112 protein-coding genes, 1 pseudogene and 1 riboswitch (2 of these 114 cut by a window edge) are annotated in these 113,820 nt (G+C 67.3%); of the genes and pseudogenes, 59 read left to right on the top strand and 54 right to left on the bottom strand.

Annotated elements, in window-relative coordinates; all coding sequences use genetic code 11:
- Positions 1-132: the start of a PH domain-containing protein gene (locus tag RMCB_RS09345; protein WP_062828540.1), read on the bottom strand. 363 nt of this gene lie to the left of the window's left edge; 132 of the gene's 495 nt are visible here — the first part of the coding sequence; it begins with the start codon at positions 130-132; its stop codon lies off the left edge, out of view.
- A 36-nt stretch (positions 133-168) separates the two neighbouring features.
- Between RMCB_RS09345 and RMCB_RS09340 the strand changes: the two genes are divergently transcribed.
- From RMCB_RS09340 to RMCB_RS09315, 6 genes are all read left to right on the top strand, one after another.
- Complete coding sequence (locus tag RMCB_RS09340) at positions 169-1,092, top strand: SDR family NAD(P)-dependent oxidoreductase (RefSeq protein ID WP_062828539.1); 924 nt, start codon at positions 169-171, stop codon at positions 1,090-1,092.
- Positions 1,093-1,172: 80 nt separating this feature from the next.
- Positions 1,173-2,597, top strand: coding sequence for a threonine/serine exporter family protein (locus RMCB_RS09335; protein WP_234792055.1), 1,425 nt, complete (start codon positions 1,173-1,175; stop codon positions 2,595-2,597).
- Positions 2,598-2,625: 28 nt separating this feature from the next.
- On the top strand, positions 2,626-3,813 hold the full coding sequence (gene moeA, locus RMCB_RS09330) for a molybdopterin molybdotransferase MoeA (protein ID WP_062828538.1): 1,188 nt from the start codon (positions 2,626-2,628) through the stop codon (positions 3,811-3,813).
- Positions 3,814-3,837: 24 nt separating this feature from the next.
- Positions 3,838-4,536, top strand: a complete 699-nt coding sequence (locus tag RMCB_RS09325; RefSeq protein WP_062828537.1) for a phosphatidylserine decarboxylase — start codon at positions 3,838-3,840, stop codon at positions 4,534-4,536.
- Between the two features lie 13 nt (positions 4,537-4,549).
- Complete coding sequence (gene pssA, locus RMCB_RS09320) at positions 4,550-5,413, top strand: CDP-diacylglycerol--serine O-phosphatidyltransferase (RefSeq protein ID WP_062828536.1); 864 nt, start codon at positions 4,550-4,552, stop codon at positions 5,411-5,413.
- Positions 5,410-7,635, top strand: a complete 2,226-nt coding sequence (locus tag RMCB_RS09315; RefSeq protein WP_062828535.1) for an AAA family ATPase — start codon at positions 5,410-5,412, stop codon at positions 7,633-7,635. Before pssA ends, RMCB_RS09315 begins: the two co-directional genes overlap by 4 nt.
- Here RMCB_RS09315 and RMCB_RS09310 read toward each other — a convergent pair.
- Positions 7,632-8,081 (bottom strand): SRPBCC family protein, encoded by a 450-nt coding sequence (locus RMCB_RS09310; protein ID WP_109784213.1) that lies wholly within the window; start codon positions 8,079-8,081, stop codon positions 7,632-7,634. The genes RMCB_RS09315 and RMCB_RS09310 overlap by 4 nt on opposite strands.
- Before the next feature lie 18 nt (positions 8,082-8,099).
- Complete coding sequence (locus tag RMCB_RS09305; protein ID WP_062828534.1) at positions 8,100-9,062, bottom strand: cation diffusion facilitator family transporter; 963 nt, start codon at positions 9,060-9,062, stop codon at positions 8,100-8,102.
- 102 nt (positions 9,063-9,164) lie between these two features.
- On the opposite strand from RMCB_RS09305, the gene RMCB_RS09300 reads away from it, so the two are divergent.
- Both RMCB_RS09300 and uraD read left to right on the top strand, forming a co-directional pair.
- Complete coding sequence (locus RMCB_RS09300; protein WP_062828533.1) at positions 9,165-11,069, top strand: PbuX/PucJ/PucK family nucleobase permease; 1,905 nt, start codon at positions 9,165-9,167, stop codon at positions 11,067-11,069.
- Complete coding sequence (gene uraD / locus RMCB_RS09295) at positions 11,066-11,566, top strand: 2-oxo-4-hydroxy-4-carboxy-5-ureidoimidazoline decarboxylase (protein ID WP_072278437.1); 501 nt, start codon at positions 11,066-11,068, stop codon at positions 11,564-11,566. The genes RMCB_RS09300 and uraD overlap by 4 nt, the downstream gene beginning before the upstream one ends.
- On the opposite strand, the gene RMCB_RS09290 is transcribed toward uraD, so the two are convergent.
- The gene (locus tag RMCB_RS09290) at positions 11,559-12,902 is read right to left on the bottom strand and encodes a guanine deaminase (protein WP_062828532.1); all 1,344 of its coding nucleotides are present in this window, start codon (positions 12,900-12,902) and stop codon (positions 11,559-11,561) included. The genes uraD and RMCB_RS09290 overlap by 8 nt on opposite strands.
- A gap of 84 nt (positions 12,903-12,986) precedes the next feature.
- Here RMCB_RS09290 and RMCB_RS09285 point away from each other — a divergent pair, with 84 nt between their 5' ends.
- Complete coding sequence (locus tag RMCB_RS09285; RefSeq protein WP_062828531.1) at positions 12,987-13,793, top strand: FAD binding domain-containing protein; 807 nt, start codon at positions 12,987-12,989, stop codon at positions 13,791-13,793.
- Entirely contained in the window at positions 13,790-16,492 is a 2,703-nt protein-coding gene (locus RMCB_RS09280) for a molybdopterin-dependent oxidoreductase (protein ID WP_062828530.1), read from the top strand. The genes RMCB_RS09285 and RMCB_RS09280 overlap by 4 nt, the downstream gene beginning before the upstream one ends.
- Here the strand turns inward: RMCB_RS09280 and RMCB_RS09275 are convergent.
- Positions 16,461-17,993, bottom strand: coding sequence for a WS/DGAT/MGAT family O-acyltransferase (locus RMCB_RS09275; protein ID WP_062828529.1), 1,533 nt, complete (start codon positions 17,991-17,993; stop codon positions 16,461-16,463). The two genes, RMCB_RS09280 and RMCB_RS09275, sit on opposite strands and share 32 nt — an antisense overlap.
- A 37-nt stretch (positions 17,994-18,030) precedes the next feature.
- The gene (locus tag RMCB_RS09270) at positions 18,031-18,813 is read right to left on the bottom strand and encodes an SDR family NAD(P)-dependent oxidoreductase (RefSeq protein WP_234792054.1); all 783 of its coding nucleotides are present in this window, start codon (positions 18,811-18,813) and stop codon (positions 18,031-18,033) included.
- 89 nt (positions 18,814-18,902) lie between these two features.
- On the opposite strand from RMCB_RS09270, the gene RMCB_RS09265 reads away from it, so the two are divergent.
- Positions 18,903-19,514, top strand: coding sequence for a QsdR family transcriptional regulator (locus RMCB_RS09265; RefSeq protein ID WP_234792053.1), 612 nt, complete (start codon positions 18,903-18,905; stop codon positions 19,512-19,514).
- Between the two features lie 3 nt (positions 19,515-19,517).
- On the opposite strand, the gene RMCB_RS09260 is transcribed toward RMCB_RS09265, so the two are convergent.
- From RMCB_RS09260 to RMCB_RS09225, 8 genes are all read right to left on the bottom strand, one after another.
- On the bottom strand, positions 19,518-20,276 hold the full coding sequence (locus RMCB_RS09260) for a superoxide dismutase family protein (RefSeq protein WP_407662115.1): 759 nt from the start codon (positions 20,274-20,276) through the stop codon (positions 19,518-19,520).
- Between the two features lie 56 nt (positions 20,277-20,332).
- Complete coding sequence (gene fadA6 / locus RMCB_RS09255) at positions 20,333-21,481, bottom strand: steroid 3-ketoacyl-CoA thiolase FadA6 (protein ID WP_029369461.1); 1,149 nt, start codon at positions 21,479-21,481, stop codon at positions 20,333-20,335.
- The gene (gene kstR2 / locus RMCB_RS09250; protein ID WP_062828527.1) at positions 21,481-22,104 is read right to left on the bottom strand and encodes a TetR family transcriptional regulator KstR2; all 624 of its coding nucleotides are present in this window, start codon (positions 22,102-22,104) and stop codon (positions 21,481-21,483) included. Before kstR2 ends, fadA6 begins: the two co-directional genes overlap by 1 nt.
- A gap of 150 nt (positions 22,105-22,254) precedes the next feature.
- A complete protein-coding gene (locus RMCB_RS09245) occupies positions 22,255-22,926 on the bottom strand; it encodes an AmiS/UreI family transporter (RefSeq protein WP_062828565.1) in 672 nt (223 codons plus the stop codon).
- Positions 22,926-23,684: a cysteine hydrolase family protein gene (locus RMCB_RS09240; protein WP_062828526.1), complete on the bottom strand. Its 759-nt coding sequence runs from the start codon at positions 23,682-23,684 to the stop codon at positions 22,926-22,928. The genes RMCB_RS09245 and RMCB_RS09240 overlap by 1 nt, the downstream gene beginning before the upstream one ends.
- A gap of 66 nt (positions 23,685-23,750) precedes the next feature.
- Positions 23,751-25,280, bottom strand: a complete 1,530-nt coding sequence (locus RMCB_RS09235) for a DUF4153 domain-containing protein (protein ID WP_062828525.1) — start codon at positions 25,278-25,280, stop codon at positions 23,751-23,753.
- Positions 25,277-26,290: a HAMP domain-containing sensor histidine kinase gene (locus RMCB_RS09230; protein ID WP_062828524.1), complete on the bottom strand. Its 1,014-nt coding sequence runs from the start codon at positions 26,288-26,290 to the stop codon at positions 25,277-25,279. Before RMCB_RS09230 ends, RMCB_RS09235 begins: the two co-directional genes overlap by 4 nt.
- A gap of 23 nt (positions 26,291-26,313) precedes the next feature.
- Positions 26,314-26,979, bottom strand: a complete 666-nt coding sequence (locus tag RMCB_RS09225; protein WP_062828523.1) for a response regulator transcription factor — start codon at positions 26,977-26,979, stop codon at positions 26,314-26,316.
- Positions 26,980-27,101: 122 nt separating this feature from the next.
- Here RMCB_RS09225 and RMCB_RS09220 point away from each other — a divergent pair, with 122 nt between their 5' ends.
- The 5 genes from RMCB_RS09220 to RMCB_RS09200 are packed head-to-tail and all read left to right on the top strand — an operon-like array spanning position 27,102 to position 34,281.
- Complete coding sequence (locus RMCB_RS09220) at positions 27,102-28,400, top strand: SWIM zinc finger family protein (RefSeq protein ID WP_165606268.1); 1,299 nt, start codon at positions 27,102-27,104, stop codon at positions 28,398-28,400.
- Complete coding sequence (locus RMCB_RS09215) at positions 28,397-29,845, top strand: DUF5691 domain-containing protein (protein WP_062828521.1); 1,449 nt, start codon at positions 28,397-28,399, stop codon at positions 29,843-29,845. The genes RMCB_RS09220 and RMCB_RS09215 overlap by 4 nt, the downstream gene beginning before the upstream one ends.
- On the top strand, positions 29,842-30,930 hold the full coding sequence (locus RMCB_RS09210; protein WP_062828520.1) for an ATP-binding protein: 1,089 nt from the start codon (positions 29,842-29,844) through the stop codon (positions 30,928-30,930). Before RMCB_RS09215 ends, RMCB_RS09210 begins: the two co-directional genes overlap by 4 nt.
- Complete coding sequence (locus tag RMCB_RS09205) at positions 30,927-33,134, top strand: DUF5682 family protein (protein ID WP_234792052.1); 2,208 nt, start codon at positions 30,927-30,929, stop codon at positions 33,132-33,134. The genes RMCB_RS09210 and RMCB_RS09205 overlap by 4 nt, the downstream gene beginning before the upstream one ends.
- Positions 33,127-34,281 (top strand): VWA domain-containing protein, encoded by a 1,155-nt coding sequence (locus RMCB_RS09200; protein ID WP_062828518.1) that lies wholly within the window; start codon positions 33,127-33,129, stop codon positions 34,279-34,281. Before RMCB_RS09205 ends, RMCB_RS09200 begins: the two co-directional genes overlap by 8 nt.
- A gap of 33 nt (positions 34,282-34,314) precedes the next feature.
- Here the strand turns inward: RMCB_RS09200 and ipdF are convergent, their stop codons facing one another.
- Together ipdF and ipdE1 are read right to left on the bottom strand one after the other, a co-directional pair.
- The gene (ipdF, locus tag RMCB_RS09195) at positions 34,315-35,106 is read right to left on the bottom strand and encodes a (5R,7aS)-5-hydroxy-7a-methyl-1-oxo-2,3,5,6,7,7a-hexahydro-1H-indene-carboxyl-CoA reductase (RefSeq protein WP_062828517.1); all 792 of its coding nucleotides are present in this window, start codon (positions 35,104-35,106) and stop codon (positions 34,315-34,317) included.
- Between the two features lie 30 nt (positions 35,107-35,136).
- Positions 35,137-36,285, bottom strand: coding sequence for an acyl-CoA dehydrogenase IpdE1 (ipdE1, locus tag RMCB_RS09190; protein ID WP_062828516.1), 1,149 nt, complete (start codon positions 36,283-36,285; stop codon positions 35,137-35,139).
- A gap of 47 nt (positions 36,286-36,332) precedes the next feature.
- Between ipdE1 and fadD3 the strand changes: the two genes are divergently transcribed.
- Genes fadD3 through ipdE2 form a run of 4 tightly spaced genes read left to right on the top strand, consistent with a single transcriptional unit; the run spans position 36,333 to position 40,883 of the window.
- The gene (fadD3, locus tag RMCB_RS09185; protein ID WP_062828515.1) at positions 36,333-37,880 is read left to right on the top strand and encodes a 3-((3aS,4S,7aS)-7a-methyl-1,5-dioxo-octahydro-1H-inden-4-yl)propanoate--CoA ligase FadD3; all 1,548 of its coding nucleotides are present in this window, start codon (positions 36,333-36,335) and stop codon (positions 37,878-37,880) included.
- On the top strand, positions 37,871-39,001 hold the full coding sequence (locus RMCB_RS09180; RefSeq protein WP_029369444.1) for an acyl-CoA dehydrogenase family protein: 1,131 nt from the start codon (positions 37,871-37,873) through the stop codon (positions 38,999-39,001). Before fadD3 ends, RMCB_RS09180 begins: the two co-directional genes overlap by 10 nt.
- Entirely contained in the window at positions 38,998-39,951 is a 954-nt protein-coding gene (locus tag RMCB_RS09175; protein WP_062828514.1) for an acyl-CoA dehydrogenase family protein, read from the top strand. The genes RMCB_RS09180 and RMCB_RS09175 overlap by 4 nt, the downstream gene beginning before the upstream one ends.
- Complete coding sequence (gene ipdE2 / locus RMCB_RS09170; protein ID WP_062828513.1) at positions 39,948-40,883, top strand: acyl-CoA dehydrogenase IpdE2; 936 nt, start codon at positions 39,948-39,950, stop codon at positions 40,881-40,883. Before RMCB_RS09175 ends, ipdE2 begins: the two co-directional genes overlap by 4 nt.
- A gap of 46 nt (positions 40,884-40,929) precedes the next feature.
- Here ipdE2 and RMCB_RS09165 read toward each other — a convergent pair whose 3' ends face one another.
- The 5 genes from RMCB_RS09165 to RMCB_RS09145 are packed head-to-tail and all read right to left on the bottom strand — an operon-like array spanning position 40,930 to position 44,989.
- Complete coding sequence (locus RMCB_RS09165) at positions 40,930-41,853, bottom strand: ABC transporter substrate-binding protein (protein WP_062828512.1); 924 nt, start codon at positions 41,851-41,853, stop codon at positions 40,930-40,932.
- Between the two features lies 1 nt (position 41,854).
- Positions 41,855-42,598 carry an ABC transporter permease gene (locus RMCB_RS09160; protein ID WP_109784212.1) on the bottom strand — a complete coding sequence of 248 codons (744 nt, stop codon included), beginning with the start codon at positions 42,596-42,598 and terminating at the stop codon, positions 41,855-41,857.
- On the bottom strand, positions 42,571-43,215 hold the full coding sequence (locus RMCB_RS09155; RefSeq protein WP_029369439.1) for an ABC transporter permease: 645 nt from the start codon (positions 43,213-43,215) through the stop codon (positions 42,571-42,573). The genes RMCB_RS09160 and RMCB_RS09155 overlap by 28 nt, the downstream gene beginning before the upstream one ends.
- Positions 43,212-44,312, bottom strand: coding sequence for an ATP-binding cassette domain-containing protein (locus RMCB_RS09150; protein ID WP_029369438.1), 1,101 nt, complete (start codon positions 44,310-44,312; stop codon positions 43,212-43,214). The genes RMCB_RS09155 and RMCB_RS09150 overlap by 4 nt, the downstream gene beginning before the upstream one ends.
- Positions 44,309-44,989 (bottom strand): IclR family transcriptional regulator, encoded by a 681-nt coding sequence (locus RMCB_RS09145; protein ID WP_029369437.1) that lies wholly within the window; start codon positions 44,987-44,989, stop codon positions 44,309-44,311. Before RMCB_RS09145 ends, RMCB_RS09150 begins: the two co-directional genes overlap by 4 nt.
- A 126-nt stretch (positions 44,990-45,115) precedes the next feature.
- Here RMCB_RS09145 and RMCB_RS09140 point away from each other — a divergent pair, with 126 nt between their 5' ends.
- Positions 45,116-46,567: an aromatic amino acid lyase gene (locus RMCB_RS09140; protein ID WP_062828511.1), complete on the top strand. Its 1,452-nt coding sequence runs from the start codon at positions 45,116-45,118 to the stop codon at positions 46,565-46,567.
- Here RMCB_RS09140 and RMCB_RS09135 read toward each other — a convergent pair.
- Positions 46,564-47,217: a TetR/AcrR family transcriptional regulator C-terminal domain-containing protein gene (locus RMCB_RS09135; protein WP_062828510.1), complete on the bottom strand. Its 654-nt coding sequence runs from the start codon at positions 47,215-47,217 to the stop codon at positions 46,564-46,566. The two genes, RMCB_RS09140 and RMCB_RS09135, sit on opposite strands and share 4 nt — an antisense overlap.
- Before the next feature lie 130 nt (positions 47,218-47,347).
- On the opposite strand from RMCB_RS09135, the gene RMCB_RS09130 reads away from it, so the two are divergent.
- The 8 genes from RMCB_RS09130 to RMCB_RS09095 are packed head-to-tail and all read left to right on the top strand — an operon-like array spanning position 47,348 to position 56,696.
- On the top strand, positions 47,348-48,976 hold the full coding sequence (locus RMCB_RS09130) for an ABC transporter substrate-binding protein (protein ID WP_062828509.1): 1,629 nt from the start codon (positions 47,348-47,350) through the stop codon (positions 48,974-48,976).
- 5 nt (positions 48,977-48,981) lie between these two features.
- Positions 48,982-49,935 carry an ABC transporter permease gene (locus RMCB_RS09125; RefSeq protein WP_029369433.1) on the top strand — a complete coding sequence of 318 codons (954 nt, stop codon included), beginning with the start codon at positions 48,982-48,984 and terminating at the stop codon, positions 49,933-49,935.
- On the top strand, positions 49,932-50,786 hold the full coding sequence (locus RMCB_RS09120; protein ID WP_084388406.1) for an ABC transporter permease: 855 nt from the start codon (positions 49,932-49,934) through the stop codon (positions 50,784-50,786). The genes RMCB_RS09125 and RMCB_RS09120 overlap by 4 nt, the downstream gene beginning before the upstream one ends.
- Positions 50,779-51,771 carry an ABC transporter ATP-binding protein gene (locus RMCB_RS09115; protein WP_062828507.1) on the top strand — a complete coding sequence of 331 codons (993 nt, stop codon included), beginning with the start codon at positions 50,779-50,781 and terminating at the stop codon, positions 51,769-51,771. The genes RMCB_RS09120 and RMCB_RS09115 overlap by 8 nt, the downstream gene beginning before the upstream one ends.
- Entirely contained in the window at positions 51,761-52,570 is an 810-nt protein-coding gene (locus RMCB_RS09110) for an ABC transporter ATP-binding protein (protein ID WP_062828506.1), read from the top strand. Before RMCB_RS09115 ends, RMCB_RS09110 begins: the two co-directional genes overlap by 11 nt.
- Positions 52,567-53,913, top strand: coding sequence for a serine hydrolase domain-containing protein (locus tag RMCB_RS09105; protein WP_062828505.1), 1,347 nt, complete (start codon positions 52,567-52,569; stop codon positions 53,911-53,913). The genes RMCB_RS09110 and RMCB_RS09105 overlap by 4 nt, the downstream gene beginning before the upstream one ends.
- A 6-nt stretch (positions 53,914-53,919) precedes the next feature.
- On the top strand, positions 53,920-55,527 hold the full coding sequence (locus tag RMCB_RS09100) for an amidohydrolase (protein ID WP_062828504.1): 1,608 nt from the start codon (positions 53,920-53,922) through the stop codon (positions 55,525-55,527).
- Positions 55,528-55,541: 14 nt separating this feature from the next.
- Positions 55,542-56,696, top strand: coding sequence for a pyridoxal phosphate-dependent aminotransferase (locus tag RMCB_RS09095; RefSeq protein ID WP_062828503.1), 1,155 nt, complete (start codon positions 55,542-55,544; stop codon positions 56,694-56,696).
- A gap of 71 nt (positions 56,697-56,767) precedes the next feature.
- Here the strand turns inward: RMCB_RS09095 and RMCB_RS09090 are convergent, their stop codons facing one another.
- From RMCB_RS09090 to RMCB_RS09080, 3 genes are read right to left on the bottom strand one after another with little or no spacing between them, the layout of a single operon-like run.
- Positions 56,768-58,699 carry an acetoacetate--CoA ligase gene (locus tag RMCB_RS09090; protein ID WP_062828562.1) on the bottom strand — a complete coding sequence of 644 codons (1,932 nt, stop codon included), beginning with the start codon at positions 58,697-58,699 and terminating at the stop codon, positions 56,768-56,770.
- Positions 58,700-58,725: 26 nt separating this feature from the next.
- Positions 58,726-59,472 (bottom strand): 3-hydroxybutyrate dehydrogenase, encoded by a 747-nt coding sequence (locus RMCB_RS09085; RefSeq protein ID WP_062828502.1) that lies wholly within the window; start codon positions 59,470-59,472, stop codon positions 58,726-58,728.
- The gene (locus tag RMCB_RS09080; protein ID WP_062828501.1) at positions 59,469-60,797 is read right to left on the bottom strand and encodes an MFS transporter; all 1,329 of its coding nucleotides are present in this window, start codon (positions 60,795-60,797) and stop codon (positions 59,469-59,471) included. Before RMCB_RS09080 ends, RMCB_RS09085 begins: the two co-directional genes overlap by 4 nt.
- A gap of 93 nt (positions 60,798-60,890) precedes the next feature.
- Between RMCB_RS09080 and RMCB_RS09075 the strand changes: the two genes are divergently transcribed.
- Complete coding sequence (locus RMCB_RS09075; protein ID WP_234792051.1) at positions 60,891-61,850, top strand: LysR family transcriptional regulator; 960 nt, start codon at positions 60,891-60,893, stop codon at positions 61,848-61,850.
- A 45-nt stretch (positions 61,851-61,895) separates the two neighbouring features.
- Entirely contained in the window at positions 61,896-62,660 is a 765-nt protein-coding gene (locus tag RMCB_RS09070; protein WP_062828561.1) for an alpha/beta fold hydrolase, read from the top strand.
- On the opposite strand, the gene RMCB_RS09065 is transcribed toward RMCB_RS09070, so the two are convergent.
- The gene (locus RMCB_RS09065; protein ID WP_062828560.1) at positions 62,641-63,213 is read right to left on the bottom strand and encodes a TetR/AcrR family transcriptional regulator; all 573 of its coding nucleotides are present in this window, start codon (positions 63,211-63,213) and stop codon (positions 62,641-62,643) included. The two genes, RMCB_RS09070 and RMCB_RS09065, sit on opposite strands and share 20 nt — an antisense overlap.
- Positions 63,214-63,295: 82 nt before the next feature.
- Between RMCB_RS09065 and RMCB_RS09060 the strand changes: the two genes are divergently transcribed.
- The 9 genes from RMCB_RS09060 to RMCB_RS09020 all read left to right on the top strand — a co-directional run bounded on the left by RMCB_RS09060 (position 63,296) and on the right by RMCB_RS09020 (position 73,591).
- Positions 63,296-64,126, top strand: coding sequence for a mycofactocin-coupled SDR family oxidoreductase (locus tag RMCB_RS09060; protein WP_062828499.1), 831 nt, complete (start codon positions 63,296-63,298; stop codon positions 64,124-64,126).
- Positions 64,123-64,926, top strand: coding sequence for a mycofactocin-coupled SDR family oxidoreductase (locus RMCB_RS09055; RefSeq protein WP_062828498.1), 804 nt, complete (start codon positions 64,123-64,125; stop codon positions 64,924-64,926). Before RMCB_RS09060 ends, RMCB_RS09055 begins: the two co-directional genes overlap by 4 nt.
- The gene (locus tag RMCB_RS09050) at positions 64,923-65,708 is read left to right on the top strand and encodes a carboxymuconolactone decarboxylase family protein (RefSeq protein ID WP_062828497.1); all 786 of its coding nucleotides are present in this window, start codon (positions 64,923-64,925) and stop codon (positions 65,706-65,708) included. Before RMCB_RS09055 ends, RMCB_RS09050 begins: the two co-directional genes overlap by 4 nt.
- A complete protein-coding gene (locus tag RMCB_RS09045; protein WP_062828496.1) occupies positions 65,705-67,120 on the top strand; it encodes an aldehyde dehydrogenase family protein in 1,416 nt (471 codons plus the stop codon). Before RMCB_RS09050 ends, RMCB_RS09045 begins: the two co-directional genes overlap by 4 nt.
- A gap of 85 nt (positions 67,121-67,205) precedes the next feature.
- The gene (locus tag RMCB_RS09040) at positions 67,206-67,982 is read left to right on the top strand and encodes a DeoR/GlpR family DNA-binding transcription regulator (protein ID WP_029369420.1); all 777 of its coding nucleotides are present in this window, start codon (positions 67,206-67,208) and stop codon (positions 67,980-67,982) included.
- Positions 67,983-68,065: 83 nt separating this feature from the next.
- Positions 68,066-69,553 carry an amino acid permease gene (locus RMCB_RS09035; RefSeq protein ID WP_062828495.1) on the top strand — a complete coding sequence of 496 codons (1,488 nt, stop codon included), beginning with the start codon at positions 68,066-68,068 and terminating at the stop codon, positions 69,551-69,553.
- The gene (locus tag RMCB_RS09030) at positions 69,553-70,977 is read left to right on the top strand and encodes an FGGY family carbohydrate kinase (RefSeq protein WP_062828494.1); all 1,425 of its coding nucleotides are present in this window, start codon (positions 69,553-69,555) and stop codon (positions 70,975-70,977) included. The genes RMCB_RS09035 and RMCB_RS09030 overlap by 1 nt, the downstream gene beginning before the upstream one ends.
- Positions 70,974-72,359 carry an NAD(P)/FAD-dependent oxidoreductase gene (locus tag RMCB_RS09025; protein WP_062828493.1) on the top strand — a complete coding sequence of 462 codons (1,386 nt, stop codon included), beginning with the start codon at positions 70,974-70,976 and terminating at the stop codon, positions 72,357-72,359. Before RMCB_RS09030 ends, RMCB_RS09025 begins: the two co-directional genes overlap by 4 nt.
- The gene (locus RMCB_RS09020; protein ID WP_062828492.1) at positions 72,356-73,591 is read left to right on the top strand and encodes an NAD(P)/FAD-dependent oxidoreductase; all 1,236 of its coding nucleotides are present in this window, start codon (positions 72,356-72,358) and stop codon (positions 73,589-73,591) included. The genes RMCB_RS09025 and RMCB_RS09020 overlap by 4 nt, the downstream gene beginning before the upstream one ends.
- On the opposite strand, the gene RMCB_RS09015 is transcribed toward RMCB_RS09020, so the two are convergent.
- A complete protein-coding gene (locus RMCB_RS09015) occupies positions 73,575-74,855 on the bottom strand; it encodes a cytochrome P450 (protein WP_062828491.1) in 1,281 nt (426 codons plus the stop codon). The two genes, RMCB_RS09020 and RMCB_RS09015, sit on opposite strands and share 17 nt — an antisense overlap.
- 76 nt (positions 74,856-74,931) lie before the next feature.
- Here RMCB_RS09015 and RMCB_RS09010 point away from each other — a divergent pair, with 76 nt between their 5' ends.
- Complete coding sequence (locus tag RMCB_RS09010; RefSeq protein ID WP_062828490.1) at positions 74,932-75,516, top strand: TetR/AcrR family transcriptional regulator; 585 nt, start codon at positions 74,932-74,934, stop codon at positions 75,514-75,516.
- On the opposite strand, the gene RMCB_RS09005 is transcribed toward RMCB_RS09010, so the two are convergent.
- From RMCB_RS09005 to hsaA, 5 genes are all read right to left on the bottom strand, one after another.
- Positions 75,509-76,348: a mycofactocin-coupled SDR family oxidoreductase gene (locus tag RMCB_RS09005; RefSeq protein ID WP_062828489.1), complete on the bottom strand. Its 840-nt coding sequence runs from the start codon at positions 76,346-76,348 to the stop codon at positions 75,509-75,511. The genes RMCB_RS09010 and RMCB_RS09005 overlap by 8 nt on opposite strands.
- A gap of 178 nt (positions 76,349-76,526) precedes the next feature.
- Positions 76,527-77,093 carry a 3-hydroxy-9,10-secoandrosta-1,3,5(10)-triene-9,17-dione monooxygenase reductase subunit gene (hsaB, locus tag RMCB_RS09000; RefSeq protein ID WP_062828488.1) on the bottom strand — a complete coding sequence of 189 codons (567 nt, stop codon included), beginning with the start codon at positions 77,091-77,093 and terminating at the stop codon, positions 76,527-76,529.
- Between the two features lie 2 nt (positions 77,094-77,095).
- On the bottom strand, positions 77,096-77,995 hold the full coding sequence (gene hsaC / locus RMCB_RS08995) for an iron-dependent extradiol dioxygenase HsaC (protein ID WP_029369414.1): 900 nt from the start codon (positions 77,993-77,995) through the stop codon (positions 77,096-77,098).
- 3 nt (positions 77,996-77,998) lie between these two features.
- Complete coding sequence (gene hsaD, locus RMCB_RS08990) at positions 77,999-78,874, bottom strand: 4,5:9,10-diseco-3-hydroxy-5,9,17-trioxoandrosta-1(10),2-diene-4-oate hydrolase (RefSeq protein WP_062828487.1); 876 nt, start codon at positions 78,872-78,874, stop codon at positions 77,999-78,001.
- A gap of 1 nt (position 78,875) precedes the next feature.
- Positions 78,876-80,066 carry a 3-hydroxy-9,10-secoandrosta-1,3,5(10)-triene-9,17-dione monooxygenase oxygenase subunit gene (hsaA, locus tag RMCB_RS08985; protein WP_062828559.1) on the bottom strand — a complete coding sequence of 397 codons (1,191 nt, stop codon included), beginning with the start codon at positions 80,064-80,066 and terminating at the stop codon, positions 78,876-78,878.
- A 150-nt stretch (positions 80,067-80,216) separates the two neighbouring features.
- Here hsaA and RMCB_RS08980 point away from each other — a divergent pair, with 150 nt between their 5' ends.
- Positions 80,217-81,275: a ferredoxin--NADP reductase gene (locus RMCB_RS08980; RefSeq protein WP_062828486.1), complete on the top strand. Its 1,059-nt coding sequence runs from the start codon at positions 80,217-80,219 to the stop codon at positions 81,273-81,275.
- A gap of 22 nt (positions 81,276-81,297) precedes the next feature.
- The gene (locus RMCB_RS08975; protein ID WP_029369410.1) at positions 81,298-81,873 is read left to right on the top strand and encodes a hypothetical protein; all 576 of its coding nucleotides are present in this window, start codon (positions 81,298-81,300) and stop codon (positions 81,871-81,873) included.
- Positions 81,874-81,952: 79 nt separating this feature from the next.
- On the opposite strand, the gene RMCB_RS08970 is transcribed toward RMCB_RS08975, so the two are convergent.
- Positions 81,953-84,070 carry an acyl-CoA dehydrogenase family protein gene (locus tag RMCB_RS08970; RefSeq protein ID WP_062828485.1) on the bottom strand — a complete coding sequence of 706 codons (2,118 nt, stop codon included), beginning with the start codon at positions 84,068-84,070 and terminating at the stop codon, positions 81,953-81,955.
- 198 nt (positions 84,071-84,268) lie between these two features.
- On the opposite strand from RMCB_RS08970, the gene kstR reads away from it, so the two are divergent.
- Together kstR and otsB are read left to right on the top strand one after the other, a co-directional pair.
- Complete coding sequence (gene kstR, locus RMCB_RS08965; protein WP_029369408.1) at positions 84,269-84,949, top strand: cholesterol catabolism transcriptional regulator KstR; 681 nt, start codon at positions 84,269-84,271, stop codon at positions 84,947-84,949.
- 3 nt (positions 84,950-84,952) lie between these two features.
- Positions 84,953-85,702, top strand: a complete 750-nt coding sequence (otsB, locus tag RMCB_RS08960) for a trehalose-phosphatase (RefSeq protein WP_062828484.1) — start codon at positions 84,953-84,955, stop codon at positions 85,700-85,702.
- Here otsB and RMCB_RS08955 read toward each other — a convergent pair.
- Genes RMCB_RS08955 through RMCB_RS08940 form a run of 4 tightly spaced genes read right to left on the bottom strand, consistent with a single transcriptional unit; the run spans position 85,699 to position 89,390 of the window.
- Positions 85,699-86,799: an Rv3575c family transcriptional regulator gene (locus RMCB_RS08955; RefSeq protein WP_062828483.1), complete on the bottom strand. Its 1,101-nt coding sequence runs from the start codon at positions 86,797-86,799 to the stop codon at positions 85,699-85,701. The genes otsB and RMCB_RS08955 overlap by 4 nt on opposite strands.
- Before the next feature lie 11 nt (positions 86,800-86,810).
- Entirely contained in the window at positions 86,811-87,650 is an 840-nt protein-coding gene (locus tag RMCB_RS08950) for a metal ABC transporter permease (RefSeq protein WP_062828482.1), read from the bottom strand.
- A gap of 14 nt (positions 87,651-87,664) precedes the next feature.
- The gene (locus RMCB_RS08945) at positions 87,665-88,441 is read right to left on the bottom strand and encodes a metal ABC transporter ATP-binding protein (protein ID WP_062828481.1); all 777 of its coding nucleotides are present in this window, start codon (positions 88,439-88,441) and stop codon (positions 87,665-87,667) included.
- The gene (locus RMCB_RS08940) at positions 88,428-89,390 is read right to left on the bottom strand and encodes a metal ABC transporter solute-binding protein, Zn/Mn family (protein ID WP_062828480.1); all 963 of its coding nucleotides are present in this window, start codon (positions 89,388-89,390) and stop codon (positions 88,428-88,430) included. Before RMCB_RS08940 ends, RMCB_RS08945 begins: the two co-directional genes overlap by 14 nt.
- Before the next feature lie 53 nt (positions 89,391-89,443).
- Here RMCB_RS08940 and RMCB_RS08935 point away from each other — a divergent pair, with 53 nt between their 5' ends.
- From RMCB_RS08935 to RMCB_RS08925, 3 genes are read left to right on the top strand one after another with little or no spacing between them, the layout of a single operon-like run.
- The gene (locus tag RMCB_RS08935; protein ID WP_062828479.1) at positions 89,444-90,580 is read left to right on the top strand and encodes a GTP-binding protein; all 1,137 of its coding nucleotides are present in this window, start codon (positions 89,444-89,446) and stop codon (positions 90,578-90,580) included.
- 9 nt (positions 90,581-90,589) lie between these two features.
- The gene (gene bluB, locus RMCB_RS08930) at positions 90,590-91,237 is read left to right on the top strand and encodes a 5,6-dimethylbenzimidazole synthase (RefSeq protein ID WP_062828478.1); all 648 of its coding nucleotides are present in this window, start codon (positions 90,590-90,592) and stop codon (positions 91,235-91,237) included.
- Positions 91,237-91,998: a LamB/YcsF family protein gene (locus RMCB_RS08925; protein ID WP_062828477.1), complete on the top strand. Its 762-nt coding sequence runs from the start codon at positions 91,237-91,239 to the stop codon at positions 91,996-91,998. Before bluB ends, RMCB_RS08925 begins: the two co-directional genes overlap by 1 nt.
- Here RMCB_RS08925 and RMCB_RS36005 read toward each other — a convergent pair.
- Positions 91,991-92,098: pseudogene (locus RMCB_RS36005) on the bottom strand (hypothetical protein); the annotation flags it as partial. The gene RMCB_RS08925 and the pseudogene RMCB_RS36005 overlap by 8 nt on opposite strands.
- 68 nt (positions 92,099-92,166) lie before the next feature.
- Between RMCB_RS36005 and RMCB_RS08920 the strand changes: the two are divergent.
- Both RMCB_RS08920 and RMCB_RS08915 read left to right on the top strand, forming a co-directional pair.
- Entirely contained in the window at positions 92,167-93,168 is a 1,002-nt protein-coding gene (locus RMCB_RS08920) for a permease (protein ID WP_062828476.1), read from the top strand.
- Complete coding sequence (locus RMCB_RS08915; protein ID WP_062828475.1) at positions 93,165-93,875, top strand: TIGR03943 family putative permease subunit; 711 nt, start codon at positions 93,165-93,167, stop codon at positions 93,873-93,875. Before RMCB_RS08920 ends, RMCB_RS08915 begins: the two co-directional genes overlap by 4 nt.
- Here RMCB_RS08915 and RMCB_RS08910 read toward each other — a convergent pair.
- The 8 genes from RMCB_RS08910 to rpmB form a co-directional block, all read right to left on the bottom strand.
- Complete coding sequence (locus RMCB_RS08910; protein WP_062828474.1) at positions 93,869-94,531, bottom strand: (2Fe-2S)-binding protein; 663 nt, start codon at positions 94,529-94,531, stop codon at positions 93,869-93,871. The genes RMCB_RS08915 and RMCB_RS08910 overlap by 7 nt on opposite strands.
- Positions 94,528-95,298, bottom strand: coding sequence for an ABC transporter ATP-binding protein (locus RMCB_RS08905; RefSeq protein WP_062828473.1), 771 nt, complete (start codon positions 95,296-95,298; stop codon positions 94,528-94,530). The genes RMCB_RS08910 and RMCB_RS08905 overlap by 4 nt, the downstream gene beginning before the upstream one ends.
- Positions 95,295-96,320: a FecCD family ABC transporter permease gene (locus RMCB_RS08900; protein WP_062828472.1), complete on the bottom strand. Its 1,026-nt coding sequence runs from the start codon at positions 96,318-96,320 to the stop codon at positions 95,295-95,297. Before RMCB_RS08900 ends, RMCB_RS08905 begins: the two co-directional genes overlap by 4 nt.
- Positions 96,317-97,282 carry an ABC transporter substrate-binding protein gene (locus tag RMCB_RS08895; protein ID WP_062828471.1) on the bottom strand — a complete coding sequence of 322 codons (966 nt, stop codon included), beginning with the start codon at positions 97,280-97,282 and terminating at the stop codon, positions 96,317-96,319. Before RMCB_RS08895 ends, RMCB_RS08900 begins: the two co-directional genes overlap by 4 nt.
- A 39-nt stretch (positions 97,283-97,321) precedes the next feature.
- Positions 97,322-97,444, bottom strand: a riboswitch (cobalamin riboswitch).
- A gap of 10 nt (positions 97,445-97,454) precedes the next feature.
- Positions 97,455-97,712: a 30S ribosomal protein S18 gene (gene rpsR / locus RMCB_RS08890; protein ID WP_109784211.1), complete on the bottom strand. Its 258-nt coding sequence runs from the start codon at positions 97,710-97,712 to the stop codon at positions 97,455-97,457.
- Entirely contained in the window at positions 97,709-98,014 is a 306-nt protein-coding gene (rpsN, locus tag RMCB_RS08885) for a 30S ribosomal protein S14 (RefSeq protein ID WP_029369390.1), read from the bottom strand. Before rpsN ends, rpsR begins: the two co-directional genes overlap by 4 nt.
- Positions 98,014-98,178, bottom strand: a complete 165-nt coding sequence (gene rpmG / locus RMCB_RS08880; RefSeq protein ID WP_018603652.1) for a 50S ribosomal protein L33 — start codon at positions 98,176-98,178, stop codon at positions 98,014-98,016. Before rpmG ends, rpsN begins: the two co-directional genes overlap by 1 nt.
- Positions 98,178-98,414: a 50S ribosomal protein L28 gene (gene rpmB, locus RMCB_RS08875; RefSeq protein WP_029369389.1), complete on the bottom strand. Its 237-nt coding sequence runs from the start codon at positions 98,412-98,414 to the stop codon at positions 98,178-98,180. The genes rpmG and rpmB overlap by 1 nt, the downstream gene beginning before the upstream one ends.
- 74 nt (positions 98,415-98,488) lie before the next feature.
- On the opposite strand from rpmB, the gene mrf reads away from it, so the two are divergent.
- The 3 genes from mrf to RMCB_RS08860 are packed head-to-tail and all read left to right on the top strand — an operon-like array spanning position 98,489 to position 100,866.
- On the top strand, positions 98,489-99,673 hold the full coding sequence (gene mrf / locus RMCB_RS08870) for a ribosome hibernation factor-recruiting GTPase MRF (RefSeq protein ID WP_062828469.1): 1,185 nt from the start codon (positions 98,489-98,491) through the stop codon (positions 99,671-99,673).
- A complete protein-coding gene (locus RMCB_RS08865) occupies positions 99,670-99,918 on the top strand; it encodes a type B 50S ribosomal protein L31 (protein WP_029369387.1) in 249 nt (82 codons plus the stop codon). Before mrf ends, RMCB_RS08865 begins: the two co-directional genes overlap by 4 nt.
- A gap of 21 nt (positions 99,919-99,939) precedes the next feature.
- Positions 99,940-100,866 carry an MBL fold metallo-hydrolase gene (locus tag RMCB_RS08860; protein WP_062828468.1) on the top strand — a complete coding sequence of 309 codons (927 nt, stop codon included), beginning with the start codon at positions 99,940-99,942 and terminating at the stop codon, positions 100,864-100,866.
- Here the strand turns inward: RMCB_RS08860 and RMCB_RS08855 are convergent.
- On the bottom strand, positions 100,859-101,836 hold the full coding sequence (locus RMCB_RS08855; RefSeq protein WP_062828467.1) for a glycerophosphodiester phosphodiesterase: 978 nt from the start codon (positions 101,834-101,836) through the stop codon (positions 100,859-100,861). The two genes, RMCB_RS08860 and RMCB_RS08855, sit on opposite strands and share 8 nt — an antisense overlap.
- Before the next feature lie 100 nt (positions 101,837-101,936).
- Between RMCB_RS08855 and RMCB_RS08850 the strand changes: the two genes are divergently transcribed.
- Both RMCB_RS08850 and RMCB_RS08845 read left to right on the top strand, forming a co-directional pair.
- Positions 101,937-103,172 carry an SLC13 family permease gene (locus RMCB_RS08850; protein WP_062828558.1) on the top strand — a complete coding sequence of 412 codons (1,236 nt, stop codon included), beginning with the start codon at positions 101,937-101,939 and terminating at the stop codon, positions 103,170-103,172.
- Positions 103,173-103,231: 59 nt separating this feature from the next.
- Entirely contained in the window at positions 103,232-104,764 is a 1,533-nt protein-coding gene (locus RMCB_RS08845) for a purple acid phosphatase family protein (RefSeq protein WP_062828466.1), read from the top strand.
- Positions 104,765-104,769: 5 nt separating this feature from the next.
- Here the strand turns inward: RMCB_RS08845 and rlmB are convergent, their stop codons facing one another.
- From rlmB to carD, 5 genes are all read right to left on the bottom strand, one after another.
- Entirely contained in the window at positions 104,770-105,711 is a 942-nt protein-coding gene (gene rlmB / locus RMCB_RS08840) for a 23S rRNA (guanosine(2251)-2'-O)-methyltransferase RlmB (RefSeq protein ID WP_029369382.1), read from the bottom strand.
- 31 nt (positions 105,712-105,742) lie between these two features.
- The gene (gene cysS, locus RMCB_RS08835; protein WP_029369381.1) at positions 105,743-107,131 is read right to left on the bottom strand and encodes a cysteine--tRNA ligase; all 1,389 of its coding nucleotides are present in this window, start codon (positions 107,129-107,131) and stop codon (positions 105,743-105,745) included.
- 63 nt (positions 107,132-107,194) lie between these two features.
- A complete protein-coding gene (gene ispF, locus RMCB_RS08830) occupies positions 107,195-107,671 on the bottom strand; it encodes a 2-C-methyl-D-erythritol 2,4-cyclodiphosphate synthase (RefSeq protein ID WP_029369380.1) in 477 nt (158 codons plus the stop codon).
- Positions 107,668-108,345, bottom strand: a complete 678-nt coding sequence (ispD, locus tag RMCB_RS08825; protein WP_029369379.1) for a 2-C-methyl-D-erythritol 4-phosphate cytidylyltransferase — start codon at positions 108,343-108,345, stop codon at positions 107,668-107,670. Before ispD ends, ispF begins: the two co-directional genes overlap by 4 nt.
- A 6-nt stretch (positions 108,346-108,351) precedes the next feature.
- Positions 108,352-108,840 (bottom strand): RNA polymerase-binding transcription factor CarD, encoded by a 489-nt coding sequence (gene carD, locus RMCB_RS08820; protein ID WP_029369378.1) that lies wholly within the window; start codon positions 108,838-108,840, stop codon positions 108,352-108,354.
- Between the two features lie 238 nt (positions 108,841-109,078).
- Between carD and RMCB_RS08815 the strand changes: the two genes are divergently transcribed.
- From RMCB_RS08815 to disA, 3 genes are read left to right on the top strand one after another with little or no spacing between them, the layout of a single operon-like run.
- Positions 109,079-109,669, top strand: coding sequence for a copper chaperone PCu(A)C domain-containing protein (locus RMCB_RS08815; RefSeq protein WP_062828465.1), 591 nt, complete (start codon positions 109,079-109,081; stop codon positions 109,667-109,669).
- 54 nt (positions 109,670-109,723) lie between these two features.
- Entirely contained in the window at positions 109,724-111,118 is a 1,395-nt protein-coding gene (radA, locus tag RMCB_RS08810) for a DNA repair protein RadA (RefSeq protein ID WP_062828464.1), read from the top strand.
- 8 nt (positions 111,119-111,126) lie between these two features.
- Positions 111,127-112,245 (top strand): DNA integrity scanning diadenylate cyclase DisA, encoded by a 1,119-nt coding sequence (gene disA / locus RMCB_RS08805; RefSeq protein ID WP_029369375.1) that lies wholly within the window; start codon positions 111,127-111,129, stop codon positions 112,243-112,245.
- 5 nt (positions 112,246-112,250) lie between these two features.
- Here the strand turns inward: disA and RMCB_RS08800 are convergent, their stop codons facing one another.
- The gene (locus RMCB_RS08800) at positions 112,251-113,030 is read right to left on the bottom strand and encodes a hypothetical protein (RefSeq protein ID WP_201028254.1); all 780 of its coding nucleotides are present in this window, start codon (positions 113,028-113,030) and stop codon (positions 112,251-112,253) included.
- Between the two features lie 59 nt (positions 113,031-113,089).
- Positions 113,090-113,710 carry a carbonic anhydrase gene (locus RMCB_RS08795; RefSeq protein ID WP_062828462.1) on the bottom strand — a complete coding sequence of 207 codons (621 nt, stop codon included), beginning with the start codon at positions 113,708-113,710 and terminating at the stop codon, positions 113,090-113,092.
- Positions 113,711-113,747: 37 nt separating this feature from the next.
- Between RMCB_RS08795 and RMCB_RS08790 the strand changes: the two genes are divergently transcribed.
- On the top strand, positions 113,748-113,820 hold the 5' portion of the coding sequence (locus tag RMCB_RS08790) for an iron-sulfur binding domain-containing protein (RefSeq protein ID WP_062828557.1). 803 nt of this gene lie beyond the right edge of the window; the window shows 73 of its 876 coding nt (coding positions 1-73); its start codon is at positions 113,748-113,750; the stop codon falls past the right edge of the window.

Raw genomic sequence — 113,820 nt, 5'->3', positions numbered from 1 at the left:
CAGCATCCGGCGGTCCACCAGCAGCCAGATCAGTTGGGCCGGAACCAACACGACCCACGGGATGGCGGCGCCCAGCGCCCACACCAGCGGCGCCTTGCGACTCGGGGGGTATGCCGGGTCGACAAGTGTCATGGTTCGAGCATGCCCGATGCTCCGTACAGTCGACCCATGAGCGCCAATGCAAAGTGGACCGAGGCCGACGTGCCGGACCAGTCCGGCCGGGTCGCCATCGTCACCGGCTCCAACACGGGCCTCGGCTACGAGACCGCACGTGTGCTGGCCGCCAAGGGCGCGCACGTCGTCGTCGCCGTGCGCAACCTGGACAAGGGCCGCGACGCCGTCGACCGCATCACCGCGGCGAACCCCAAAGCCGACCTCAAACTTCAGTCCCTCGATGTGGGTTCGCTGGACTCGGTGCGCAGCGCCGCCGACGAGCTGCGGGCCGCGTATCCCCGCATCGATCTGCTGATCAACAACGCAGGCGTGATGTACCCGCCGAAGCAGACCACGGTCGACGGCTTCGAGCTGCAGTTCGGCACGAACCATCTGGGCGCGTTCGCGCTCACGGGGCTGCTGCTCGACCACCTGCTGCCGGTCGCCGGCTCACGCGTCGTCGCGGTCGCCAGCATCGCCCACCGCATTCAGGCCGCCATTCACTTCGACGACCTGCAGTGGCAACGCAGCTACAACCGGGTGGCCGCATACGGTCAGTCCAAGCTCGCCAACCTGCTGTTCACCTACGAACTGCAGCGCAGGCTGGCCGCCAAGAACGAGCCGACCATCGCCGTGGCGGCCCACCCGGGTCTGTCGAACACCGAACTGATGCGCCACATCCCCGGCACCGGGCTGCCCGGCTACAACCAACTGGCGAGCCTGTTCACCAACAGCCCCGCGGTCGGCGCGCTCGCGACACTGCGCGCGGCCACCGATCCAGCCGTGCGCGGCGGGCAGTACTACGGACCGTCCGGCTTTCGCGAGATGGTCGGCCATCCCAAGCTGGTCCAGTCCAGTAAGCAGTCGCATGATGTGGAACTGCAGCGCCGGTTGTGGACGGTGTCCGAGGAACTCACCGGGGTCACTTACCCGGTGTAACCGCGACTCGGCGATCTCGTGTACCGGCTGTCGCCGATGTGATCGAATATCACCGACAGACAACCGATCTAAGGAGCGCTGTGCCGTTGACCCGCGATCCGGCGGGCCAGCCTCCGCGGCGGGCCCGGCAACGCAGAATCCTGAGCCGGATGGTGCGGGAGACCGAAGCACCGACGGACAGCTTCCCTCTGCTGAGAGCGGACCGCAAAGCGCCTGACGATTTCTACGATGCGCGGGTCGGCGCGGTGCTCGATCTCGCGGGCACCATCGGATCGCTGCTGATGGCGTCGGGCACACCGGCGATCGCCACTGCGCATCAGGTCGTCAAAGTAGTGTCCGCGTACGGCATCGAGCATTGCGAAGTCGACGTCGTCAACACGGCGATCCACATCGCGGTGTATCGCGGACCCACGCTGCCGCCCGCGAGCTCCATGCACATCGTCCACTCCCGGTCCATGGACTTCACTCGGCTGGCGGCCCTCGGCCGGCTGATCCGGCAGATCACCGCGCAGAAGCTGAGCCCGGCGGAGGCGCACGCCGAGCTGGACGCCATCATCACCGCGCCGCATCCCTACCGGCGCTGGGTCGCGACGCTCGCCTGGGGCGCACTGGCGTTCGCGACCGCGGGCACCTTGGGCGGCAGCCTGCTGGTCTGCCTGGTCAGCGCCCTGAGCACCATGTTGATCGACCGGGTCAACCGTTACCTCAACAAGCAGGGGCTGCCGTTCTTCTTCCAGTACGCCATCGGCGGGGTGATCGCGACCGCGCCGCCTCTGCTGGTCTTCTGGCTGTGCCTCAAGAAGGGTGTGCCGTTCGAGCCGCCGGTCGCCATCGCGGCCGGGCTGGTGGTGATCCTCGCCGGGCTCTCGCTGGTGGGTTCGGTGGGCGACGTCATCGCCGGCGCGCCCGTGACCGCCGCGGGACGCTTCTTCGAGTTGCTCATGCTGACCGCCGCGACGATCGCCGGGGTGGCGTTGGTGCTGCATCTCGCCAACCGGTTCGGCGCCCCGGCCATCGACATCGGCGCGACGGCACCGCCCGCGCTGGCCGAATGGCCCGTCCGGGTGGCGTTCGGCGCCGCGAGCGCGGCCGCCTTCGCCCTGGCCTGCTATGCCGAGCGCACCGCGGCCATCGCCGCGGCCTTCGGTGGCGCGACTGCCATTGCCGGTTACCTGCTGGGTGTGAGCGTGGGCCTGGGTCCGGTGATGTCGTCGTTCATCGCGGCGGTTCCCGTGGGCCTGGTCGGGCGGCTCATGGAGCGCCGGCACCTGGCCCCGCCTCTGCTCGTGTCGATCGCGGGCATCACCCCGCTGTTGCCGGGTCTGTCGCTGCTGCACGGGATCTACGCGATTCTGAACGAACAGAGTTACGTGGGGTTCTCCTCGGTCCTGGCTGCGCTGGCGATCAGCACCGCGCTGGCCGCGGGCGTGTCGCTGGGCGAATGGAGCTCGTTTCGGGTGCGTTCGCGGCGATTCCATCACCGCCAGAGTCGGGGCAGCACGTAGCCGGTAGCCGAAAAGTATCGTGATAGCCGTGCGCACCGTTGAAGAGCATCAGAGCGTCGTCGCCGGTTTGTTCAAAACCCGTGCGCCACAACAACTGCCGCTGGTGCGGACGTTGGGCCTCGCGCTGGCCGCCGACGTCGTCGCGCCGCTGTCGCTGCCCGGCTTCGACAACTCGGCCATGGACGGCTATGCCGTCGTCGCCTCCGACGTCGCCGATGCCACCGACCGGCACCCGGTCCGGCTTCCGGTGGCCGAGGACATCCCGGCAGGCCGCACCGATCCGCTGACGCTCAAACCCGGTACCGCGCATCGGATCATGACCGGCGCGCCGCTGCCGGCGGGTGCGACCGCCGTCGTCCCGGTGGAATCCACCGACGGTGCTACCGACACCGTGACCATCCGGGCGTCGGTCCGGCCCGGCCAGCACGTTCGCACCGCCGGTGAAGACGTCACGGCGGGCACCACGGTGCTGCGGGCAGGCCAGTTGGTGACCCCGGCCGCGCTCGGGCTGGCCGCCGCACTCGGCCTGCCCGACCTGCTGGTGGTGCCGCCGCAGCGCGTGCTGGTGATGTCGACGGGCTCCGAGCTGGTGGCGCCGGGCATCCCGCTTCTCCCCGGCCAGATCTACGAGTCGAACGCGGTGATGCTGGCCGCGGCGGTGCGCGACGCCGGAGCGGAGGTGACCGTCGCGCCGATGTCCGCCGACGACGTCGACACCTTCCGCGCCACCCTGGCCGGGCATGCCGCCGACGTCGATCTGATCATCACCACGGGCGGGGTCAGCGCCGGCGCGTACGAGGTGGTCAAAGATGCCCTGGCCGACCAGATCGAGTTCGTCAAGGTCGCCATGCAGCCGGGCATGCCGCAGGGCTCGGGCATGGTCGACGGCACTCCCATGGTCACCCTGCCGGGCAATCCGGTCAGTGCCCTGGTGTCCTTCGAGGTGTTCGTCAGGGGCCCGCTGCGCGCCGCGATGGGCCATCCCCAACCGGACCGGCCGCGCCGCGCCGCGTTTCTGACCGAGGATCTGACCTCGCCACGCGGAAAACGACAGTTCCGCCGCGGGGTGCTCGCCGGTGACACCGTGACCAGCTACGGGCCGCCTGCGTCGCATCACCTGCGCTGGCTGGCCTCGGCGAACTGCCTGCTCGAGATCGACGAGGACGTCACCGAACTGGCCGCCGGTGCCCCCGTTCCGGTCTGGGACCTCAGATAACCCGGCGCACGTAGAATCCTCCCGATGGCCAGACGCCCCGACCTCCAATCCGGTCCAGAACGCCTTGCGGCGCTGGTGCGATCCAGCGTTCCGCCCATGCATTCGGCGGGCCTGCCGTTCGTCGGCGCGAGCCTTGCTGTCGCCGCCCTCGGACGCAATCACCGCTGGATACGGCGCACGGCACTGCTCGCGGCAGGCGCCAACGCCGCCTTCTTCCGGCATCCGCCACGGGTGCCACCCACCCGGCCGGGTGTGGTGGTCGCACCCGCGGACGGCTTGGTGTGCCTGATCCAGGACGCCGTGCCGCCCGCCGAGCTGGGTTTGCCAGAGACCCCGTTGCCGCGGGTCAGCATCTTCCTGTCGGTGCTCGACGCCCATGTGCAGCGCGCCCCGATCGGCGGTGAGGTGGTGGCCGTGCAGCACCGGCCCGGGCGGTTCCACTCAGCGGAACTGGAAGCGGCCAGCGAAGACAACGAGCGCAACAGCGTGGTCATCCGCACGCCGGAAGGGGTCCAGGTGATCGCCGTGCAGATCGCGGGCCTGGTGGCGCGGCGCATCGTGTGTGACGCGCGGGTCGGCGACAAGCTGGCCATCGGAGAGACCTACGGGCTGATCCGGTTCGGTTCACGCCTGGACACCTACCTGCCCGCCGGGTCAAAACTGCTCGTCAGCCGGGGCCAGCGGGCGCTGGCCGGCGAAACCGTCTTGGCGGAGCTGCCATGATCGCGGATTTGTCATGATCAGAGCCCGCATCAAACCGCCTGCGATGCCGGTCCGGATGCTGCCGAGCGCGTTGACGGTCGCCGCGATCTGCCTGGGCATGACCTCGGTGAAGATGGCCCTCGACGGTCTGCCGACCCAGGCCATGGCGTTCCTGGCGGTCGCGGCGATCCTCGACGCCCTCGACGGCCGGGTGGCCCGCATGCTCAAGGCCACCTCCAAGATGGGCGAGGAGATCGACTCGCTGGCCGACGCCGTGAACTTCGGTGTGGCACCGGCGTTCATCGTGTACGCGACGCTGTTGTCGCACTCGCAGCTGGGCTGGATCGTCGTCCTGCTGTACGCGGTGTGCATCGTGCTGCGGCTGGCGCGGTTCAATGCGCTGCTCGACGTGGATCAGCCCGCGTACGAGAAGGAGTACTTCGTCGGGATGCCCGCTCCGGCCGGCGCCATCGGCACGATCGTCCCGCTGGCGGCCAAGATGCAGTTCCCTGGGCCCTGGTGGGACAGCGTGGCCGCCGAATGGGTGGTGATCGTCTGGATGATCGGCGTATCGCTCCTGGTGGTCAGCCGGATTCCCATGCGCAAGATCCATACCTTCACGGTGCCGCCCAACATGGTGGCGCCCCTGCTGGCCCTGGTGGCCATCGGCGTGGCGGCCTCGGTGTTCTACGGCTACGTCGTGATCATGGTGATCGCCGTGGCCTACGTGATCCACATCCCGTTCGCGGTGCGCACCAAACACTGGGTGGCCGCGCATCCGGAATCCTGGGACGACAAACCGCGGCAGCGCCGCGCCCAACGCCGTGCGATCCGTCGCGCCCAGCCGCACCGGCGTTCGATGGCGCGTCTGGGGCTGCGGAAGCCCCCGCTGAGGTGACCACGGTCGACGTCGGCGAGGATGCCGCACCCAGCCACCTTCGTCTCACGGCCCGCTTGAACACCTCCGCCCTCGACGCGCGCCGCGGCGTGGTGCGGCTGCACCCCGAGGTCCTTGCCGCGCTCGGACTGCGCGAGTGGGATGCGGTGGCGCTGACCGGTTCGCGCACCACCGCGGCGGTGGCAGGCATCGCCCCGGCCGGGACGCCGACCGGAACCGCATTGCTCGACGACGTCACGCTCTCCAACGCCGGGTTGCGCGAGGACGCCACCGTCATCGTGGCGCCTGTGACGGTGTATGGCGCGAGGTCGGTGACGGTTTCGGGATCCAAGCTGGCCACCCAGTCGATCTCGTCGGCCACGCTGCGGCTGGCGCTGCTGGGCAAGGTGATGACGGTCGGCGACACGGTGTCGCTGCTGCCCCGCGATCTCGGCCCCGGCACCTCCACCTCGGCGGCCACCAGTGCCCTGGCCTCATCGGTGGGCATCACCTGGACCTCCGAGCTGCTGACCGTGACCGGGGTCGATCCGGCCGGGCCGGTCAGCGTGCAGCCGAATTCGGTCGTGTCGTGGGGTGAGGGCGTCGCCGTCGCCCCGGCCGCCACCGCGGCCCCAGACTCGGCCGGCCGGCACACCGTCAGCCCCGCGCGTGCCGACGCGGCGGTCAGCTTCGACGATCTGAAGGGCAAGCACCTGCAGGCGGCCAAGCTGGCTGAGTGGCTCAAGCTTTCTCTCGACGAGCCCAAACTGCTCGAAACCCTCGGCGCCACAGCCAACCTCGGGGTACTGGTGTCCGGACCCGCCGGTGTCGGCAAGGCCACCATGGTCCGGGTGGTGTGCGCACCGCGGCGGCTCGTCGAGCTGGACGGTCCCGAGGTGGGTGCGCTGCACCCGGAGGAGCGGCTCAAACGCGTCGCGGCCGCGGTGCAGGCCGTGCGTGACGGCGGCGGGGTGCTGCTGATCACCGACGTCGACGCACTGCTGCCTGCGGGCACCGACCGGCCCGCCGATCCGGTGGCCACCCTGATCCTCGCGGAGCTGCGCGGCGCCGTGGCCACCCGTGGCGTGGCGTTCATCGCGACCTCGGCGCGGCCCGAGTCGGTCGACGCCCGGCTGCGCGAACCCGATCTGTGCGACCGCGAGCTCGGGCTGAGCCTGCCGGACGCTTCGACCCGCAAGGCGCTGCTCGAGGTCCTGCTGCGCGGCGTGCCGTCGGTCGATTTGAATCTCGGCGACATCGCCGACCGCACACCGGGTTTCGTGATCGCCGACCTGGCTGCCGTGGTGCGCGAGGGCGCACTGCGGGCCGCCGCGCGGGCCAGTTCCGACGGCGCGGAACCTGTTCTGAGACAAGAAGATCTGGCCGGGGCCCTGACGGTGATCCGGCCGTTGTCACGGTCGGCGGCAGAAGAGGTCTCGGTCGGTGCGGTGACCCTCGACGACGTCGGCGACATGGTCGAGACCAAGCAGGCCCTGACCGAGGCCGTGCTGTGGCCGTTGCAGCATCCCGACACCTTCGCCCGGCTCGGCGTGCAGCCACCGCGCGGTGTGCTGCTGTACGGCCCGCCCGGATGCGGCAAGACGTTCCTCGTGCGGGCACTTGCCAGCTCTGGGCGGCTGTCGGTGCACGCCGTCAAAGGTGCTGAGCTGATGGACAAATGGGTCGGCTCGTCGGAGAAGGCGGTCCGCGAGCTGTTCGCCAGGGCTCGCGATTCCGCGCCGTCGCTGGTGTTCCTCGACGAGATCGACGCGTTGGCACCACGGCGCGGGCAGAGTGTCGACTCCGGCGTGACCGACCGCGTGGTGGCCGCGCTGCTGACCGAACTCGACGGTATCGATCCGCTGCGCGACGTCATCGTGCTCGGCGCCACCAACCGGCCCGATCTGATCGACCCGGCGTTGCTGCGGCCCGGCCGTCTCGAGCGGCTGGTGTTCGTCGAGCCACCCGATGCCGATGCCCGCCGCGAGATCCTGCGCACTGCAGGCAAATCCATCCCGCTGGCCGAGGATGTCGAGCTCGACGCGCTGGCATCGGAATTGGACGGCTACAGTGCGGCCGATTGCGTGGCGCTGCTGCGGGAGTCGGCGCTGACGGCGATGCGTCGCTCGATCGACGCGGCCGACGTCACGGCGGCCGACGTCGCGAAGGCCCGCGAAACCGTGCGTCCCTCACTGGATTCCGCTCAGGTGGCGGCGCTGCGCGAATTCGCGGCCGGGCGCTAGCCTTCGGCCAGTGCAGCCAGCCGGTCGATCGAGCCCAGCAGCTTGTCCGCCGTGGTGGCGCGGGCGCGCACCAACCGCTTCTCGTCGGTCAGCGCTGTCCAGTCGTAGGTGTGGGTGACGGCCGTGCGTCCGTCGTCGAGCGGCGTGAGCTCCCAGCGCCACAGATGGCCCGGCGGCTCCTTGCCCACCTCCGACGGCCGCCACGCGATCCGCCGGCCCTCCTCGAATTCCACGACGTGGTTCTCGCGCACAGCGCCCACGGTGAGGGTCATGGTGAACACGTCGCCGATGCCATGCACCCGCTGCCCGGCCTCTGCCGCTACGAGGTTGTCGTTGCCGTCCCAGCGGGGTTGCTGGGCGGGGTCGGCGATCAACTCGAAGATGGTTGCCGCCGGGGCGGCGATCTCCCGGCTGGCGCTGACGATCTGAGGATTGGTTTCGGCCACGCCCCAATTCAACCTGACTCAGCGGTACCAGTCAGGTAGCTCACCGGGCAGCAGGTCGGTGGTGTCGCCCGGCCGGGTCAGGGTCAGCACCGCCCGCACGATCTCCGGGCGAGCCTGCAGCGCGTCGACGATGCCGCCGAGCCGGGCCGCGACGTTGGATTCGGCCAGGTCCCCGACCAGGTCGACGGCGGCGACGAGATATATGCGGTTTGCGCCGACCCATTCCATGTGCAGATAGCTGACCCGCTCGACGTCGCGGTGTTCCCGCAGCGCCAGCAGGGCGCTGTTGCGGGCCAGCGGCGTAACCGCCTCCCCGGTGAGGAAGTCCATGTTGCGCCCGATGAGGAACAGCGCGACACCGCCGAGCAGCAGCCCGACCAGGATGGAGCCGATCGCGTCCCAGAGCGCGTTGCCGGTGAGCTGATGCGCGAGGATGCCGCACGCCGCGATGACTATGCCGATCAGTGCTGAAAGATCCTCGGCGAAGACTGCGCGCAGCATCGGGTTCGACGTCACCCGCACGTAGCGCAGCGGGTGGATCCGACGCTGCACCGCGCCTGATCGGGTCTGCGAAAACGCCTGCAGGAACGAGGTTCCCTCCAACACGAAGGACACCGCCAGCACCGCGTAGGCCCAGCCGTACGACGTGGCTTCGGCTTCTGCGCCCAGCGATTGGATCCCGTGCCAGATCGACACCACCGCACCGACGGTGAACAGCCCGAAGGCCGCGAACATCGACCAGATGTAACCGGCCCGGCCGTAGCCCAGGCGGTGTTCGGCATCAGCGGGCTTGTTGGACTTGCGCGTGCCGATGAGCAGGAACACCTCGTTGCCGGTGTCCGCCCAGGAATGTGCGGCCTCGGCCAGCATCGAGGCACTGCCGGTCACCACAGCGGCCAGGGTCTTCGCGACCGCGATCAGCGCGTTGGCGCCGAGCGCGACAACGACGGTGAGAAAGCTCTCGTCGCCCGAACCGCTCATGGCACGACCCTAGCGGGAGCCGGGCCGGCGGCCGGGTTGCTCGCAACGCAGGCGAAACCCGCATGACACGGGAAAGCACCCGAGCCGTCGGATTCTTGAGCGATGTCGGCTTCGATCATCCACCGCGCGAAGCGGCGCGTGCACCCCGTCGACGAGATGCTGCCCGTCGGCAAGCTGGCCACCTATGGCTTCCAGCACGTTGTGGCGTTCTATGCCGGAGCGGTCCTGGTGCCGATCATCATCGCAGGCGCGATCAGCCTGCCGCCGGAGGATCTGGTCAAGCTGATCACGGCCGACCTGTTCACCTGCGGCATCGCCTCGATCATCCAGGCCGTCGGCTTCTGGAACATCGGAGTGCGCCTGCCGCTGCTGCAGGGTGTCACGTTCGCCGGAGTGTCACCGATCATCGCGATCGGCCTGGCCCACGGCAGCGGAGCGGCCAGCCTGCTCTATGTCTACGGCGCGGTGATCGTCGCCGGGGTGTTCACGTTCCTCATCGCTCCGGTCTTCATCAAGCTGCTGAAGTTCTTCCCGCCGGTAGTCACCGGAACGCTGATCACGATCATCGGTCTGTGTCTGGTTCCGGTCGGCGCTCATGACGCCGTGACCAACCCGCACACCGGCGCGGTCGACGCGAGCAACATCCGGTGGTTCCTCTACGCGCTGGGCACCATCGCGATCATCGTGGCGATCCAGCGACTGTTCCGCGGGTTCCTGGCGACCATCGCGGTGTTGCTCGGCCTGGTGATCGGATGCGTCGCGGCCTATCTGCTGGGTGATATGAACTTCGACAAAGTCGGTGCGGCTTCGGCATTCGGCTTCACCCCGCCGTTCCTGTTCGGCATGCCCAGATTCGATGTCGTGGCGTGCCTGACCATGATCATCGTGCTGATGATCACCGCTGTGGAGTCGACCGGTTCGACGATCGCCACCGGCGAGATCGTCGGCAAGAGGGTCAAACCCTCCGACATCGGCAATGTGCTCCGCGCCGACGGACTGGCCACGGCGATCGGCGGCGCGTTCAACTCGTTTCCCTACACCGCGTTCTCGGAGAACGTCGGCCTGGTCCGGCTCACCGGAGTCAAGAGCCGATGGGTGGTGGCCGCCGCAGGCGTCATCATGATCGTGCTGGGGTTCCTGCCCAAGGTCGCTGCCGTCGTCTCGTCGATACCCAATCCCGTTCTCGGCGGCGCCGCGCTGACGCTGTTCGCCACCGTGGCGGTGGTCGGCATCCAGACGCTGGGCAAGGTCGACTTCACCGACCACCGCAACCTGATCATCGTGACCACGAGCCTGGCGCTGGCGCTGTGGGTCACGGCGTATCCGGATGTGGCCAAGGCGATGCCATCGGGAGTGGACCTGCTGTTCGGCAGCGGCATCAGCATCGGGGCCCTCGCCGCGATACTGCTCAATGTCGTCTTCTTCCACACCGGTTCGCGCGGCCCGCGGGTGGCCGGCGGCGGTTCGATCACCCTCGGCGAGGTCAACGCCATGACCCCGGACCGCTTCACCGAAGTGTTCGGCCACGTCGTCCAGGATGTGCCGTGGGCGATCGAGCGGGCCATCGGACGGCGCCCGTTCACCGATACGGCGTCGCTGCGTGAGGCGTTTCAGGACGCGGTCCTCACGGGCTCCTCCGAGCAGCAACTCGAGTTGATCCGAGCCTTCCCGAATCTGGGTGCCGAGGACGACACGGGTCACGCACTGGCCGTGGACCACGTCGCGTTGAGCAACCTCAGCGAGGACGACCACAACGACGTCGTCGAACTGGCCACGGCCTATCGCGAGCATTTCGGATTCCCCCTGGTGATCTGTGCCCGCGAGACCGAGCGGTTCGACCGGGTGCTGCGCAACGGTTGGTCGCGGATGGACAATTCCCCGGCCGCCGAGAAGGCGTTCGCCCTCATCGAGATCGCCAAGATCGCCAACTACCGATTCGCCGATCTGGTGGCCGATGCCAACCCGATCGCCGCGGCGCGGTTCGGCCGGCTCAACGAGTTGACGTGAAGGCGATCGGCCTCGACGGCTTCAACGCGCTGACGGCCCGTCGGCGCATGCACGTGTTGTTCGAGGTCTGCTCGTCGACGATCTGGGCCCGACGGGTGCTGTCCGGGGCACCGTTCGCCGACGAAGCGGCGCTGCTGGATCGGGCCGACCGGGTGTTGGCCGAATTGCCCGATGCGGAGATCGACGCCGCGCTCGACGGTCATCCACGCATCGGCGCCAAGCCGGACAATCCGTCCTCCGCGCGGGAACAGGCCGGGGTCGCCGATGCCGCCGAGGCCGTGAAAGCCGAACTGGCCGCAAAGAACCGGGACTATGAAACCAAGTTCGGCTCCGTGTACCTGGTGTGTGCCAGTGGCCGGTCCGCCGGAGAGTTGCTCGCGATTCTCACCGAGCGGCTCGACAACGACCCCGAGACCGAACGTCGCGTCATGCGTCACGAGCTGGCAAAGATCAACCGGCTGCGGCTGCAACGTCTGTTGGGCGGGGCGGTCAGCTAGTCAGCCGGCGGCCCCGCACGTACACCTCGACGATCGAGGGCTCGCGCATACCCATCAGCAACGTGAACAGCACGCGCTCGGCGTCGTCGGCGTCGATCTGCGCGAGCCGTTCGGGCAGTAGCGATTGCCGTTGTGGATCCACGACGATGAAGTCGGCCTCCTTGCCGGCGTCGAGATTGCCGATCCGGCTCTCCAGGTCCAGCGCCCGGGCGCCGGCCAGCGTCGCGGCGAACAACAGCTCGGCCGGCGGTATCGAACAGGCCGCGTGAGCGGGTTCGCTCATATGGACCTTGAAGCAGTCGTTGGCGACACGGGGTATCAGCCACTCGTCCCCGGCCGCCACATCGGAACCCAGTGCCACGTTGACGCCGCGCGCGGTGACGCGCCGCCACGGCATGGTGCCCGATCCGAGGAACAGTTGTGAGGTCGGGCAATGCGCGATCGACGTACCGGTCTCGGCCATCCGGCTCAGCTCGTGGTCCGTGCAGTGCACGGCGTGTGCCAGGATGCTGCGTCGCCCCAGCAGAGAATGCGGACCGTCGTAGGTGTCCAGATAGTGCTCGACGCCGTGGGACTCCCGTACAGCCGCGACTTCGCTGAGGTTCTCGGACAGATGACTGTGGAAGTAGACCCCGGTGTCGCGTACCGAGCCGTAGAGCTCGCCGAGCGCGTGCAGCGTCGTCGACGTGACCGAGAGCGCAAAGCGCGGCACCACTGCGGCGTGCAGCAGTGCGGTCGCGGGATCACCGGTGTCGGCGGCGTGCCATCGCTGGATCTCCTGTTGCGTCAGCGTGATCGCGGTGCCCTCGTCGGTCAGCAGCGGCGCGGCCGCGTCCGGTCCGACGGTCTGTATCCCCCGGCCCGACACTGTGCGCAGACCCGCGCGCAGCGACTCCTCGAACAGGGCGTCCTGAGCGTGGGGAAACGCCGATCCGAAGACCAGCGCGGTCGTCGTACCGACCTCGATGCGGCGCCGGCAGAAGGCCGCGGCCACTCGGCGCGCGTGAGCCGGGTCGGCGAGCTTGGCCTCGGCGGGAAAGATACAGCGCTGCAACCAATCCAGAAGCTGGCCGCCGCCGAACGAATCGGTGCAGAACGTCTGGGGAAAATGGATGTGGGTGTCGACGAACCCGGGCAGCAGGAAACCGGGCCGGTGATCGACGATATCGGCGGGCGCCGTGTCGCGCGGCAACTGGGCGTACGCCCCGCTGTAGGCGACGCGGCCCGCACCGTCGACGGCGAGCGCGCCGTCGGGCACGCTCACCAGATGTGCGCCGGCCTGCCCGAGTCGTGGCGTGCCGGCGATGTGCAGGAGGTGACCGCGGTAGATGCGCATCAGCCGATTGTCACAAGGTCCCGGGCGCTGTGCAGTTCGGTCACTCGGCCTGCATCCCGGCGGCCTGGCTATTACCGTCGATGAGTGGACCTGAACACGGTCGAAGTGGTGAGCATGCCGACTCGCCGCGACGAGCTGTGGCCGCTGGATCCCTCCGATGCCATCCTGGCCGGGGGTACCTGGCTGTTCTCCGAACCACAGATCGGCATCCGCCGCCTGGTCGACATCACGGGCCTGGGCTGGCAGCCAATCACGGTGCGCGACAACGGCGTCGAACTGGCCGCCACCTGCACTCTGGCCGAGCTCTCCCGGTTCTCCACCACCAGCGACTGGCCCGCGGCAGGCCTGCTGCACCAGTGCTGCACAGCGCTGCTGGCCTCACCCAAGATCTGGGCCACCGCCACCGTCGGCGGCAACATCTGCCTGTCGTTTCCCGCGGGTGCGATGATCTCGATGGCCACCGCCCTCGACGGCACCGCGACGGTGTGGCGCGCCGACGGCATCGAATACACCGTGCCGGTCGCGGAGTTCGTCACGGGCAATGCAACCAATGTCATGGCATCCGGTGACGTGCTTCGGTCGATTCACCTGCCGGCCGCGGCTTTACGGTCGCGCACCGCGTTCCGCAAGCTGGCCCCTTCGCCGCTCGGCCGCTCCGGGGTGGTCGTGATCGGACGCCGCGATACCGGGCAGTTCGCGCTGACGGTGACCGCGGCGACGGTGCGGCCCTATGTGTTCCGATTTCCGGCGATACCGTCGAAAGAAGCTGTGCACGAGGACCTTACGTCCATCCCCGACGATGCGTGGACTCGCGACGCACACGGCGACCCCGATTGGCGGCGGGCCGTCACACATGTGCTGGCCGAACAGATCAGAACCGAGTTGGCGTGAGTTTCACCGTCAATGGCCAGACCTGGGAGCACAGTCCGAGACCCGGACAGTGCCTGCGCACGTTCCTGCGTGAGCAGGGCTGCTTCGAGGTCAAGAAGGGCTGCGACGCGGGCGACTGCGGTGCGTGCACAGTGTTGGTCGACGGCGCTGCGGTGCACTCGTGCGTGTATCCGGCGTTTCGCGCCGAAGGGCATGCGGTGACCACTGTGGCCGGTTTGGGTACCCCCGACGATCTGCATCCGGTGCAGCGCCGGTTCGTCGACGCCGCGGGATTTCAGTGCGGCTTCTGCACGGCCGGCATGGTGACGACCGCGTCGAGCTTCACCGACGCCGAGCTTGCGGACCTGCCCCAGCAGCTGAAGGGCAACCTGTGCCGGTGCACCGGCTACCGCGCCATCGCCGATGCGTTGTCCGGAGCCACCAACATCGAGAAGCCCGGCGGACACGACGCGGGCCGCTCGATCGGTGCGCCGGCGGCACTGCGGGTGGTGACGGGTACCGAGGAATACACCATGGACGACGCCCCTGCGGGGCTGCTGCACCTGGCGGTCCTGCCGAGCCCGGTGCCCCACGCCCGCATCCGGTCGATCGATACCTCTGCCGCGCAGGCGATTCCGGGCGTGCGTCTGGTCCTGACCCACCGCGACAGCCCGTCTGTGGCGTTCTCGACGGCCCGCCACGAGATGCGCGGCGATGATCCCGACGACACCGTGATCCTCGACGACACCGTCCGATTCGTCGGTCAGCGCGTCGCGGCGGTCGTCGCCGACAGTCTCGCGGTGGCCGAACAGGCCTGCCGGGCCATCATTGTCGAGTTCGATCCAGTGCCTGCGGTATTCGATCCCGAGCTCGCGTCGCACCCCGATGCGCCGAAGCTGCACGCCGACAAGGGATCGGACTCGAGGATCGCCGACCCGGCCCGTAATCTCGTCGCCGAGCTACACGGCGAGGTCGGTGATGTGGCGGCCGGTGTGGGTGCTGCCGAGCATGTGGTGCGAGGCCGCTGGCACACCCAACGCATCCAGCACGTGCACCTGGAGACGCACGGCTGCACCGGATGGCGGGATCACTTGGGCCGATTGGTGATTCGCACCAGCTCCCAGGTCCCCTTCCTGGTCCGCGACGAACTGTGCCACATCTTCGGGCTGCCCCGCGACGATGTCCACGTCTTCACCAAGCGGGTCGGTGGGGGCTTCGGCGGCAAGCAGGAAATGCTGGTCGAGGATCTCGTGGCGCTGGCCGTACTACGCCTGGGTGCCCCGGTGCGCTACGAGTTCACCCGCAGCGATCAGTTCACCGTGGCCCCGTGCCGACATCCGTTCCGTGTCGACGTGACCGTCGCCGCGAACGCCTCCGGCGACCTGACCGCCCTTGCGGTCGACGCTCTGGTCGACGCCGGCGCGTACGGCAATCACAGCCCGGGCGTGATGTTCCATGGCTGCAGTGAATCGGTCGCGGTGTACCGGTGTCCGAACAAAAGGGTTGACGCTCAAGCCGTTTACACCAACAACCTGCCCTCGGGAGCCTTCCGCGGCTACGGGCTGGGGCAGATCATGTTCGCGATCGAGTCCGCGATGGACGAGCTCGCCGAGCGACTCGGCATCGATCCGTTCGAGTTTCGGCGGCGCAATGTCATCACGCCCGGAGATCCGTTCGTGGATTCGCACGTGCTCGACGATGACCTCACCTTCGGCAGCTACGGGCTGGATCAATGCCTGGATCTCGCCGAGCAGGCGCTGCGGCGGGGCAACGCGGCCACGGCGCCCGAAGGATGGTCGGTGGGCGAGGGCATGGCGGTGGCGATGATCGCGACGATTCCGCCGCGCGGGCATGTCGCCGAGGCCACGGTGTCGGTCGACGCCGACGGCGGGTACACCCTGTGTGTCGGGACGGCGGAGTTCGGCAACGGCACCACCACGGTGCACGCACAGCTCGCCGCCAACGAACTCAACACCGTCGCCGACCGCATAGCGATCCATCAATCGGACACCGCGACAACGGGTTACGATACCGGCGCGTTCGGCTCGGCCGGCACGGTGGTGGCCGGCCGCGCGACCGTGCAGGCATGCCGGCAGTTGCGGACAGCCATGGAAAACTCGGCCGCCGAGGTCACCGGCACGTCACCATCGCAGTGCACGCTGGAGCGCAACGGCGTGCGCTGCGCCGACCGGCTTGTCGATTTCGGCGCTCTCCCACCATCGTTGATCGGCCGCGGACGACACGACGGCACACCGCGTTCGGTCGCCTTCAATGTGCAGGCGTTTCGCGTCGCGGTCAACCCCGAGACCGGCGAGGTGCGGATCCTGCAATCGGTGCACGCGGCCGACGCCGGCGTGGTGATCAACCCCGAGCAGTGCCGGGGACAGGTGGAAGGCGGTGTGGCACAAGCGATCGGATCGGCATTGTTCGAGGAGATCCAGATCGGGCCGGACGGTACGGTGCTGACCCAGACGCTACGCAACTATCACATCCCGCAGTTGGCCGACGTTCCGGTGACCGAGGTCTACTTCGCCGACACCTACGATGAGCTCGGACCGCTCGGCGCGAAATCGATGAGCGAGTCTCCGTACAACCCGGTGGCACCCGCGTTGGCCAATGCGATCGGCCGGGCGTGCGGTGTACGCCTGCACCAGTTGCCGATGACACCGGCGCGAGTATGGCGTGCGGTCAGCAGATCTCGTCGGGCTGCACAATCCTGATCCGGCCACGGCGCGGATGCGCGGGCTGCGGCTCCTCGGCCCATTCCGCCCCGGTCGCCTTGAAGAGCCTGCCGATCTCGTCGATGTGCATGTCGACCAGGTCCCACACGTCGGGGACCAGTTCGCGGTCGACCACGAAACCCAGGTCGAGGCGGTTCATGTAGCTCACCACGGTGATGTTGAGTCCCTGCCCGTCGGTGACGATCGACACCGGGAACTGATGCCGCAGTTGGGCACCGGCGAAGTACACCGGCTTCCGCGGTCCGGGCACGTTGGAGATCACCAGGTTGAACGGCGTGGCCGCGATGCGGTGGGCCAACCCGAACCGCGACGCCAGTCGCATCGCGGATGTCGAGAGCACCGGCGCCGAGAACTGGGCCAGGTCGCCGAGCTGATCGGCGGGCATCAAATCCAGCAGTCGCTTCGCGTCGAGCATCGCGTCGCGGCAGCGGGCCACGCGCTCAAGCGGGTCTTCGCAGTCCGTCGGCAATTCGGGGAAGATCGCCGACACACGGTTGGTCCACGGATCCTCTTCGTCGCCGGTACGGATGGAGACGGGCACCATGGCCCGCAGCGGACGGTCCGGCAGCGCGTCGTGCGCGAGCAGATACTGGCGCAACCCGCCGGCGCAGATCGCCATGACGATGTCGTTGACGGTGCCGCCGGTCGCGTTCTTGAGTCGTTTGATGTTCTCCAGCGAGGTGGTCCGCATCGCGAAGCGCCGATGTCCGGTGATGGGCTTGTTCCACGGGGTGGGCGGCGCGGGCGAGGTCGGCAGCGGAATCTTCGGCCCATCCTCTTTGCCAAGTCGCGCAAGGGATTTGATGGCAGAGCCGGTCTTGCTTGCCGCGCTGCTGACGCTGTCGATGCCTGCTGCGTCGGCGAGCTGGCGCACCAGCCGCGTCTGAACCCGCAGGGCCTTGACCGGATGGCCCGCGAGGTTGACGGCCGTCTTGCGCAGCAGGTCAGCGGTGCTCGGCAGCGCTTCGGGTTGCCAGGCCGGGCCCGGCCCGGGCGGCGCGGTGTCCGGTTCGGTGTCGGTGATGATGTTGAGCATCAGCTGTCCGGCGGCACCGTCGATGGTGGCGTGGTGGTATTTGGTCAACAGGGCCCAGCGACCGCTGTGCAGGCCGTCGATGACGTAGACCTCCCACAGTGGGCGGCTGCGATCCATGGCACGCCCGACGATGCGCGACACCTGGTCGGCCAGTTGGTCGGCCATACCCGGTCGGGCCAAATGGATTTCGCGGATGTGGAAGTCGAGGTCGAAGTTGGGATCGTCGATCCAGTACGGATGGTCGAGGCCCAGCGGCACCTCGACTAACCGCCGACGCAGCGGTTCGAGCTCACCGATCAGCGACGCGTACTTGGCGTACACCGCGGCGTACGGGTCGAACTCCTCGTTGGGGCGTTCGAAGATCATCAGCCCGGTGACGTGCCCGAAGGTCGTCGGGGTCTCCAGGTAGAGGAATGTGGCGTCGAGGCCGCTGAGCTGCTTCACGGGTCCTTCTCTTCTCGGTTCTTACGGGGTGGTGCGCTCAGCTGGTGAGCATGCCGCCTTCGACGGGCAAGGTGACGCCGGTGACATAGCTGCTGGCGTCACTGGCCAGGAAGATCAGTGCGGCACTGAGTTCGTGGGCGTGGCCGAGCCGTCCGACCAGGGTGCGGGGCAGGATCGCCTGTTCGAAATAGCTGCTCTCGAACTGATCGGTCATCTCCGATTCGAAGTAGCCCGGAGCCAATGCGTTGACGCGGATGCCTTTTCGCCCGGTCCACTGCTGCGCGAGGTCGCGAGTCAGGCCGATGAGGCCGGCTTTCGACGAGGCGTATGCGGCCTGCGGCAGGCCCGCGGTCGTCAATCCGAGCACGCTGCTGATGTTGATGATCGAGCTACCCGGCTTCATGTGGGTCGCGCAGGCCTGCGCCATCCAGTAGCAGCCGTTGAGGTTGAGATCGATGACCGAGCGGAACTGATCCGGTGTCTCGCGCGTGGCGGGGACGGCGGTGCCGACGCCGGCGTTGTTGACCAGGATGTCGACGCGGCCGAACGTGTCGACGGCCGCCTGCACAAGGTTCTGGCAGTCCGCCGGATCGGTGACGTCGGTCCGCACCGCGAGGGCCTTGCGGCCGGTGGCTTCGACGAGCTGCCGGGTGCCGGCCAGGCGGTCCTCGCGCCGCGCACCGAGCACCACGTCGGCGCCCGCTTGGGCCAGTGCCTGCGCGAAGCCGACACCGAGGCCGCTGGACGCCCCGGTCACGACCGCGACGCGGCCGTCGAGGCGAAAGAGATCGAGGATCGAAGCAGAGTCAGCATGAATCACTCGTGCATCATATCCAGATATGTTGCATAGACGAGACGAACAGAGACATATATCACTCATGCAGCGGTTGGTAGGATGTCGCCAAGTGGATGAGGAGGGGCATCATCGCCGAGACACCGTTGGGACGCATGCTCGCGTCGACCGACCGCAAGCCGGACCCACTGACCGCGTTCCGGATTGCCCGCGGCTGGTTCCTGGAGGGCCGCCGCATCGAGATGGGGGAACTGGCAACCGAACTCGGTGTCAACCGGGCGACGCTGTTCCGGTGGGTCGGTAGTCGCGACGAGCTGTTGGCCGAAATCCTGTGGTCGCTCGCGGAGCCTACGCTGACCGCGGCCATCGAGGCCTCACCCGGACACGGCGCCGAACGCATCTCCCATGCCGTCGGCCGCTTCGCCACGGTGATCGACCAGGCGGGGTTCTTCCAGGAGTTTCTGCGCCGTGAACCCGAACGCGCGCTGCGCATCCTCACCACGCGCGCGGGCACCGTGCAATCCCGACTGGCCGCGGCCATCGAACAGCTCTTGAACGACGAGATCGGCGAAGGCAGTCTCGAACCGTCGCTCCCGCCGCGCGATCTGGCTTACCTCGTCGTGCGCATCGTGGAATCGTTCCTGTACGCCGATATCATCACCGGCGAACCACTGGAGATCGCCCAGGCCGAGCAGGCTATCGCCGCACTGCTGGGGCACCGGGCGTGACTCCTAGCCGCCGGGCTGGCCGTTGGGCACCTGCGGTGACGTGACGGTGGTCGACGGCACCGTGACCGTGACCGTGCTGGTGCTCGGGCTGGTCGTGGTCGTGCTCGTCGGCGACGAGGTCGTGGTGGACGTGGGTGATGTGGGCGTGGCCGCGGGGGCTCCCGGCGCGAGGACCGTTGTGGTCACCGTAGAAGTCGATGTCGACGTGGAGGTGGACGTGCCGGCCGCGATGACACCGCAGGCGACCGGTTTGCCCGACGGGGCCGAGGACGCAGCACCGCTGCGGTTGGTCGGTCCGGCGTCGAGGACGAGCGACGTGCCTTGACCGCCCTGCAGATCAGCCGCGGTGAAATCCGCCGACGTCGTCACGAGCTTGGCCCCGCCGTCGGGACGCACCTGCAGGTCGGCCAGGTCGCCGCTGGCCGAATAGGTGTTGTGCCCGCTGACCTGCAGCGGGCTTCCCGGCGACGAGAAGTCGCACGTGCCGACCGAGTGGATCTGCAGGCCGTGAAAGCCGGGGCTGAGCAGCCCGGTTCCCACCGACTGCACCGTGACCGTGGCGTAGCCGTCGGCGAATTCGATCGACGCGTTGGCGACGGTGGTCCCGTCGGAGGTCTTCAAGTCCGTCTTCAGTGCACCGCCTGCGGCACCGGTGCTTTGCGGGGTCCCGGACGCGCCGCCCCCGGTGGAGGACTGATTCGAGCAGGCACCTGCACCGATGACCGAGACGGCGACGACCGCAGCAACAGCGATGGGCTTCATCATCTTCGCGGGATTCCCCGTTGCCCGCGCGTTAAACGACCCGCCGAGCGGTGGTACTAGAGGCGCTCGATGATGGTGACGTTCGCGGTGCCGCCGCCTTCACACATGGTCTGCAGCCCGTAGCGGCCGCCGGTGCGTTCCAGGGTGTTGAGCATGGTCGCGAAGAGCTTGGCACCGGTTGCGCCGAGCGGATGGCCCAGCGCGATGGCGCCACCGCTCGGGTTGACCTTCTCCGGATCCGCCTTGGTCTCCTTGAGCCACGCCAGCACGACGGGCGCGAAAGCCTCGTTGATCTCGACGGTGTCGATGTCGTCGATCGACAGTCCCGTCTTCTCCAGCGCGTACTGGGTGGCCGGGATCGGACCGGTCAGCATCATCACCGGATCGTCACCGCGCGCGCTGATGTGGTGGATGCGGGCCCGCGGCTTCAGGTTGTACTTGTTGACGGCCTCTTCCGAGGCCAGCAGCACAGCCGATGCGCCATCGGAGATCTGACTGGCCAGTGCGGCAGTCAGCCGGCCGCCCTCGACCAGCGGCTGCAGCGCGGCCATCTTCTCCAGCGTGGTCTCACGCGGCCCCTCGTCGACGCCGAACTCCCCGACCGGGACGATCTCGTTGTCGAAGTGGCCTGCCCGGATGGCGGCGAACGCGCGTTGATGGCTGTTGTAGGCGAACTGCTCCATCTCTTCGCGGGAGATGTCCCACTTCGCGGCGATCATCTCCGAACCGCGGAACTGCGAGATCTCCTGGTCCCCGTAGCGGTGCAGCCAGTTCTTGGATTCGTTTGTGGGCGAGGTGAATCCGAATTCCTTGCCGACGATCATGGCCGAGGAGATCGGCACCCAGCTCATGTTCTGCATGCCGCCGGCCAGGATGACGTCGGCGGTGCCGGACATGATCGCTTGCGCACCAAAGGAAATCGCCTGCTGCGAAGAACCGCACTGCCGATCCACCGTGACTCCGGGGACCGACTCGGGGTACCCGGCCGCGAGCCAGGCCAGTCGGCCGATGTTGCCTGCCTGGCCCCCGATGGCGTCGACACAGCCGACGATGACGTCGTCGACGACACCGGGATCTACGTCGTTGCGGTCGAAGATGGCCCGAAAAGCGTGTACGCCCAGATCGATTGGGTGCACATCGGCCAACGCCCCCTTCTTCTTACCGACCGGGGTGCGTACCGCGTCGACGACATAGGCCTCAGGCATTACTGGTCTCCTTTGACAGTGGTGCCGTCGGCGGTGATCCCGCCGAGGACAATGGCGAGGTATTGCCGGCCGACCTGCTCGGCCGAGAGCGGTCCGCCGGGTTGATACCAGCGGACCGAAACCCAGGTGGTGTCCCGGATGAACCGGTACACGAGGTCGACATCGAGGTCGGGCCGGAACGATCCGTCGGCGATACCCTGCTGCAGGATGTCGACCCACATCTTGCGCTGCTCTTTGTTACGGGCCTCGACGAAGGCGAACTGCGGCTGCGCGGAGAGCCGCTTGGCCTCGTCCTGATAGATCACCACCTGGGCGTGCCGATGCTCGATGGCCTCGAAGGACGCCATGAAAAGGCCTTTGAGCCGCTCCAGTGGAGTGACTTCCCGGTCGACGATCTGTTGATAGCGCGCGAACAGCCAGTCCAGGAAGTCCCGCAGCACCTCTTCGACCATCTGCTCTTTGGACTTGAAGTGGTGGTACAGACTTCCCGAGAGAATTCCTGCGGAGTCGGCGATATCGCGGACCGTCGTTGCTTTCAGACCGCGTTCGGCGAACATCGTCGCAGCGAGTTCGAGGAGTTCGTCCCGCCTGCTTGCCGGCTGGCTCGACGTTTCCGGCGCCATGCCGACAGCATAGCAACCAAGCGCTTGCTAGGTCGCGTCGGAGTGCGATCTCCCGCATTTCCTCAAGCCCCAGACCCCGCGAGTGGCCAGTTATGTCACGTCAAACACGGCGTGGCGGGCAACAGACACGCACTCTCGCGATGCTGAGGGTCAGACTGGCTGTGGCACGCCCTCGCTCACGCGCTGCTCGGCGGGTGCAGCGGGCAGCGCATCCTCAACACGTGGTGCGGTGCGGCGTGCCAGCACCACGGACAGCGCCAACCCGCCCAGCAGCACCGCAAGAGCGGCGAGCCCTGCCACGACGGAGGTCGGCCACAGTCCATTGAGCAGCAGGATCGCCGGCACGGTGCAGGTCGGGACGCCGAGCAGCACCAGGAACCAGCCGGTGAAGTGCCCCAGGTCGACGCGGCCCGCCCTGGTCACACCCAAACCCAGCAGCACGAAGAACAGCGACCACATCACGGCCCACGTCGCCCAGATCACCGCGAACACCGGATCGGCGCCGACACTCTTGACCGCGTAGTACACCGCGACGGCCGCGACGAATGAGCTGTACCAACCGAACCCGCGCGGGTCGATGTCGAAGATCTGGATGAACCCGAACCACAGGTAGGTGAACCCGAACAGATAGCTCGGCCAGGTCGCGTTCACGATGCCCGGATCGCCTTCGGACTGGAAGAGCACGAGCGTCGGCAGCACCACCTGGGCCGCCCCGACGAACAGGTTCAGCGGCGCGGCCCCGCGGGCATCGACGACGCCGACCGACACCAGCCCGTTGACGAACAGCGCCACGCCGACGAGTAACAGCCCGACGTTTCCCATCAGCGCGCCACCCATTCCACGAACTGCTCAGAGGTGATGACGGGCGCGAAGAAGTTGTTGATCCGCTCGAACGCCGCCCGCTCCTGATCCGGGTGGACCGCCCCCGTCGCATCACCGATGACGATCGGTAGCAGGCCGTGATCGCGGGCCGCCCGGGCATTGCCTTCGACGCACCAGTCGAGGTGTATCCCGGTGAGTACCAAAACCTCCACTCGCTGCCTGCTGAGTGCCAGCGGCAGATCGGTGCCGACGAATGCCGTCTGCAGCGCCTTCTCGTAGAGTTCGTTGTCACCGGGTTCGACCAGCTCGCGCAGTTCGCCGACAAGTTCGTTGTCCCAGGCGATCTGCTCGGCGGTGGCGTCGATGTGCCCGGTCCACCCGTCGTACTGCGCCTTGTCGAAGTCCGTCTGCGGGTAGTCGCCGCGAAACACCGAGAACCCGATCCAGTTGAACGACACGAAGTTCGGCGCCGACCGCGCCGCCTTGGCCACCTTGACGGTCGCCTCCAGGCTGCCGCGGAACGCGTGCCCTTCGGCGTACTGCACCCCGCCCGGTTTGTACAGCGAGTTGGATTGGCTGATCGACAGGAATGCCGCTGGCCGGGAAAGGATCTCGCGGAAGTCGAGCCGCTCCCACTGCTTTGCCAGCGGCGGGATGGCGGCTCGGTTGTCGGCCGGGTAGCCCAGTGCCTCGGGGTCCAGTGCAACCGGTTCGAGCGGAGTGATCTGAGGTGAGCCGTTGACGGCGAGTGCGGTCACACCCCATACCCTCGACCGCCCGCGGCCACGTTCACAGTCTTTGAATCGACACGATTCTGGATGGGTCTACCGGTAGTCGTACGACCAGTACGGCGAGCAGTAGTCCGGCAGATCGGTCACCACCGGACCGTCCGCGAGCGACCGCGACAGGTTGAACAAATACCACGGGTCCGAATGCGGCCCGTCGGACTGCACGCAGGCCCGGATGTGCGCCGGTAACCGGTGCAGTGCCGGGTCGATGTCCGTCGTGAGCCGGGACAGGTACTCGGCGTCGAGCTGACCGGTCTGCTCGAAGCGGTCGATGTTGCGGTCGGCGACGAGCCGCTCGGGATTGAGCGCCGCCAAGCCGAGCAGCGCCAGCACGCCGGCCACCAAGACCGCGCGCGGCAGCCAGCTCCCCGACATCCGCAGGCCGGCCGCGGCGACGAGCAGGAAGACCACACCCAGCCACAGTTCGATGGTGACGACCATGAGCCGGTCGGTACTGAAACCGTAGGCCTGCTGGTAGAGCCACATGCGGTGGATGGCCGAGACGACCACGACAACCGATGTGGCACAGAGGATTCCAACCAGAACCCGGAGCACCAGACGGTCACCGGCACCGACCCGCCCGGCCACCCGGATCACCACACTGAGCACCAGCAGGGTCAGCGCCGAGACCCAGAGCAGCTGCCAGAATCCCTGCCGGGCATATTCGGCGTAGGTCAGCCCTTCGGTTTCCAGCACATGCGTGTGGCCGCCGAACAACACCGCAGCCTGCACCACCACGAATGCGATGAACAGCGCGTCGAGCACGCCCAGCGGCAGTGCCCACTCCCAGCGCGGCACCGGCCGCATCGGCGCAGGCGCCAGGGCGTCGAGCCGGGGCGGGAACCGCGTCAGGTAGGCGCCGCCGAGGACGAAAGCCGTGACGACACCGAACACCACCACACGGGCGGCGATATCGACACCGTCGAACGACGGCAGGAGACTGCCGGCCATGTGCGCGAAAGCTGCGTCGGCCGAGGCGAACAACGCGCCGAACACCACGGCCAACAGCACGGTGAGACCGATGACAACAGCGACGCGCCCCGGCTTGGTGACACCCACGCGGCTCGGCAGTCCGCGTCGCACCCAGCCTCTCACCCGCGCAGGCAACGCCCACGGCAGAAATGGCCCGGTGAACACCGAGGTCCAGGTCTGCCCGCCGAACAGCGTGCACCAGCCGACGATCCAGGCCGCCATGATGCACAGCACGCCCAGCCAGCCCGCGGCCAGCAGCGCGGGCACCGCGAGCAACGCCAGGGTCAGCACGATGCCGCCCCACTCAGTGCGGGTGGGCCGACGCTCGGCGGTGCCGTACACCACGCCGAACACCATGACGCCCACGGCCTGGTAGCCGATGCTGAGCACCGAGGGCCGCCACACCGCGGTTCCCAGCAGGCCCGCGACCACCGCGAGCATGAGCAGCCGAGGCGGGATCGACGCCAGCGGATCGATCGGCCACACCCGCCGTGACCACACCGTCCATCCGGGCTCCCCGGAGCGCGGCAGCGCCGGACCGATCAGCGGTGGCATGATCGGTTGTCCCGGGGCTCCTGCCGTCAACGTCGTCATACCGATTCCTCCCTCGATTCCGGAATGCTCACCCTGATGCGGCAACCCGCTGCGGTGTCCGTCACTTCGATCTCCCCGCCGTGCAATTCGACTGCCCACCGCGCGATCGCCAGCCCCAGTCCTGTACCTCCATCCGTGGTGGCGCCGCGGGTGAACCGTTCGAAGACCCGCTCCCGCTCGGCGGGTGCGATGCCCGGGCCCTGGTCGGCCACCTCCAGCCGCAGGCCGGCCGGCCCTCGGCTCGCCCGCACCGTGACGCTGCCACCCGTCGGACTGTGCCGAATCGCGTTGTCCACCAGGTTGACCACGACCTGTCGAAGGCGCGCCGGGTCGGCCACGGCCTTGAGGTCAGGCGGCGACACCCGGATGTCCACGGGCACTGTGCTCGCGGACACCGACACGTGTTCGACCGCATCGTGCAGAAACTCGTCGACGTCGAATCGGCTGACCTGCAACGGTATTGCCCCACCCTCGATGCGGGAGAGATCGAGCAGATCGGTCACCAATTCGCCGAGGCGCTCGGTTTGCGACAGCGCCATCCGCATGGTCTCGGCATCGGGTTCGACCACCCCGTCCACGACGTTCTCCAACACTGCCCGTAATGCGGTGATGGGCGTGCGCAATTCGTGGGACACGTTGCCGATCAGCCCGCGCCGATACTCGTCGGCAGCCTCAAGATCGGCTGCCATCTGATTGAACGCCGTCGCCAACTGGCCGATTTCATCGCGGGACGTGGCCCGCACCCGGATGCTGTAGTCACCGCGGGCCATGGCCAGCGCCGCCGCGGTCATCTGTCGCAGCGGCGAGGTCATGCCGTGGGCCAAAAACTGCGTCAATGCCAGCGACGCGGCAAGCGCGGCCAGCAGCGCATAGCGGAACTGCCAGCTCGCGCCGATCCAGAATGTGAACGAGGCCAACAGGATCGCTCCGCCGACGAGCAGACCGGTCTTGACCTTGAAGGAGGCGAACGGATCCAGTGGCCGCGGTAGCCGGTCCCACAGTGCGGTCATCCGGCTGGCGACGTGCCCCCGGCTCATCGCGGAATCTCCAGGGCGTACCCCACCCCATGCACGGTCCGGATCAGCTCGGAGCCCAGCTTCCGCCGCAGTGCCTTGACATGGCTGTCCACAGTTCGGCTCTCGACATCAGAGGTCCACCCCCAGACATGTTCCAGCAGCGTCTCGCGTGTCACCGCGGCCCGCGGCCGGCCGGCGAGGAAGGCCAGCAGATCGAATTCCGTTCGCGTCAGGTGGATCTCCCGCTCTCCCTGATGCACCCGGCGCTCAGCCAGATCGATGCGGTACTCCCCCACCGACAACGGCTGGTCCCCACTGGCCCGATCGACCCGGCGCAGCAGTACCCGCACTCGGGCCACGAGCTCACGCATGCTGAACGGCTTGGTCAGATAGTCGTCGGCACCGATGCCCAGACCGATCAGCATGTCGGTCTCATCGGTGCGGGCCGTCAGCATCAGCACCGGCACGGCGCGGTCGGCCTGGATCCGCCGGCACACCTCCAGGCCGTCGAAGCCGGGCAGCATGACGTCGAGCACCACCAGATCCGGTTGGATCGCCGACGCGGTTGCTACCGCCGACGGTCCGTCGACGGCGGTCTCGACCTCGAACGCCTCGGCGCGCAGCCTGGTGGCCACCGCGGACAAGATGGTCGGCTCGTCGTCGACCACCAGTATTCGCTTCACCGATCCGACTCTAGGTGCAGGTTGTGGTGGTCAAGGGCAGCGATTGTGAAGATCCTGTGGAGACCATGTCGGCTGTTCTGGCTACGCTGGGTGGGTCAGGACGTGTCAGGAGGGACATCGGGGTGGACCAGAACACGGCATGGTCCACCGACGAGGTGCGTCAGTTTGCCGGGAAGGCCTATGCCGCGGGCCAGAAACTGGCAGGCGCTGCCGGCTGGTCCAACACGGGCGCCACCCAGACCTTGTTGTGGGGAGACTTCCAGGGCAGCGGGCGCACGCCGTACCGCGTGCAGGTCAACTTGGTGGGCCCGACGTACAAGTGCTCGTGCCCGTCGCGACAGTTCCCCTGCAAACATGTGGTCGGTCTGGTGCTGCGCTGGTGCGGCGGCAGCGTCGATGCATCCGAAGCCCCGGCGAGCACATTGACGGCGCCCGCAGCGCCGAAGGCGCCACGGGAGATCAGCGAGAAAGCCATCGCGGCGCGGCAACGCACCGTCGCCGAGGGCTTGGAGCAGCTGGACCGGTGGATCCATGATCAGATCCGCAACGGTATCGCCGGAATCAGCACCGATCCGTACGCCGGGTGGTGCGAGCCGATCGCCAAACGCATGGTCGACGCCAAGGCACCCGGCCTGGCGGGCTGGTTGCGCAACCTGCCGGGCTATCTCACCCACGACGAGTGGCCGCGGATGATCATCGAGGATCTCGGGTTGATGCAGCTGCTCATCGACGCCTACCGCACCATCGACACGTTGTCCGACGAGACCGCAGCGGCGGTGCGCCGCCACATCGGCTTCACGGTGGCGCGGGCCGAGGTGCTGGCGACGGATCCGGTGACCGACACCTGGCAGGTCCTCGGATACGCGGAGACTTTGGAAGATCGCTACACCACCCGGCGAATGTGGTTGAGCGGCAACACTACCGGGCTGCTGGTCAACGTGCAGTCGACCGCGCCGAGCGGCGCCAGTTTCGACAACCGGCTCACACCGGGACGCGAATTCACCGGCGGCGTCTACCTGTATCCCGGTGGGGCGTCGAGCTTCCGGGTCGCGATCCCCGACGGTGACGTGCCGACGACGCCCATCGGGCAACTCGCCGTGACAGGCACGGGCATCCACACGGCCCTGGCCGGGCGGGCTCGCGCCCTGGCCATCGACCCGTGGCTGCTGCGCTACCCCGCGATCGTCACCGCCCGGCCCGTGCAGCACAGCAAGCCCAGACGCCGCCATCTCGTCGACGCCGACGGCAATGCGCTACCGGCGATCTGCGATGACGATCGCTGGGCACGGTTGCAGGCCGCAAGCGGCGGCCGGCTGCACCCGATCCTGGTCGAGATCACCACGGACGGGATCGATCCGCTGTCGATGCTCAGCGATGCGCCACCATCGCGCCTGACCGGACCGGCGGTGACCGCGCTATGAGCGAATACCAGCGGATGATCTCCGCCGCGACGGTGGGATTCGGCGCGAAGCCTTTTCCGGCAGACAGATTCGACGCGCCCGTCGACGGCAGCGTCGCCGCGGTGTGCGACGCCGACGACTCCGTCGGGTCGGTGCTGCGGGTGGCGGGCCTGTATGCCGTCGCCCGGCGGGCAGGACAATTGCCGACGTCGGTCGAGCCCGCGACGGCGCCCGCACCTGCTGAAACCCGGCCGCTGATCACCGGTGCGCACGCGTTTCTCATCGAGCGGGCACTGACCATCAGGCCCATCCTCGACAGCGCACTCGGCGATATCGCGGCGACCGGTCTGCGGCTGCCGCCCCGGCTGATCCCCGAACTGCTGCGGCTTCAGCAGAGCGGGACTGTGACGCAATCACTGTGGGACGCGATCGGCACTGCAGGGCAGTGGTATGCCGTCGAGCACTACGGCCGTAACCACCGGGCACTGCGCAACGTGCTGAGGACCGCACCCACGGAGTGGCCCAAGGAAACCGACTACACCCACGGCGACGCCGCCAAGCGACTGGAATGGCTCGCCGCAGCCCGCGCGTTCGACCCGGACCGGGCTCGCGAAGTCGTGGTGTCGCATTGGGCTTCCGAGGACGCCGAGTCGCGGACATCGCTGCTGGCGGCGTTCGCGTTTCCCGAGCACGACGCCGACGAGCCGTTCCTGGAAGCCGCGCTCGACGACCGTGCCGTGACCGTACGCAGTGCCGCTGTGGCAGTTCTCGACCGCAGATCCCGCAGCCGCTACTTCGACCGTATGAAAGAGCGTGCCGCCCAGATCTTCTCGGTCAAGAAGTCGATGCTGGGGGTGAAGGTCACCGTCCATCCCCTGCCCGGGCCCGACGCCGCCGCGATACGCGACGGGCTGAGCACCACCAAACCGGAAGTCGTCATCGCGCGCACCCCCATCGCCTTCTGGGCCGAGGTCTTCGCCGCGGTGCCACCGGAGAAGGTGGCACGCGCGCTGCCAGACACCGCGCTTGCCGCACTGACGCTCAGTGCGCTGCGCGGCAATGACCCAAAATGGGCGGTTCCGCTGTTGCAGCATTGTCTGCCAAGCGATTACGGCACCTTCTACGATCCCGCCACCGCGCATCCGGCGATCTCGGCGGAGATGATCCGCGCGCTCACCAACACGGCGGAGTCGGCGCCTCTGGTCCGTCTCGCGGCGGCGCTGCCGCGGCCGTTCGCTCGTGACGTGGCCGACGCGCTCTTCGGGTCCTTGGCCGGGGCCGGCTGGGGCACCGCGCGACAGCGTCGAGAAGCGGCCGCGCACCTGGCCGCCGGATACCCGCTGGACTGGCTGCCGCGCTTCGCCGGACTGGTCGACCGCACGACCGACGAAGAACTGCACAAGTTGTATGCCACCGTGTTCGAACTGCTCACCCTGCGATCCGACATTGCAAAGGAACTGCCATGAACCCCACGCTGTTGCGCCCGCACGCCGAGCAGTTGTTCGCCGCAGAACTCGCCGCGCTGCGCGCCGCCGATGCCTTGCCGGTCCCGCCGAACTGGTCGATGTCGCCGCATGCCGTCGTGCGGTATCTGCTCGGCGGGGAAACCGTTGCGGGCGTGGAGATCACCCCGAAGTACATCGGCCCGCGGCGCCTCATGGAGGTGGCCGTCGCGACGCTCGCCACCGACCGTGCGTTGCTGCTGCTCGGGGTTCCCGGTACCGCCAAGACGTGGGTGTCGGAGCATCTGGCGGCGGCGGTCACCGGGGATTCGACCCTGCTGGTGCAGGGCACCGCGGGCACCGTCGAGGAAGCGGTGCGGTACGGCTGGAACTATGCCCGGTTGATCGCGGAGGGTCCGTCGGAACAGGCGCTGGTCCCGTCCCCGATCATGACCGCGATGCGCGACGGCAAGATCGCCCGCCTCGAAGAACTCACCCGCATCCCGTCGGAGGTGCAGGACGCCCTCATCACGGTACTGTCCGAAAAGACCCTGCCCATACCGGAACTCGGCACCGAAGTACAGGCGAAGCAGGGCTTCAACGTGATCGCGACGGCCAACGATCGCGACCGCGGCGTCAACGACCTGTCGTCGGCACTGCGACGCCGGTTCAACACCGTGGTGCTTCCGCTGCCCGCGAGCCTCGACGACGAGGTGGAGATCGTGACGCGCCGGGTAGCCGACATCAGCGGATCGCTGCAACTCCCCGACGTGCCGACGTCGGCCGACGAAATCCGGCGCGTGGTCACGGTTTTCCGCGAGCTGCGCTCAGGGCTGACCGCAGACGGCCGCAACAAACTCAAGCAACCGTCGGGCACGCTCTCCACCGCGGAGGCGATCTCCGTTGTGACGCAGGGCATCGCGATGTCGGCGCATTTCGGCGACGGTGTGCTGCGCCCCGCCGACACCGCGGCGGGCATAGTCGGCGCGGTGGTGAAGGATCCGGTCAACGACGCGGTGGTGTGGCTGGAGTACCTCGAGGCCGTGGTGCGGGAACGCGACGGCTGGGCTGACTTCTACCGGGCATCGCGGGACGTGCTGAACTCGTGACCACCCACGTTCTGGGCATTCGGCACCACGGACCCGGGTCTGCTCGTGCCGTGATGTCCGAGTTGGACCGGATCCGGCCCGACGTCGTGGTCATCGAGGGCCCAGCCGACGCGAACCCGCTCACCACCGACGTCGACCACGTCGACATGGTGCCGCCGGTGGCGATCATGGCGTATGCCGTCGACGATCCTGCGGTGTCGGCGTTCTGGCCGTTCGGCGGCTTCTCCCCCGAATGGGAAGCGCTGCTGTGGGCCGCCCGCAACCACGTGCCGGTGCGGTTCTGCGATCTTCCCGCCGCCACCGTGCTCGCACAGCGTGACCAGCGGCACGAGGATGTTTCGCGGGTCCGGGTCGACCCGATCGCGGCGCTCGCCGATGCCGCCGGGTATGACGATCCCGAACGCTGGTGGGACGATGTTGTCGAATCTCGCACCGACGGAACCGGATTCGACGCCATCACCGATGCCATGCGGACCGTGCGTGAACTCGAGCCGGGGGACGACGATCCGATCGAGCTGCAGCGCGAAGCGCACATGCGTCAGGTGATTCGCAAGGCCGCCAGGGAATTCGCAACCGTCGTCGTGGTGTGCGGAGCCTGGCACGCGCCGGCGCTCCAGCTATCTGGTGCTCCTCGCGTGCGCCCTGGAAAGCTTCCTGCGGCCGGCTCTGACGCCGCGTTGCTACGCGGGCTGCCGAAAGTCAAGTGCGCGACGGTGTGGGTACCGTGGACGCATTCGCGGCTCTCCGCGGCGTCGGGTTACGGTGCAGGCATCCGCTCGCCGGGCTGGTATCAGCACGCGTTCCTCGAACGGGACCGCCCGGTGGAAACCTGGCTCACGTTAGCGGCCAGGGCTTTACGTGCACACGACATCTTCGTCTCGTCGGCGCACGTCATCGAAGGCGTTCGGCTTGCCAACGCGCTGGCGGCGATGCGCGGCCGGGCCCACCCCGGTTTGAGCGAGGTCAACGAAGCCACCGAGGCCGTGCTGTGCGAGGGCTCCGATGCCCGGTTCGGCCTGATCGTGCGGGAATTGGTCATCGGCGAACGGCTGGGCAGCATCCCCGAACATCTGCCGATGGTGCCGCTGCTCGCAGACATCACCAAGCAGCAGAAGTCCTTGCGGCTCAAGCCCGACCCGACCGCCAAACAGGTCACCCTCGATCTGCGCAAGCCGAACGACCTCGCCAAATCCCATCTGCTGCATCGGCTCGCCGTCCTGGACATTCCGTGGGGCGAGCCCGAGATGGCCAGTGGGCAGGGGACATTCAAGGAAGCCTGGACGCTGCAGTGGCTGCCGGAGTTCGCTGTCAAGGTCGTGGTGTCATCGGTGTGGGGCAACACGGTGTACCGCGCCTGCAAGGCCAAACTGGCCGATACCGCCGAGAACGCCACGCATCTGAGTGAGGTCACCGCGGCCATCGAGGGCGCGCTACTCGGCGGGGTCGACGAGGCGGTCTCGCCGCTGCTGACCATCTTGGAGAACAAGGCCGCGGTCGATCGTGACCTGACCGAACTCATGGCGGCCCTGCCTGCGCTGGCCCGGTCACTGCGCTACGGCGATGTGCGCCGCACCGACGCGGGCGCACTCGGCATGGTCACCACGTCGCTGCTGCGCCGGGTGAACGTCGGACTGCCCGCGACGCTGACCGGCCTCGGGGCCGACGCTGCGGCCGAGATGCTCGCACACGTCAATGCCGTCACGGACACGGTCGATCTGCTGGACGCCGACGTTCGCGGTGAATGGCTCGCCACCATCGCACGCCTGGCCGACCGCGACGATCTGCACGGCAGCCTGGTAGGCCGGTTCGTCCGCATCGGCGTCGACGGAGCGGTGTTCACCACCACGGAGGCGGCGCGACGCATGCGCCGCGCCCTGAGCGTCGGCGCACCGGCCGACGAGAAGTCCGCCTGGATCGAGGGTTTCCTGTCCGGCAGCGGCCTGCTGCTGGTGCACGACACCGAGCTGCTGTCGGTGATCGATGAATGGCTGATCGGTCTGACGGCAACCGAATTCACCGACGTCCTGCCTCTGGTTCGTCGTACCTTCAGCACGTTCGACGCCGGCATCAAGCGCAACATCGGCCATGCGGTTGCCACAGCAGGTGCCGGCGTCCACTCCGAATTCGACATCGACGCCGCCCGCGCCCGCCCCGCGGTGATCGCGGCGGCGGCCATCTTCGCACGAGGTATCGCCCATGGCTGACGAAACTGTCCCCAACGAACGCGACCGCCGGTGGCGGCTGGTGCTGGGGTCTGACGCGGAGTCGTTGCCGAGCCTGCAGGGCGGTGACGTAGAGATGGACAAGGCACTGTCTGCGTTGTACGACCGCAAGGGCGGGCTCGGTGGCTCGGCACCCCGCGTGGCGCGGTGGCTGGGCGATATCCGAAAGTACTTTCCCAGCACCGTGGTTCAAGTGATGCAGCAGGACGCCATCGAGCGGCTCAACCTGCGCATGCTGCTGCTCGAACCGGAGATGATGGACAGCGTCGTACCGGACCTGTCGTTGGCCACCACGCTCATCACCCTCGGCGAGGCCATCCCCGACGAGTCGAAAGCCTCCGCACGGGCCCTGGTCCGCAAGGTCGTCGCGGACATCGAACGCCGCATCGCCGACGGCACGCGCGCCACCTTGCGCGGTGCGCTGTCTCGCACTGCGCGCACCAACCGGCCGTTGGCCTCCGACATCGACTGGAATCGCACCATTGCGCGGAACCTGAAAACCTTCCAGCCCGACCTGAACACGATCATCCCCGAGCGGCTCGTCGGGTTCCGCCGGGCAGGCCGCTCGGTCACCAAGGACATCGTGCTGGCCATCGACCAGTCCGGATCGATGGCCGAATCCATCGTGTACTCAGCGGTTTTCGGTGCGGTCATCGCGTCGATGCGCTCACTGCGCACGTCGCTCGTGGTGTTCGACACCGAAGTCGTCGACCTCACCGATCTGCTCGACGATCCCGTCGACGTGCTGTTCGGCACTCAGCTCGGTGGCGGCACCGACATCAACCGGGCCATCGCCTACTGCCAGACATTGATCACCCGCCCGGCCGACAGCATCTTCGTGTTGATCTCCGACCTCTACGAGGGCGGTGTGCGCGACGAGATGCTGGCCCGGGTCAAACAACTCGTCGACGCGGGTGTCCAGGTCGTGGTGCTACTTGCCCTCTCCGATTCGGGCGCACCATCATTCGACCGCGAGATCGCCGCCGACCTGGCCGCCATGGAGATCCCCGCATTCGCCTGCACGCCCGATGCTTTTCCCGAGCTGCTGGCGCTGGCCATCACCAAGGGCGACATTCGCGGCTGGGCGGACCGGACCGGGCTCGCACAGCGTGGGATGGAGCAGGCCTAGTCACATGCGGTTCAGGTCGCGTGCGTACGTACCTCAGGCTCGCTGGCTCGACACCGAAATGATCTCGCCAGTCAGGTAACTGGAGTAGTCACTGGCCAGGAAGGCGATGGTCGACGCGATTTCCCACGGCTCGGCGGCCCGGCCGAACGCCTCGTCGGACGACAGCCGATCCAACAGGTCCGCGGACGCCGACTTCTCCAGGAACTTGTGCCGGGCGATGCTCGGCGAGACGGCGTTGATCCGCACGCCGTATTCGACGGCTTCGATCGCACTGCAGCGGGTCAGCGCCATCACGCCGGCTTTGGCCGCGGCGTAATGCGACTGTGAGTGCTGCGCGCGCCAACCGAGCACACTGGCGTTGTTGACGATGATGCCGCCGTGTTCCACCTCGCGGAAGTACCGCAGGGCCGCGCGAGTAGCCCGCATCACCGAATTGAGCGTGACGTTCAGGACGCGGTCCCATTCGTCGTCGGTCATGTCGACCAGCGGAGTCTCACCGCCGAGGCCGGCGTTGTTGACCAAAACATCCAAGCGGCCCATCTTCTCGACCGTCGAGGCAATCAGAGCGTCGACCGCTTCGGTGGACGTGACATCGCAGACCACATCCTCAACCCGGCCCAACCCCAACGACGCCAGCTGCTCGCGGGTCTCCTTCAGGCGCCGCTCGTGGTAGTCGGACACCACGACGTCGGCGCCCTCGAGCAACGCCCGCCGGGCGGTGGCCGAGCCGATGCCGGTGCCGGCGGCGGCCGTCACCAGGACGACCTTGCCGGTCAGTAGGCCGTGGCCCTCAATCTCTTTGGGAGCTACTGAGAGATTACTCATGCTTCTTCCTTCTGGGCTTCGCGCAAGCGCTCAGCCCTTTGCCTCTCGGGGTAGGCCGAGCACCCGCTCGGCGATGATGTTGCGCTGAATTTCGTTGGACCCGCCGTAGATGGTGTCCGAGCGCGAAAACAGGTAGAGCCGTTGCCATTCGTCGAACTCACCGCCACCCAGGGCCAGCCCCGCCATGCCCTGCACGTCCATGGCGATCTCGCCGAGCTCGCGATGCCAGTTGGCCCACAACAGCTTCGACACGTTGTCTTGGCCGGGTTGTTCCGCGTCCATGGTCGCCAACGCATAAGACCGCATGGCCTGCAACCCGGTCCAGGACCGCGTCAGTCGTTCCCGGATCAGCGGGTCATCGGCCGCCCCGGTCCGCTTGGCCAGCTCGACCAGGTTGGAATGCTCACGGGCATAGCGGATCTGCTGCCCCAGCGTGGACACCCCACGCTCGAAGGTGAGCGTGCCCATCGCCACGCGCCAGCCGTCGCCGGGTGCCCCGACCACCAATGAGGCATCGGTGCGGGCATCGTCGAAGAACACCTCGTTGAATTCGGAGTCGCCGGTGAGCTGGATGATCGGCCGGATCTCGACGCCCGGCTGGTCCAGCGGCACCAGCAGATAGGACAGGCCGGCGTGCCGCTTCGAGCCCTTCTCGGTGCGGGCGACGACGAAGCACCACTGCGCCCAGTGGGCCAGCGACGTCCATACCTTCTGTCCGTTGATGACCCATTCGTCGCCGACCAGCTCGGCCGTCGTCGCCACATTGGCCAGGTCGCTGCCCGCGTTGGGCTCGGAGTAACCCTGGCTCCACAGCTCGGTGACATCGAGGATCTTGGGCAGGAACCGCTGCTGCTGTTCGGGCGTGCCGTACTCGATGAGCGTCGGCCCGAGCAGTTCCTCGCCCAGGTGGTTGACCTTGTCCGGCGCGTTGGCGCGGGCGTACTCCTCGTAGAACGCGACGCGGTGTGCGACCGACAGACCGCGTCCACCGTGCTCGACGGGCCAGCCCAGGCAGGTCAGCCCGGCCGCGGCGAGGTGTTGATTCCATGCCCGTCGCTCTTCGAATGCCTCGTGCTCACGACCCGGTCCGCCCAGGCCCTTGAGCGCGGCATATTCACCGACGAGATTGTCTGCGAGCCACTGCCGGACCTCGGCCCGGAACTCCTGGACCTCTATCACCCCTGTAGGCTAACCTACCAAGCACTTGCTTTGTTAGAGGAGCATCGATGACCACCGACCCGAGGACCGTCCCGGGGGTCCTGGACCGGATTGCCGTGCAGTTTTCCGATCATGAGGCCCTGGTCACGCCCGATAAGAGGCTGACGTACCGGGAACTGCGCGCCGAGGTTCGCCAGGCCGCCGCCGCGATGATCGCGCTCGGCGTCCAAGCCGGCGACCGCGTCGCCATCTGGTCACCGAACACCTGGCACTGGGTGGTCGCGTGCCTGGCCACGCACTACGCCGGCGGCGTGATGGTGCCGCTGAACACGCGCTACACCGCCGGTGAGGCCACGGACATCCTGGCGCGCACCGAGGCACCGCTGCTGATCGCCGCGGGCCGGTTCCTCGGCTCTGACCGCGCATCGGAACTGGACCGCGATGCGCTGCCTGCGCTGCGCCACATCGTGCGGGTCCCGATCGAGGCCGACGACGGAACCTGGGACGAGTTCGTGGCCAGAGGTACGGACCTCGATGCGGTCGACGCCCGCGCTGCCGCGGTGTCAGCCGATGACGTCTCCGACATTCTGTTCACCTCGGGAACGACGGGTCGCAGCAAGGGCGTGCGGTGCGCGCACCGGCAGTCCCTGGGCGGCTCAGCGGCGTGGGCGGCGTGCGGTGAGGTCACCAGCGCCGACCGCTACCTGTGCATCAACCCGTTCTTCCACAATTTCGGCTACAAGGCCGGGATCCTGGCGTGCCTGCAGACCGGCGCCACCCTCGTTCCGCTGTTGACGTTCAACCCCGAGCAGGCCATGAAAATGGTTGCCGAGCAGCGCATCACAGTATTGCCCGGGCCGCCGACCATCTATCAAACCCTTCTGGACCATCCGAAGCGCGCCGACTACGACCTGAGCTCGCTGCGGTTCGCGGTCACCGGTGCCGCCACGGTTCCCGTCGTGCTCATCGAGCGCATGCAGAACGAGCTCGACATCGACATCGTGCTCACCGCATACGGTCTCACCGAGGCCGCCGGATTCGGCACCATGTGCCGTCCCACCGACGACGCCGTCACCGTGGCCACCACCTGCGGTCGGCCGATCGCCGATTTCGAGCTACGCATCGACGAGCCCACCGGCGAGGTGCTGCTGCGTGGCCCCAACGTCATGCTCGGATATCTCGACGATCCGGACGCCACCGCGGCGGCCATCGACGCGGACGGCTGGCTGCACACCGGCGATGTCGGAAAGCTCGATGCCGCAGGAAATCTGACCATCACCGACCGGCTCAAGGACATGTACATCAGCGGTGGCTTCAATGTGTACCCGGCCGAGATCGAACAGGTGCTCGCCAGGTTGGACGGTGTGGCCGAGTCCGCAGTGATCGGTGTGCCCGACGAACGCCTCGGCGAGGTCGGCAAGGCCTATGTGGTGCTCAAACCAGGCGCTTCACTCGATGAGGCCGCTGTGATCGCCTACGCGCGTGAGCATCTGGCGAACTTCAAAGCGCCCCGGTCGGTGGAGTTCCTCGACGTGTTGCCGCGAAATCCGGGCGGCAAGGTCATCAAACCGGTACTGCGCAGCAGAGGGACCCGAGAAGGGGTGCAATGGACCTGAATTTCGACGACGAGACCGAGGCCTTTCGGGCCGAGGTCCGTGAATTCCTGACGGCCAACCGCAGTTCGTTCCCGACGAAGTCATACGACACGCTCGAAGGTTTCGAACAGCACCGCCGCTGGGACAAGGTGCTCTTCGACGCCGGGCTTTCGGTGATCGCATGGCCCAAGCGCTACGGCGGGCGCGACGCCACGTTGCTGCAGTGGGTGGTGTTCGAAGAGGAGTACTTCCGGGCCGGTGCGCCGGGGCGGGCCAGCGCCAACGGCACCTCGATGCTGGCCCCGACGCTGTTCGCGCACGGTACCGAGGAGCAGCTGGACCGCGTGCTGCCGAAAATGGCCAGTGGCGAGGAAATCTGGGCTCAAGCGTGGTCCGAGCCCGAGTCGGGCAGCGACCTCGCCTCGCTGCGCTCGACGGCGACGCGTACCGACGGCGGCTGGAAACTCAACGGGCAGAAGATCTGGAGTTCGCGGGCCCCATTCGGTGAGCGCGGGTTCGGGTTGTTCCGCTCCGACCCGGAGGCCCAGCGGCACAAGGGCCTCACCTACTTCATGTTCGACCTCAAGGCTCCCGGGATCACGGTGCGGCCCATCGCCCAGCTCGGCGGGGACACCGGTTTCGGCGAGATCTTCCTCGACGACGTGTTCGTGCCCGATCACGACGTCATCGGTGGCGTGCACGACGGCTGGCGCGCGGCGATGAGCACGTCGAGCAATGAGCGCGGCATGTCGCTGCGCAGCCCCGCCCGCTTCCTCGCTCCGGCCGAACGGCTTGTCCAACAGTGGAAATCCAATCCGGATCCGGTGTTCACCGACCGGGTGGCCGATGCGTGGATCAAGGCCCAGGCCTACCGGCTGCACACCTTCGGCACGGTCACCAGGCTCGCGCGCGGCGGTGAGCTGGGCGCCGAGTCGTCCGTGACCAAGGTGTTCTGGTCGGATCTCGATGTCGCACTGCACCAGACCGCGCTGGATATGCAGGGCGCGGACGCCGAACTGACCGACCACTGGACCGAAGGCCTGCTGTTCGCGCTGGGTGGCCCGATCTACGCCGGCACCAACGAGATTCAGCGCAACATCATCGCCGAGCGACTCCTCGGCCTACCGCGGGAGCCGAAGTGAACTTCGAATTGGACGAACAGCAGCGCGATTTCGCGTCGAGCATCGACGCCGCGCTGGCAGCTGCCGACGTGCCCGCCGCCGTGCGCGCCTGGGCTGCCGGCGATACCGCGCCCGGCCGCAAGGTGTGGACGCAACTCGCCGACCTCGGCGTGACGGCGTTGCTGGTGCCGGAGAAGTTCGACGGTATCGACGCCCACCCGGTGGATCTCATCGTGGCGCTGGAGCGCTTGGGCTACTGGGCGGTGCCGGGTCCGGTCACCGAATCGATTGCCGTCGCGCCGATCCTGCTTGCCGACCACGAGCGGTCGGGCCAGCTCGCGACGGGTGAGCTGATCGCCACGGTCGCCATGCCGCCGCAAGTGCCGCGCGCCGTCAACGCCGATGTCGCCGGACTTGTCCTGGTGGCCGCCGACGGCCATGTGGCCGACGCCACCGCCGGGACCTCGCACGATTCCGTCGATCCGGTGCGCAAACTGTTCGATGTCGACGTAACCGGCGCTCCCCAGGCGGCTGACACCGCACGGGCCTACGAGTTCGGTGTGCTGGCCACTGCCGCACAACTCGTCGGCGCCGGGCAGGCCATGCTCGATCATTCGGTCGAGTACGCCAAGCAGCGCACGCAGTTCGGCCGGGTGATCGGCTCGTACCAGGCCATCAAGCACAAGCTGGCCGATGTGCACATCGCTGTGGAGCTGGCGCGTCCGCTGGTCTACGGGGCGGCGTTGTCGCTCGCGGAGGCATCGCCCGACACGGCACGCGACGTCAGTGCCGCCAAGGTCGCCGCGGCCGACGCGGCCCTGCTGGCCGCGCGCTCGTCGCTGCAGACCCACGGCGCCATCGGTTTCACGCAGGAGCACGACCTGTCCCTGCTGTTGCTGCGGGTTCAGGCCCTGCGCTCGGCCTGGGGCGATCCCACGCTGCACCGTCGACGGCTCCTGGAGGTCTTGTGAGTGAGGAACGCGAGCTGTTGCGGGAAACCGTTGCAGCCCTGGTGGACAGGCACGCCTCCCCGGAAGCCGTCCGCGCGGCGATGGAATCGGACCGCGGCTACGACGAGAAGCTGTGGAGCCTGCTGTGCGAGCAGGTCGGCGCCGCGGCCCTGGTAGTGCCGGAGGAACTCGGCGGCGCCGGCGGCGAACTCGCCGATGCCGCAGTGGTTCTCGAAGAATTGGGCAAGGCCCTGGTGCCCACTCCCCTGCTGGGTACGACGCTCGTCGAGCTGGCCCTACTCTCCGCCGGTGACCACGAGCCGCTCGAGGCGTTGGTCGAGGGCACGTCCATCGGCACGGTGGTGTTCGATCCCGAGTACGTCATCAACGGCGACGTCGCCGATGTGGTGATCGCCGCCGACGGGCAAAACCTCACCCGCTGGGCGACTTTCACCGCGCAGGCCAAGACCACCATGGATCTGACCCGACGCCTGGCCGCGGTCACGCCCGGCGAGACAGCGGTGCTCGGCGCGGACCCGGGCCTTGCCGGCACGGCGGCGCTGCTGATGGCCGCCGAACAGGTCGGCGCGGCGGCGCGCTGCCTGGACCTCACGGTCGCCTACACGAAGGACCGGGTGCAGTTCGGCCGGCCTATCGGCAGCTTCCAGGCGCTCAAGCACCGGATGGCGGATCTGTACGTCAAGGTGTCCGCGACCCGCGCGGTGGTCAACGATGCCATCGCCGATCCGTCGCCGACCTCCGCAGCACTGGCCAGATTCATGGCGAGCGAGACGCTGTCCGCGGTCACCGCGGAAGCCATCCAACTGCACGGGGGCATCGCGATCACCTGGGAGAGCGATATCCAGCTGTACTTCAAGCGCGCGCACGGCAGTGCACAACTGCTCGGGCCGCCGCGCGAGCAGCTGCGGCGGCTCGAAGCAGAAGTGTTTTAGGCGGCTCGCCGCCGGCGTGTTTTAGGCGGCTCGCCGCCGGTGTGTTCTAGCGGCTGATCAAACCCGAATCCGCCAGCCACTTCTTGGCGATGTCGGAGAGATTGGTGCCCTTGGCGGCCTCGGCGTTCATGTCGATGAGGTCATTGGTGGTCAGCTTCGCCGACACGTCATTGAGTGCCTTGGTGAGAGCCTCGGTCTGTTTGGCCGATTTGACCAGCGGGATGACGTTCTCGGCGGCGAATAGGTTCTTGTCATCCTCAAGGGCGACAAGGTTGTTGGCCTTGAGTCCGGGATCGGTGCTGAAGAGGTCGCCGGCCTGAATCTGGCCGTTGGTCAGCGCCGTCATCGTCAGCGTGCCGCCGGCGTCCAGGCTGACGAAGTCCTTGAAGTTCAATCCGTACACGTCGTGTAGGCCGACGACACCTTGTACCCGCGTCTTCCACTCCGGCGGCCCGCCGAGCACCATTTCGCCTGCGACCGGCGCGAGGTCGGAGATCTTGTGCAGCTTGTACTTGTCGGCGGTGGCCTGCGTGACGGCGACGACGTCCTTGTCCTGGGCGGGTGACGGCGCGAGCAACGTGATTCCGGCGGGCATCCTGCTGACCAGGCCGGTGACGACTGCTTCGGTGGTCGATGCGGTCGATTCCGGGTTGAGATAGCTGAGCAGGGCGCCGGAGTACTCGGGAACCAGATCGATGGAGCCGTCTTTCAACGCCGCCATGTACACCTCACGGCTGCCGATGTTGAACTGCTCCTTGACCGGGATTCCCTTGGCCTGCAAAGCCTGCGAATAGATGCTGGCGATCAGCTGGCTCTCGGTGAAGTCGGCCGACCCGATGATCACCTGGGAGCCTGCCGAGCCGCCGGCATTGTCGGAGGACAGCGGGTCACTGTTGAGGCCGCAGGCCGACAGAGTCAGGGTCGCAGCAGCGGCGGCGGCCAAGGCGGACAGGAATTTTCGTCTGATCATTTCAGACCTCCATCGGTACGGCGGTGTCGAGCGGAGAGGTTTTGGCGGCCACCCGGCGCAGACCGGGAGATACCACCACTCGGCCCAGCCAGGCGAAGCCGAGTTCCAACGCGATGGCGACGAGGGCGACAAGGATTGCACCGCCTGCCATTTCGCTGTAGTTCGCCTGCGCCCGGCCGTCCAGGATGAACCGGCCAAGACCCTGCAGGCCCAGGTAGGCGGCGATGGTCGCGGTCGAGACGATCTGCAGTGTCGAGCTGCGGATGCCCGAGATCAGCAGCGGCAGCGCGCACGGCAGCTGAACGTGTACCAGGATCTGCCGTTTGGTGAATCCGATGCCGCGGGCCGCGCCCACCGCGTCGGGATCGGCGTTTTGGATCCCGGCGTATGTGCCGGTGAGGATCGGCGGCACCGCGAGCAGCACGAGCACCACGATGGTCGGCAGGACGTAGACGAGCTTGCCTGCGACGACCGGCGCGAAGAGCAGGAACAGCAGCACCAGCAGGCCCAGGCTCGGCAGGGCACGCAGTGCATTTGCGAGCCCGGCGACCAGGGTCTCTCCACGGCCGGTGTAGCCGATCAGGATTCCCAGCGGCACGCCGATGGCCAGCGCGACCAGCAGCGCGATCGTCGAGTACAGCAGGTGGTAGCCGACCTGCATGGGGATGCTGCCCGAACCGCTCCAATGCGCGGGATCGGTGAACCAGCCGATGATGTTCATGAGGTCACCGTCCGTTGCCGCCATGGGGTGAGTAGTTTGTTCGCCACGATGATCAGACCGTCGAGGATCACCGCCAGCACGACGCACATCACCACGCCGGTGACGAGCGGTACGAACAGCCGCAGCTGGAAGCCCTGGGTGAACAGCGAGCCCAGCTGCGGAATGCCGAGCAGCGCAGCCATTGTCACGATGCTGACGTTCGACACCACTGCCACTCGCAGGCCTGCGGCGATCACGGGTACTGCGACGGGCAGCTCCACCAGCAGCAGTCGCTGCCAGCCTCGGTAGCCCATGGCCTCCGCGGCGGCAACGGTGTCGTGCGGCACCGAGCTCAACCCGTCAGCGACAACCCGCACCAGCAATGCCAGCGTGTAACAGGTAAGCGCCACAATGATGTTGATCGGATCCAGGATCTTCGTCCCGAGTAGAACCGGCAGCAGGATGAACAGGGCCAGCGACGGGATCGTGTAGAGCAGGCCGGCCACTCCGACGATGGCCGCATAGCCCCGCTTCGACCGGTGCGCCCACCAGCCCAGCGGCAGCGCGAGCAGCAGACCCAGCACCGTGGGAATCACCGTCAGCCACGTGTGGCTGATGGTCAGACTCACGATGCGGTCGAGGTTCGACGAGATCCAGTTCACGATCGGGAGTCCTTCGCGCGGCGGATGGCCTCGACGATGTCGTGATCGGTGACGGTGCCGAGCAACTTTCCGGCATCGTCGGTGACCACGCAGCGCCCGCTCGGACTGGACAGCGCGGAGTTGAGCAACTCGCGCAGCGGGTCCGAGCGTCGCGCGGTGGTACCGCACAGGTTGACGTCGCGGTCGACGACGGTGTCGCCGGAAAGGTTCGCGGTATCGACCCAGCCGACCGGTACGTGGTTGTCGTCGACCGCCAGGATCCATTTGCCCTCGACCACCGGGATGTCCGAAACCGGTTGTCCGACCCGTACTGTCGGCTCGTCGTTGAGGCGCAGCCGATCGTCGGCGGTGTGAAAACCGAGCGCCTGGTAGCCGCGGGCAGAGCCGACGAAGTCGGCGACGAACGCATCGTTCGGAGCTGCCAACAGCTCGGCGGGCGACGCGGCCTGCGCCAGCGTTCCGCCCTCGCGCAGCACCACCACCTGATCGCCCAGCTTGAGGGCCTCGTCGATGTCGTGGGTGACCATCACGATGGTCTTGGAGATGTCGGCCTGCAGTCGCAGGAACCCGTCCTGCAGCTGGCTGCGGACGATCGGGTCGACCGCGCTGAACGGCTCGTCCATCAACAGGAATGGCGGATCGGTGGCCAGCGCGCGGGCAACGCCGACGCGCTGTTGCTGACCGCCCGAGAGCTGCCAGGGGTACCGGCGGGCGAACTTGGCGTCGAGGCCGACGCGTTCGAGTAGTTCCATTGCCTTGGAGCGGGTTTCCTTCTTGCCGCCGCCGAGCAACCGCGGCAGTGCCGCCACGTTGTCGACGACGGTGCGATGCGGAAACAGGCCCGCGTTCTGGATGACGTAACCGATGCGTCGTCGCAGGGACACCCGGTCCAGCGACTGGGTGTCGACTCCGTCGAGTTCGATTGTGCCCGAGCTGGGTTCGATGAGTCGGTTGATCATCCGCATCGAGGTCGTCTTGCCGCACCCGGATGGGCCGACCAGAGTGGTGATCTTTCCGTTGGGTGCGGTCAACGTCAGGCTGTCCACGGCGACCGTGCCGTCCGGGTACACCTTGGAGACGTTGTCGAATGTGATCATGACTGTCTTTCTTCGGAGTCCGACTTGGGGGAACGACTCAGCTGGGCGGACAACTCCGCCGCAGCCGAGACCAGCAGTTCGCCGCACCGGGACGCTTCGGATTCGGTAACCCGATAACTCGGGATCACGAAACTCAGCGCTGCGACGATGCGCGCTTCGGAATACACCGGGCACGCGATCGCGGTCACGTCGGGCTCGACGCCGCGTTCGACAACGACATACCCGTCGCTGTTGACATCACCGCGAAGCGCATGCCCCGCGGCCGAGATATCCAGTGGAATGGTCCGGCCCACCCAACTGGTGTGACGCACAGAGTGAGTGCCCTGCATGATGCCGATATAGATGGCGACGTCGCTGTGCCATTCGACCGACAGATAGACCGACTCGCCGGTCTGCGCGACGAGTTTCTCCATCACCGGCTTGGCCAGGTCGGCCAGTGATTCGCTGCTGAGCGCGGCAGCACCGAGTTGGATCATCCGGCCGCCGGGGCGGTAGATGCCCGCCTCGTCCTTGGCGACGAAACCCGTGGCCTCCAATGTTCGTAGCAGCCGCAGCGCTGTGCTCGGCGCCAGATCGCAATCCCTGGCGCTGTCAGCGAGGTTCGCGCTGCCACGCTCGCAGATCGTGGCGAGCAGGGCGAGTGCCCGCTCCACGGTCCGGGTGGATGCTTCAGCCAACTCGCCACTCCTCTCTGGCCGCGCCATTTCTAGTGGCTGGAATTCGATTGCCATCTAGCGGAATTTTTAGGTTGGAGCGATGATAGGTCCTGTAACGCGCCAGCGGTAGAGATTGAGGAGAATTACATGGTTGTGCTGAACGGGACGGGCACGATTGCCGATGTCGTGACGCTCGCAGACCGCCGTGAACAGGTGTCGATCTCCGCGAACGTCCTCGCCGGCGTCGAGCAGGCCTACCACCGCGCGGCCGATCTGAGCACACGCTTTCCCACCTACGGGCGCACCACCGGGGTCGGCGCGAATCGGACCACCCAGGTTCTTGCCGATGACAAGGACTACGGGATGCGGCTGCTGCGCAGTCACGCCGTGGATGCCGGCGACCCACTCGCCGACAGAACTGTCCGGGCGATGCTCGCCGTGCGTCTGATTCAGCTGTGCACGCCCGGCGCGGGGCTCGACCCGAAGATCCTGTCCGCGCTGGCGCGCATGCTCAACGACGATGCCCTGCCGGATGTTCTCCAGTACGCGTCGATCGGTACCGGCGACCTCGCCGCACTGGCCGGCACCGCCCTGACGTTGATCGGCGAACGGCCCGCGAAAACTCCCCTGCCTCCGATGCAGCCGTGGGGCGCCGACAGCGCACTGCCGTTCATGAGCAGCAGCGCCCTCACCGTCGGGCGCACCTGCCTCGCCCTCGATGAGCTGCAGCGGTTGGAGCGGGCGTCCAGCGTCATCTACATGCTCAGTTTCCTTGCGCTCGACGGTAACCCGTCCACGTTCTCGGCTACCGCCGCCCGCGCCGCAGCGGCCCCGCACGTCGATACGGTCGCCGGACGGTTGCGGTGGCTGTCCGCGGGCGACGGGCGAGACGATCGCGAGCCGCGCCGCATCCAGGATCCGTACGGCCTGCGCGTCTACCCGGTCGCGCACGCCAGCGTCGTCAATTCCCTGGATTCACTTGGGCGGCAACTGGAACGCACCCTCAATGCCGCACAGGAGAATCCCCTGTTCGACATCGAGGGCGACATGGTCGTCCACCACGGCGCGTTCTATCAGGCGTCGTTGTCGCTCGAGCTCGACGGCACCACCCTGGCCTTGGCGCTCACCGCACCCATCACGCATTCGCGCATCCGGATGCTCAACGACCCGGAGACCAACGGCCACAACGCATTTCTGGCCACCGGCAAAGACGGGTCATCAGGACTGATGATGGTCGAATACGTCGCCGCCGGTGCCATAGCCGAGATCCGAGCGGCGGCGCAGCCCGCGTCCGTCGGCACCCTCGTACTGTCCCGGGGCGCCGAGGAGGACGCCACGTTCGCGTCTCAGGGCACGCTTCAACTCGAACGGTCGGTCGCCGCGTACCGCGTACTGCTGGCCTGCGAATTGGTCGGCGCACTACGGCTGCTTCGGCAGCGCGGACTGCACGAGCGGTTCACCGGGGTGCTCGGCGAGGCCCTGACCCTGGCCTCGGTACTGCCGTGGAACGACCAGGACCGCGACCTGCGCGGGGATCTGGCGGCAGCCGAAGAGCTGCTCGACGACCTGGGTCGGCTGGTTTCGGATTCCGGTGACTAGCCTGCTTTCAAGCTGGCCAGGGTGAGCCGCAGGCCCGCGATGAGCGCCTCGAGCCCGACCTCGAAGGCAGCGTCGGCCATGACCGTCGCGCTGTCCCGTGAGGCCGCCAGCGCCGCGGCGAAAGCGGGCACACGCTCCTCGTCGCCGACGGGATCAAGGTTGCCGGGCGCAGCGAGTACGTCGAGTGATGAACCGATGATGAAGGATTCGAGCGCAACGATCACCGGCACTATCGACGCTTCGGGCCAGCCACCCCGCAGCATGCACCGCGTGATGGTCTCGTACCCCTGAATCGAGGCTTCCGTCCCGTCGATCGGAACCACCGCGAGTTGAGCGATCAGTTGCGGGCTCGTGGCGAACGCCGTGCGATACGACCGTGCCCACGGCACGATCGCCGCGTCCCACTCGTGGTCGGCGAACGAGCTGGTGTCGATGCGGGCGGCAACCTCGGTACGAACGAGATTGACCAGTGCGCGCCGGTCCCGCACGTGGTTGTACAGGGCCGGCGGGCGCACACCTAGCTTCTCGGCCAACTGGGCCATGGTGAAGTCCTCGCCGTCCGAGAACAACTCGAAGGCCGCGGCCGTGATCTTCTCACGGTCAAGCAGTTTGGTTCGTGGCCTACCAGCCGGGCGCTTCGCCTCTCGCATGCCGGACCTGCGCCTCCAACCCAAGTTTGATCCTTGACAGAGTCTACTGACTCTCCTAAAAATTACTGTCATTAATTTTAGCGCGGTTGTCGCAGACCGCACGCCTCGACTACCCACCTGGGATGGACAGATGCACAAGCGAATTCTCACCACGCTCGCCGGTGTCACCACCGTGGCGCTGTTGGCCGGTTGTTCGAGTGGCCAGCGCCCCCAGGCAGGTGCAGGGCAGATCGATTACACGACGACAAGTCCGGCGGCGACCGGCCACCTCGACAAGGTGACCTGGAATCTGCAATACGAGCCGTCCAGTCTCGACCCGGTGCACTCCGGCAACTACGCCGAAAATCAAGTCATCGCCAACTTGTGCGACACCTTGCTTCGGGTGCCTCCGACCGACGCGTCGAAGATCGACCCGGCGTTGGCCACCAAGGCAAGCAACCCGACGCCGACAGACTGGGTTTACGACCTCAATCCCGCGGCGAAGTTCTGGGACGGTACGGCCGTGACGCCCGAAGACGTGATCTTCAGCCTCATGCGGAACAAGGACACATCGCTCAACTCGTACTACGCGGAGGCCTTCACGCAGGTGAAGTCCATCGACAAGACCGGCGATCACCAGATCACGGTGCACCTGAACACCCCCAACGCAGAATTCAATCGTGCGATGGCCAGTCCCGCGGGCACAGTCGTGAAGCAGGCCTATGCCCAGGCGCAAGGTGACAAGTACGGCAGCCCCACGGGCGGCGCAATGTGTTCGGGACCGTTCAGGTTCGGCAGTTGGACGCCCGGCAAGGACTTGACGATCCAACGCAATCCGAACTACTGGGACACCTCGTTGGCACCCAAGGTCGACAATGTCACGTTTACTTTCATCGGCGACGGGGCCACGCTGGCCAACGCCCTGCTCAGCGGTCAGGTGGACGGCAGCTACCAGTTGCCGTGGGACGGCTTGGGCCGGCTCTCCAGCTCGTCGGTAGGGTCTGTCTACTACGCGCGCAGCCCTATCGTGTTCTCGCTGATCATCTCGGCCGAGTCCGGGCCTCTCAAGGACCCGAAAATCCGTCGCGCATTGGCACTTTCGCTTGATCGGGACGGGATCATCTCCAACGCGTTCGCGGGCGCAGCCCTACCGGTCAAGGCATTGGCAACACCTCAGACCTGGACCTACGCCAAAGACGTCTATTCGAAGGCATACGACGATCTGCCGGCCTTGACGCAGAACCTCGATGAGGCCAAGAAGCTGGTCAGCGAGGCCGGCTCCCCGAAAGACGAGATCGTGCTTGCGTACGCGGGAGGCGCATCGCAGTATGTCGCAACGATCTTCGACTCCATTCAGCAGACCGGCAAGCAGATCGGGCTCAACATCACCCTCAAGCCCATCCCTGTGAAGACGTACAACTCGATCTTCGGGGATGCCAGTCTGCAAAAGGGCGTCGATGCGTTCGAGACCGACTGGTACCCCGACCTGAACGATCCGCTTTCCTGGTACGGAATGTTCGTCAAGGGTGCGAGCAGCCTGACCTTCGGGTACGACAACCCGACCGTGAACTCGTCGCTCACCGAGGCCAGGGCCACCTCCGATGACACCGCCCGCGCGCAACTCGTCACAAAGGGACAGCAGCAGATCATGGCGGATCTGCCGTGGATACCGGTTGCCGAGGAAGCCAACACCCTCTTTATGAACAAGCGGGTGACCGGTGCGCCTGTATCTTTCGTGCAGCTGTCCTACCCGTGGGCAGCCTTGTTGGGCGCGCGCTGAATCCGATGAGGTACGTGGGGTTCGTCCTCAAGCGCCTCGCGTTCGCGGCGGTGACAGCAGCGGTGGCGAGTTTCCTGGTGTATGCGGCGATGTACTTTTCGCCGACGAGCTCGCTGTCGCTGCTGCTCGGCGGACGCAACGTCTCACCCGAGCAGATCGCTCGCGTGCGCCAGCAGTACCACCTCGACGAGGGACTGCTGGGACAGTACTGGCACTGGCTGAGCAGCTCCCTGCGTGGCGATTTCGGCACGTCCTTTCTCTACCGCGACAGTGTCAGCAGCCTGTTGGGCAATCACCTGACCACGACGGCATTCCTCGTCGTGTATGCGGGGATCCTCATTCTGACGATCGGGGTCAGCACTGGCGCGCTCGCGGCGCTGCGGTCCGGATGGCTGGACGGAGTACTCAGGTTCTGCTACTCGGCAGGGATCGCCATCCCGGCCTTCGTCGCTGCAACGGTGTTGATCTCGACCTTCGCCGTGCAGTTCCCGATCTTCCCCGCGTACGGCTCTGGCAGTGACTTCGGCTCGCGGCTGTACTCTCTGACACTGCCCGCGATCGCATTGGCGTTGTCGAATGTCGCCTACATCGGGAAGGTCACCAGAGCTTCGATCAATCAGACCAAATCACTCGATTTCGTCTGGGCTGCCAGCGCCCGCGGTATCCGGCGCCGAACCGTGACGATGCGGCACACGATTCGCAATGGGCTGTTGCCGGTCGTCACCGTCGGCGGGCTGAGTATCGCAGGCCTCATCGCCGGAACGGTTGTCGTGGAGACCGCATTCGGCCTCGATGGGATCGGATCACTTCTGGTGCAGGCGATCTCACAGAACGACTTCGCTCTGGCCCAGGCCATCGTGCTGATCCTGATCGTCGTGTTCATTCTGCTCAGTACGGTCGTCGACATCATCTACGGCTTGCTCGATCCTCGGATAGCCGAAGGACTGGTCGCATCATGACCGCCGCCGTGACCGCGGGACGTTACAGCTTCTTGCGTAACACTGCCGCACGATTCTCGTCGCCCTGGACCGTCCGCCTGGCAGCCGGTTTTCTCCTGCTGGTCGTGCTGATGGCCGTGGCGGCCCCGGTGATCGCACCGCACGACCCCGATGCAGGCTCGTTGGGCGGAGCTTATCTCGAGTCCAGTCTCGACCATCTGCTCGGCACCGACGCCTCCGGCAGAGACATCTTTTCGCGGCTCGTGTTCGGCGCCCGCACAACGATGTTCGGTGCAACGCTGATCGTCGGGCTCGCAGCGGTCATCGGCGTCGCGCTGGCGCTGACGGGGGCGTGGCAGCGACGCGCCGACGGCATCGTCTCGCGCGTTTTCGACACGATCCTGGTGCTGCCTGCGCTGCTGCTCGCGCTCGCCGCGACCGCGCTGTTCGGAGCTGGACTCACCGCGGCGGCGATCGCCCTGGCCATCGCGTATGTTCCCTACGTCGGGCGCATCACACGCTCGGCGGCGCTACAGCAAGTTGCGCAACCGTATATCTCCGCGTTACGCCTGCAGGGTTTCCGGTCTTCCCGCGTGATCGGTCTGCATCTGCTGCCGAATCTCGCCGGTCTGATCACGGCGCAGGTCACGGTGCTGTTCGGGTACGCCATCATCGACATGGCCGCCGTGTCCTATCTCGGGCTCGGCGTACAACCGCCGCAATCAGACTGGGGCACAATGATTTCTGCCGGACAATCGAGCATCGTCCGCGGCTTCCCGCAGGAGTCGCTGTACGCGGGGCTGGCGATCTTCCTCACGGTCTTCGCCTTCAACATCATCGGCGACCACCTCGGAAAGCGCTTCCATGTCTGAATCACTCCTCACCGTCGACGGCCTCACGGTCCACCTGCCGTCGGCGGCACGTCCCGTCATCGCCGACGTGTCGTTCGCGCTCGCCCCCGGCGAGTGTCTGGGCGTGGTCGGCGAGTCCGGCAGCGGCAAGTCCGTCACGGCGAGATCCATCCTCGGCATACCACCCGCCGGCATGTCCGCCAGCGGCACGATCCAATTCGGTTCCCACACTTATGACGTCACCGATGCCGAGACCATGCGGCGCTGGCGATCCAAGCACGTCGGAGTGATCTTCCAGGACCCTGCCTCGGTCATGGACCCGACCCGCACCGTGGGCGACTACCTCACCGAGGTGCTGGTCTATGAGCGCCGGATGCGTCGCACCGAAGCGTTGCTGAAGGCCGCGGAGATGCTCACCTCGATGGGCCTGAACGATCCGCGTGCATTGCTCGACCGGTACCCGCACGAGTTCTCCGGCGGACAGCTTCAGCGCATCTGTATCGCTGCCGCGCTGTTGCCCAACCCGGACCTGCTGATCGCCGATGAGCCGACCACCGCGCTCGACAACACCACCCAGGCATTGGTGATCGATCTCCTGGACCGGGCACGTCGAGAGCGGCAGGTGTCGACGGTGTTCATCACCCACAACCTCGAACTCGCACTTGCCTTTTGCGACCGCATCGCCGTGGCCTACGCGGGCCGCATCGTCGAGATCGGCGATACCCGCACCGTGGAGCGCGGCGGTCGCCATCCATACACCAACGCGTTGCTGCGGTGCCAGCCCGATGTTTCACGGCGTCACGAGACCCTACCGGTGATCGCAGGACAGCCACCCACCCTCGCCCAGCCACTCACCGGATGCGTATTCCGCGAGCGCTGCCCACGCGCCACCGACGTATGTGTCGAGTTGCCCGCGTGGACAGCCGAAGACGAACGACTCGGGTATGCCTGCGTCCATCCGATGACCCCGGGGACGACGCCGAGCGGAGTTCACGATGCGGCATAGCGTATCGCTGGAGGTCCGGGAGTTGACCAAGACGTTCCGTGCCCGCCGCGGCGCGGCATCGGTACAGGCATTGCGCGGCGTATCGCTCGACGTCCACACCGGCGACGCCGTAGCACTCGTCGGTGAATCCGGCTCGGGCAAATCGACTCTGGCCCGCATCGTGATGGGACTCGAAACTGCCACGAGTGGTTCCGTGCTGCTCGACGGCCAGCCGGTCCGTAACGGCCGCAGCCACGTTGCGCGACGCGCCCGCCGGATACAGATGGTGTTCCAGAATCCATATTCATCGCTGGATCCCATGCAGACGGTCGGATCTGCGCTGCACGAGGTCATCCGTTTCCACCTCGGCCTGCCCGAGAAAGAACGTAAGGACCGAATCGCCGACCTGTTGACCTCGGTGGGGCTGCAAACCAATATGTCCGAACGCAAACCAGGTTCACTGTCGGGCGGCCAGCGGCAGCGGGTCGCGATCGCGCGCGCACTCGCCGCCGACCCTGACCTGCTCGTGCTCGACGAGGCCGTGTCCGCGCTGGACGTATCAGTGCAGGCACAGATCCTCAACCTGCTCAACACGATTCGCGCCGAGCGTGGACTGGCGTTTCTGTTCATCACTCACGATTTGGGCGTCGTCCGGCAGGTGTGCGATCACGTGCATGTGATGAGCCGCGGCGAAGTCGTCGAGAGTGGTTCAGTCGACGACGTTCTGACGCGCCCGACACATCCGTATACCCAAGTGCTGCTCGCCTCGGTACCGCGCCCCGGATGGCGACCTGAAGCGGTCGCTGCGCTCAACCGATGACCAGCAACCGACCTGTCACGCTGTCGCAGCTGCGTGACGTCGTAGCGGATGTCGTCGCGGGAGACGCAGGCAGTGCAGTGCCGGGTATCGCCGTGGGTATCAGCCTGCGCGGGGACAGCACATTCCTCGGATACGGGGTGACGAGCCTGGAGGATCCCCTACCGGTCACCGAGCACACGATCTTTCAGATCGGTTCCATTTCAAAGACTTTCGTGGCACTGCTCATCGCTCGGCTGGTCGACGCCGGGCGATTGACACTCGACCGGCCCGTTACCGATGTCCTCGATGACGTCACCGTCGACCCGAGAATCACCGTCAGACATCTGCTCACTCATTCTTCGGGCGTGTCCGGGGACCCGATGATCGCGAACGCTCCGCGGTTGCTCGCCGGCAATGCCGACGATACTCTCGCCGTCGCGCTGTGCGAGCTCAGCGAGCGTCCCCTCGACTTCGCCCCGGGTACGACGTGGTCGTACAGCAACGCGGGAATCATGCTGGCAGCAGCCATCATCGAACGGCTCGAAGGCCGCGCCTACCCGGATCTGCTGGCCGAGCGAATCCTGCACCCCTTGGGCATGTACCACTCGTTCACAACCGCGGATGAAGCCATCACCCATCGCGTGGCCGCCCCGCACGCCGACGCTTGGGTGTTACGCGATGCGGGGTGGCAACGACACTGGCAGCTCCCCAGCTGGGATGTGCCCGGTGGCGGAATCGTAAGTACCGCAAGCGACATGGTCGCCTACGGTGACTACCTGCTGTCCGGTAAGGAACCCGCAATCCTGCTGAGTCCTCAGTTCAATCGGGGCAACCCAGGACAGCACTTTGCGCTCGCGTGGTATCTGGATGACATTGGCGGACAACGTATCGCATGGCATGACGGCCTCACCACCGGCTACTGCGCACGCATGACGATGCTCCTCGACCAGCGGTTGTGCATGGTGGTGCTCACCAACTCTGCCGATGGGGAACGCCTGCACCGAGCGCTGGACCGTGCTGTCGTACAGGCGGTGACCGGTGTTGACCCCTGGCCACAACCAACGCGTCTGCCAATCGACCAAGCCGATTTCGAAGGTGATTACGACGCCGGAATCTACGGCACCATCCGGGTGACCAGGGCCGCCGACGACGAACTTCAGATCGAGGCGCACATGCGTCCCCTCGAGGACGGCCAGTACCGGCTCGCCCCGCTCACGGCTCAACGGGTGGTGAGGATCTCGGACAACGCACTGATGGTCGTGGCTCCGGAGGCCGAAGCTGGTGGCGTCATCGAATATCGGCGCGGACCCACGGGCCGCGTCACGCATTTGCGCATTGCCGACCGGCTGGCCACGAAGGGATGACAACTGATGTCGAATACTGAGCGGACGCTGTTCGTCGACGCCGAACTGCCTCTCACCGGCACCACGGACCGCTGGGGCATTCTGGTCGAGGACCACCACATTTCCGCGGTCGTACCGATGGCCGACGTGCCGTCGACTCTCGGCGTACACGTCATCGATGTCGCTGGTGCCGCCGTTCTGCCTGGGATGACCGACGCGCACGTGCATGCCGTCGAATCCGGGGTCGAGCTGATGCGTTGCGATCTGTCCGACGCAGTCAGCCGTGATGACGCTCTGGCGACCATCGCTCGGTACGTGACCGACAACCCGGACGCGGACTGGATCGTGGGTCGTGGCTGGTCGCTGAGCCACTTCCGCCACATGGGCACGATGCTCGAAAGCCTCGACAGCATCACAGGAGCGCGGCCGGCGTACCTCTCCAACCGCGACGGTCACAGCGCCTGGGTCAATTCGGCGGCGCTGCGACTCGCCGGCATCACGGCCGACCTCGCCGACCCGCCCGGCGGCCGCATCGAACGGCTCCCCGACGGTTCACCGGCCGGGCTGCTGCATGAATCCGCCATGCAATTGGTCTCCGACCTTCTGCCGCAACTGGATGACCGGGCCCGGATGGCAGGGCTTCTCGCCGCGCAGAGTCGGCTGCTGTCCCTCGGGGTGACCGGATGGCAAGAGGCGATCGTCGGCGACTTCGTGCCGACCACCGATGTGCTCAGTGTGTATCGCCGTGCGGCCGACACCGGTGAACTGCTGACGCGGGTGACCGGGAACCTCTGGGTGCCGCGTACCGAATTCTCCGACTGCGTAGAGACTTTCGTCGGACTGCGGGCCGAGGTTCCCGCGACATCGCGGTTTCAGCTCACTGGCGCCAAGATCATGTACGACGGTGTATGCGAGACATTCACCGCCGCAGTCAGTGTGCCGTATCGCACCGGCACCGAGTATCCGACCGGTCTGACGTTCTTCGACAAGTCCGAACTGCAGCCCATCGTCATCGCGCTCGACCGCGCGGGGTTCGACCTGCACTTCCACGCCATCGGTGATCGCGCCGTCGCCGATACCGTCGAAATGCTCGAGGCGACCGACGGCACCGGTCGCCGCCACCAGATCGCACACCTCCAGTTGACGAATCCCGGCCTCATACAGCGGATGGCCGCCAAAGGCATCATCGCCAACATTCAGCCTTTCTGGGCTCAGAACGACGACCAGATGACCGACATGGCGCTCCCGTACCTGCCGGCGGAACTCTTTGCGCACCAGTACGAATTCGCGACCATGGCACATTGCGGGGTGCAGTTGGCCAACGGGAGCGATTGGCCGGTTTCGAGCCCGAACCCGTTCGACCAGATCCACGTCGCGGTGAATCGCAGCTATCCCGGCTCGGGTGACACGTTCTTTCCTGCGGAACGGTTGACAAGGCGGGACGCCCTGGTCGCCGGCACAGCCGGCAGCGCCTACGCATCACGTCAGGAGTCCGTACGCGGGTCTCTCTCGCCTGGGCTCGAAGCCGACCTCGTCGTGCTGGAGGGGCCGCTCAGCAACGTCGCTGACGACGATCTGCACACGGTGCGGGTCGCACAGACCTACGTCAACGGTCAACGCGTCTTCGAGAGGTGACTAGCCTGGCTGAGATGGACGTCTCGTTGCGCTCGGGTATCCCGCCTTTCCATGTCATGGACGTGTGGCTGGCGGCCGCTGAACGTCAGCGCACCCACGGTGACCTCGTGAATTTGTCGGCAGGGCAGCCCAGTGCGGGGCCACCGGCCGCGGTGCGTGAAGCTGCCGTCGCAGCGATCCGCGGCAACCAGCTCGGCTATACCGTCGCGCTGGGTATCCCGGAGCTGCGCGCACGGATCGCTGCGTCGTACCGCAAGTACGACATCGAAGTCGGCGTCGACGACGTCGTGCTCACCACGGGATCGTCCGGGGGATTCCTGCTGACCTTCCTGGCCTGTTTCGACGTCGGCGATCGGGTGGCGATCGCCAGTCCCGGCTACCCGTGTTACCGCAACATCCTCACCGCCCTTGGCTGTGAAGTCGTCGAGATTCCGTGCGGCCCCGAAACCCGGTTCCAACCCACGCTCAGCATGCTCGAAGAGCTGGATCCGCCGGTGGCCGGCGTCATCGTGGCCAGTCCCGCGAACCCGACCGGGACCGTCATCGCGCCTGACGAGCTTGCCGCGATCGCATCGTGGTGTGCGGCGTCGGGTGTGCGGCTGATCAGCGACGAGGTGTACCACGGCCTGGTGTACGCGGGTGCGCCCGCGACCAGCTGCGCGTGGGAGACCTCACGAGATGCCGTGGTGGTCAACAGCTTTTCGAAGTACTTCGCGATGACCGGCTGGCGGCTGGGTTGGCTGCTGGTGCCGGAGGAACTGCGCCGCGCAGTGGACTGCCTGACCGGCAACTTCACCATCTGCCCGCCGGCCCTGGCGCAGCATGCCGCGGTGGCCGCGTTCACTCCGGAGTCGCTGGCCGAGGCCGACGGGCTGCTGGCCCACTACGCCGACAACCGCAGACTGTTGCTCGACGGGTTGCGTGAGATCGGGATCGACCGGCTGGCTCCGACGGACGGCGCGTTCTACGTGTACGCAGATGTCAGCGACGTCACCGACGACTCGCTGTCGTTCTGCTCGAAGTTGTTGGCAGATACCGGTGTTGCCATCGCGCCCGGCATCGACTTCGACACCGTCCGGGGCGGTTCCTACGTCCGACTGTCGTTCGCCGGGCCGACGAGCGACGTCGAAGAGGCGCTGCGCCGGATCGGACCGTGGCTGCAGCGCTGAGCCCGCGCCGAAACTACGCTTTTTGACGGGAAATCGGCGATTTCGCAGCAAAACCCGTAGTCTCGGCGGGTCTATCGCTTGATAGCCGCGTACCAATCCAGCAGATCCGGATTGTCCACCGCGCTGCGCTCGACGACCTTGGCCGGGTCGGCGCCCTGGAACAGCTTCTTGATCGGCACCTCGAGCTTCTTGCCGGTGCGGGTATGCGGAACGCCTGGAGCGACGATGATCTCGTCGGGCACGTGACGTGGCGACACCTCGGTGCGGATGGTCTGCTTGATGCGGTCGCGCAGCTCGTCGGTGAGCTCGATCCCGTCGGCCAGCACGACGAACAACGGCATCCAGTAGCCGCCGTCGGGCTGTTCGGCGCCGATCACGAGCGACTCGACGATTTCGGGCAGCCGCTCGACCGACTGATAGATGTCGGCGCTGCCCATCCGGATGCCGTGCCGGTTCAGGGTCGAGTCGGAGCGGCCGTGCACGACGACGCTGCCGTGGTCGGTGATGGTGATCCAGTCGCCGTGCCGCCATACTCCCGGAAACATCTCGAAATAGGCTTCGCGGTAACGGGATCCGTCGGCGTCGTTCCAGAAGAAGATCGGCATGGACGGCATCGGTTTGGTGATCACCAGCTCGCCCACCTCGCCGCGTACGGGATTGCCCGCCTCGTCCCAGGCATCGAGTGCCACCCCGAGGAACGGCGCGGAGAGCTCCCCGGGCCACACCGGCACGGTCGGGACCCCGCCGATGAACGCCGATACCACATCGGTGCCGCCGCTGATCGAGTTCACCTGAACCCGCTCGCCGACGTTATCCCGTAGCCACAGTGCCGAGGACGGCGGCAACGACGATCCGGTGATCCCGACACTACGCAGCGCCGACAGGTCGTGCTGTTTGCGCGGTACCGCACCGGCTTTCGCGCACGCCAACACGTAACCCGGGCTGGTGCCGAGCACGGTGGCCCCGACCGTGGCCGCGATGTCCCACAGTGCGTCGGCCTGCGGATAGGTGGGGCTGCCGTCGTAACAGACGATGGTTGCGCCCACCAGCAGGCCGGCCACCTGGAAGTTCCACATCATCCAGCTGGGGCTGGTGTACCAGAAGAACGTGTCGTCGCGACCGATATCGCTCTGCAGGGCAACAGCTTTGAGATGTTCGACGAGCACCCCGCCGTGGCCGTGCACGATACCCTTCGGCAGCCCGGTGGTTCCCGACGAATACAGGACCCACAGCGGATGGTCGAAATCTACTGCAGTGGTGGCCAGTTCGGCATCGCCGGGCGCGCTCGCCGACTCCCAGTCCACCCAGTCGCTGCGCGCGGAACCCAGCCGCGACACCAGCACAGCCGCCTTGAGCGTCGGCAACCCGGCGCGCAGCGTGGCGATGTCCTCGCTCTTGTCGTGGTCTTTACCGGCGAACCGGTAGCCGTCCGCCGTCACCAAGACCGTCGGCTCCAGCTGGCCGAGCCGGTCCAGCGCGGCCTTGGCGGTGTAGTCCTGCCCGCAGGCACTCCAGATCGCCCCGATGCTCGCGGTGGCGAGAAACGCGATGACGGCCTCGGCGATGTTCGGCAGGTAGCCGACCACCCGGTCCCCCGGCCGCACCCCGAGGGAACGTAGGGTTTCGGCGAAAGTCGCTGTCCGCGCCAGCAATTCAGACCACGACAACTCGGCGACGGCACCGCCTTCGGCGACCGTCAGGATCGCCGGCCGGTCCGTGCGGGCGTTGCGCAGAATCTGGTCGACGTAGTTGAGCCGGGCACCCGGAAACCAGCGCGCACCCGGCATCGACTCGCCTGTGAGCACCTCGGCAGGCCGGTCACCGAGTTCGAAGTAGTCCCACAGCGCGGCCCAGAACTCGGCAGGGTCATCAACCGACCACTGCCACAAATCGTGGTAGTCGGCCAGCTCGCGGCCTGCCCGCGCCGCCACGAACCGTGCGAAGTCCGTGACTTGCGCATTGTCGATGTCGGCCTGCGTGGGCTCCCACTGAGCGGACGGCATCATTTCGTGCTCCTCGCGTGCGCGCCTCATCGTGCGGTCCACCCACCATCCATCGTGTACGAGGCCCCGGTCACCATCCTGGCGTCCGGCGATGCGAGCCAACCTACCAATGAGCCAACCTCTTCGGGCTCGACCAGCTCCTTGATGGCACTCTCCTTAAGCAGGACCTTGGCCACCACCTCGTCCTCGGGAATGTTGTGAATGCGGGCCTGATCGGCGATCTGTTTGGCCACCAGCGGCGTCCGCACATAGCCAGGGTTGACGCAGTTGCTGGTGACGCCGTGTGGACCACCTTCCAGCGCGGTCACCTTCGACAGGCCCTCCAGTGCATGTTTGGCCGTGACATAGCCGGCCTTGAATTCCGATGCGCGCAGCCCGTGCACGGAGGAGATGTTGATGATCCGGCCGAACCCGCCCGCATACATGTGCGGCAACGCGGCACGGATCAGCAGAAACGGCGCCTCGACCATCAGGGCGAGCAGCATCCGGAACTTCTCCGGCGGAAACGCGTCGACCGGGTTGATGCTCTGCACCCCAGCGTTGTTGACCAGAATGTCGCAATCCAACCGCAGGCCTTCGAGCGCGTGGACGTTGAGAAGATCTATCGCCCAAGGCTTCCCACCGACCTTGGCCGCCACGGCGGAGGCTCCTGCGGCGTCGATGTCGGCGACCGTCACGGTCGCCCCACGCGCGGCAAGCGCATGCACACAGGCCGCGCCGATCCCGCTCGCGGCGCCGGTGACCAGCGCTGTGCGCCCACGCAGATCGCTCATGTCAGCGCCCTTTCCGCGTCGGCGGTGTCGATGTCGACCAGGTCGATTCCCTTGGTCTCCCGCGCGAACACCACCGAGACCAGGGTGATGAGCGCCGCTGCGGCCAGGTACCCGGCGATCGGCACCCAGGAGTCGTATTGGCGCAGCAACCACACCGCGATGATGGGCGCCAACGACCCCGCGACAATGGCAGTCACCTGATAACCAAGGGACACACCGGAATAACGCATCCGGGTCGGGAACATCTCGGCCATGATCGCCGGCTGCGGCGCGTACATGAACGCGTGGATCACCAACCCGAGCGTCACCGCCGCGACAATCGGCAGATACTTGCCGGTGTCCATCATGGGGTAGGCGACGAAGCCCCAGCACACCGCCGCGGCTGCCCCGATGAAATAGACGGGCCGACGGCCGTACCGATCCGAGAGCCGACCGACCGTCGGGATCGCAACCAGATGCGCCGTGTGCGCGATCAGCAGCCACCACAGGATGTCGCTGGTGTCGGAGTGCACCTGTTCCTTGAGGTAGGTGATCGAGAAGGTGACCACCAGGTAGTACATGATGTTCTCGCCGAAGCGCAGTCCCATCGCGGTCAGCACACCGCGCGGATACCGCTTGAGCACCTCGATGGCGCTGAACGAGCTTTCCTTGATCTGCTCGGCTTCCTGTTGCGCCGCAAGGAATATCGGGGCGTCGGAGACCTTGGTGCGGATGTAGTAGCCGATCAGCACCACGACGGCCGACAGCCAGAACGCCACGCGCCAACCCCACGACAGGAAGTCGGCGTGCGACAACCCGCCGTAGAGCACCAGCAGCACGACCGTGGCCAGGATGTTTCCGACCGGGACGCCCGCCTGCGGCCAGCTGGCCCAGAACCCGCGGGTGCGGTTGGGGCTGTGCTCGGCGACCAGCAGCACCGCACCTCCCCATTCCCCGCCCACGGCGAAGCCCTGCAGGAACCGCAGGATCACCAGCAGGGTCGGGGCCAGATAGCCGATCTGGCCGAATGTGGGCAGGCAACCCATGAGGAACGTCGACACACCCACGAGCAGCAGGCTGAACTGCAGGAGCTTCTTGCGACCGTATTTGTCCCCGTAATGGCCGAACACGATGCCGCCCAGTGGGCGGGCGACGAAGCCGACGGCATAGGTGACGAACGCGGCCAGGATGGCGTCGAGATCATTGCCGCCCTGCGCGAAGAACACCTTGTTGAAGACGAGCGTGGCCGCAGTCCCATAGAGGAAGAACTCGTACCACTCCACCACCGTGCCTGCCATCGAGGCGACGACGACGCGTCGCAGTCCAGCCGGAATGGGCGCGCTCATCGGCGACTCCTCATGACGTGAATCAATACCTGTACCCAGTGTGACGGGTCTTACAGCTGCCGGTGAGTATTCATGCAGGTTTGTCTCGTCGCAATGACCAGATCCGCAGCCTGCCTCTGCAAAAATGCAGATGTGAGCGACAGGGCCCGGCCACCCAGCGCCGACGATCTCCTGGTGCTGCTGGCCGTGGGACGGTCTGGCCGCTACACCACGGCTGCCGACGAGCTCGGCATCAACCACACCACGATCTCGCGGCGCATCGCCGCACTCGAGCAGTCCATCGGTGGCCGCGTGCTGACCCGCGCCGCCAGCGGCTGGGAACTGACCGACCTGGGTCGCGAGGCGCTCGCAGCGGCCGAGACCGTGGAATCGGCGGTCCGCTCGATCAGCGCCACCGGGATGCGGCAGCTCGAGGGCGTGGTGCGCGTCTCGGCGACCGACGGTTTCAGCGCCTACATCGCCGCACCTGCCGCCGCGCACGTCCAACGCCGGCACCCGCGCGTGGCCGTCGAAATCGTCGCGACCACGCGCCGCGCATCGCTGCAGCGTTCCAGCCTGGACCTCGAGATCGTCGTCGGAGCACCGCAGGTGCGTCGAGCCGAGGCGATCCGGCTCGGTGACTACCGCCTCGGGCTCTACGCGTCCCGTGAGTATCTCGCCGAACACGGCACACCCGAGTCGGTCGACGCGCTCGCCGATCATCCCCTGGTGTACTTCATCGATTCGATGCTGCAGGTGGACGATCTCGACATCGCGACCGCTTCCGTGCCCGCCATGCGGGAATCGGTCACCTCCACCAACGTCTTCGTCCATGTGGAGGCCACCCGGGCCGCAGCCGGCCTCGGGCTGCTCCCGTGCTTCATGGCCGACCGGCACGACGATCTGGTCCGCGTGCTGCCCGATGCCGTCTCGGCGCAGTTGAGCTACTGGCTGGTGGCCCGGGCCGAGACGCTGCGCAGGCCGGTCGTGGCCGCCGTGGTCGACGCCATCCGTGATCGCATGGAAGATCAGCGCGACATGCTGCTCGGCGGCAATGCTTACCCGCCAGGGTGATTCGAACGCTTGCGGCCCGCGCCGGATGTTGCTGCAGTAGTGGGCATGCCTTTCATCGAACATGGTCGCGGACGCGCCTACTACCGTCACTGGGCCGCGGCAGAACCGCGCGCGGCCGTCATCTTCCTGCACGGCTTCGGGGAGCACACCGCGCTGTACCACCGGTACGGCTTTGCGCTCAACGCCGCCGGCATCGATCTGTGGGCCGTCGATCAGTTCGGCCACGGACTGACGCCGGGCACGCGCGGTGACTTCGGATCGGTCGACGAGAGTTCGGCGCTGGCCGAATCGCTGACCGAGCTGGCGGAGGCTGCGCGTCCAGGACTTCCCCTTGTGGCGCAAGGACATTCTTTCGGTTCGGTGGTCACGCTGTTCCGGCTGCTCGGCCAGCCAAACCGCTACCGAGCAGGCATCGTGTCCGGGGCACCGCTGACCCCGATCCCGGAGCTGAACTCCGACAGCGCATTCGAGCTCGACCCGGGCTGGCTGTCGTCTGATCCGTTCTATCTGGACGCACTGGAAAACGATCCGCTGGCCTTCGTCGACGCCGACGGCGCAACTCTGGCCCGGGAACTCGACAAGGCGTGGGACCGGTTCGGCACCGAGCTACCGCGACTTGCCGTGCCGACGCTGGCCCTGCACGGTTCGGCCGATCCGATCGCCCCCGTCGCAGGCGTGCGCACCTACGCCGACCGGGTAGAACACCTGCAGCTCAACGAATTTCCCGATGCTCGCCACGATCTGCTCAACGAGTCGGCGCACCGTGAGGTGGCCACGGCGGTGGTGAATTTCATCGACGCGGCGTTGTGATGCGCGACGCCTCGTAGCCCGCGGTCAGCCACCGGACCGTGCGGTCGAGGCTCGGCAGGATCTCTGTGATGGCGATCTCCCCCGCCGCGAACCGCCCGGTGAGGCCGAACACCAGGCTCGACAGGATGTTGTCGAGATCAGCGATGAACTCCTCGTCGACACCCGAGAGGATCTGCATCCCGGCGGGCACGACGGCATCGAGACCGCGGCGCACCAGGCGCTCGCCGCCCGGTGCCGAGCGCGCCCGGGAATAGGCCATGAGCATGGCCGGGTGCTTTTCCCACGGCTCGAAGATGGTGCGCAGCATGCGCATCAGCCCGTCGTAGAGCGATTCGCCCGGCACGCCGGTCTGCCCGGCCAGTCCCGAATACCGGTTCTCGGTCATCCAGGCGTCCAGCGCGGCCAGAATCAGCTCGTCGCGGTTGGCGTAGTTCTTGTAGATCGTGGCCAGGGACGTCCGTGCCCGCTTGGCCACCTCGCGCAGTTGCACAGCGTCGTAACCGTCGGTCTCCAGCAGCTCGACGACGATGTCGAGGATCCGGTCAGTTGCCATGCGCACCCCCTTGCCGTCCACCTGTAACCCGGTTACCGTACCCGGTGTAACGAGGTTACTCACCGCGACGAAGCGAGGACGAATGGGTTCTTTGGACGGAAAGGTCGCGTTCATCACCGGCGTGGCCCGTGGTCAGGGCCGCAGCCACGCGCTGCGACTCGCCGCAGACGGCGCCGCCATCATCGGCGTGGACATCTGTGCCGACATCGCATCCAACGGCTACCCGATGGCCAGCCGCGACGAGCTCGACGAGACCGTCGCACTGGTCGAGGCCGACGGCGGCAAGATGATCGGCGCGGTGGCCGACGTCCGTGACTTCGCGGCACTCAAAACGGCGCTCGACGACGGAGTCGAGCACTTCGGCAGGCTCGACATCGTGTGCGCCAACGCGGGCATCGCCGCCATGGCCTTTCGCGAGCTGAGCATCGAGGAAGACCTGCAGATGTGGACCGACGTGCTCGACGTGAACCTGGTCGGGTCCTTCCACACCGCCAAGGCCGCCATCGGCCACCTGATCGCGGGCGGGCGCGGCGGATCGATCGTGTTCACCAGCTCGACGGCCGGACTGCGCGGCTTCGGCGGATTACAGGGCGGCGGCCTCGGATACGCCGCGTCCAAGCACGGCATCGTCGGCCTCATGCGCACCCTGGCCAATGCCCTTGCCCCACAAAGCATCCGGGTCAACACCGTCCACCCCACCGCGGTCAACACGATGATGGCGGTCAACCCCGCCATGACGGCATTCCTGGAGAACTACCCCGACGGCGGCCCGCATCTCCAGAACCCGATGCCGGTCGCGCTGCTCGAACCCGAGGACATCAGCGCCGCGATCGCCTACCTGGTCTCCGACGCCGCCCGCTACGTCACCGGGGTCACCTTCCCCGTCGACGCTGGATTCACCAACAAATTATGAGCGGACGCGTCGCCGGCAAGCGGGTATTGATCACCGGGGCCGCCCGCGGGATGGGCCGCAGCCACGCGGTCCGCCTCGCCGAAGAGGGCGCCGACCTGATCCTCGTCGACATCTGTGCGTCGTTACCCGAGGTAGAGTATCCGCTCGCCACACCGGAGGATCTCGACGAAACTGCGCGGCTGGCAACCGAACTCGGCAGCAAGGCCGTCGCCGCGGTGGTGGACGTACGGGACGCCGCGGCCCTCGCGGCGGCAGTCGACGACGGCGTCGCACAACTCGGCGGCCTGGACGCCGCGGTCGCCAATGCCGGGGTGCTCACAGCAGGAACCTGGGACACCACCACGGCCGAGCAGTGGCGCACAGTGGTGGACGTCAACCTGATCGGGACGTGGAACACCTGTGCGGCAGCCCTGCCCCACCTGGTCGAGCGTGGTGGCAGCCTGGTCAACATCAGTTCCGCCGCGGGCATCAAGGGGGCACCGCTGCACACCCCTTACACCGCATCCAAGCACGGCGTGGTCGGCATGAGCCGGGCACTGGCCAATGAGCTTGCCGTGCACCATATCCGGGTCAACACTGTGCATCCCACCGGCGTCGAGACCGGGATGCGCCCGGACTCTCTGCATGGCCTTTTGATCGAGCAGCGGCCCGATCTGGCCCCACTGTTCGGCAACGCCCTGCCGATCGTGATGGCCGAGGCCATCGACATCAGCAATGCGGTGTTGTTCCTGGTGTCCGACGAATCTCGCTACGTGACCGGCCTGGAATTCAAAGTCGATGCGGGCGTGACGATCCGATGAACCGCACCGAACGCGGCCGCCGCGAGTTCACGGAGGTGATGACGTTCGCACCGCCGTCGGACAACACGGCTGCCGCAACCGCATTGATCGACTTCGTCTTCGGCGAGGTATGGCCGCGGCCCGCATTGAGCCGCCGGGACCGCCGCTTCATCACGCTACCGTGCGTCGCCGCCGCGGACGCCGAGAACCCGCTGCGCGATCACGTCTACGCGGCGTTGAACAGTGGCGACCTCAGTATCACCGAAATACGGGAAACAGTACTGCATTTCGCGGTGTACGGCGGCTGGCCCAAGGCGTCCCGGTTCAACATGACGGTCGACGAGCAGTGGGACCGCATCCATCGCGAGCGCGGACAGCAACCGCCCGCGCCCGAACCCCTGTTGCCGCTGCCCACCGCGAGCGACCCTGAACTGCGGCTTGCCGGCGGAGAGCAGTCCTTCAAGGACATCAACTGCATGCCGTACGCCCCGATCCGCGACAATCCGTACTCCGGCGCGGGCATCCTCAACTTCGTCTTCGGCGAGATGTGGTTGCGCCCCGGTCTCGGCATGAAGGAACGGCGACTGGTCACGGTGGCGTGCGTGGCCTTCCAGGACGCGCCGGTGCCGATTCTCAGCCACGTCTACGCGGCCCTGAAGAGCCGCGACGTGACGTTCGACGAAATGGACGAGGTGGCACTGCATTTCGCGGCGTACTACGGCTGGCCCAAGGCTTCTCATCTCAATCAGGTCATCAGTGAGCAGAAACAGCGGGTGCTCGACGAGTGGCGAGCCGAAGCATGATCATCGGCGGCGACCGCATCAGCACCTCCAGCGGCGGTGAGCACCAGCACATCTACCCGGCCACCGGGCGGCCGAATGCCACCGTCGCACTCGCTGGGGCTGACGAGATCGACCGGGCCGTGCGGTCGGCCGCTGATGCGCAGCAGGAATGGATGTCGCTGACCTGCGACCGGCGGCGCGACCTGCTGATCGACCTCGCCGACGCAGTGCATGAGACCCTCGACGAATTCAAGGCACTCAATGTGCAGGACTACGCCGTGCCGATCTCCTACGCGGGCACCGCGGTTCTTTTGGAACGCTTTCTGAGGCATTTCGCCGGGTATTCCGACAAGCCGCACGGTGCCAGTACCCCGGTCGCAGGGTCGTTCGACGTCAATATCGTCGAACGCGAACCCTACGGCGTCGTCGGTGTGATCGCGCCCTGGAACGGCGCGCTGGTGGTGACCGGATCGTGTGTCGCGCCGGCCTTGACCGCCGGAAACGCGGTCGTACTCAAGCCATCCGAGCTGGCGCCGCTGGCCGCGCTGCGGTTCGGCGAACTCTGCATCGATGCCGGGTTGCCCGCAGGGCTGGTCAATGTCGTCCCGTCGGGGCCCGACGGCGGAGATGCCCTGGTTCGTCATCCAGGTATCCGCAAGATTCACTTCACCGGTGGCGGCGCCACCGCACGCGCCGTCATCGCGGCGGCCGCAACCAATCTCACGCCGGTCGTCGCCGAACTCGGCGGCAAATCGGCCAACATCGTCTTCGCCGACGCGGACCTGGACCGCGCCGTGCAACTGTCGGCACATCAGGGCCCGCTGATGCAATCCGGGCAGAGTTGCGCCTGCGCGAGCCGGGTGTTGGTGCACGAGTCGGTGTACGCCGACTTTCTCGAGCGGTTCGTGGCTGTCATCGAATCTGCCACTGTCGGCGACCCTTTCGACCCGTCCGTGAGATTCGGGCCAGTCATCAGCCAAGGTGCCGTCGAGCGCATCCTCAACGTCATCGCGGCAAGTGAGGCCGACGGTGCAGGCCGATTGATCACCGGTGGGCGCCGGATCGACCGGGAGGGCTTCTATCTCGAACCCACGGTGTTCGGCGAAGTCGACAACACCTCGGCGCTGGCACAGACCGAGACCTTTGGTCCGGTGGTCTCGGTGATTCCGTTCGCCGACGACGCCGAGGCCGTCGACATCGCCAACAACACGGTCTACGGTCTGAACGCCTTCGTCCACACCCGTGAGCTCACCCGCGCCCATCGGGTGGCACGGCGGCTGCAAGCCGGATCGGTGTGGATCAACCAGTTCAGTGAGGTGTCCCCGCAGGGTCCTTACGGCGGATACAAACACAGCGGATTCGGCCGTACAGGCGGGCTCGACGGCCTATACGAATTCCTCCAGGTGAAGAACATCCGGATCGGCATGACCTGAATTTCGGGCTCCATGTTGACGTGAGCCACACAACACTCCACAATTACCGTCATGAACGGTCAGAAACCCACAGAAGTGGTCGATCGTGCTTCCTGTTGAGCGGCACGAAGCGATCATCGACGCGGTGGGCAGCGCTCAGGCCGTAAGCACCGACGAGCTGGTCCGCCGCCTGGGCGTATCCGCCGAGACCATCCGCCGTGACCTGGCCTATCTGGAGGAGCGCGGGGCGGTGCGACGCGTGCACGGCGGTGCCGCCGCCGTCACCGAGAGGCGCGGCATCGAACCGTCGTTCACCGAGCGGTCGATCATCCGGCATGAGGCCAAGGCGCAACTGGCGCACACGGCCGTCGGGCTGCTCAAGAACGGGCAGACCGTCATCCTCGACATCGGCACCACCGTCGTGGCGGTCGCCCGTGCCATCCCCCGCAGCTTCACGGGAACCGTGATCACCCCGTCGCTGCCAGTCGCCGTCGAGCTCGCCGACCGGCCCGGAATCGAGGTGCTGGTGGCCGGCGGACGCGTCCGCGCAGGGGATCTGGCCTGCTCCAACGCCCACACCAAGGCGTTCTTCGCCGACGTGTACGCCGACATCGCCCTGCTGGGCTCCGGTGGGGTCGACGCCACGGCCGGGCTGACCGACTTCCACCTCGATGAGATCGACGTCCGGCGGACCATCATCGCCAACAGCGCGTCGAGCTACATCCTCGCCGACTCGTCCAAACTCGGGCAGGTCGCGCCATACCGGGTGTGCGAACTCGCCGCCGTCAACGGCCTCATCACCGATCAGAACACCGCACCGGCTGTTGCAGCAGCCATCGAGGAGACGGGGGGTGTCGTGCTCACCGCGGGCCCCAGCGCCTGAAACGGGTGCGGGCGGCGTTGCAGCGCCGCCCGCGGACCGAACCCCTCCCGAAACAGTCAATTCCAGTCAGAAAGCCCGATCCGATGACAGATTCTTCCACATCACCCGGCGACGGCCGGGTTTCCGAATTCGGTTACACCGAGTCGCTCGAACGGTCGACGGGACGGTTCGCCTCCTTCGCCGTGGCGTTCGCCTTCGTGTCGATCGCCACCGGCATCTTCACCACCTACGGCAGTGTTCTCACCAGCTCCGGACCGATGGGAATCTGGACCTGGCCCATCGTGATCGTCGGCCAGCTGGCCGTGGCACTGCTGATCGGCTCGCTGGCCGCCCGCATCCCCGTCACCGGCTACGCCTACCAGTGGGTGTCGCGGCTGGCCAACCCCGTACTGGGGTGGATCACCGGCTGGATCTCGTTCACCTTCCTGGCCATCGTCGTGGTGGCCGTGGACTACACCGTGGCGGCCACCGTGGTGCCCGCCCTGTTCGATTTCACCGGCACACCCGCGACGGCGTTCCTGATCACCGCGGGGATCCTCGTGCTGCAGGGCCTGCTGGTCGGCCTTTCGACGAAGTGGACCGAACGCGTCAACAACTTCGCCGTCACCGCAGAACTCATCGGCATGGTGGCGCTCGTCGTGCTGCTGTTCATCGTCGGCGTCATCGCCCACAAGCTCTCGGTCGGAAACCTGTTCTCCCACAGCGATATCCCAGACGCCGGGTATTGGAGCTTCGGTACCGCGACCGCGGCCGGGCCATGGATGCTCGGCTTCCTGCTTGGCGCGTTCACCATCGTCGGCTTCGAATCCGCCGCCAACCTCGCCGAGGAGACCAAGAAGCCCGAAATCGTGGTGCCCCGGGCCATGTGGCAAGCGGTGCTGGCGTCGGGCGTGCTCGGGTTCCTGTTCCTGCTGGTGGTCACAGCAGCCGTCAACGATCCGAAGGCGCTGGCCCAGTCCGGCACCCCCATCGCCGACATCATCCGCGACATCCTCGGATCGTTCGTGGGCACCGCGCTGCTGGTGCTGGTGGCCATCGCGATCTTCGCGTGCGGTCTGGTCATCCTGATGAGCGGAGTGCGGTTGGTCTGGGCGATGTCGCGGGATCAGCGGTTCCCCGGTTGGCAGGTGCTGCACAAGATCTCGCCGCGGTTCAAGACACCGCTCAACGCCACCGTCACGATGACCGTGATCTCGGCGGTCATCCTCGGCCTGTTCTCCACAAGCACCGACGCCCTGTTCAAGCTGTTCTCAGCGGCCACCCTGCTGCCCGCCATCATCTACGCCATCACGGTGACGCTGTACATCGCGACCCGGCGCAAGCTACCGCCGAGCAAAGGATTCACCTTGGGGCGCTGGGAGACGCCGGTTCTGGTGGTCGCCGTGCTGTGGCTGGTTTTCGTGCTGTCCCTGTTCCGCGACGCCTCGTTCCGGGATCCTTGGCTGTATGCGGTGGTCATGGTGGCGCTCGGCGCGGTGTACCTCTGCTACCTGCTGGTCACCCGCGGCAGGCACGGTCTGAAGATGCCCGAGATGTCCTCGATCGACGCCGAATTCGAGGATGCGACGTAATGACCGTCCTGGCGATCGACCAAGGCACGTCGGGCACCAAGGCCGTCGTCGTCGACCCGGTCGACGGAGTCGTCGGGCTGGCCGAGGTCGCGGTGCATCCGCGCTACCTCGACGGTGGCGGTGTCGAGCAGGACCCGGCCGAACTCCTCGAGTCTGTCCTGACGGCCGGCCGCGCCGCGACCGAGCAGGCGGGCCGGCCCATCGAGGCGGTGTCCCTGGCCAACCAGGGCGAAACCGTCCTCGCATGGGATCCCGACACCGGGCGCCCGCTCACCGCGGCGATCGTGTGGCAGGACCGCCGCGCCGAACCGCTGTGCTCCGCGCTGGGCGAGCACCGCGAGTTGTTCACCGCCCGTACCGGTTTGGTGCTCGACTCGTACTTCTCGGCACCGAAGATGGCCTGGTTGCGCCGCAACGTCGAAACCGGTGGCGTGGTCACCACATCGGACACCTGGCTGCTGCATCAGCTCACCGGAGCTTTCGTCACCGACGCCACCACCGCAAGCCGGTCGCTGGCCGTCGAACTCGGCGCCAGGGACTGGAGCAGCGAGCTGCTCGGACTGTTCGGCCTCGACGGCGAACGCCTGCCCGCCATCGTGGGCAATGACGAGATCATCGGCACTACAACCGCATTCGGTGCCGAGACGCCGGTCGGCGGTATCGTCATCGACCAGCAGGCGGCCCTGCTCGCCGAGGGCTGCCTCGACCCGGGAATGGCCAAGTGCACCTTCGGAACCGGAGCCTTCCTACTCGCCAACACGGGCGACACCCCGGTGTACTCCACTGCCGGGCTGACCTCGTCGGTGGCCTGGCGGACCAGCGGCAAGGACACCTTCTGCGTCGACGGGCAGGTCTACACCGCGGCATCAGCGGTCAAATGGCTGTCCTCGCTGGGCATCATCGCCGGCGCGGCAGAGATGGATTCGGTGGCCGCCGACGATGCCAACGGTGTGCTGTGCGTCCCGGCACTGGCCGGCCTGGCCGCGCCATGGTGGAAATCCCGAGCGACCGCGACCATCTCGGGGATGTCACTGTCCACCGGTCGCGGCCACATCGTGCTGGCGGTGCTGCAGGGCATCGCCGCACAGGTCGCCGAACTCGCTTCGGCGATCGATACCCACTCCGCCGCGCTGACCCGGCTGCGCGCCGACGGCGGGCTCACCCAATCAAAGGTGTTGATGCAGGCGGTCGCCGACATCTTGCAGGTGCCCGTGGACGTCTACCCGTCTGCCCACGCCACCGCGCTGGGAGCCGCGGCACTGGCCACGCTGAGCGTGCGGCCCGGCCGGTCGGTGCGTGATGTCGTGTCGCAGTGGACGCCTTCGGCGACCTACGAGCCGAGCTGGCAACCCGCCCGCGCCGACGAATTCCGTTCCGCATGGCGCGCGTTGGCGGCCACCACCTATTCCCAGGAGACTTCATGAACACCGACTACGACATCGTGGTCATCGGCGGCGGCATCGTCGGAGCGGCGATCGCCCGGGAGCTGTCCGGATACCGGCTGTCGGTCGCCCTGCTCGAAGCCCGTGACGACGTCGGCGACGGCACCAGCAAAGCCAACACCGCGATCCTGCACACCGGTTTCGACGCCAAACCGGGCACGCTGGAATCGGCGATGGTCAGCCGCGGTTACCAACTGCTCTCCGAGTACGCCAAGCACACCGGCATCCCGGTCGAGCACACCGGCGCCATCCTGGTGGCCTGGGATTCCGAGCAGCTCGACGCGCTGCCCGGCCTGCGGGACAAAGCCGTCGCCAACGGCTACGACCGATGCGAAATCGTCGACGCAGCAGCCGTATACGCGGCCGTTCCCAACCTCGGGCCGGGAGCGCTCGGCGGCCTGACGGTGCCCGACGAATCGATCATCTGCACGTGGACCGTCAACCTCGCGCTCGCGACCGACGCCGTCAACCGTGGCACCGCCCTGCTGCGGGGTCATCGCGTGGAACGGGTGGACGTCACGCCCGACGGCACCACCCTGCACACCACCGCGGGGCCGGTCAGCGCGCGCTGGGTGATCAACGCTGCCGGACTCGGTGCCGACGTGATCGACGGCCTGTTCGGCCACAAGCGATTCACCGTCACCCCGCGCCGCGGCGAGCTGATCGTCTACGACAAGCTGGCCCGCCCACTCGTCGACAAGATCGTGCTGCCGGTCCCCACCGCACGCGGCAAGGGCGTGCTGGTCAGCCCCACCATCTACGGCAACGTCATGCTCGGGCCCACCTCGGAAGACCTGCAGGACCGCACCGCGACCGGAACCTCCGAGGGGGGTTTCGAATTCCTGCTCAACAAGGGCCGGGCCCTGATGCCGCGCCTGCTCGACGAGGAGGTCACCGCGACCTACGCCGGTTTGCGCGCAGCCATCGACCACGGCGACTACCTCATCGAGGCCGACCCGCAGCAGCACTACCTACTGGTCGGCGGCATCCGCTCCACCGGCCTGACCGCAGGCATGGCCATCGCCGAACATGTTCGCGACCAGCTGATCTCGGCCGGACTCGAGCTGACGGCGCGGACCACCCTGCCGGATCCTCCCGAGATGCCCAACCTCGGTGAGGCTTTTCCCCGGCCTTATCAGCAGACCGAGAAAATCGCCGCCGACCCCGCGTACGGCCGGATCGTGTGTTTCTGCGAACGCGTCACCGAGGGCGAGCTGCGCGACGCCTGCCACGCCGTGGTGCCGCCCGCCGGCCTGGACGGGCTGCGTCGCCGCACCCGCGCCATGAACGGACGCTGCCAGGCGTTCTTCTGCGGCGCCGAGGTGAAGTCGGTTTTCGAGAAAGAACTGGAGCGGAACACATGAGCAACACTGATGTCGCGATCATCGGCGGCGGCCCCGCCGGCTTGACGGCGGCCGCCGCGCTCGCAGGCGATCCGGCACTCAATGTCGTTGTGTTGGAACGCGAATCGGCCGCAGGCGGGATACCGCGGCACAGCGATCACCCCGGCTACGGCATGCGCGATATGAAGACGTTCATCAGCGGCCCGGCCTACGCGCGGCGGCTGGTCGCGAACGCCATCGGCGCGGGAGCCACCATCCGCACCAACACCATGGTCACCGGCTGGGCCGGCGACCGGTCGCTGGATCTCACGTCGCCGACAGGGCGCGAACGCCTGGACGCACGTGCTGTCGTGCTGGCCACCGGGGCTCGGGAACGCCCGCGGCCCGCGCGGATGATCCCGGGTGACCGCCCTGCCGGCGTGTACACCACCGGCCACCTGCAGAACGTCGTACACCTCAAACACGGCAAGGTCGGTCGCCGCGCAGTTGTGGTCGGCGCCGAACTGGTCAGCTATTCCGCGGTGCTCACGCTCAAGCACGCGGGATGCCGGACCGCCCTGATGACCACCGAATACGCCAGCCCCGAGTCGTACGCGGTGTTCAACCTCGCAGGCCGAACTCCGCTTCTCGGTGTCGACATCGCCACCCGCACCCGAATCACCCGCATCATCGGCAAGCCTGTGGTCGCGGGCGTCGAGATCGAGAACATCGATACCGGGGAGCGCCGGGTGATCGATTGTGACACCGTGGTTTTCACCGGGGACTGGATCCCCGACCACGAGCTCGCCCGGTCCGGTGGCCTGGACATCGACCCGGGCACGCTGGGGCCGGTCGTCGACACCGCCCTGCGCACCAGCCGCGACGGTGTCTTCGCGATCGGCAACCTGCTGCACCCGGTCGATACCGCCGACATCGCCGCCCTCGACGGGCGCCACGTGGCCGCCCAGGTGCGCCGCTACCTCAGCGGCCACCGGCCGCCGCAGGACGGTGTCCGCATCCAGGCCGACGCACCGCTGCGGTGGGTGGCCCCCACCCTGCTCCGCCCCGGCGACCCGGCACCGGCACGTGGCCGGCTGCTGTTGTGGACCGATGCGCTGGTCCGCGTGCCCAAAGTGGTTGCCCGCCAAGATGGCCGGGTGATCGGGCATAAGACACTGCCGTGGCCGGCGTCGCCGGGACGCGTGTTCCGGGTCCCGTCGAGCATCCTGCGGGCAGCCGATCCGCACGGCGGCACTGTCACCCTGTCGTTGTGAACTCGATGTGCAGTTCGGTGAGGCCGCGCAGCAGGAACGTCGGCTCGTAGCGGTAGTTCCGGTTGCCTGCCGGGCCGTGCGCGGCCTCGCTGATGGCGATGTCGCGTGTCCGGTCCAGCAGGCGCCGGACGGTGATCCGGCCCTCCACCCGGGCCAGCGGCGCGCCCGCACAGGTGTGGATGCCCCGGCCGAATGCGATGTGCTCGCGGACATTCGGCCGGTCGATGCGGAACTCATCGGGATCGGCGAATTTTCGCGGATCCCGGTTCGCCGCACCGAGGCACAGCATCACCACCGTGCCTGCCTTGATCGGAACCCCACCGAGCGTGGTGGACTTACGGGCCAGCCGGAAGTCCACCTTGGTGGGGCTCTGAATGCGCAACGCCTCCTCGATGAACGCCGGGATCTCGGCAGGGTTGGTGCGCAGCCGCTGCTGGAACTCGGGATGGTCGCCCAGCGTCTGCACGGCAGCGCTGAGCAGTTTGGTCACCGTCTCCTGGCCGGCAGCGAACAGGAACGTCGCCGGGCGCACCACCTCGAGCAGTTCCGGGACTGACCCGTCCGGATACGTCGCAGATGCCATGCCGCCCAAGACATCTGCCCGTGGCTCGCGCCGCCGCTCGGCGATGTACCCACTGAACTTGTCGTCGAGGTACTGCAACGGGTTGAGCCCCACGGGCTCACCGTCGAGCGCACCGACGCGGCTGCCGGGCTGCTTGCCAGCCCCCAGTGCGAGCCGGAACTCGGCGCGATCTTCCTCTGGCACGCCGAGAAGGTCGGTGATGGCAAGAGTCGCAAAAGGTTTGGCGTACTCATTCAGGAACTCACAATGCCCGTTGGCGATGAACTCGTCGAGCTGGCGGTCGGCCAGCTGCCACATGTAGTCCTCGTTCTCCTTCAGGCGCCGCGGGGTCAACAGCTTGCTCAGCAGTGACCGGGCCCGCTCATGCTGTGGCGGATCCATCACCACCATGTGCTCGAAGATCGGGAACTCGTGCCGGTGCGCCTCGATCTGCGCGCTGATGTCGTCGCCCTCTGGCTCGAACGGCAGCGGCGGAAACGGGCCACCGATCGCGTTGATCGCCGAGAACGAGTCGGTGTCCTTGAAGGCCGCCATCACCTCCAGGTATCCGGTGACGGCCACCACCCCGTGGTGCGGTTCGGCGAACACCGGGCCCCGGCCGCGCAGGTACTCGTAGTAGTCGTAGGGATCCTGGGCCAGCGCCGGATCGGAGAAGTAGTCGGCGACTGCGAGGTCGGTCATGTCAATGGCCTTTCGTGGGGCGACATCGGATCAGCTTGAGACACTGATCGATCGATCAAAACTGTTAGCATGGCTCATGCCTCGGGAGGCCAGAGACAGGGATGCCGGTACTCGTCAGCGTTTGATCGAGGCGACCGCCCAGATCATGCGCGACGACGGCTACGCCGCTGCGACGTCCCGTCACGTGGCCGCCAAGGTGGGGGTGAAGTCGGCACTGGTGTACTACTACTTCGCCACCATGGACGACCTGTACCTCGCGGTGCTGCGCAGCGGGGCCGACGCGGCGCTGGCCCGCATGCGCGCGGCGCTCACCGACACCGACCCGCTGCGGGCACTGTGGTTGATCAACACCGACTCCCGGCTGACCGGGCTCAATCTCGAGTTCATGGCGCTTGCCAACCACCGCAAGGTGATCGGCGCTGAGCTCAAGGCCTTCTCCGAACGGGTCCGCGACATCGAAACCGCCGCCATGGCCATGGTTTTGCGCACACATGGCATCGATATGGAGGAGTATCCGCCGGTGGTGATGTCGATGCTGCTGACCCAGACCGCGCGCGGCATCTGCTACGAGGATGCGGTGGGGGTGACGCAGGGACACGACGAATTCCGTGCCTTCGTCGAACGGATGCTGCACCGATTCGGCTCGGCCGCAACTACTTGAGCATGCTGCCGGCATCGACGGTCACCGGTAGGCCTGTGACGTAACGCGACTCGTCGGAAGCCAGGAACAGGACGGCATTGCTGATGTCGACGGGTTCCACCCAGCCCACCGGCAGCACGTGCATCAACTTGGCGACCACTGCCATGTCGTCCGGGCCCGGGTTCTCCAGGTCCGGCCGGAACAGTTGCATGGTCCCGTCGTTCATGAACATCGGGGTGTTGACGTTGGTGGGATGCACCGAGTTCACCCGAATAGAGTGCTGCCCCAATTCGATTGCGAACGTCCGCATCAAGCCGACCACGCCGTGCTTTGCCGCGATATAGTGGCCGGTGTTGGGGTAGGCCTTGAGCCCGCCGACCGAGCTCGTCAGTATGATCGACCCGCCGCGACCTTGCGAAAGAAGGTGCGGTACAGCGGCTTTCACTGTTTTCCAGACGCCGGACAGGTTGACCCCGATCATGTCATCCCAGTCCCGTTCGCTGGTCTTGTCCAGCGTCTCACCGCCGTTGCCGATCCCGGCGTTGGCCACGATGATGTCGAGACCGCCCAGCTGCTCAACCCCGTTGTCGACCGCAGCCTTGAGGGCGCCGAAGTCGCGTACGTCGACCTCGGCGGTGACGATCCGGCGGTTGAGCCCTTTGACGAGATCCGCCGTGTGGGCCAGGTCGTCGGGCGTCGACGCCGGGATCACACTGTTGCTGCTGACCGGCCGACACACGTCGACCGCGATGATGTCCGCGCCCTCTTGCGCCAGGCGCACCGCGTGGCTGCGGCCCTGCCCCCGCGCCGCGCCCGTGATGAACGCGATCTTGCCCTCGACCCGTCCCGCCATCGTCAGCCTTCCGTCGATTTGATCACTCGATCAAACCTTTACACCCGCCGATTGCACTGTCAAGGCTTCTTTTGATCGACCGATCAGGGATTCGAAGAAGGACTCGGGCAACACGTCCGATTCCTGACCGTCACAACACAAACCGGGCCTCGGCGTGCCGGGGCCCGGTTCGTGTTGTCTACAGCCAGGTGTCGTTGGTCGTGGCGGTGAGGAACGCCTCCAGGTCATTGCGCCATGTGGCCGGGGTGTTCTTGTCCGGCTCTATCCCGGTGTATTCCCCGCGGTAGAACAGCAGCGGGCGGGGCTTGCGTTTGGGTACCTCCGACATGCCGTGCACCGCGCCGAACACCACGAAGTGGTCACCGCCGTCATGCACCGACGAGACCGTGCAGTCGATGTGAGCCAACGAGCCGTCGATGATCGGAGACCCGAGTTCTGAAGGCCGCCAATCGATCCCGGCGAACTTGTCGGGCTCCTTGGAGCCGAAGCGCGCCGAGACGTGCTGCTGATCCTCGTGCAGCATGTTGACGCAGAACCGGCCGCTGGCCTCGATGGCCTGCCACGACCTGGACACCTTGGTCGGGCAGAACAGCACCAGGGGCGGATCCAGCGACAACGCGGCGAACGACTGACACGCGAACCCGATCGGGACGTCCTCGTGGACGGTGGTGATGATCGTGATGCCCGTACAGAACTGACCGAGCACATTGCGGAATGTGCGGGGATCGATAGCCGGAGCGCTCATTGCTACTTGAAGCCGACGCTGAAGTCGTGCCCCCACAGGCTCACCGCGGTCGATTCCCTGGCAACCCAGTCGTTGTCATCGACTTCGAGCCCCTCACAACCGAATTCGACGTCGAACCCGCCCGGAGTCTTCATGTAGAAGGACAGCATCTTGTCGTTGACGTGGCGGCCCAGGGTCGCCGACATCTTCACCTTGCGGCGCAGCGCACGGTCCAGGCACAGGCCCACGTCATCGGCCTCGCCGACCTCGACCATCAGATGCACGATGCCGCTGGGCGTCTGGCCAGGCATGAACGCCAAACTGTGGTGGCGTGGATTGACCCCGAGGAACCGGAGCCAGGCCGGCTCACCGTCGGCAGGCCTGCCCACCAACTGCGGGGGCAGCCGCATCGAGTCCCGCAGGTGGAAGCCGAGAACGTCGCGGTAGAACCGCAGGGTTTCGGCGTCGTCCTTGGTGGTCAGCACGACGTGGCCGAGCCCCTGCTCCTCGGTGACGAACTTGTGCCCGTACGGGCTGACCACACGGCGGTGCTCGAGTGCGACACCATGGAACACCTCGAGGGTGTTGCCCGACGGGTCGTCGAACACGATCATCTCGTCGACGCGGCGGTCGGCCAGCTCGGTGGCGGTGGCTTCCTTGTACGGGGTGCCGTTGGCCTCGAGCCGATTGCGGATATCCTGCAGTTCAGCGGCATTCGCGGTTTCCCAGCCGGACTCCAGCAGCCGGTCGTGATCACCGGGGACGATCACCAGCCGGGCGGGGAACTCGTCCATCCGCAGATAGAGCGCACCCTCGGTCTGGCCCTTGCCCTCGACCATGCCGAGCACCTTCAGACCGTATTCCCGCCAGGCCGCGATGTCGGTGGCCTCGATGCGCAGGTACCCCAGCGATTTGATGCTCATGGGCTAGCCTCCAAGGAAATCGATGGTGAGCTTGTTGAACTCGTCGAACTTCTCCACCTGTGCCCAGTGTCCACACTGCCCGAAAACGTGCAATTGCACTCGCGGAATCTGCTTGACCGCGACGAGTGCGCCGTCGAGCGGATTGACCCGGTCCTCGCGGCCCCAGATCAGCAGCACCGGCTGACGCAGTTTGTAGACCTCGCGCCACATCATGCCGAGCTCGAAATCCGGACCGGCGAACGACTTTCCCATCGCCCGCGCCGCGGCCAGCGACTCGGGCCGGCTGGCGATCTCGAACCGCTCGTCGATCAGCTCGGGTGTGACGAGCTTCTGGTCGAAAACCATGATGCGCAGGAACCGCTCCATGTTCTCGCGCGTCGGGTCGGCGGTGAACTTGCCGAGCAGCTTGACGCCCTCGGTGGGATCGGGCGCGAACAGGTTGACCGATAGGCCACCCGGGCCCATCAGCACGAGCTTGCCGGCCCGGTCCGGGTAGTCGAGCGCGAACCGCACCGCAGTGCCGCCGCCGAGAGAGTTGCCCAGCAGCGGAATCCGGCCCTGCAGGCCGAGATGGTCGAACAAACCCAGCAGTGCCTTGGCGCTGTAGCGGTTGTACTGCTCGTGCTCGGTGAGCTTGTCCGAATGGCCGTAACCCGGCTGATCGACGGCCAGCACATGGAACCGCTCGGCCAGCACCGCGATGTTGCGGCCGAAGTTGGACCAGCTCGATGCCCCTGGCCCACCACCGTGCAGCAGCACGATGGTCTGCGCCGACGGATCGCCTGCCTCGTGGTAGTGCAGCTTCAGGTCCAGATCGCCGGCCTTGACCTGGGCGTAGCGCGACGTCGATTCGAAGGTGATCTCTTGTGTGGCAGTCATATCAGACCATCGTGTCCGCGGGCGGAAGACCGAACTCGTTGTTGCCGAAGATCATGTACGCGCGCTCGGGATCGTTGGCGGCGTGCACCCGGCCCGCGTGCGCATCACGCCAGAAGCGTTGCAGCGGAGCGGTGTTGGCCAGGGCGGTGGCCCCGGCCGATTCGAAGAGCCGGTCGATCGACGCGATGGCGCGGCCCGTGGCCCGCACCTGATCGCGGCGGGCACGGGTACGCAGCTCGAACGGGATCTCCTTGCCGGCCTGCAGCAGGGCGTATTCGTCACCGACATTGCCGATCAACTGGCGCCACGCGGCGTCGATGTCGCTGGCAGCCTCGGCGATACGGACCTTGGCGAACGGGTCGTCCTTGCCCTTCTCGCCGGCGAACGCCGCGCGCACCCGCTTGCCCTGGTGCTCGACGTGAGCGGCGTACGCGCCGTAGGCCATACCGACGATGGGAGCCGAGATGGTGGTGGGATGCACTGTGCCCCAAGGCATCTTGTAGACCGCAGCGGTGTTGGTCTGGTATCCGCCCGCAGTGCCGTCGTTCATCGCCTTATACGACAGGAAGCGGTGCTTGGGTACGAAAACGTCCTTGACGACGATCGTGTTGCTGCCGGTGCCACGCAGTCCGACCACGTGCCAGACGTCGTCGATCCGGTAGTCACTGATCGGAATCAGGAAGCTGCCGAAGTCGACCGGACGACCATCCTTGATCACCGGGCCACCCAGGAAGGCCCAGGTGGCGTGGTCGCAGCCCGAGGACCAGTTCCACGAGCCGTTGACGAGGTAGCCGTCGCCGGCCTCGGTCACGACACCCGCGCCCATCGGGGCATACGAGGAGGACACCCGGACAGACGTGTCCTCGCCCCACACCTCTTCCTGCGCCCGCTGGTCGAACAGGGCCAGATGCCAGTTGTGCACGCCGATGATCGAGCTGACCCAGCCGGTGGAGCCGCAGGCACTGGCCAGGCGGCGTACCGCCTCGTAGAACACCGTCGGGTCGCACTGCAGGCCGCCCCATTGCTCAGGCTGGAGCAGCTTGAAGAACCCGATCTCCTCGAGTGCGTCGATCGACTCCTGCGGAATCTTCCGCAGGTCTTCTGTTGCCTGCGCCCGCTCCCGCAGCGCGGGCAACAGGTCATCGATGCCGGCGAGGACCGCCTGCACGTCGCGCTGTTCAATGGACGTCACTGAATTGCCTCCTGGATCGAGATCCACAACTAGACAGAGATTAGAACACGTTTTAATTTGTGTCGAGCAGCGCCGAGCTGCAGACGCTGGACCAGGGCAGCGATATTTTTGTAACCTGTTCTAGTTATGAGCGAAGGAAGAGAGGCTCCGGTGACGGATGAGCCGCTGGGCAGCCACGTGCTCGAATTGCAGGTTGCCGCGGTCATCGAGGAGACGGCCGACGCACGCTCCCTGGTGTTCGCGGTGCCCGCCGGGTCAGAGGTGCCTACCGAGCGGTTGCGGTACTCCCCCGGCCAGTTCCTGACACTGCGCGTCCCCAGCGACCGCACAGGTTCGGTGGCCCGCTGCTATTCACTGTCCAGTTCGCCGGTCACCGACGATCAGCTGACCGTCACCGTCAAGCGCACCGTCGACGGATACGCCTCGAACTGGCTCTGCGACAACGCCCACGCCGGCATGCGGATGCATGTGCTCGCGCCGTCGGGCACCTTCGTGCCCAAGGATCTCAACGCCGATCTGCTCCTGCTCGCGGCAGGCAGCGGCATCACCCCGATGATGGCGATCTGCAAGTCGGCACTGGCCGAAGGCACCGGCAAAGTGGTGCTGATCTACGCCAACCGGGACGAGAACTCGATCATCTTCGCCGCCACCTTGCGAGAGCTGGCCGCCAAGTACCCCGACCGGCTCACCGTCGTGCACTGGCTGGAATCGGTGCAGGGACTGCCCAGCGCGGCCGCGCTGGCCGGCCTCGCCGCGCCCTTCACCGGTAGCGACGCCTTCATCTGCGGGCCGGGGCCGTTCATGTCCGCCGCCGAGGAAGCGCTGCGCCAGGCCGGAACACCCGGCGAACGCATCCACATCGAGGTGTTCAAATCACTGGACTCGGACCCGTTCGCGGCGGTTGTGATCGCCGAGGATGACAGCGACGAGGGTCCGGCCACCGCGATCGTGACACTCGACGGCACGACACACGAAATCCGTTGGCCGCGCTCGGCAAAACTGCTCGACGTGCTTTTGGACAAGGGTCTCGACGCGCCGTTCTCCTGCCGTGAGGGACACTGCGGTGCGTGCGCGGTGCTCAAGAAGTCCGGGGACGTCGAGATGGCGGTCAACGACGTGCTGGAGCCATCCGATCTCGAAGAAGGCCTGATCCTCGGGTGCCAGGCCACGCCGGTGTCCGATTCGGTCGAAGTCACCTACGACGAGTAGCGAGCGGATACCTTTCTTGACGATGACCACGAACAGGCTCACCGCAGCGAGTGCGGCCACCGTGCTGACCGCAGCGGCGCTGGCGTTTCCGGCGTCGGCCACAGCGGCGTCGAACTCGGCCGTCACGTCCATCCCCAGCCCGCAGGGCGACATCGAGATGCACGTCACCGCGAACTGCGCGGGCACCGTGTGCACGTTCAGCACGCAGGCCAACCTGCTGACACCCGACGGGCCCATCGGGTTCCCCGGCGATGCGTGGGCACGGCAGACCATCACACTCCGCAGCATGGACCGCAATGTCTGGCAGGAAGTGTCGTACAGCGCACCGTCGGGCACGCCGCGCGAGATCAAGGGCGCCAATCACGACAACGTGCTGTCCAAGCAGCTCAAGTCGATCAACAACTCCGAGATCTCGGTGACCACCTTCGGCGGCGGCCCGATCGAGCGCTTCCAGGTCGACGGTGAGTCGACACCCACCGACTGGGCCACCGGGCAGCCGAATACCAAGGCCGACTTCATCGCGTGCTCGGACATCCAGGTGGTCTTCGGCGGCGTCAACCTCTCGACGCCGACCGCCTGCGCGCAGACCAGGTTCTGACCCCTCTGCGCGAGCAGACAGTCAGGTACCGGACGATCGGCGTGTCGCGGACCTTGACGTCTGCTCGCGCGAAGAAGTCCTAGCGCGGCAGACCCAGCAGCCGCTCACCGGCCAGGGTCAGCAGGATCTGTTCGGTACCACCGGCGATGGTCAGGCAGCGGGTGTTGAGGAAGTCGTGCACCTCGCGGTTGATCACCGCACCGCCGCCGTCGGACAGCTCCATGCGGAACTCGGCGAGCACCTGCCGGTAGCGCACCCCGATGAGCTTGCGGGCACTGGCCTGTGGGCCCGGATCCTGTCCACCCACCGCCAGCACCGCGATGCGCTGATCCAGCAGCGAACCCACCTGGGCCGCCAGGATCAGCCTGCCGAGGCGGTCCTCGTCGGCCGGGTCGACGTCCAATGTGTTGAGCGTGCGGAGCAGCTCCTCCATCGGATTGCCCAGTGCCGTACCGCCTGCCATGGCGACGCGCTCGTTGGCCAGCGTCGTGCGGGCCAGGCGCCAGCCGTCGTTGACGGTTCCGACCACCATCTCGTCGGGCACGAACACATCGTCGAAGAACACCTCGTTGAACAGTTCGTCGCCGGTGATCTCCCGCAACGGCCGGATCACGATGCCGGGCGTCTTCATGTCGACCAGGAAGTAGGTGATGCCCTTGTGCTTCGGAGCGTCGGCGTCGGTTCTGGCCAGGCAGACACCCCAGTGCGCCTTCTGCGCGGCCGAGGTCCACACCTTCTGCCCGGTGAGCTTCCACCCCGGCTCGCCGTTGGGGCCTTGTGCGCGAACGGCTTTGGTGCGCAACGCAGCCAGGTCCGAACCGGCGCCCGGCTCCGAGAACAACTGGCACCACGTCAGCTCACCGCGCAGTGTCGGGGGCACGAACTGCTCGACCTGCGCGGGGCTGCCGTGCTCGAGGATCGTGGGCACCGCCCACCACCCGATGACCAGATCGGGACGATCCACGCCGGCCGCGGCCAGCTCCTGGTCGATCAGCAACTGCTCGGCCGGAGAAGCGTTGCGGCCGTAGGGACGTGGCCAATGCGGCGCCAACAGCCCGGAGTCGGCCAGCGCGACCTGGCGCTGCTCGACGGGCAGAGCAGCCACCTCGGCGACCGCCGCCGCGATCTCCGGACGCAGACCGGCCACCGAGTCCAGATCGATGCGCAGCTCGCGCCGGATCCCCTGCCGCGTCAGCGCACCGACCCGGCGCAGCCACCGGCGATGTCCCCCTAGGGCGTGCGAGATGCCGTATGCGCGACGCAGATACAGGTGGGCATCGTGTTCCCAGGTGATGCCGATGCCACCCAGCACCTGGATGCAGTCCTTGGCGTTGGCCACCGCGGCATCGATGCCCGCGGTCGCGGCGACCGCCGCGGCGACGGACAGCTGCCGCTCATCGTTCTCGGCGGCGGCTGTGGCGGCGTCGGCGGCCGCCACAGCAGCTTGCTCGGAGCGCAGCAGCATCTCGGCGCACATGTGCTTGATGGCCTGGAAGCTGCCGATCGGCTTGCCGAACTGCTCGCGCACCTTGGCGTATTCGGTCGCGGTCTGCAGTGCCCAGCGGGCCAGCCCGGCCGCCTCGGCGGCCAGCACGGTCGCCGCGAGGTCTTCGAACCTCTGCTGCGACACCGCAAGCACCGTGGCGGGCGCGGAGTCCAGCACCACCCGCGCCAGTGGGATCGAGAAGTCGGTGGCAGGCAGCGGTTCGACCGTCACGCCCGCAGCCGTGGCATCGATCAGCACCACCTGCTCGCCCGAGGGCAGCACCAGCAGTCCGGCGCCGTCGGCGCCCAGCACATGGTCGGCCGTACCGGATACGCGATCCCCGTCGAGCCGCACGTCGGTGCTCAGCGCGACGCCCGCGGTGCGCTCGCCCGACATCAGAGCCTCCAGGACCGACTCGTCGGCGACGAGCAGGGTTACCAGGGCCGTGGTTGCTACGGGCCCCGGAACGAGCGCCGCGGCGGCCTCGTCGAGCATCGCGCACAGGTCCTCGACGCTGCCGCCGGCACCGCCGTGCTCTTCTCCGACGGCGACACCGAAGATCCCTAGTTCGGCGAACCGCCGATACGTCGCGCGCCACGCATCCGGGTCGTGTTCTCCGTCACGTATAGCGGCGATCGAGCCGGACGCCGTCGCCCAGCTTCGAACCAGGTCGCGGGCGGCAAACTGCTCGTCGGTGACAGTGGCTGACACGATCGGCTCCTACCTGCAGTGCGAGAAGTCCACGCTTCTCACTAGAACGTGTTCTAATAGTGACAGTGTTCGACCGTCAAGTCGAACGGCATTGCAGCAGGACACGTCGATGTCCAACCAACAAAGACGTGAGAAAAAGGAGACCGGCGTGCGTATCGTTTCCGATGGAGTACGCGGTACGAAGGAGTCGCCAACAACATGTCCGGCTTATCTCAGCCAGCACGCAACGAGCAGTCCGCCGGGGCGGACTCGCGCCCGCGTGAGGTCATGACCGTGGCGGTCCTCGCCGAGTCCGAATTGGGCTCCGAAGCACAGCGGGAGCGTCGCAAGCGCATCCTCGACGCCACCCTGGCCATCGCGTCCAAGGGCGGGTACGAGGCCGTCCAGATGCGGGCGGTTGCCGAACGCGCCGACGTCGCGGTCGGCACGCTGTACCGCTACTTCCCGTCGAAGGTCCACCTGCTCGTCTCGGCGCTGGGCCGCGAGTTCGAACGCATCGACGCCAAGACCGACCGGGCCGCGCTGTCGGGCGGCACACCGTATCAGCGGCTGAACTTCATGGTCGGCAAGCTCAACCGGGCCATGCAGCGCAATCCCCTGCTCACCGAAGCCATGACCAGGGCGTTCGTCTTTGCCGACGCGTCGGCCGCGGGCGAGGTGGACCACGTGGGCAAGCTCATGGACTCGATGTTCGCGCGCGCGATGAGCGACGGCGAGCCGACCGAGGACCAGTACCACATCGCCCGGGTGATCTCCGATGTGTGGCTCTCCAACCTGTTGGCCTGGCTGACCCGGCGCGCCTCGGCGACCGATGTCGGCAAGCGGCTGGACCTCGCGGTGCGACTGCTGATCGGTGACGGGGACCAACCTAAGATCTGACGCGTGAGCGCGTTACCGGCCGACCTGACCCAGGCACTCGCGGTGGCGGCTCGCGCCGACCGGCTGCTGATCACCTCGGATTTCGACGGCACGCTCTCCCCCATCGTCAACAATCCCGCCGACGCGCGCCCGCTGCCCGATGCCGCGGCTACCCTCGTCGCGCTCGCCGAACTACCCGGCACCGCCACGGCGCTGATCTCCGGGCGCGCGCTGAGCGTGCTGCGCGAGCTGTCGGGGATGCCCGCGGCGGTCCACATGATCGGCAGCCACGGCGCCGAGTTCGACACCGGCTTCGCCCATCCGATCGACACGGCGTTGCTGGCGACCATCACCGCCGAACTCGAGGCGATCGCCGCCGACCGGCCCGGGACGGCCGTCGAGACCAAACCCGCCAGCGTCGCCCTGCACGTGCGCAACGCCGCGCCTGCCGATGCCGAAGCCGCTCTGGCCCAGGCCCGCACGGCGGCGAAGGCCTGGCCGGCCGAGTTGACCGAGGGCAAGGCGGTCCTCGAGTTCGCCGTGATCTCGACCGACAAGGGCGAGGCGATCGACATCCTGCGCAAGGAGTTCGACGCGTCGGTGGTGGTGTACTTCGGCGACGACGTCACCGACGAGAAGGCGTTCCGCAGGCTCGGTCCATCCGATGTCGGGGTCAAGGTCGGTTCGGGTGACACGCGAGCCGGCTACCGCGTGCAGCAGCCGGAAGACGTTGCGGCAGCCCTGAAATACCTCCTGGACGCGCGCGGCGCCTAGGCGGGCGGGCCCGAGGTACGGCCGCGCACCACTTCGGTGTCGAGCACCTCGACCACCGGAAGCCCGGAGCGCGGCGGGTTGTGCAGCAACTGACCTGCGCGACGGCCCTTCTCCACGCTCGACTGCACCACCGTGGTCAGGCCGCGGCGCACGGCGTCGGGAATCCCGTCGAACCCGGTGACCGTCATCTGCCCGGGAACGTAAACCCCATGCGCGCGTAGGTAATCCATCGCCGACAGGGCCAGCACGTCGGCTGTGCACATCAGCGCGGTGATCAACGGATTGGCGGCCAGCGCCACCTCTGCGGCCAATCCGCCCGAGGTCGGCAGGTGCTCGTAGCTCTCCACCACGGTCAACGATTCGGGGTTCAGCCCGGCCGCGCTCATGGCGTCGTACACCCCGTGGATACGCTCACGCTGCACGTGAAAGTGCGGGCTCTGCACCCGATCCGGCTGCGCCACTGCCGGTTTGCCGCTCGGGTTCGGCCAGTCGCGCCCCAACCGCATGGTGAGCAGCCCGATGTCGCGGTGGCCCAGTTCCAGCACGTGCTCGGCCAACCGGCGCATGGAACCCCGATCGTCGATGCCGACCCGTGAGACCGCGGGCACATCCTTGGGCTGGTCCACCACCACCATCGGCAGGTGCCGCTGCTCCACCACAGGCAGATACGGGTCGTCGTCTGAGGCCGAGTACACCACGAAGCCGTCGACCCCCGCGGAAAGCACCGCGGCCGAACCCTCTTCGAAGCTGCGATTCGGCCCTACCGCGACCAACAACAGGCCCTGCCCGGCCGCCTCACACGATTCGGCCAGTCCGGCAACGAAATCGAGCGCGGCCGGATCTCTGAACGAATAATTGAGCGGTTCGGTGATCACCAGGCCCACCGCCCCGGCCTTGCGGGTCCGCAGCGACCGCGCCACCGGGTCGGGCCCGGCGTAGCCGAGCCGCTTGGCGGCGTCGAAGATGCGCTCCCGCAGATCCGCCGACAACTGATCGGGACGGTTGTAGGCGTTGGAGATCGTGGTGCGAGAGACGTTGAGCTCCGCGGCCAGTGAGGCCAGGGTTGCCCGCCGCGGCGGATGGGGGCTCCTTGGCATGCTTTCTGAGGCTAGCCGATCAGTGCGCCGGTCTCGCGTGCGGCACGCGCCGCCAGCCATACCGCCAGCCAGAAGACGCACGCGATGGTGACGATGAGGAAGCTCGGCGGCATGTTGAACACCGCCGACACCGCCAATCCGACCCACACCGACACCAAGCTGATCCCGGTCGAGATCGCCATGGCCAGTATCGGCTTGGCGGTCAGCATGATCGCCGTCGCCGCCGGGGTGACGACGAGCGCGAACAACAGCAACGTACCGACGGCTTGCACCGCCATGGTGACCGCGACCCCCAGCAGCGCCATGAACACGATCGACAACGCTTTCACCGGAACACCTTTGGCTTCGGCGACCGGAGCGTTGACCGACGCGAACAACAGCGGCCGGTAGATGAACACCATCGTGGCGGCCAGCACCACGAGTAGCACGGTGAAGGTCGACAGCTGATCACCGGTGATGGCCAGCAGATTGCCGAACAGCACATTGGTCATGGTCGACGAATTCTTGGTGGCCAGCGAGTTGAAGAAAAGCCCGAATCCGGTGGCCAGGGCCAGCACTGTGCCGGTCGCGACCTCGCGGTCGCCCGCGCGTTTCCCGAGCGCCCCGATGACCAGCGCCCCGCCGACACAGAACACCCCGAGCCCGAACCCGACCGGCAGCCCCAGCAGGAACGCTCCGGTGGCGCCGGGCAGCCCGATATGGGCCAGCGCGTGCGCCGCGAACGCGGTGTTGCGCACGATGATGAAGTAGCCGATCAGCCCGGCGGCCAACGCCACCAGCGTCCCGCCGATCAGGGCATTGCGCATGAACGCCGACGTGAGGATCTGCCACCAGTTCTGCTGGTAGCCCATCGCCACAATCGTCACTACCCGCTCCTCATGTACATCTTGCCCTGCAGCGTGTTGGCCACCTGGACCTTCGTCCCGTAGAGGTGGGTCAGCAGGTCGGCGTCGACCACCTCATCGATGGCAGCGTAGTGAGCATGCCCGTCGAGCAGGTAGATGGCACTGTCGAGGACCGACAGCAGCGGGTTGAGATCATGCGCGACGACGAGAATGGTCACCGACAGCTCAGCGTTCAAGCGGGACAGCAGCTGCACGATCTCGTGCTGGTTGCGCAGATCCAGCGCGGCCAGGGGTTCGTCGAGGATCAGCATCTTCGGATGGCCCACAAGTGCGTTGGCCAGCGCGATGCGTTGCCGCTGGCCGCCCGAGAGCTGTGACAGCCGCCGGTCGGCGAACTCGTCCGCCTCGACCCATGTCAGCGCCTCGGCGACCCGCGCCCGGTCCGCCTCGGTGGTGCGGCGCAGTCCCCAGCGCCTGCCGGTGAGCCCCAGCATCACCGCATCGCGGGCTCGGATCGCCTCGCCTGCCCCGGCGACGTAGTCCTGCGGCACGTAGCCGATCAGGTCGTTGTTGTCTCCGGGCTTGCCGCCCAGCACCCGCACGGACCCCGACGCCATCGGCAGCAGCCCCAGCACGACCTGCAGCATGGTCGACTTGCCGGAGCCGTTCGACCCGATCAGCGCGACGATGCCGCCTGCGGGTATCGAGAAGGTGCCCTCCGACCAGATCAGCCGTCCGCCGCGCACCACGCTGACATCGTCGAAGACCAGTGCGGGTTCGTCGTTATGACTGGACACCAAGAGCCTTGGCCAGTGCGGTGAGTTGGTCCACCTGCCAAGCCTCGAACGACTTCGCGCCCGGCGCCACTGTTTCGGTCACATCCACCACCGGAATACCGGCTTTCTCTGCGGCGGCGCGGATCTGCTGCGGCAGCGAGCCTTCGGTCTGGGTGTTGTAGATCAGGACGTCGACGCCCTTGGAGTCGAGAAGGCGCAGGAAGGCGTCCAGATCGGCAGGCGACGGGTCGGATTCGTTTGACGTCGCCACCTGATAGCCCGCGGGGGTGCGGTCGCTCAGGCCCACCGCGGAGGCCATGTCGTCGAAGACGGTTTCGGTGGCGGCGTAGGTCTTGCCCGCGGCCTTGGCCTTGATGGTGTCGATGAGCTGCGTGTACGGCTTCATCTCGTCGGTGAACGCCGCGCGCCTGCCGGTGAAGTAGTCCTTGGCCTGCGGGGCCAGCTCGCCGAGCTTGGCGGTGACGGCGTCGGCCAGGGCGGTCACCGTGGCCGGCCGGTACCAGGCGTGCGGGTTGGTGCCGCCGCCCTGGGTTTTGTCGAGATCCAGCGCGTTGACGACGGGTGCGCCCGATGCCGAACTCGCGGCGAGCTTGGCCGCCCACTCGTCGTAGTGGCCGCCGTTGATGACCACCAGTTGGGCGCCGGCGAACTTGGCCGCATCCGATGGGGACGGTTCGTAGTCGTGCGGGTCGACCGACGAGCTGGCCAGCACCGTGGTGACCTTCGCACATGCCCCGCCCAGGTCCGAGACGATGTCGCCCCACTGGTCGACGCTGACCACGACGTTCAGCGGGGTGGCCGGGCAGTCGCCGGCGGCGTTGCCCGCAGGGGTCTTCTCCGAGCCGCATGCGGCGAGGGCGAAGGGGACGGTGAGCACCAGGCCGGCGGCCAGGGTGCGGAGCTTGAGGTTCACGAGCCGAGTCACGGCGATAACGATAACCGTTTGCATTAAACGGCGCGCAGCCGGATAGTTATTGAAAATGATTTCCAATTAGGAGTGCGATGTCCGAACGTCTGCCCGTCACCGTCCTGTCCGGCTTCCTCGGCGCAGGCAAGACCACCCTGCTCAACCACATCCTGGCCAACCGGGAGGGCAGACGCGTCGCGGTCATCGTCAACGACATGAGCGAGGTCAACATCGACGCCGCTCTCATCGCCGGCGAAGGACACCTGGACCGCACACAGGAGAAGCTCGTCGAGCTCACCAACGGCTGCATCTGCTGCACGCTGCGCGAAGACCTCATCGAGGCGGTCGGCGAGCTGGCCCGGCAGAACCGGTTCGACCAGCTCGTCATCGAGTCCACCGGCATCTCCGAGCCCATGCCCGTCGCCGCGACCTTCAGCTGGGAATTCGACGACGGTTCCAGCCTCGGTCAACTGGCGCGGCTCGACACCCTGGTGACCGTCGTGGACGCGTCGACGTTTCTGACAGAACTCGCCCGCGGCGAGGCACTCGCCGACCGCGACATGACGGCAGGCCCGGGAGACGCGCGCAGCGTCGCCGACCTGCTCGTCGACCAGGTCGAGTTCGCCGACGTCATCCTGCTCAACAAGACCGACCTGGTCGGCGAGCAGCGCCTCGGCGCGGTCGAGACCGTGGTGCGCCGGCTCAACCCGACCGCCAGACTGATCCACACCGACCACGGCGTGGTCGATCTCGACGAGGTGCTCGACACCGGCCGCTTCGATCCCATCGCCGCGGCCGAGGCGCCCGGCTGGGACGAAGAGATCGCCTCCGGACACACCCCCGAGACCGAGGAGTACGGCATCGGGTCGATGACGTTCCGCGCCGACCGGCCGTTTCACCCGTACCGTCTCGCGGCTGCGCTCGACCAGATCACCGGCCTGCTACGCAGCAAGGGTTTCTGCTGGATCGCCAGCCGACCCTCGATCGCCGCGATCTGGTCGCAGGCCGGGCCGAATCTCGTCATCGAACCCGCGCAGTTCTGGTCCCGCACCGAGCTGGCGCCGAGCCAGGAGATCGTCTTCATCGGCATCCGGATCGACCGGGACGGGCTGCAGGCGCTGCTGCGCAACGCCCTGCTGACCGACGACGAGCTGGCCTCCGGAGAACAGGCCTGGCTGCGGTACCCCGACCCGCTGCCGGAGTGGAGCGTCACGCACGTGCACGCCCCTTAGGCTCGATGCGTGCCCGAGCATGCCTTCAGCCCGCCCGAACGGAAGGCCGTCTACCGCGCCATCACCGAGCGCCGCGACATGCGCCGGTTCGTGCCGGGCAGCTCGGTGACCACCGAGGTCCTCGGCAGGCTGCTGCAGGCCGCGCACGCCGCACCCAGTGTCGGCCTCATGCAGCCGTGGCGGTTCATCCGGATCACCGACACCGGACTGCGCCACAAGATTCACGCCCTGGTCGACGAGGAGCGCATGCGTACCGCCGACGCGCTCGGGCCCCGCGCCGCGGAGTTCCTCGCGCTGAAGGTGGAAGGTGTCCTCGACTGCGCGGAGCTGTTCGTGATCGCACTCGGTGACGACCGCGAACGCCATGTGTTCGGGCGACGCACCATGCCGCACATGGACCTGGCCTCGGTGTCGTGCGCCATCCAGAACATGTGGCTGGCCGCGCGCGCCGAAGGGCTCGGCATGGGCTGGGTGTCGATCTTCGAGCCGGCTCGGCTCGCCGAGTTGCTCGACATGCCCGACGCCGCCGAACCCATCGCCATCCTCTGTCTCGGGCCGGTACCGGACTTCCCGGACCGGCCGGTGCTGGAGATCGAGCACTGGACCTCGGCGCGTCCGCTGCCCGAATTCGTCTCCGAGAACGGCTGGCCACGCTGATGCCCGCCACGGTCGACCTCAACGCCGATCTGGGCGAAGGCTTTGCGGTGTGGCAGCTCGGCGACGACGAAGCCATGTTGGGCGTCGTCACGAGCGCCAACCTGGCGTGCGGCTTCCACGCCGGGGATCCGGCGCTGCTGCTGCGCACGTGCCGCGCGGCCGCCGACTCCGGCGTGCGGGTCGGAGCGCAGGTGAGCTACCGCGACCTGGCCGGGTTCGGCAGACGGTTCATCGACGTCGAGGCCGAGGAATTGACCGCTGATGTGATCTATCAGATCGGCGCGTTACAGGCCATCGCCCACGCGGCTGGCGCCGCGGTGAGCTACGTCAAACCCCATGGCGCGCTGTACAACACGATCGTGCACCACACCGAACAGGCCGCGGCCGTCGCGGCGGCCGTACACGCCGTCGACCCCACGCTGCCGGTGCTCGGATTGTCCGGGTCGGCGTTCTTCGCCGAGGCCACGCAGTTGGGGCTACGGACCGTCGCCGAGGCGTTCGCCGACCGCGCCTACCAGCCCGACGGCACACTGGTGTCGCGTCGCGAGCCCGGCGCGGTGCTGCACGACCCAGCAGAGATCGCTGACCGCGTCCTCACGATGGTCGGTGAGGGCAGGGTCCGGGCCGTCGACGGGTCGACCATCGACGTGAGTGTGGAATCCGTTTGCGTGCACGGTGATTCGCCGGGGGCCGTGCAGATCGCGCGAGCCGTGCGGCAGCGGTTGACCGCCGCGGGAGTGCAGCTACAGGCGTTCAGCTAGTCAGCTCATAGCGGATCAGCCGTGCGCTGTTGGCGACCACCGCCACCGACGACGCGTTGTGCAGCACCGCCGCGAGCACCGGCGACAGCGCGCCGCCCGCTGCGCCTTGGGGGTTGACAAGTCGGGTATGCATCAATTCGCACGAGAGAATTCACAGCCAGGGCTGGCATGATGACCGCCGTGGCGGTGAAGTCGGAGGCGACGCGAAAGCGGTTGGGGTCCATGCCCATCCTCGTCATCGGCATCATCGCACTGGCGCTGGCGGGTGGTCCCGCACACGATTTCGTTCAGCGCACGCCGAAGGTGGCGACGGCAGCCACGGTGTTCTGCGGCGTGTTCGTGCAGGCCCTGCCGTTTCTCGCGCTCGGTGTGGTGATCAGCGGCCTGATCGCGGTATTCGTGACGCCGGACCGGCTGGCCCGGTGGCTGCCCCGGCGCACCAGTCTGGCAATCCTGGCTGCCGGCGTCGGCGGCGCGGCGCTGCCCGGCTGTGAGTGCGGGTCGGTGCCGGTCGCGCGCAGACTGTTCAGCGACGGCGCCGTCGGCGCGGCCGCGCTGACCTTCATGCTCGCCGCTCCGGCGATCAACCCCGTCGTCCTGGTGGCGACCGCGGTCGCGTTCCCCGGTCACCCCGAGATGGTCGTGGCACGGTGCACAGCTTCGCTGGCAACGGCGCTCGTCATGGGTGCGGCCTGGTCGCGGTTCGGCAAACCGGAGTGGATCACCAAGCGCCTGCCGATGACTCACCACGGCAGCGGCTCGAAGTGGGTGGTGTTCATCGAGGCCGCGCGCCACGATTTCCTCACCGCGTGCGCCTACCTGGTGATCGGTGCGACCGCCGCGGGTGCACTGCACGTGCTGGTGCCGGCATGGGTGTACCAGCATCTGGCCGGCCACCTGGTGCTCGGCGTGATGACCATGGCGTTGCTCGCGGTGGTATTGGCGTTGTGCTCTGAGGCCGACGCGTTCGTCGCCGCCAGCCTGACCATGTTGCCGTTGTTGCCCCGGCTGGTGTTCCTGGTCGTCGGGCCCGCGGTCGACCTCAAACTGTTCGCCATGCAGGCCGGCATGTTCGGCAGGCCGTTCGCCGTCCGGTTCTCCACATCCACACTCGTCGTGGCCACCCTGGTGGCCACCGGGGTGGGCGCGCTCGTGCTGGGGCCGCAATGAGCCGCGAGACCGAGAACGCGCTGCTGCTTTTGATCGGCGTCAGCACGGGCATCGTCACCGTCACCGGCAGCTTCACGCGCTACGTCAAACCGACCCTGCAGCCGTACCTCATCGCCACATCTGTGCTGCTCATCGTGCTGGCCCTGGCGGCGATCGTGCGCGACATCCGCCACGGCCCGGATCACGCTCACGAGCACGACCACGAGCACGACCACCGCAGCGGTACAGCCTGGCTGCTGCTGATTCCGATCGCCCTGCTGGCCTTCGTGGTACCGCCGGCCATCCGCCCGGACGCGACGACGGTCGCCGCGGTGTCCACCGATGTGCTGCGGCGCCCCTTCGCGCCATTGCCCGCCGGAACCCCCGAGGTCTCACTGCCGGATGTGCTCATTCGGATCGCCCAGGACACCGCGGGCACGCTCGACAACCGCACCATCAAGGTCACCGGCTTCACGATGCACGACGGCGAGCACACCTACCTGGCCCGCATCGTCATCATCTGCTGCGCGGCCGATGCGCAGCTGGCACGCATCGGGCTCACCGGCCCCGCCGCCGCGAGCGTCGCGGGCTATCCGGAGAACACCTGGGTCACGATCGAAGGCAGTGTGCCTGCGGGACAGAATGATTCGAGCCGGGCCAGCATACCGAACATGACTGTGCTGACCGCGACGCGCACCGATCCGCCTGCCCATCAGTACGCCTACTGACGGCGGCAGGCCAGCGCGCAGTCGCCGCAGTACGAACCACCGGGGACGCGGTAGAACAGACAGCAACTGCGGCGCGTGAACTGCAGTCCGGTCATCGTGCCGGTTCCGACGAGATCGCCTGTCGCCAGCAGTGTTTCCGTCAGCGCGACGGTCTCGGCCCGCACCTGTGGTCGCGCGCTGACCAGCTGACTTGCCGCCGCCACGAGGGCGGCCGCGGCGTTTCCGTACAGGAGGCGTGGCGCCATCTTGACGCGCAGGCCTGCGGCCAACGGCTCCAGATGCTGCTCGACCACCAACGTATACAACTGGCGGGCAACGCCGTTCGGGTCCACTGGTCGCCCGGTCGGCACAGGCAGCCTGAGTTCCGTTGCGGTATCCCGGCGTTGAAGATCGGTGAGGTCGGGGACGACACCGTGAGCAATCGCAGTCGCGAGTGCAGGCGACCACAGCCGCGAGGCGTGGCTGAACTGGACCAGAGATGCGCCGATCCGCAGGTCGGTGGTCCCGTATCCCGCTGCCGTCCGCTGAATCAGGTCGTGACAGCCCGCGTCGTAGCATCGGTGCACCGGAACCCAGCCGTCCGGATCGCCGCCCACGGTGATCGCGAAGAATCCACCGTATGCCGCGACATCGGCCAGCGCCGCACCGATGTTCACGGCGTCCTCGGCAGCACCGAGATCTGGGGCATGCCAGCGGTTTCGGTGACGGTCGCCGCGACGCCGTACACGTCGGCCAGCAGATCGGTGGTCAGCACGTCGGCCGGAGTTCCCACCCTGACCACCTTTCCACGGTCCAGCACACAGATTCGGTCGCAGTATGCCGCGGCGAGGTTGAGGTCGTGCAATGCGGCAACGACGGTGGCCCCGGTGCTTCGCAGCAGCCGCAGGGCGTCGTGCTGATGGCGCAGGTCGAGATGGTTGGTGGGTTCGTCCAGCACGATCACACCGGCGCGCTGGGTCAACGCCCGCGCGATGAGCACCCGTTGCTTCTGCCCACCGGACAACTGCCCGAACGGCGCGTCGTGCAGTTCGGCGAGATCGAGATCGGTCAACGCCGCTTCGATGATCCGGCGGTCGTCCGCGTTGTCGCCCTCGAACGACCGCTTGTACGGAGTCCTGCCCATCGCGACGACGTCGAAGACCGTCAGCTCGAAATCACCTGCGGTCTCCTGCAATACCGCCGCGACGCGCCGGGCCGCGAGCTTTCCGGGCAGCCGCCAGAGGTCATCGCCACCGACCAGCACCCGCCCCGACGACGGCCGTCGCGCGCGGTACAAGGTTCGCAGCAGCGTGGTCTTACCCGCTCCGTTCGGTCCGACGACAGCGAGCATCTCGGCGGCTGCGACCTCCAGAGAGACGTTGCGTATCAACGCCTTTCCACGTACCGACACCGAGACGTCCTCGATCGTGACGGCCGTGGTCACGCCGGAGCCTTGCGCCGCATGAGCCACAGGAAAAACGGTCCGCCCACCAGGGCCGTGAGAATGCCGACGGGAAGCTCCTCGGGCGCGGCGACGGTGCGGGCCACGATGTCACACGCCACGAGGAACGCCGCCCCGAGGAGCGCGGCAGCCGGCAGCGCCCGTCGGTGGTCGGCCCCGATCAACAGGCGCACCAGGTGGGGCATGATCAACCCCACGAATCCGATGGCACCGCTGACCGCCACCATGGCACCGACCATGAGTGCGACGACCACGAACATCGCCGCGCGGAACCGATGCACGTCCAGACCCAGCGATGCGGCGGCCTCCTCACCGGTGTAAAGCAGATTCAGCGACCTGGTGACCGCCAAAAGGGCAGCGACACCGACGAATACAACGATGGCGGGCACCCAGACCATGTGCCACGTTGTGCCGCCCAGCCCGCCGAGCAGCCACCGCACCGCGGCCTGCGCCTTGTGTGGATCGTCAGACGTCACGATCAGCAGGCTGGCCAGCGCGGAGAGCACCTCTGCCACCGCCACACCCGCCAGGATCAGCCGCACCGTCGTCATCCGGCCACCGGATCTCGCCAGGAAATACACCGCGACGAGCGCGGCCAGGGCACCGCTGAACGCCGCCAGCGGCAGCGTGATCACCTGCAGCGCACCAACTCCGGCGACCAGGACCAGGACAGCTCCGACCGATGCCCCCGAGGACACGCCCAGCAGCATCGGATCGGCGAGCGGATTGCGCACCACGGCCTGCAGCACCATTCCGCACACCGCGAGGCCCGCGCCCACCACGGCTCCCAGCACGACCCGCGGCAGCCGCGCATCGAGAACGATCGACTCGCGCACCGCGGGCCAGCTCTGCTCGACCAGGCCCGGATGGATCGCGTGCGCGATGATGGCCCACACCTGCGCGGGCGCGATGGCCACCGATCCGAGCCCGATCCCCGCCGTAACGGCGGCCAGCAGTACCGCACCGAGAATCGTGAGGACCACCCCATGGGACCGGCGGATCACGAAAACCGTTCCGGATGCAGCTGCCCGGCCAGCGACTGCACGGCGCGGGCGACCCGCACGCCCACCACCACCGAAGACAACGGGAGCACCGCGAACCGCTTGTGCTGGATCGCAGGAACATGCTGCAGCACAGGGTTTTCCATCAAAAACCGCTTCTTCTGCTCGACCGGCTGGTCGCCGTAGTCGTAGATCAGGATCACCTCGGGTGCGCGCTCGGCGAACTGCTCGAACGACACATCGGCCCAGACCTTGGGTACGTCACCGAACACGTTGACTCCGCCTGCGGCCCTGATCATCTCGTTGCCGATGCCCTTGCCCCCGGACGTGAACACCGTGGCGTCTCCGCTGTCGTACACCGCAACGGGCACGGACTGCGCCCCTCGGACTTTCGTCTCGGTGCGGGCGAGTTCTGCATGCAGCGCCTCGATCTGGCGCTCGGCGCGGTCGGAGACGCCGAAGATCCGGCCGATGCCACGAAGTTCGTCGTCCACCGTCGTCATGGTTGCCGGACCCGCAACGCAGTCCTCGATGTTCAGATAGGTGTGCACTCCGGCGCCGGCCAGGCGCTCCCGGCTGCGGCCCTCCTTCTCGTCGAACGCGCTCTCCCATCCGCCGTAGACGAAGTCCGGTTCGACCGCCAGCAGTGCTTCGTACGACGGGTACTGCTTGGCGAGCACGGGCACCGAGTCGTAGGCGCCCTGGTACTCCGGCAGGATGCGGTCGTCGAGATACGACGTGCCGACCATGGATTTTTCCAGACCGAGCGCCAGCATCGTCTCGATCGCATGCTGATTCAGAGCCACCACACGGGCCGGCGGCCGGTCGTAGGTGGTGCTGACGCCGCAATTGTCCACGGCCACCGGATATCCCGGTGCGGGGGTTGTCGATTCCGCGGTGGTCGATGCGCACCCCGATGCCAACAGCATCGACGTCAGCCCGACGACCAGCCAACGAGCAGCCACGTGCTTACGATCCTCTCCGGGGAGATCCGCCCCAGTGCTTGTGAGGTGGTGACTGCGGTGCGTATCTGGCTCTCGGGATCAGCGCACGCTGAAACCGATCACAGTGGCGGGACCGCGCCGGATTCGCACCGGCTTCCACGATCCGCAGTCGCCTATCGGTATCGATGGTAGGTCAGCGGACGCCGGCCACCGGCAGCAGCGCCATCTCGCGCGCATTCTTGATCGCCTTGGCCACCTGGCGCTGCTGTTGCGGGGTCAGCCCAGTCACGCGCGGCGATCGGATCTTGCCGCGCTCGCTGATGAAGGTCCGCAGCAACTGCACGTCCTTGTAATCGACGTGCGAGACACCGAGCGCGTCGAGTTGATTGCGCTTGGGCTTCTTGAGTTCGGCTGCCGACGGCCGCTTCTTCGGGTTCTTCTTCGCCATCACCAGCTCGACTTCCGTACGCCGGGGAGCTCCCCGCGGTGTGCCAATTCCCTGACCCGCACCCGGGACAGGCCGAACTTCCGCAGATGGCCGCGGGGCCTGCCGTCGACCGCATCGCGATTGCGCAGCCGGACCGGACTGGAATCACGCGGCAACCGCTGCAATGCGGACGCCGCGGCAGCCCGCTCGTCACGTGAGCTGGCCGGGTTGCGGATGATCTGTTTGAGCTCGGCCCGGCGTTCGGCGTAGCGCTCCACCAGTTTTCGCCGCTGTTCGTTCTTGACGATCTTGGATGCCTTGGCCATCAGCGCTCCTCGCGGAAGTCGACGTGCCTGCGGATCACCGGGTCGTACTTGCGGAGCACGATGCGGTCGGGGTCGTTGCGACGGTTCTTGCGGGTCACGTACGTGTATCCCGTCCCGGCAGTGGACCTCAGCTTGACGATCGGGCGAATGTCGGTGCGCGCCATCAGATTTTCTCCCCGCGGCTGCGAATCCGGGCCACTACGGCTTCGATACCGTCTCGGTCGATCACCTTGATGCCCTTGGCACTGACCCGCAGCCGGATCCGGCGCCCCTCAGAGGGCAGGTAGTAGGTCTTGTTCTGGATGTTCGGGTTCCAGCGTCTGCGACTGCGGCGATGCGAGTGCGACACGGAGTTGCCGAACCCGGGCGAGCGCCCGGTGACTTGGCAGTGGGCCGACATGAGCCTCCTCGATTGTGCGGTAACCTCTCCTTAAGCATAATGACAATCGTTTTCAATAGCTAATTGGGAGTTGTATGCGCACCCCTGTGGTACTCATCGCCGGCCAGGGCGGCACCGACGGCGTCGCCGACGAGCTGAGCCGCCGCCCCGGCACCGTGCTGGTCCGGCACACCTTCGACGGCCAGGTGGTGTTGCGCACCGTGCAGGGCGGCACTGACTCAGCACCATCCGAGTGGCCACTGGAACTCGCCCACGGGTGCGTGACCTGCACGGTCCGCGACGATCTACTCGTGCTGCTGCGCCGCTTGCACCGGCGCGCCGACGTCCAGCGCATCGTCGTGCAGCTGATGCCCTGGCTGGAACCCGAGCCGGTCTGCTGGGCGATCGAGAACGTCCGGGTACACGTCGGCCCGGGCTACATCGACGGGCCGGCGGCCCGCGACGTCTGCGTGGAGGACGTCGTCGCGTGCATCGACACCACCGAATGGCGTGAGCAAGCCGTCGGCGATGAGGAACTCGACGACGGGCGCACCGTCGCGCAGGTCGTCGTCGGCCAGGCCGAATTCGCCGATGTGCTGGTGCTCACCGAACCCGACGCGACGACCCTGGCCGTGCTGCGCAGACTCACCCCGCGCGCCCGTATCACCGTCGGCCCGGACCGCATCGAACTGGCGCTGGCCCACCTCGAGCCCGACAGCCGCCGTGGTCGCGCCATCTCACCGCACGAACCGCTGCTCGCAGGCGAACCGCCACTGGACCGCGACGGTGACGTCGGCATCATCGAGTTCTCCTCGCGGCGGCCGTTCCACCCCGTGCGGCTGCACGCCGCGCTGGATTTGCTACTCGACGGCGTGGTGCGCACCCGCGGCCGCGCCTGGCTGGCCAACCGTCCGGGCGAGGTCATGTACATCGAATCCGCCGGTGGCGGACTGCGGTTCAGCAACGCTGGAAAATGGCTGGCGGCAATGGATTCCAGCGAGCTTGCGTACGTCGATCCGCAGCGCCGGGCCCTCGCCGCGACCGGCTGGGACGAATTGATCGGCGATCGGCACATCTTCCTCACGGTGCTGATCTGCGGCGCGGCGCCCGAGGAGATCCTCGACGCCCTCCGCGGCGCGGTCCTCACCAACGACGAAATCGTCCACCCCGAACAGTGGGCCCACTACCCCGACCCGTTCGGCGACTGGCACGAGGAGCCGTGCGAGCCGCCGACCGAGGAACCCGCTCAACCCGGACACCACGAAGGAGAAGCGCGATGAAATCCGGTATCCACCCCGACTACCACCCGGTGGTCTTCCAGGACGCCGCCACCGGCACCCGTTTCCTGACCCGGTCCACGGCCACCAGCAATCGCACCATCGACTGGCCGACTGCCGACGGCGTGCAGACCTATCCGCTGATCGTGGTCGACGTCAGCTCGGACTCCCATCCGTTCTGGACCGGATCGCAACGCCACATCGATTCGGCAGGCCAGGTCGAGAAGTTCCGCCGCCGCTACGGATAGGCCTCGCCATAAGGTGGGACAATGCGGCTGAAACCCGGAAGGCCCGACCTTGCCGAATACGCGGGGTTCTTCGACACACCGGCGGCCACCCCGGGATCGCCGCTGCGCGTGACGTGGGCCGGGGTCACCACCCTGCTCGTCGACGACGGCTCGTCGGCCGTGCTGACCGACGGGTTCTTCTCCCGGCCCCCGCTGTGGACGGTCGGCCTCGGCCGGCTCGAACCATCGCGGCCACGCGTCGACGGATGTCTGGCCCGGCTCGGCATCGACCGGCTCGACGCCGTGCTGCCCGTCCACACCCACTACGACCACGCCATGGATTCCGCGCTGGTGGCCGAACGCACCGGTGCCAGGTTGGTCGGCGGATCCTCGGCCGCCCAGATCGGCCGCGGGCACGGGCTGCCCGCCGACCGGGTCATCACCGCCACACCGCGCCGGCCGCTGTCGCTGGGCGCATTCGACGTCACCTTGTTCGAATCCGAGCACTGCCCGCCCGACCGTTTCCCCGGCAGAATTGCCCAGCCGATCGTCCCACCGGTGAAGGCCTCGGCATACAAGTGCGGCGAGGCTTGGTCGATCATCGTCCACCACCGGACCACCGACCGGCGCATGCTGATCGTCGGAAGCGCGGGCGCGGTGCCGGGGGCACTGGCCGGTCAGCAGGCCGATGTCGCGTATCTCGGTATCGGCCAGCTCGGGCTGCAACCCGAGGAGTATCTCGCCGACTACTGGACCGAGACCGTGCGGGCCGTCGGGGCGCGCCGCGTGGTGCTGATCCATTGGGACGATTTCTTCCGGCCGTTGCACAAGCCGTTGCGAGCCTTACCGTATGCCGGAGACGACCTGGATGCGTCGATGCGAGTGCTGACCCGGCTGGCCACCGCCGACGGGGTCCGACTGCACCTGCCGACGGTGTGGGAGGCCGCCGACCCGTGGGTGCTCAGCTGACCCGGTGAAAGGCCGGCGGCAGCGGCATGCCCAGCTCGGCCATCACCGACCGCAACCGCGTCGGAAAATCGGTGATGATGCCGTCGACGCCTGCCGCGATCTGCGCTCGCATCGCCTCGGAATCGTCGACCGTCCACGGAATCACCCGCAGGCCCGCGGCATGCGCCCGATCGTTGAACGCGCGGTCCACCAGGTGGTACTCGGGTGAGAGGATGTCCGCGCCCACCGTCATCGCACCCGTTATGGGATCGCCCACCACGGCCGGATCAACCCCGGCCAGCCACGGAGAACCGGCCACCCACGTCGTGTCATCCCAGAGCGCGACCAACGGGATCGCCGGTTCGGCCTGCCGCACCAGCGGCAACGAGCGCCAGTCGAAGCTCTGGATGTCAACCTTGTCGACCTTGCCCGCAGCACGGACCGCGGCCAGGATGACGTCGACGAACTCCTCCGGCGCCGCCGATGTGCCGGGCTTGTCCGCCTCGACCTTGGTCTCGATGTTGTAGCGGACGTCGGCCCGGTACGAGTCGGCAAGCGCGAACACCTCGGGCAACAACGCAATCTTGTTGCCGCGCACCACTTCTGCGCCTGGATAGTCGGCGAGCAGCTTGCCGCAGTCGAGGGTGCGCACCTGCTGCAGCGTGAGATCGTGGACCAGCTTCCCGACATAGGGGTACATCGGGTCGTCCGGGAAGGCCGGCCCGGTGTCAGCGCACTTGGTGGCTTCGATGCGCGGATCGTGCCAGACCAGTGGCTGATGGTCTTCGGTCAGCACGATGTCCAGCTCGAGCGTGCTGACGCCGAGCTCGATCGACTTGGCGAAGGCGCGCAACGACTCCTCGGTGGTCTCGCCCCGACCGCCCCGGTGCGCCTGCAGGTCGAACGGCGCGGAGGCAGCCGCCGCAGACGAAGCCGACTGGACGCTGACTGCCAGCACGAACAGCATCAGCAGCGGAATCCACGAGCGCATGCCGACCACGCTATCGAGCAGCCCCGGTACGGTCAGAGCGGTGCGGCCCGAACCGCACGAAACGTCACCGAGTGTTCGGCCGGCCGAAAGGAACCAATCGTTGCTGCTGCCATTGGTGTTGCTGGTGGTGGTGCTCGGGTTCGCGCTGGCCCGCCCCGAAGGGTGGCCGGAAGCGGTTGTGGCCGTGCCGGCTGCGGGCCTGCTGCTCGCCGTCGGATCGGTCACGCTCGAACAGGCGAGGACCGAGGTGTCGGGCCTGCTTCCCGTGGTCGGGTTCCTCGCGGCCGTGCTGGTACTGGCCCACGTATGCGACAACGAGGGACTGTTCCACGCCGCGGGCACCCTGATGGCCCGGGCGAGCAGAGGTGATCCACGCCGCCTGCTCACCCGCGTGTTCCTCATAGGTGCCGGCACCACCGCAGTGCTGAGCCTCGACGCAACCGTCGTGCTGCTCACCCCGGTGGTGCTGACGACGGCCCGCACGCTCGACGTCACACCGCGGCCGCACGCATACGCCACGGCACACCTGGCCAACACCGCGTCGTTGGTGTTCCCGGTGTCCAACCTGACCAACCTGCTGGCCTTCGCCGTGGCCGGTCTGTCCTTCACCCAGTTCACCGCGGTGATGGCGCTGCCGTGGCTGGCCGCTGTCGCAGTTGAATTCGTCGCGTTGCGTTTGCTTTTCCGTCGTGAGCTGAGCCGCCCGGCCGCCGAGGTCACGCCCCCGCCACCCGAAGTTCCGGTGTTCGTGCTCGTGGTGCTGGGTTTGACGCTGGCGGGTTTCGTGGCCACCTCGTTGTTGGACCTGTCCCCAGCTTGGGCCGCACTGGCCGGCGCGCTGGTGCTCGGTGTCCGCAGCCTGATCAAGCGGCGCAGCACGGTCCGTGGCATCGTGCAGGCGGTCAATGTGCCGTTCCTCGCGTTCGTGCTGTGCCTCGGTGTCGTGGTCGACGCCGTCATGCTGCACGGCCTGGACAAGGTGATGCACAACGTGCTGCCCGCCGGGGACTCACTGCCGGCGCTGCTGGGCTTCGCGGCGGTCGCGGCGGTTCTGGCGAATTTGGTCAACAATCTGCCCGCCGTCCTGCTGTTGCTGCCGCTGGTGGCGGCCTCAGGACCGGCCGCGGTGCTGGCCGTGCTGATCGGTGTCAATGTCGGGCCCAACCTCAGCTACGTCGGATCACTGTCGAACCTGCTGTGGCGCAATGTGGTTCATCAATATGACCTGACCGCCCGGTTCAGTGAGTTCAGCCGCGTCGGCTTGTTCACGGTGCCGCTGACCCTGGTGGCCGCGGTGCTCGCGCTGTGGGCCGGGCTGCGTGTCGTCGGGCTCTGAGCGACACCGTTCACCTGCGCGTATGGCACTGTTCGCGTTGACCCGGTAGCACGGCAGGGGTGAGCGACAACGCGGGCGTCAGCCGCCGCAAACTTCTGCTGGTGGGAGGCACCACCGCACTGCTGGGTGCCGGAGCCGGAGGCGCTGCGACCGAACTGCTGCGGCCGAAGGCCAGCGGCCCGGATCTGTGGCCGCGCACGGACCGCAGCGGTGCACCGCCGGTTGCCGGGGTACACCTGCAGTTCGGCGCCGACGCCGCGAGCGAGGTGGCGGTGTCATGGCACACGACCGCCGCGGTGAACAACCCCCGGGTCACGTTCGGCACCCCCGCAGGCGGCCTCGGGGAGACCGTCGCCGCCGACACCGTCACCTACCGCGACGCGCAGTCCGGTACCGAAGTCCGGGTGCACCACGCCCGGTTGACCGGGTTGCTGCCCGACACCGATTACGTCTACGCCGCCGTGCACGACGGCGCCAGCCCCGAACTGGGTAGCGTGCACACCGCGCCACGGGGACGAGCAGCGTTGCGCTTCACAAGCTTCGGCGATCAGTCCACCCCGACGCTGGACGCGATGGTGGCCAACGCGTTCGGCAGCGACAACCGCGGTTCGCCCGCCGCGGGCGACATCACTGCTGCCGTCGAACAGACCGCGCCGCTGTTCAACCTCGTCAACGGCGACCTGTGCTACGCCAACCTGTCCGGCAACCGGATCCGCACCTGGTCTGACTGGTTCGACAACAACTCCCGCTCGGCTCGGCACCGGCCGTGGATGCCCGCGGCGGGCAATCACGAGAACGAGCTGGGCAACGGCCCCATCGGGTTCGGCGCCTACCAAACCTATTTCGCGCTGCCCGATTCCGGCTCGGACGCCGAGCTGCGGGGCCTGTGGTACGCATTCACCGCAGGCGCGATGCGGGTGATCAGCCTCAACAACGACGATGTGTGCTACCAGGACGGCGGCAACTCATATGTGAGCGGCTACTCGGGTGGCGCCCAGAAGCGTTGGCTGGAAAGCGAATTGGAACGCACGAGCGCCGATCCCACCATCGACTGGGTGGTGGTGTGCATGCACCAGACCGCCGTGTCGACCGGCCACAAGACCAACGGCGCCGATCTGGGCATCCGGCAGAACTGGCTGCCGCTGTTCGACCGCTACGGCGTGGACCTGGTGGTGTGCGGGCACGAACACCACTACGAGCGGACCCATCCCATCCGTGGCACGCTGCCGACCGACACCCTGACCCCGGCCGTATCCGACCACGGCACAGTGCATCTGGTGATCGGCGGGGGCGGCACCTCGATACCGTCCAACCGAATGCTCTTCGATGAACCCCGCTGCCAGGTGCTCGTCGGCGTCGACGGGGTGGACCCCGTGCTCAAGAAGCGGACACCACGCTATGTCGAGGAGCCCGCGGCATGGTCGGCATTCCGGGACCGCGACAATCCGTACGGGTTCGTCATGTTCGACGTCGACCCAGGCCAGCCCGGTGGCGAAACATCAATCGAGGCAACATATTTCGCCATAACCGGGCCGCTGGGCACGATGACCCCGGTGGACCGGTTCAGCCTGCGCAAACCCCGCCGGGCCTGAGGGACTCAGCTGCGGCGCTGGCGGGCGATCTCGGCCAGCACCACGCCCGCGGCAACCGATGCGTTCAGCGATTCCGTCGGCCCGGCCATCGGGATCGACACCACCGCATCACAGGTCTCCCGCACCAACCGCGACAGGCCCTTGCCCTCGGAGCCCACCACCACGACCATCGGACCGGTGCCGTCCAGTTGGTCCAGCGTGGTGTCCCCGCCGGCGTCCAGGCCCACCACCTGCAGGCCGGCATCCGCCCAACTCGTCAGCGTACGAGTGAGATTCGTGGCCCGGGCCACCCGCAGCCGGGCGGCCGCACCGGCGCTGGTACGCCACGCCACCGCCGTCACCGACGCGGAGCGTCGCTGCGGGATCAACACGCCGTGCCCACCGAACGCCGACACCGACCGCACGATCGCACCCAGGTTGCGCGGATCGGAGATGTTGTCAAGAGCCACCAGCAACGGGGGCGAACCCTCGTCCTTCGCCGTCGCCAACAGATCGTCGGGATGGGCATAGTTGTACGGCGGGACCTGCAGGGCCAAACCCTGGTGCAGCCCGTTGGAGCTCATCCGGTCCAGGTCGGTGCGCGGCACCTCGAGGATCGAGATTCCACGGTCGGCGGCGATCTGCACCGACTCGGTCAACCGCTCGTCGGCCTCGGTGCCCAGTGCGATGAACAGCGCGGTGGCCGGTACTTTCGCGCGCAGGCACTCCACGACCGGGTTGCGGCCGAGCACCAACTCGGTGTCGTCGGTCTTCTTGTGCCTGCCCTGCTGCTGGCGGGCCGCTTTCGCGGCTTTCTTGGCAGCAGGGTGGTTGGGCCGCATGTGGGCGGGCGGCGTCGCGCCGCGGCCCTCGAGACCGCGTCTGCGCACTCCGCCGGACCCGACGGTCGGGCCCTTCTTGGTGCCTGCCTTGCGGATGGCCCCGCGCCGCTGTGAATTGCCGGCCATTAGTTATCCCGTCGCTTCGCTCGCCCGGGCACTACTTCGTCCCGTTCAACAAGGACCATTGCGGTCCGTCGGCGGTATCGGTGACCTCGATACCGGCCTCCTTCAACCGATCCCGGATCGCGTCGGCGGCGGCCCAGTCCCGCCGTTCACGCGCCTCGGTCCGGCTCGTCAAAGCCCACTGCACCAGAACGTCGACGGCGGCCAGCGCGGCGGACGTCTCGTCGCGCGACTCCCAGCGTTCGTCGAGGGGATCGCAACCGAGGATGCCCGTCATCGCCCTGATGGACCGGGCCTGCGTCATCGCGCCTTCGTGATCGCCGGTGTCCAGCGCCCGGTTGCCCTCGGCACGCGCGGCGTGCACCTCGGCGAGCGCGATCGGCACCGAAAGGTCGTCGTCGAGCGCGGCGGCGAATTTCGGTGTCCACTCGCCGACGGTCACCTCGCCGACTCGGTTGTGCACGCGGTGCAGGAAATCCTCGATGCCGCAGTAGGCCTTGACCGCGTCCTGCAGCGCAGTCTCGGAGAACTCCAACATGGACCGGTAGTGCGCGCTGCCCAGGTAATAGCGCAGCTCGGCGGCCCGAACCCGTTGCAGCACAGCGGGAATCGACAGCACGTTACCGAGCGACTTGCTCATCTTCTCGCCGCCCATGGTGACCCAGCCGTTGTGCAGCCAGTACCGCGCGAAACCGTCACCGGCGGCGTTGGCCTGCGCGATCTCGTTCTCATGGTGCGGGAACACCAGGTCCATGCCGCCCGCGTGGATATCGAACTCGGCGCCGAGATAGGCCTCGCACATCGCGACGCACTCGGTGTGCCAGCCGGGGCGGCCCCGTCCGAACGGTGTCGGCCAGGACGGCTCACCGGGTTTGGCACCCTTCCACAACGTGAAGTCACGCTGATCGCGCTTGCCGGTGGCGACGCCCTCACCCTGATGGACGTCGTCAATGCGGTGGCCGGACAGCTTGCCGTAGTCGGGCAGGCTCAGCACGTCGAAGTACACGTCGCCGTCGGCGGCATAGGCATGGCCCTTGTCGACCAACCGCTCGATGAGTTCGACCATCTGGGTGATGTGCCCGGTGGCCCGCGGCTCGGCCGACGGCGGCAGTACCCCCAGCGCGTCGTAGGCGGCGGCGAACGCCCGCTCGAACGTCGCGGCCCACTCCCACCACGGCCTGCCCGCGTCGGCGGCCTTGTTGAGGATCTTGTCGTCGATGTCGGTGACGTTGCGGATGAAGGCGACGTCATAGCCGTTGGCGGTGAGCCAGCGCCGCAGCACGTCGAACGCGACGCCGCTGCGGACGTGCCCGATATGGGGCAGGCCTTGCACGGTGGCACCGCACAGATAGATGGAGGCGTGCCCTGGGCGCAGCGGCACGAAATCACGTACGGCGCCAGCCATGGTGTCGTACAGCCGCATCACCACAGCCGCTCCTCGCGTGCGCGCACGGCCCGATCAGTCACGACCGGCCAGCTTACCCGCCTAATCGGCCCTGACCACCAACGCGGTGGCAATGGCCGCCAATCCCTCGCCGCGGCCGGTCAGTCCGAGACCGTCGGTGGTTGTCGCAGAAACCGACACCGGCGCCCCCACCAGCTCTCCCAGAAGCCGCTGGGCCTCGTCGCGGCGAGGTCCGATCTTGGGCCGGTTGCCGATCACCTGGACGGCGGCATTGCCCACCGTGAAGCCCGCCTCGGCCAGCAAACCACGAACGTGCCGCAGCATGTCGGCACCGCTGACACCGCGCCACTGCGGCTGGTCGGTGCCGAAAACGCCGCCGATGTCGCCCAGACCGGCCGCGCTCAGCAGTGCGTCACACAGCGCGTGGGCCGCGACGTCACCGTCGGAGTGCCCGGCGCAGCCGTCGGCGCCGTCGAAAAGCAGCCCGAGCAGCCAGCAGGGCCGCCCGGACTCGACGGGATGGACATCGGTGCCCAAACCGATCCGCGGAATCGTCACGAGGCGCCCGATCCGCCGCGCGCGAGCACGGCCTCGGCCAGCAGTAGATCCATGGGAGTGGTGATCTTGAATGCCATCGGGTCGCCGTCGACGACCTGGACCGGCGTACCGGTCTGCTCGACGAGCGAAGCGTCATCGGTGACCACACCGGCGCCCACGCGCTGATACGCGCGGCGCAGCACATCGACGTGAAAGCCCTGAGGTGTTTGAACGGCCCGTAGGCCGGCCCGTTCCGGTGTCCCGAGCACCACGCCGTTGGCGTCGACCGCCTTGATGGTGTCGGCCAGCGGCAGGCCCGGGACGACGGCACTGTGCCCAGCCTCGAGTGCCCTTACGACACGGACGATCAGCGCGGCCGGAGTCAGAGCCCGTGCCGCGTCGTGAACCAATACGAATTCGGCGTCACCCGTGGCCTGCAGGGCCAGCCGGACCGACTCGGTACGGTCGGCACCGCCCGCCACGATCTCGGCGGCTCCGCCGAAGATCAGCTTAGCCTCGTCGGTCAGTCCGGGCGGTACCGCGACCACGACAGCGTCGATGACTTCCGACGCACGCAGACCCTCGAGCGCATGTTCCAGCAAGGGCCTGCCGGCCAATTTGACGAAGGCTTTCGGCCTACCCGCACCCAGCCGCTCACCCGAGCCGGCGGCCGGGACGACGGCTACCGTTGTCACTACGCGTCAGGACGCGGCGGCCAGAACCTCGTCGAGCATGGTCTCGGCCTTGGCGTCGTCGGTGTTCTCCGCCAACGCGAGTTCGCCGACCAGGATCTGCCGGGCCTTGGCCAGCATCCGCTTCTCGCCCGCGGACAGGCCGCGTTCCTGATCCCGGCGCCACAGGTCGCGGACGACCTCGGCAACCTTGTTGACATCCCCCGAAGCAAGCTTCTCCAGATTGGCCTTGTAGCGGCGCGACCAGTTGGTCGGCTCCTCGGTGTGCGGCGCGCGCAGCACCTGGAACACCTTGTCGAGGCCTTCCTGCCCAACTACGTCACGCACGCCTACATACTCGGCATTTTCTGCAGGTACTCGAACGGTCAGGTCCCCCTGGGCGACCTTCAGGACGAGATATTCTTTCTGCTCGCCTTTGATGGTTCGGGTTTCGATCGCCTCGATCAACGCAGCACCGTGGTGTGGATAGACAACGGTGTCTCCGACCTTAAAAATCATCTGATTCGAGCCCCTTTCGCCCCCCTATCCTAACACGGGCCTTGATCACACGCCGATCAACAGTGCAGGTCAGGGGCACCGCAGGTGAAGAGTAGGGGTTGACAGGGTGACGAAATCGTGCAACCAAACACCCGCTGCCACACCCGATTCGGCCGATCTCAACCCTCGCCGTTCCGCGCGCAACCGCGACCTACTACTCTGCATAGTCGAAGTAGGCGACCCAATTCAGGAGGCTTGAGTGAACCGCTTCACATTGCGCGCCTCGGTCGGTATGGCCGCGTGCGGCCTGGCCGCCGCAGTCGCACTCACCGGATGTGGCGCCGGGCAGGTCTCCCAGACGTCCACCCAGGAGCCCGCGGTCAACGGCGTAAACGCCCAGGCCGGACCGGTCTCGCTGCGTAACGTCCACTTGCGCGCCCCGCAGGAGACCGATTATGTGCAGCCGGGATCTCCCGCCGAGTTGCTGTTCGTCGCCGCGAACACCTCAGCCGACGAGAACAACAAGCTGAAGTCGATCACCTCCGACATCGGTGACGTGACGCTGACCGGCGACACCACGGTGCCCGCCAACGGCGTGCTGGTGGTCGGCGAGCCCGACGGACAGATCGCGCCGCTGGAGAAGGTCGAGGCTGCCGACGCCGTCACCGCCAAGGTGACGCTGAACAAGCAGATCACCAACGGCCTGCTGTACAACTTCACGTTCAACTTCGAGGACGGCCAGACCACCGTGGCCGTTCCGATCTCGGCAGGCGACGCACCGCGCCGCGACAAGACCGGCGACTCGGACCAGGCCGCGGGTGAATCCGCCGAATCAGGCGAACACCACTAGGTTTTGACCGCGCTGGTCCCGCTGGATGTCGGTGCCAGCCGCTAGGGTCACGGCGTGGCCGGTTCGAAAGCACGTTCGCAATACCGGTGCTCGGAATGCGCACATGTCACCCCGAAATGGGTGGGACGCTGCGCGAACTGCGGCACTTGGGGCACCGTCGACGAGGTGGCCACGCTGTCCGCGATCGGCGGCGCGGCCCGCCGGTCGGTAGCACCGGCATCCCCCGCCGTTCCGATCACCGCGATCGACCCGGGCGCGACCCGGCACTGCCCCACCGGGGTCAGCGAGCTCGACCGGGTGCTCGGCGGTGGCCTGGTGGCGGGTTCGGTGACGCTGCTGGCCGGTGATCCCGGTGTCGGAAAGTCGACGCTGCTGCTGGAGGTCGCCAACCGCTGGGCCCACGAGGGGCGCCGGGTGCTGTATGTCTCCGGCGAGGAATCCGCCGGCCAGATCCGGCTGCGGGCCGAGCGCACCGGCTGCACCCACGACGAGATGTACCTGGCATCCGAGTCCGATCTGCAGATCGCGCTGGGCCACATCGACCAGGTGCGCCCGAGCCTCGTGATCGTCGACTCGGTCCAGACCATGTCCACCACCGAGGCGGACGGTGTGACCGGTGGCGTGACACAGGTGCGGGCGGTGACCACGGCACTGACCGGATACGCGAAATCCACCGCCCAGGGCCATTCCGTGGCGTTGATCCTCGTCGGCCATGTCACCAAGGACGGCGCCATCGCGGGGCCACGGTCACTGGAGCATCTCGTCGACGTGGTGCTGCACTTCGAGGGTGACCGCGCGTCGGCGCTGCGCATGGTGCGCGGCGTCAAGAACCGGTTCGGTCCCGCCGACGAGGTCGGTTGTTTTCTGATGCACGACAACGGAATCGAATGCGTGAGCGATCCGTCCGGGTTGTTCCTCGACCAGCGCACCGCGGCGGTTGCGGGCACCGCCGTGACCGTCACGCTGGACGGCAAGCGCCCGATGATCGGTGAGGTGCAGGCGCTGTGGAACCCGACGGACGCGCCGGCCCGACGGACGGTCAGCGGCATCGATTCGGCGCGCGCCGCGATGATCAGCGCGGTGCTGGAACGGCACAGCGGCCTGCCGCTGGCACGCAGTGACCTGTACGTGGCGACCGTCGGCGGCATGCGGCTCACCGATCCGTCGGCGGATCTCGCGGTCGCGATGGCCATCATGTCGTCCTGCTACCAGTTGCCGTTGCCGATGGACGCCGTCGCCATCGGCGAAGTGGGGCTGGCCGGTGACCTGCGCCGGGTCAGCGGGCTGGAACGCCGGCTGGCCGAGGCCGCGCGGCTGGGCTTCAACACCGCGGTGGTGCCGGCCGGGATCACCGACACACCGGCCGGGATGCGGGTCATCGCGTCGGACAACATCGCAACCGCGTTGCGGGCGGTCCGGGAGATCGCGGAGAATAACGGCCGATCCTAGGAGGACCGATGGCCGTTAAGACCGGCGGCAGAGCCGGCCGCAACGTGGTGCACCTGGCCCGCCCGACGCTGCGCGAGACCTTGGGCCGGTTGGCGCCGGGGACCCCGCTGCGCGACGGACTGGAACGCATCCTGCGCGGCAAGACGGGCGCGCTGATCGTGCTCGGTTACGACGAGAGCGTCGAGGCCATCTGTGACGGCGGATTCGAGCTCGACATCCGCTACGCGCCGACCCGGCTGCGTGAGCTGTCCAAGATGGACGGCGCGGTCGTGCTCTCCAGCGACGCGAGCCACATCCTGCGGGCCAACGTGCAGTTGGTGCCGGATCCGTCGATCCCCACCGACGAATCCGGCACGCGGCACCGCTCGGCCGAGCGCACCGCGATCCAGACCGGCTACCCGGTGGTGTCGGTGAGCCACTCGATGAGCATCGTGACGGTCTACGTGGCCGGGGAACGGCACGTCGTCCCCGACTCGGCGACCATCCTGTCGCGGGCCAACCAGACCGTCGCCACGCTGGAGCGCTACAAGGGCCGGCTCGACGAGGTGAGCAAGCAGCTCTCGACCGCCGAGATCGAAGACTTCGTGACCCTGCGCGACGTCATGACCGTGGTGCAGCGCCTCGAGATGGTGCGCCGCATCAGCCTCGAGATCGACGCCGACGTCGTCGAACTCGGCACCGACGGCCGCCAGCTCAAACTGCAGCTCGACGAACTCGTCGGGGACAACGAGACGGCCCGCGAACTGATCGTGCGGGACTACCACGCTAACCCCGACCCGCCGACCGCAGCACAGGTCACCGCCACCCTCGAAGATCTCGATGCCCTCACCGACAACGAGCTGCTGGACTTCACCGCGCTCGCGCGGGTCTTCGGCTATCCGACGACTGCCGAGGCGCAGGACTCGGCGATGAGTTCACGCGGGTACCGGGCCATGGCAGGCATCCCGCGATTGCAGTTCGCCCACGTCGACCTACTGGTCCGCTCGTTCGGCTCCCTACAGGGGCTGCTGGCCGCCAGCGCCGACGATCTGCAGTCGGTCGAAGGCATCGGGTCCATGTGGGCCCGACACATCCGGGAAGGGCTCTCCCTGCTGGCCGAGTCGACGATCGCCGACCGGCTGGCCTGAACGGCTCAGTTGCCGGGTGCGGGTGCCGCCGGAGCCGGCGGGGCGCCCTCGGCAGGCGGTGGCGGCGCCTGCTGCTGCGCGGGCGCGAGGATGAACGGCACGGGCGCCGATCTCAGGTTGCCCAGCTGGACCATCAGGTTGTAGGTGCCGGGCCCGATCGGCTGCCGAGGCAGCGGGCACTGGGGTGCCGAGCTCATCCCGGTCCAGGTCACCTCGGTGGTCACCTGCTCGCCCGGGTTGAAGGTCTTGACCAGTGTTTCGTTGGACGGCGCGCAGTCCAGGTTGGACCACAGCCGAGTGTTGTCCAACGAGTAGACGTAGGCGGCCAGCACGGCCGCGCCGACGTCACGCTTGCAGGCCACCAGGCCGATGTTGGTGACGACCATGGTGAACTTCGGCTGATCGCCGACGACGTACTGCGGCTGGCTGGTGATGCCCTTGACGGCCAGGGTGGAATCCGGGCAGTCGTCACCCTCCTTGAGCACCGGCGGCGGTGTGACCGCCGCGGTCGGGGTTGCCGTCGGTGGCGGAGCATGCTGCGCCGGGGGCACCACCGGGGTCTTCACCTCGGGGTTCTCGCCCGGCAGCGGCGTCGGCGCGGCAGCGGTCGGCGTGGGGGTCGACTGTTGAGCGGACTTGGATTCAGCGCCCGAGCTGTTGCTCACCACGACCGCGATGATCGCGACGATCACCGCGACGACGACCACCCCGATCCCGATCGCCAGCGCTCGGCGCCGCCGGTAAATCTCCGCGGGCAGGGGGCCCCGTGGTTCCAGATCCAACACGACCTTCACGGTAAGCCCAGGTCATCCCCAGTTGCCCGAGGCGGCCCGGCGTGTCGCCGTCAGGCGTGACCGATATCGCCCACGTGATGGCGCAACTCGACCCGGCCGTCGGCCAGGTGATAGGTCGCGCCGACGATGGCCTGGGTGCCCGCCGCGATGCCCTGGGCGATGGCCGCTGAGCGCATCTGCAGCTGGTTGACGGTTTCCTTGACGTGATGGGCCTCGAACTCGTCGACCCGCTCGAGGCCGGCGTGGCGACCCATGAGTATCGACGGCGTCACCCGCTCGACGATGTCGCGCACGTACCCGCCGGGCACCTGGCCGTCGTCGAGCGCGTTGATGGCGGCCTGGACCGCGCCGCAGCTGTCATGCCCGAGCACCACGATCAGCGGCACGTCCAGGATCGAGACGGCGTACTCGATGGAGCCGAGCACGGCGTTGTCGATCACGTGGCCTGCGGTGCGGACGACGAACACGTCGCCCAAGCCCTGGTCGAAGAGCAACTCCGCTGCGACACGGCTGTCGCCGCACCCGAACACCACCGCGGTCGGTTTCTGACCGTGGGTGAGGCTGGCGCGCCGAGCGATGTCCTGGCTCGGATGCTGCGGCTCGCCCGCGACGAAGCGCGCGTTACCGTCCTTGAGTGCCTTCCACGCCGACACCGGATTCGAATTGGGCATGGCGATCAGCCTATCGCCCTGGACGCCCGATGCCCTGATGAGCATTGATTCCGACGAGCTGACCAGCTGGTACCGGGAATTCCAGCGCGATCTCCCGTGGCGCAGGCCGG

This window comes from Mycolicibacterium brisbanense, assembly GCF_001570425.1.
GTDB lineage: Bacteria > Actinomycetota > Actinomycetes > Mycobacteriales > Mycobacteriaceae > Mycobacterium > Mycobacterium brisbanense.
The sequence above is the reverse complement of the archived record's forward strand: the minus strand, read 5'-3'. Positions and strand labels throughout refer to the sequence as shown.

Bases quoted from the DNA above. Each gene is read 5' to 3' on its own strand.
- RMCB_RS09340 (WP_062828539.1), top strand. From the start codon at position 169: ATGAGCGCCAATGCAAAGTGGACCGAGGCCGACGTGCCGGACCAGTCC.
- RMCB_RS09325 (WP_062828537.1), top strand. From the start codon at position 3,838: ATGGCCAGACGCCCCGACCTCCAATCCGGTCCAGAACGCCTTGCGGCG.
- pssA (WP_062828536.1), top strand. From the start codon at position 4,550: ATGATCAGAGCCCGCATCAAACCGCCTGCGATGCCGGTCCGGATGCTG.
- RMCB_RS09305 (WP_062828534.1), bottom strand. From the start codon at position 9,062: ATGAGCGGTTCGGGCGACGAGAGCTTTCTCACCGTCGTTGTCGCGCTC.
- RMCB_RS09300 (WP_062828533.1), top strand. From the start codon at position 9,165: ATGTCGGCTTCGATCATCCACCGCGCGAAGCGGCGCGTGCACCCCGTC.
- RMCB_RS09290 (WP_062828532.1), bottom strand. From the start codon at position 12,902: ATGCGCATCTACCGCGGTCACCTCCTGCACATCGCCGGCACGCCACGA.
- RMCB_RS09265 (WP_234792053.1), top strand. From the start codon at position 18,903: ATGAGGAGGGGCATCATCGCCGAGACACCGTTGGGACGCATGCTCGCG.
- RMCB_RS09260 (WP_407662115.1), bottom strand. From the start codon at position 20,276: ATGAAGCCCATCGCTGTTGCTGCGGTCGTCGCCGTCTCGGTCATCGGT.
- fadA6 (WP_029369461.1), bottom strand. From the start codon at position 21,481: ATGCCTGAGGCCTATGTCGTCGACGCGGTACGCACCCCGGTCGGTAAG.
- kstR2 (WP_062828527.1), bottom strand. From the start codon at position 22,104: ATGGCGCCGGAAACGTCGAGCCAGCCGGCAAGCAGGCGGGACGAACTC.
- RMCB_RS09245 (WP_062828565.1), bottom strand. From the start codon at position 22,926: ATGGGAAACGTCGGGCTGTTACTCGTCGGCGTGGCGCTGTTCGTCAAC.
- RMCB_RS09235 (WP_062828525.1), bottom strand. From the start codon at position 25,280: ATGACGACGTTGACGGCAGGAGCCCCGGGACAACCGATCATGCCACCG.
- RMCB_RS09230 (WP_062828524.1), bottom strand. From the start codon at position 26,290: ATGACCGCACTGTGGGACCGGCTACCGCGGCCACTGGATCCGTTCGCC.
- RMCB_RS09215 (WP_062828521.1), top strand. From the start codon at position 28,397: ATGAGCGAATACCAGCGGATGATCTCCGCCGCGACGGTGGGATTCGGC.
- RMCB_RS09210 (WP_062828520.1), top strand. From the start codon at position 29,842: ATGAACCCCACGCTGTTGCGCCCGCACGCCGAGCAGTTGTTCGCCGCA.
- RMCB_RS09200 (WP_062828518.1), top strand. From the start codon at position 33,127: ATGGCTGACGAAACTGTCCCCAACGAACGCGACCGCCGGTGGCGGCTG.
- ipdF (WP_062828517.1), bottom strand. From the start codon at position 35,106: ATGAGTAATCTCTCAGTAGCTCCCAAAGAGATTGAGGGCCACGGCCTA.
- fadD3 (WP_062828515.1), top strand. From the start codon at position 36,333: ATGACCACCGACCCGAGGACCGTCCCGGGGGTCCTGGACCGGATTGCC.
- RMCB_RS09180 (WP_029369444.1), top strand. From the start codon at position 37,871: ATGGACCTGAATTTCGACGACGAGACCGAGGCCTTTCGGGCCGAGGTC.
- RMCB_RS09165 (WP_062828512.1), bottom strand. From the start codon at position 41,853: ATGATCAGACGAAAATTCCTGTCCGCCTTGGCCGCCGCCGCTGCTGCG.
- RMCB_RS09160 (WP_109784212.1), bottom strand. From the start codon at position 42,598: ATGGCGGCAACGGACGGTGACCTCATGAACATCATCGGCTGGTTCACC.
- RMCB_RS09150 (WP_029369438.1), bottom strand. From the start codon at position 44,312: ATGATCACATTCGACAACGTCTCCAAGGTGTACCCGGACGGCACGGTC.
- RMCB_RS09140 (WP_062828511.1), top strand. From the start codon at position 45,116: ATGGTTGTGCTGAACGGGACGGGCACGATTGCCGATGTCGTGACGCTC.
- RMCB_RS09135 (WP_062828510.1), bottom strand. From the start codon at position 47,217: ATGCGAGAGGCGAAGCGCCCGGCTGGTAGGCCACGAACCAAACTGCTT.
- RMCB_RS09130 (WP_062828509.1), top strand. From the start codon at position 47,348: ATGCACAAGCGAATTCTCACCACGCTCGCCGGTGTCACCACCGTGGCG.
- RMCB_RS09125 (WP_029369433.1), top strand. From the start codon at position 48,982: ATGAGGTACGTGGGGTTCGTCCTCAAGCGCCTCGCGTTCGCGGCGGTG.
- RMCB_RS09120 (WP_084388406.1), top strand. From the start codon at position 49,932: ATGACCGCCGCCGTGACCGCGGGACGTTACAGCTTCTTGCGTAACACT.
- RMCB_RS09115 (WP_062828507.1), top strand. From the start codon at position 50,779: ATGTCTGAATCACTCCTCACCGTCGACGGCCTCACGGTCCACCTGCCG.
- RMCB_RS09110 (WP_062828506.1), top strand. From the start codon at position 51,761: ATGCGGCATAGCGTATCGCTGGAGGTCCGGGAGTTGACCAAGACGTTC.
- RMCB_RS09105 (WP_062828505.1), top strand. From the start codon at position 52,567: ATGACCAGCAACCGACCTGTCACGCTGTCGCAGCTGCGTGACGTCGTA.
- RMCB_RS09100 (WP_062828504.1), top strand. From the start codon at position 53,920: ATGTCGAATACTGAGCGGACGCTGTTCGTCGACGCCGAACTGCCTCTC.
- RMCB_RS09095 (WP_062828503.1), top strand. From the start codon at position 55,542: ATGGACGTCTCGTTGCGCTCGGGTATCCCGCCTTTCCATGTCATGGAC.
- RMCB_RS09090 (WP_062828562.1), bottom strand. From the start codon at position 58,699: ATGCCGTCCGCTCAGTGGGAGCCCACGCAGGCCGACATCGACAATGCG.
- RMCB_RS09085 (WP_062828502.1), bottom strand. From the start codon at position 59,472: ATGAGCGATCTGCGTGGGCGCACAGCGCTGGTCACCGGCGCCGCGAGC.
- RMCB_RS09080 (WP_062828501.1), bottom strand. From the start codon at position 60,797: ATGAGCGCGCCCATTCCGGCTGGACTGCGACGCGTCGTCGTCGCCTCG.
- RMCB_RS09075 (WP_234792051.1), top strand. From the start codon at position 60,891: ATGACCAGATCCGCAGCCTGCCTCTGCAAAAATGCAGATGTGAGCGAC.
- RMCB_RS09070 (WP_062828561.1), top strand. From the start codon at position 61,896: ATGCCTTTCATCGAACATGGTCGCGGACGCGCCTACTACCGTCACTGG.
- RMCB_RS09065 (WP_062828560.1), bottom strand. From the start codon at position 63,213: ATGGCAACTGACCGGATCCTCGACATCGTCGTCGAGCTGCTGGAGACC.
- RMCB_RS09060 (WP_062828499.1), top strand. From the start codon at position 63,296: ATGGGTTCTTTGGACGGAAAGGTCGCGTTCATCACCGGCGTGGCCCGT.
- RMCB_RS09055 (WP_062828498.1), top strand. From the start codon at position 64,123: ATGAGCGGACGCGTCGCCGGCAAGCGGGTATTGATCACCGGGGCCGCC.
- RMCB_RS09050 (WP_062828497.1), top strand. From the start codon at position 64,923: ATGAACCGCACCGAACGCGGCCGCCGCGAGTTCACGGAGGTGATGACG.
- RMCB_RS09045 (WP_062828496.1), top strand. From the start codon at position 65,705: ATGATCATCGGCGGCGACCGCATCAGCACCTCCAGCGGCGGTGAGCAC.
- RMCB_RS09035 (WP_062828495.1), top strand. From the start codon at position 68,066: ATGACAGATTCTTCCACATCACCCGGCGACGGCCGGGTTTCCGAATTC.
- RMCB_RS09030 (WP_062828494.1), top strand. From the start codon at position 69,553: ATGACCGTCCTGGCGATCGACCAAGGCACGTCGGGCACCAAGGCCGTC.
- RMCB_RS09025 (WP_062828493.1), top strand. From the start codon at position 70,974: ATGAACACCGACTACGACATCGTGGTCATCGGCGGCGGCATCGTCGGA.
- RMCB_RS09020 (WP_062828492.1), top strand. From the start codon at position 72,356: ATGAGCAACACTGATGTCGCGATCATCGGCGGCGGCCCCGCCGGCTTG.
- RMCB_RS09015 (WP_062828491.1), bottom strand. From the start codon at position 74,855: ATGACCGACCTCGCAGTCGCCGACTACTTCTCCGATCCGGCGCTGGCC.
- RMCB_RS09010 (WP_062828490.1), top strand. From the start codon at position 74,932: ATGCCTCGGGAGGCCAGAGACAGGGATGCCGGTACTCGTCAGCGTTTG.
- RMCB_RS09005 (WP_062828489.1), bottom strand. From the start codon at position 76,348: ATGGCGGGACGGGTCGAGGGCAAGATCGCGTTCATCACGGGCGCGGCG.
- hsaB (WP_062828488.1), bottom strand. From the start codon at position 77,093: ATGAGCGCTCCGGCTATCGATCCCCGCACATTCCGCAATGTGCTCGGT.
- hsaC (WP_029369414.1), bottom strand. From the start codon at position 77,995: ATGAGCATCAAATCGCTGGGGTACCTGCGCATCGAGGCCACCGACATC.
- hsaD (WP_062828487.1), bottom strand. From the start codon at position 78,874: ATGACTGCCACACAAGAGATCACCTTCGAATCGACGTCGCGCTACGCC.
- RMCB_RS08975 (WP_029369410.1), top strand. From the start codon at position 81,298: ATGACCACGAACAGGCTCACCGCAGCGAGTGCGGCCACCGTGCTGACC.
- kstR (WP_029369408.1), top strand. From the start codon at position 84,269: ATGTCCGGCTTATCTCAGCCAGCACGCAACGAGCAGTCCGCCGGGGCG.
- RMCB_RS08955 (WP_062828483.1), bottom strand. From the start codon at position 86,799: ATGCCAAGGAGCCCCCATCCGCCGCGGCGGGCAACCCTGGCCTCACTG.
- RMCB_RS08950 (WP_062828482.1), bottom strand. From the start codon at position 87,650: ATGGGCTACCAGCAGAACTGGTGGCAGATCCTCACGTCGGCGTTCATG.
- RMCB_RS08940 (WP_062828480.1), bottom strand. From the start codon at position 89,390: ATGCAAACGGTTATCGTTATCGCCGTGACTCGGCTCGTGAACCTCAAG.
- RMCB_RS08935 (WP_062828479.1), top strand. From the start codon at position 89,444: ATGTCCGAACGTCTGCCCGTCACCGTCCTGTCCGGCTTCCTCGGCGCA.
- RMCB_RS08925 (WP_062828477.1), top strand. From the start codon at position 91,237: ATGCCCGCCACGGTCGACCTCAACGCCGATCTGGGCGAAGGCTTTGCG.
- RMCB_RS08920 (WP_062828476.1), top strand. From the start codon at position 92,167: ATGATGACCGCCGTGGCGGTGAAGTCGGAGGCGACGCGAAAGCGGTTG.
- RMCB_RS08915 (WP_062828475.1), top strand. From the start codon at position 93,165: ATGAGCCGCGAGACCGAGAACGCGCTGCTGCTTTTGATCGGCGTCAGC.
- rpsN (WP_029369390.1), bottom strand. From the start codon at position 98,014: ATGGCCAAGGCATCCAAGATCGTCAAGAACGAACAGCGGCGAAAACTG.
- rpmG (WP_018603652.1), bottom strand. From the start codon at position 98,178: ATGGCGCGCACCGACATTCGCCCGATCGTCAAGCTGAGGTCCACTGCC.
- rpmB (WP_029369389.1), bottom strand. From the start codon at position 98,414: ATGTCGGCCCACTGCCAAGTCACCGGGCGCTCGCCCGGGTTCGGCAAC.
- mrf (WP_062828469.1), top strand. From the start codon at position 98,489: ATGCGCACCCCTGTGGTACTCATCGCCGGCCAGGGCGGCACCGACGGC.
- RMCB_RS08865 (WP_029369387.1), top strand. From the start codon at position 99,670: ATGAAATCCGGTATCCACCCCGACTACCACCCGGTGGTCTTCCAGGAC.
- RMCB_RS08860 (WP_062828468.1), top strand. From the start codon at position 99,940: ATGCGGCTGAAACCCGGAAGGCCCGACCTTGCCGAATACGCGGGGTTC.
- RMCB_RS08855 (WP_062828467.1), bottom strand. From the start codon at position 101,836: ATGCGCTCGTGGATTCCGCTGCTGATGCTGTTCGTGCTGGCAGTCAGC.
- rlmB (WP_029369382.1), bottom strand. From the start codon at position 105,711: ATGGCCGGCAATTCACAGCGGCGCGGGGCCATCCGCAAGGCAGGCACC.
- cysS (WP_029369381.1), bottom strand. From the start codon at position 107,131: ATGCGGCTGTACGACACCATGGCTGGCGCCGTACGTGATTTCGTGCCG.
- carD (WP_029369378.1), bottom strand. From the start codon at position 108,840: ATGATTTTTAAGGTCGGAGACACCGTTGTCTATCCACACCACGGTGCT.
- disA (WP_029369375.1), top strand. From the start codon at position 111,127: ATGGCCGTTAAGACCGGCGGCAGAGCCGGCCGCAACGTGGTGCACCTG.
- RMCB_RS08795 (WP_062828462.1), bottom strand. From the start codon at position 113,710: ATGCCCAATTCGAATCCGGTGTCGGCGTGGAAGGCACTCAAGGACGGT.